This is a genomic window from Geodermatophilus marinus (assembly GCF_003428645.1).
GTDB lineage: Bacteria > Actinomycetota > Actinomycetes > Mycobacteriales > Geodermatophilaceae > Geodermatophilus.
Genome location: NZ_QVQH01000004.1, coordinates 1 through 113,002, shown reverse-complemented (window position 1 = coordinate 113,002; position 113,002 = coordinate 1). Strand labels below are relative to the sequence as shown.

Annotated in this window: 108 protein-coding genes, 1 tRNA gene and 1 pseudogene (1 of these 110 cut by a window edge); 70 read left to right on the top strand and 40 right to left on the bottom strand. The window is 77.1% G+C overall.

The window, feature by feature from the left end; translation table 11 throughout:
* From D0Z06_RS06255 to yczR, 4 genes are all read right to left on the bottom strand, one after another.
* On the bottom strand, window positions 1-1,453 hold the 5' portion of the coding sequence (locus D0Z06_RS06255) for a cobyric acid synthase (protein WP_117376512.1). Its footprint begins 47 nt before the window's first position; only the first 1,453 of its 1,500 coding nucleotides appear in the window; it begins with the start codon at window positions 1,451-1,453; its stop codon lies beyond the left edge, outside the window.
* A complete protein-coding gene (locus D0Z06_RS06250) occupies window positions 1,450-2,115 on the bottom strand; it encodes a lysophospholipid acyltransferase family protein (RefSeq protein WP_117376511.1) in 666 nt (221 codons plus the stop codon). Before D0Z06_RS06250 ends, D0Z06_RS06255 begins: the two co-directional genes overlap by 4 nt.
* Before the next feature lie 115 nt (window positions 2,116-2,230).
* The gene (locus tag D0Z06_RS06245; RefSeq protein ID WP_117376510.1) at window positions 2,231-2,929 is read right to left on the bottom strand and encodes an ANTAR domain-containing protein; all 699 of its coding nucleotides are present in this window, start codon (window positions 2,927-2,929) and stop codon (window positions 2,231-2,233) included.
* Between the two features lie 156 nt (window positions 2,930-3,085).
* A complete protein-coding gene (yczR, locus tag D0Z06_RS06240) occupies window positions 3,086-4,534 on the bottom strand; it encodes a MocR-like transcription factor YczR (RefSeq protein ID WP_117376671.1) in 1,449 nt (482 codons plus the stop codon).
* Between the two features lie 61 nt (window positions 4,535-4,595).
* Between yczR and D0Z06_RS06235 the strand changes: the two genes are divergently transcribed.
* The 8 genes from D0Z06_RS06235 to D0Z06_RS27255 all read left to right on the top strand — a co-directional run bounded on the left by D0Z06_RS06235 (window position 4,596) and on the right by D0Z06_RS27255 (window position 12,029).
* Entirely contained in the window at window positions 4,596-4,853 is a 258-nt protein-coding gene (locus D0Z06_RS06235) for a hypothetical protein (protein WP_117376509.1), read from the top strand.
* Between the two features lie 131 nt (window positions 4,854-4,984).
* On the top strand, window positions 4,985-6,445 hold the full coding sequence (locus tag D0Z06_RS06230) for a glycosyltransferase family 2 protein (protein WP_117376508.1): 1,461 nt from the start codon (window positions 4,985-4,987) through the stop codon (window positions 6,443-6,445).
* On the top strand, window positions 6,442-7,659 hold the full coding sequence (locus D0Z06_RS06225) for an archaeosortase/exosortase family protein (RefSeq protein ID WP_158579892.1): 1,218 nt from the start codon (window positions 6,442-6,444) through the stop codon (window positions 7,657-7,659). Before D0Z06_RS06230 ends, D0Z06_RS06225 begins: the two co-directional genes overlap by 4 nt.
* Window positions 7,656-8,708, top strand: a complete 1,053-nt coding sequence (locus tag D0Z06_RS06220; protein WP_117376506.1) for an ATP-grasp domain-containing protein — start codon at window positions 7,656-7,658, stop codon at window positions 8,706-8,708. The genes D0Z06_RS06225 and D0Z06_RS06220 overlap by 4 nt, the downstream gene beginning before the upstream one ends.
* The gene (gene wecB, locus D0Z06_RS06215) at window positions 8,705-9,868 is read left to right on the top strand and encodes a non-hydrolyzing UDP-N-acetylglucosamine 2-epimerase (RefSeq protein ID WP_117376505.1); all 1,164 of its coding nucleotides are present in this window, start codon (window positions 8,705-8,707) and stop codon (window positions 9,866-9,868) included. The genes D0Z06_RS06220 and wecB overlap by 4 nt, the downstream gene beginning before the upstream one ends.
* Window positions 9,865-10,602, top strand: coding sequence for an HAD family hydrolase (locus tag D0Z06_RS06210; RefSeq protein WP_117376670.1), 738 nt, complete (start codon window positions 9,865-9,867; stop codon window positions 10,600-10,602). Before wecB ends, D0Z06_RS06210 begins: the two co-directional genes overlap by 4 nt.
* A gap of 145 nt (window positions 10,603-10,747) precedes the next feature.
* Window positions 10,748-11,308: a hypothetical protein gene (locus D0Z06_RS06205; RefSeq protein ID WP_117376504.1), complete on the top strand. Its 561-nt coding sequence runs from the start codon at window positions 10,748-10,750 to the stop codon at window positions 11,306-11,308.
* A 10-nt stretch (window positions 11,309-11,318) separates the two neighbouring features.
* The gene (locus D0Z06_RS27255; RefSeq protein ID WP_233517489.1) at window positions 11,319-12,029 is read left to right on the top strand and encodes a PIG-L deacetylase family protein; all 711 of its coding nucleotides are present in this window, start codon (window positions 11,319-11,321) and stop codon (window positions 12,027-12,029) included.
* A 32-nt stretch (window positions 12,030-12,061) separates the two neighbouring features.
* On the opposite strand, the pseudogene D0Z06_RS06195 reads toward D0Z06_RS27255, so the two are convergent.
* Window positions 12,062-13,084, bottom strand: a pseudogene (locus D0Z06_RS06195) (cobalamin biosynthesis protein); the annotation flags it as partial.
* Here D0Z06_RS06195 and def point away from each other — a divergent pair.
* The 4 genes from def to D0Z06_RS06170 all read left to right on the top strand — a co-directional run bounded on the left by def (window position 13,083) and on the right by D0Z06_RS06170 (window position 16,750).
* Window positions 13,083-13,640, top strand: a complete 558-nt coding sequence (def, locus tag D0Z06_RS06190) for a peptide deformylase (protein WP_117376502.1) — start codon at window positions 13,083-13,085, stop codon at window positions 13,638-13,640. The pseudogene D0Z06_RS06195 and the gene def overlap by 2 nt on opposite strands.
* Window positions 13,637-14,842 (top strand): precorrin-6y C5,15-methyltransferase (decarboxylating) subunit CbiE, encoded by a 1,206-nt coding sequence (gene cbiE / locus D0Z06_RS06185; protein WP_117376501.1) that lies wholly within the window; start codon window positions 13,637-13,639, stop codon window positions 14,840-14,842. Before def ends, cbiE begins: the two co-directional genes overlap by 4 nt.
* Window positions 14,843-15,212: 370 nt before the next feature.
* On the top strand, window positions 15,213-15,953 hold the full coding sequence (gene cobM, locus D0Z06_RS06175) for a precorrin-4 C(11)-methyltransferase (RefSeq protein ID WP_117376499.1): 741 nt from the start codon (window positions 15,213-15,215) through the stop codon (window positions 15,951-15,953).
* A gap of 53 nt (window positions 15,954-16,006) precedes the next feature.
* Complete coding sequence (locus tag D0Z06_RS06170) at window positions 16,007-16,750, top strand: cobalt-precorrin-6A reductase (RefSeq protein ID WP_233517488.1); 744 nt, start codon at window positions 16,007-16,009, stop codon at window positions 16,748-16,750.
* Here D0Z06_RS06170 and D0Z06_RS06165 read toward each other — a convergent pair.
* Window positions 16,719-17,108: a hypothetical protein gene (locus D0Z06_RS06165; protein WP_199522160.1), complete on the bottom strand. Its 390-nt coding sequence runs from the start codon at window positions 17,106-17,108 to the stop codon at window positions 16,719-16,721. The genes D0Z06_RS06170 and D0Z06_RS06165 overlap by 32 nt on opposite strands.
* 231 nt (window positions 17,109-17,339) lie before the next feature.
* Between D0Z06_RS06165 and D0Z06_RS06160 the strand changes: the two genes are divergently transcribed.
* Complete coding sequence (locus D0Z06_RS06160; protein WP_117376497.1) at window positions 17,340-17,951, top strand: flavodoxin family protein; 612 nt, start codon at window positions 17,340-17,342, stop codon at window positions 17,949-17,951.
* Here D0Z06_RS06160 and D0Z06_RS06155 read toward each other — a convergent pair.
* The 6 genes from D0Z06_RS06155 to D0Z06_RS06130 form a co-directional block, all read right to left on the bottom strand.
* The gene (locus D0Z06_RS06155) at window positions 17,942-19,171 is read right to left on the bottom strand and encodes an MFS transporter (protein WP_233517487.1); all 1,230 of its coding nucleotides are present in this window, start codon (window positions 19,169-19,171) and stop codon (window positions 17,942-17,944) included. The genes D0Z06_RS06160 and D0Z06_RS06155 overlap by 10 nt on opposite strands.
* A gap of 45 nt (window positions 19,172-19,216) precedes the next feature.
* Window positions 19,217-20,386 carry a pre-mycofactocin synthase MftD gene (mftD, locus tag D0Z06_RS06150; RefSeq protein ID WP_117376495.1) on the bottom strand — a complete coding sequence of 390 codons (1,170 nt, stop codon included), beginning with the start codon at window positions 20,384-20,386 and terminating at the stop codon, window positions 19,217-19,219.
* 100 nt (window positions 20,387-20,486) lie between these two features.
* Complete coding sequence (locus D0Z06_RS06145; RefSeq protein WP_117376494.1) at window positions 20,487-22,076, bottom strand: precorrin-2 C(20)-methyltransferase; 1,590 nt, start codon at window positions 22,074-22,076, stop codon at window positions 20,487-20,489.
* A gap of 29 nt (window positions 22,077-22,105) precedes the next feature.
* A complete protein-coding gene (locus tag D0Z06_RS06140) occupies window positions 22,106-22,729 on the bottom strand; it encodes a precorrin-8X methylmutase (protein WP_117376493.1) in 624 nt (207 codons plus the stop codon).
* Between the two features lie 91 nt (window positions 22,730-22,820).
* Complete coding sequence (locus tag D0Z06_RS06135) at window positions 22,821-23,984, bottom strand: precorrin-3B synthase (protein WP_117376492.1); 1,164 nt, start codon at window positions 23,982-23,984, stop codon at window positions 22,821-22,823.
* Window positions 23,985-24,101: 117 nt separating this feature from the next.
* Window positions 24,102-24,914 carry a DUF4383 domain-containing protein gene (locus tag D0Z06_RS06130; RefSeq protein WP_199522159.1) on the bottom strand — a complete coding sequence of 271 codons (813 nt, stop codon included), beginning with the start codon at window positions 24,912-24,914 and terminating at the stop codon, window positions 24,102-24,104.
* A 162-nt stretch (window positions 24,915-25,076) separates the two neighbouring features.
* On the opposite strand from D0Z06_RS06130, the gene D0Z06_RS06125 reads away from it, so the two are divergent.
* Window positions 25,077-25,406 carry a tetratricopeptide repeat protein gene (locus D0Z06_RS06125; protein WP_117376490.1) on the top strand — a complete coding sequence of 110 codons (330 nt, stop codon included), beginning with the start codon at window positions 25,077-25,079 and terminating at the stop codon, window positions 25,404-25,406.
* A 34-nt stretch (window positions 25,407-25,440) separates the two neighbouring features.
* Here D0Z06_RS06125 and D0Z06_RS06120 read toward each other — a convergent pair whose 3' ends face one another.
* From D0Z06_RS06120 to D0Z06_RS06110, 3 genes are all read right to left on the bottom strand, one after another.
* Window positions 25,441-26,157 carry a DUF4383 domain-containing protein gene (locus D0Z06_RS06120; protein ID WP_117376489.1) on the bottom strand — a complete coding sequence of 239 codons (717 nt, stop codon included), beginning with the start codon at window positions 26,155-26,157 and terminating at the stop codon, window positions 25,441-25,443.
* 164 nt (window positions 26,158-26,321) lie between these two features.
* Window positions 26,322-27,827, bottom strand: a complete 1,506-nt coding sequence (locus D0Z06_RS06115; protein WP_117376488.1) for an alanine/glycine:cation symporter family protein — start codon at window positions 27,825-27,827, stop codon at window positions 26,322-26,324.
* Window positions 27,824-28,261: a universal stress protein gene (locus tag D0Z06_RS06110; RefSeq protein ID WP_117376487.1), complete on the bottom strand. Its 438-nt coding sequence runs from the start codon at window positions 28,259-28,261 to the stop codon at window positions 27,824-27,826. Before D0Z06_RS06110 ends, D0Z06_RS06115 begins: the two co-directional genes overlap by 4 nt.
* A gap of 186 nt (window positions 28,262-28,447) precedes the next feature.
* Between D0Z06_RS06110 and D0Z06_RS06105 the strand changes: the two genes are divergently transcribed.
* Window positions 28,448-28,876: a hypothetical protein gene (locus D0Z06_RS06105; RefSeq protein WP_117376486.1), complete on the top strand. Its 429-nt coding sequence runs from the start codon at window positions 28,448-28,450 to the stop codon at window positions 28,874-28,876.
* Window positions 28,877-28,888: 12 nt separating this feature from the next.
* Here D0Z06_RS06105 and D0Z06_RS06100 read toward each other — a convergent pair whose 3' ends face one another.
* Window positions 28,889-29,179, bottom strand: a complete 291-nt coding sequence (locus D0Z06_RS06100) for a DUF1540 domain-containing protein (protein WP_117376485.1) — start codon at window positions 29,177-29,179, stop codon at window positions 28,889-28,891.
* 506 nt (window positions 29,180-29,685) lie between these two features.
* Here D0Z06_RS06100 and cobN point away from each other — a divergent pair.
* Window positions 29,686-33,306 (top strand): cobaltochelatase subunit CobN, encoded by a 3,621-nt coding sequence (cobN, locus tag D0Z06_RS06095; RefSeq protein ID WP_117376484.1) that lies wholly within the window; start codon window positions 29,686-29,688, stop codon window positions 33,304-33,306.
* Window positions 33,307-33,651: 345 nt separating this feature from the next.
* On the opposite strand, the gene D0Z06_RS06085 is transcribed toward cobN, so the two are convergent.
* From D0Z06_RS06085 to D0Z06_RS06075, 3 genes are read right to left on the bottom strand one after another with little or no spacing between them, the layout of a single operon-like run.
* Entirely contained in the window at window positions 33,652-34,422 is a 771-nt protein-coding gene (locus D0Z06_RS06085; protein WP_117376483.1) for an adenosylcobinamide-GDP ribazoletransferase, read from the bottom strand.
* Window positions 34,419-34,943, bottom strand: coding sequence for a bifunctional adenosylcobinamide kinase/adenosylcobinamide-phosphate guanylyltransferase (cobU, locus tag D0Z06_RS06080; protein WP_117376482.1), 525 nt, complete (start codon window positions 34,941-34,943; stop codon window positions 34,419-34,421). The genes D0Z06_RS06085 and cobU overlap by 4 nt, the downstream gene beginning before the upstream one ends.
* Window positions 34,940-35,491, bottom strand: coding sequence for a histidine phosphatase family protein (locus D0Z06_RS06075; RefSeq protein ID WP_117376666.1), 552 nt, complete (start codon window positions 35,489-35,491; stop codon window positions 34,940-34,942). Before D0Z06_RS06075 ends, cobU begins: the two co-directional genes overlap by 4 nt.
* 99 nt (window positions 35,492-35,590) lie before the next feature.
* Between D0Z06_RS06075 and D0Z06_RS06070 the strand changes: the two genes are divergently transcribed.
* Together D0Z06_RS06070 and D0Z06_RS06065 are read left to right on the top strand one after the other, a co-directional pair.
* Entirely contained in the window at window positions 35,591-36,388 is a 798-nt protein-coding gene (locus D0Z06_RS06070) for a Fic family protein (protein WP_199522158.1), read from the top strand.
* 49 nt (window positions 36,389-36,437) lie between these two features.
* Complete coding sequence (locus D0Z06_RS06065) at window positions 36,438-37,427, top strand: aldo/keto reductase (RefSeq protein WP_117376480.1); 990 nt, start codon at window positions 36,438-36,440, stop codon at window positions 37,425-37,427.
* Between the two features lie 215 nt (window positions 37,428-37,642).
* Here D0Z06_RS06065 and D0Z06_RS06060 read toward each other — a convergent pair whose 3' ends face one another.
* Window positions 37,643-38,485: an HAD family hydrolase gene (locus tag D0Z06_RS06060; RefSeq protein WP_117376479.1), complete on the bottom strand. Its 843-nt coding sequence runs from the start codon at window positions 38,483-38,485 to the stop codon at window positions 37,643-37,645.
* A 125-nt stretch (window positions 38,486-38,610) separates the two neighbouring features.
* Here D0Z06_RS06060 and ssd point away from each other — a divergent pair, with 125 nt between their 5' ends.
* The 7 genes from ssd to D0Z06_RS06025 all read left to right on the top strand — a co-directional run bounded on the left by ssd (window position 38,611) and on the right by D0Z06_RS06025 (window position 43,544).
* On the top strand, window positions 38,611-39,708 hold the full coding sequence (gene ssd / locus D0Z06_RS06055) for a septum site-determining protein Ssd (RefSeq protein ID WP_117376478.1): 1,098 nt from the start codon (window positions 38,611-38,613) through the stop codon (window positions 39,706-39,708).
* Window positions 39,705-40,844, top strand: coding sequence for a TadA family conjugal transfer-associated ATPase (locus D0Z06_RS06050; RefSeq protein ID WP_117376477.1), 1,140 nt, complete (start codon window positions 39,705-39,707; stop codon window positions 40,842-40,844). Before ssd ends, D0Z06_RS06050 begins: the two co-directional genes overlap by 4 nt.
* A complete protein-coding gene (locus D0Z06_RS06045; protein ID WP_117376476.1) occupies window positions 40,841-41,698 on the top strand; it encodes a type II secretion system F family protein in 858 nt (285 codons plus the stop codon). Before D0Z06_RS06050 ends, D0Z06_RS06045 begins: the two co-directional genes overlap by 4 nt.
* Window positions 41,695-42,426 (top strand): type II secretion system F family protein, encoded by a 732-nt coding sequence (locus tag D0Z06_RS06040; RefSeq protein WP_117376475.1) that lies wholly within the window; start codon window positions 41,695-41,697, stop codon window positions 42,424-42,426. The genes D0Z06_RS06045 and D0Z06_RS06040 overlap by 4 nt, the downstream gene beginning before the upstream one ends.
* A gap of 118 nt (window positions 42,427-42,544) precedes the next feature.
* Window positions 42,545-42,820, top strand: a complete 276-nt coding sequence (locus tag D0Z06_RS26170) for a DUF4244 domain-containing protein (RefSeq protein WP_233517485.1) — start codon at window positions 42,545-42,547, stop codon at window positions 42,818-42,820.
* Window positions 42,821-42,822: 2 nt separating this feature from the next.
* Window positions 42,823-43,191: a TadE family type IV pilus minor pilin gene (locus D0Z06_RS06030; protein WP_233517484.1), complete on the top strand. Its 369-nt coding sequence runs from the start codon at window positions 42,823-42,825 to the stop codon at window positions 43,189-43,191.
* Window positions 43,188-43,544 carry an Rv3654c family TadE-like protein gene (locus D0Z06_RS06025; protein ID WP_117376474.1) on the top strand — a complete coding sequence of 119 codons (357 nt, stop codon included), beginning with the start codon at window positions 43,188-43,190 and terminating at the stop codon, window positions 43,542-43,544. The genes D0Z06_RS06030 and D0Z06_RS06025 overlap by 4 nt, the downstream gene beginning before the upstream one ends.
* A 7-nt stretch (window positions 43,545-43,551) precedes the next feature.
* Here the strand turns inward: D0Z06_RS06025 and D0Z06_RS06020 are convergent, their stop codons facing one another.
* The 3 genes from D0Z06_RS06020 to D0Z06_RS06010 are packed head-to-tail and all read right to left on the bottom strand — an operon-like array spanning window position 43,552 to window position 46,483.
* Complete coding sequence (locus D0Z06_RS06020; RefSeq protein WP_117376473.1) at window positions 43,552-43,953, bottom strand: YybH family protein; 402 nt, start codon at window positions 43,951-43,953, stop codon at window positions 43,552-43,554.
* A complete protein-coding gene (gene speB, locus D0Z06_RS06015; RefSeq protein ID WP_117376472.1) occupies window positions 43,950-44,909 on the bottom strand; it encodes an agmatinase in 960 nt (319 codons plus the stop codon). The genes D0Z06_RS06020 and speB overlap by 4 nt, the downstream gene beginning before the upstream one ends.
* Entirely contained in the window at window positions 44,906-46,483 is a 1,578-nt protein-coding gene (locus D0Z06_RS06010) for a purine-cytosine permease family protein (protein ID WP_117376471.1), read from the bottom strand. Before D0Z06_RS06010 ends, speB begins: the two co-directional genes overlap by 4 nt.
* 146 nt (window positions 46,484-46,629) lie before the next feature.
* On the opposite strand from D0Z06_RS06010, the gene D0Z06_RS06005 reads away from it, so the two are divergent.
* Both D0Z06_RS06005 and D0Z06_RS06000 read left to right on the top strand, forming a co-directional pair.
* Window positions 46,630-47,214 (top strand): helix-turn-helix domain-containing protein, encoded by a 585-nt coding sequence (locus tag D0Z06_RS06005; RefSeq protein ID WP_117376470.1) that lies wholly within the window; start codon window positions 46,630-46,632, stop codon window positions 47,212-47,214.
* The gene (locus tag D0Z06_RS06000) at window positions 47,211-47,888 is read left to right on the top strand and encodes a cyclase family protein (RefSeq protein WP_199522157.1); all 678 of its coding nucleotides are present in this window, start codon (window positions 47,211-47,213) and stop codon (window positions 47,886-47,888) included. Before D0Z06_RS06005 ends, D0Z06_RS06000 begins: the two co-directional genes overlap by 4 nt.
* A gap of 12 nt (window positions 47,889-47,900) precedes the next feature.
* On the opposite strand, the gene D0Z06_RS05990 is transcribed toward D0Z06_RS06000, so the two are convergent.
* On the bottom strand, window positions 47,901-50,528 hold the full coding sequence (locus D0Z06_RS05990; RefSeq protein ID WP_233517483.1) for a DEAD/DEAH box helicase: 2,628 nt from the start codon (window positions 50,526-50,528) through the stop codon (window positions 47,901-47,903).
* A gap of 210 nt (window positions 50,529-50,738) precedes the next feature.
* Between D0Z06_RS05990 and D0Z06_RS05985 the strand changes: the two genes are divergently transcribed.
* From D0Z06_RS05985 to D0Z06_RS05965, 5 genes are all read left to right on the top strand, one after another.
* Window positions 50,739-53,000: a sodium-translocating pyrophosphatase gene (locus D0Z06_RS05985; RefSeq protein ID WP_117376469.1), complete on the top strand. Its 2,262-nt coding sequence runs from the start codon at window positions 50,739-50,741 to the stop codon at window positions 52,998-53,000.
* A 168-nt stretch (window positions 53,001-53,168) separates the two neighbouring features.
* Window positions 53,169-53,486: a hypothetical protein gene (locus tag D0Z06_RS05980; protein ID WP_117376468.1), complete on the top strand. Its 318-nt coding sequence runs from the start codon at window positions 53,169-53,171 to the stop codon at window positions 53,484-53,486.
* Entirely contained in the window at window positions 53,483-54,997 is a 1,515-nt protein-coding gene (locus D0Z06_RS05975; RefSeq protein WP_117376467.1) for an alpha/beta hydrolase, read from the top strand. Before D0Z06_RS05980 ends, D0Z06_RS05975 begins: the two co-directional genes overlap by 4 nt.
* Window positions 54,998-55,265: 268 nt before the next feature.
* Window positions 55,266-58,181, top strand: a complete 2,916-nt coding sequence (gene topA, locus D0Z06_RS05970; protein WP_117376466.1) for a type I DNA topoisomerase — start codon at window positions 55,266-55,268, stop codon at window positions 58,179-58,181.
* A gap of 5 nt (window positions 58,182-58,186) precedes the next feature.
* Window positions 58,187-58,951, top strand: coding sequence for a class I SAM-dependent methyltransferase (locus D0Z06_RS05965; protein WP_117376465.1), 765 nt, complete (start codon window positions 58,187-58,189; stop codon window positions 58,949-58,951).
* Here the strand turns inward: D0Z06_RS05965 and D0Z06_RS05960 are convergent.
* Window positions 58,930-59,727: a trans-aconitate 2-methyltransferase gene (locus D0Z06_RS05960; protein ID WP_117376464.1), complete on the bottom strand. Its 798-nt coding sequence runs from the start codon at window positions 59,725-59,727 to the stop codon at window positions 58,930-58,932. The two genes, D0Z06_RS05965 and D0Z06_RS05960, sit on opposite strands and share 22 nt — an antisense overlap.
* Before the next feature lie 36 nt (window positions 59,728-59,763).
* Here D0Z06_RS05960 and tmk point away from each other — a divergent pair, with 36 nt between their 5' ends.
* From tmk to D0Z06_RS05945, 3 genes are all read left to right on the top strand, one after another.
* Window positions 59,764-60,519, top strand: coding sequence for a dTMP kinase (tmk, locus tag D0Z06_RS05955; RefSeq protein WP_233517482.1), 756 nt, complete (start codon window positions 59,764-59,766; stop codon window positions 60,517-60,519).
* On the top strand, window positions 60,516-61,700 hold the full coding sequence (locus tag D0Z06_RS05950; RefSeq protein WP_117376463.1) for a DNA polymerase III subunit delta': 1,185 nt from the start codon (window positions 60,516-60,518) through the stop codon (window positions 61,698-61,700). Before tmk ends, D0Z06_RS05950 begins: the two co-directional genes overlap by 4 nt.
* A 59-nt stretch (window positions 61,701-61,759) precedes the next feature.
* Window positions 61,760-61,832, top strand: a tRNA-Thr gene (locus D0Z06_RS05945).
* A 747-nt stretch (window positions 61,833-62,579) separates the two neighbouring features.
* Here D0Z06_RS05945 and D0Z06_RS05935 read toward each other — a convergent pair.
* Window positions 62,580-63,074, bottom strand: a complete 495-nt coding sequence (locus D0Z06_RS05935) for an inorganic diphosphatase (protein WP_117376461.1) — start codon at window positions 63,072-63,074, stop codon at window positions 62,580-62,582.
* A 20-nt stretch (window positions 63,075-63,094) separates the two neighbouring features.
* On the opposite strand from D0Z06_RS05935, the gene dacB reads away from it, so the two are divergent.
* From dacB to D0Z06_RS05885, 10 genes are all read left to right on the top strand, one after another.
* Window positions 63,095-64,552 (top strand): D-alanyl-D-alanine carboxypeptidase/D-alanyl-D-alanine endopeptidase, encoded by a 1,458-nt coding sequence (gene dacB, locus D0Z06_RS05930; RefSeq protein ID WP_233517481.1) that lies wholly within the window; start codon window positions 63,095-63,097, stop codon window positions 64,550-64,552.
* Between the two features lie 73 nt (window positions 64,553-64,625).
* A complete protein-coding gene (locus D0Z06_RS05925; RefSeq protein WP_199522156.1) occupies window positions 64,626-65,711 on the top strand; it encodes a zinc-dependent metalloprotease in 1,086 nt (361 codons plus the stop codon).
* Between the two features lie 21 nt (window positions 65,712-65,732).
* Window positions 65,733-66,773, top strand: a complete 1,041-nt coding sequence (gene tilS, locus D0Z06_RS05920; RefSeq protein WP_117376459.1) for a tRNA lysidine(34) synthetase TilS — start codon at window positions 65,733-65,735, stop codon at window positions 66,771-66,773.
* The gene (gene hpt, locus D0Z06_RS05915) at window positions 66,766-67,341 is read left to right on the top strand and encodes a hypoxanthine phosphoribosyltransferase (protein WP_117376458.1); all 576 of its coding nucleotides are present in this window, start codon (window positions 66,766-66,768) and stop codon (window positions 67,339-67,341) included. Before tilS ends, hpt begins: the two co-directional genes overlap by 8 nt.
* A 301-nt stretch (window positions 67,342-67,642) precedes the next feature.
* Window positions 67,643-69,637 (top strand): ATP-dependent zinc metalloprotease FtsH, encoded by a 1,995-nt coding sequence (gene ftsH, locus D0Z06_RS05910; protein ID WP_117376457.1) that lies wholly within the window; start codon window positions 67,643-67,645, stop codon window positions 69,635-69,637.
* 61 nt (window positions 69,638-69,698) lie between these two features.
* Window positions 69,699-70,319 (top strand): GTP cyclohydrolase I FolE, encoded by a 621-nt coding sequence (gene folE, locus D0Z06_RS05905; protein ID WP_117376456.1) that lies wholly within the window; start codon window positions 69,699-69,701, stop codon window positions 70,317-70,319.
* Window positions 70,316-71,179, top strand: a complete 864-nt coding sequence (gene folP / locus D0Z06_RS05900; RefSeq protein ID WP_233517480.1) for a dihydropteroate synthase — start codon at window positions 70,316-70,318, stop codon at window positions 71,177-71,179. Before folE ends, folP begins: the two co-directional genes overlap by 4 nt.
* On the top strand, window positions 71,172-71,561 hold the full coding sequence (gene folB, locus D0Z06_RS05895) for a dihydroneopterin aldolase (protein WP_117376455.1): 390 nt from the start codon (window positions 71,172-71,174) through the stop codon (window positions 71,559-71,561). The genes folP and folB overlap by 8 nt, the downstream gene beginning before the upstream one ends.
* Complete coding sequence (gene folK / locus D0Z06_RS05890; RefSeq protein WP_117376454.1) at window positions 71,558-72,064, top strand: 2-amino-4-hydroxy-6-hydroxymethyldihydropteridine diphosphokinase; 507 nt, start codon at window positions 71,558-71,560, stop codon at window positions 72,062-72,064. Before folB ends, folK begins: the two co-directional genes overlap by 4 nt.
* A 22-nt stretch (window positions 72,065-72,086) precedes the next feature.
* The gene (locus tag D0Z06_RS05885) at window positions 72,087-72,569 is read left to right on the top strand and encodes a DUF3180 domain-containing protein (RefSeq protein ID WP_233517479.1); all 483 of its coding nucleotides are present in this window, start codon (window positions 72,087-72,089) and stop codon (window positions 72,567-72,569) included.
* A 213-nt stretch (window positions 72,570-72,782) separates the two neighbouring features.
* Here D0Z06_RS05885 and D0Z06_RS05880 read toward each other — a convergent pair whose 3' ends face one another.
* Window positions 72,783-73,982: an ABC transporter ATP-binding protein gene (locus tag D0Z06_RS05880; RefSeq protein WP_199522155.1), complete on the bottom strand. Its 1,200-nt coding sequence runs from the start codon at window positions 73,980-73,982 to the stop codon at window positions 72,783-72,785.
* 3 nt (window positions 73,983-73,985) lie between these two features.
* On the opposite strand from D0Z06_RS05880, the gene D0Z06_RS05875 reads away from it, so the two are divergent.
* The 4 genes from D0Z06_RS05875 to D0Z06_RS05860 all read left to right on the top strand — a co-directional run bounded on the left by D0Z06_RS05875 (window position 73,986) and on the right by D0Z06_RS05860 (window position 77,952).
* Window positions 73,986-74,714, top strand: a complete 729-nt coding sequence (locus tag D0Z06_RS05875) for an ABC transporter permease (RefSeq protein WP_233517478.1) — start codon at window positions 73,986-73,988, stop codon at window positions 74,712-74,714.
* Window positions 74,711-75,448, top strand: coding sequence for an ABC transporter permease (locus D0Z06_RS05870; protein ID WP_117376659.1), 738 nt, complete (start codon window positions 74,711-74,713; stop codon window positions 75,446-75,448). Before D0Z06_RS05875 ends, D0Z06_RS05870 begins: the two co-directional genes overlap by 4 nt.
* A 157-nt stretch (window positions 75,449-75,605) precedes the next feature.
* Window positions 75,606-76,613 (top strand): glycine betaine ABC transporter substrate-binding protein, encoded by a 1,008-nt coding sequence (locus D0Z06_RS05865; RefSeq protein ID WP_117376452.1) that lies wholly within the window; start codon window positions 75,606-75,608, stop codon window positions 76,611-76,613.
* 106 nt (window positions 76,614-76,719) lie between these two features.
* Window positions 76,720-77,952: a DUF6779 domain-containing protein gene (locus tag D0Z06_RS05860; protein WP_117376451.1), complete on the top strand. Its 1,233-nt coding sequence runs from the start codon at window positions 76,720-76,722 to the stop codon at window positions 77,950-77,952.
* A gap of 115 nt (window positions 77,953-78,067) precedes the next feature.
* On the opposite strand, the gene D0Z06_RS05855 is transcribed toward D0Z06_RS05860, so the two are convergent.
* Window positions 78,068-78,811, bottom strand: a complete 744-nt coding sequence (locus D0Z06_RS05855) for an SDR family oxidoreductase (protein ID WP_117376657.1) — start codon at window positions 78,809-78,811, stop codon at window positions 78,068-78,070.
* A gap of 261 nt (window positions 78,812-79,072) precedes the next feature.
* On the opposite strand from D0Z06_RS05855, the gene D0Z06_RS05850 reads away from it, so the two are divergent.
* The 11 genes from D0Z06_RS05850 to D0Z06_RS05800 all read left to right on the top strand — a co-directional run bounded on the left by D0Z06_RS05850 (window position 79,073) and on the right by D0Z06_RS05800 (window position 90,450).
* A complete protein-coding gene (locus D0Z06_RS05850; RefSeq protein ID WP_117376450.1) occupies window positions 79,073-80,023 on the top strand; it encodes a Rossmann-like and DUF2520 domain-containing protein in 951 nt (316 codons plus the stop codon).
* Window positions 80,020-80,874 (top strand): pantoate--beta-alanine ligase, encoded by an 855-nt coding sequence (gene panC, locus D0Z06_RS05845; protein ID WP_233517477.1) that lies wholly within the window; start codon window positions 80,020-80,022, stop codon window positions 80,872-80,874. The genes D0Z06_RS05850 and panC overlap by 4 nt, the downstream gene beginning before the upstream one ends.
* On the top strand, window positions 80,871-81,380 hold the full coding sequence (gene panD / locus D0Z06_RS05840) for an aspartate 1-decarboxylase (protein WP_304999749.1): 510 nt from the start codon (window positions 80,871-80,873) through the stop codon (window positions 81,378-81,380). Before panC ends, panD begins: the two co-directional genes overlap by 4 nt.
* The gene (locus tag D0Z06_RS05835) at window positions 81,377-83,053 is read left to right on the top strand and encodes an L-aspartate oxidase (protein ID WP_117376449.1); all 1,677 of its coding nucleotides are present in this window, start codon (window positions 81,377-81,379) and stop codon (window positions 83,051-83,053) included. Before panD ends, D0Z06_RS05835 begins: the two co-directional genes overlap by 4 nt.
* Window positions 83,054-83,088: 35 nt before the next feature.
* A complete protein-coding gene (gene nadC, locus D0Z06_RS05830) occupies window positions 83,089-84,033 on the top strand; it encodes a carboxylating nicotinate-nucleotide diphosphorylase (RefSeq protein WP_199522153.1) in 945 nt (314 codons plus the stop codon).
* A gap of 37 nt (window positions 84,034-84,070) precedes the next feature.
* Window positions 84,071-84,934, top strand: coding sequence for a type III pantothenate kinase (locus D0Z06_RS05825; protein ID WP_233517476.1), 864 nt, complete (start codon window positions 84,071-84,073; stop codon window positions 84,932-84,934).
* 11 nt (window positions 84,935-84,945) lie between these two features.
* Window positions 84,946-86,451, top strand: coding sequence for a lysine--tRNA ligase (gene lysS / locus D0Z06_RS05820; RefSeq protein ID WP_117376448.1), 1,506 nt, complete (start codon window positions 84,946-84,948; stop codon window positions 86,449-86,451).
* A 182-nt stretch (window positions 86,452-86,633) separates the two neighbouring features.
* Entirely contained in the window at window positions 86,634-86,987 is a 354-nt protein-coding gene (locus tag D0Z06_RS05815) for a histone-like nucleoid-structuring protein Lsr2 (RefSeq protein ID WP_117376447.1), read from the top strand.
* A 129-nt stretch (window positions 86,988-87,116) separates the two neighbouring features.
* Window positions 87,117-87,425, top strand: coding sequence for a hypothetical protein (locus tag D0Z06_RS05810; RefSeq protein WP_117376446.1), 309 nt, complete (start codon window positions 87,117-87,119; stop codon window positions 87,423-87,425).
* Window positions 87,422-87,679, top strand: coding sequence for a hypothetical protein (locus D0Z06_RS05805; RefSeq protein ID WP_117376445.1), 258 nt, complete (start codon window positions 87,422-87,424; stop codon window positions 87,677-87,679). Before D0Z06_RS05810 ends, D0Z06_RS05805 begins: the two co-directional genes overlap by 4 nt.
* Window positions 87,680-87,906: 227 nt before the next feature.
* Window positions 87,907-90,450: an ATP-dependent Clp protease ATP-binding subunit gene (locus tag D0Z06_RS05800; RefSeq protein WP_117376444.1), complete on the top strand. Its 2,544-nt coding sequence runs from the start codon at window positions 87,907-87,909 to the stop codon at window positions 90,448-90,450.
* Between the two features lie 138 nt (window positions 90,451-90,588).
* Here D0Z06_RS05800 and D0Z06_RS05795 read toward each other — a convergent pair whose 3' ends face one another.
* On the bottom strand, window positions 90,589-91,482 hold the full coding sequence (locus tag D0Z06_RS05795; RefSeq protein WP_117376443.1) for an HhH-GPD family protein: 894 nt from the start codon (window positions 91,480-91,482) through the stop codon (window positions 90,589-90,591).
* 76 nt (window positions 91,483-91,558) lie between these two features.
* Between D0Z06_RS05795 and D0Z06_RS05790 the strand changes: the two genes are divergently transcribed.
* Window positions 91,559-92,236, top strand: coding sequence for a MucR family transcriptional regulator (locus D0Z06_RS05790; protein WP_117376442.1), 678 nt, complete (start codon window positions 91,559-91,561; stop codon window positions 92,234-92,236).
* Window positions 92,237-92,389: 153 nt separating this feature from the next.
* Here D0Z06_RS05790 and disA read toward each other — a convergent pair whose 3' ends face one another.
* The 3 genes from disA to D0Z06_RS05775 form a co-directional block, all read right to left on the bottom strand.
* Complete coding sequence (disA, locus tag D0Z06_RS05785) at window positions 92,390-93,475, bottom strand: DNA integrity scanning diadenylate cyclase DisA (RefSeq protein ID WP_117376441.1); 1,086 nt, start codon at window positions 93,473-93,475, stop codon at window positions 92,390-92,392.
* Between the two features lie 77 nt (window positions 93,476-93,552).
* A complete protein-coding gene (gene radA, locus D0Z06_RS05780; protein WP_233517475.1) occupies window positions 93,553-94,926 on the bottom strand; it encodes a DNA repair protein RadA in 1,374 nt (457 codons plus the stop codon).
* A 55-nt stretch (window positions 94,927-94,981) separates the two neighbouring features.
* Window positions 94,982-95,734 carry a copper chaperone PCu(A)C gene (locus D0Z06_RS05775; RefSeq protein WP_117376439.1) on the bottom strand — a complete coding sequence of 251 codons (753 nt, stop codon included), beginning with the start codon at window positions 95,732-95,734 and terminating at the stop codon, window positions 94,982-94,984.
* A 100-nt stretch (window positions 95,735-95,834) separates the two neighbouring features.
* Here D0Z06_RS05775 and D0Z06_RS05770 point away from each other — a divergent pair, with 100 nt between their 5' ends.
* The 3 genes from D0Z06_RS05770 to D0Z06_RS25255 all read left to right on the top strand — a co-directional run bounded on the left by D0Z06_RS05770 (window position 95,835) and on the right by D0Z06_RS25255 (window position 99,079).
* Complete coding sequence (locus D0Z06_RS05770; RefSeq protein ID WP_233517474.1) at window positions 95,835-97,394, top strand: cryptochrome/photolyase family protein; 1,560 nt, start codon at window positions 95,835-95,837, stop codon at window positions 97,392-97,394.
* A gap of 154 nt (window positions 97,395-97,548) precedes the next feature.
* A complete protein-coding gene (locus tag D0Z06_RS05765) occupies window positions 97,549-98,142 on the top strand; it encodes an RNA polymerase sigma factor (protein ID WP_158579891.1) in 594 nt (197 codons plus the stop codon).
* Window positions 98,143-98,158: 16 nt separating this feature from the next.
* A complete protein-coding gene (locus tag D0Z06_RS25255; RefSeq protein ID WP_158579890.1) occupies window positions 98,159-99,079 on the top strand; it encodes a hypothetical protein in 921 nt (306 codons plus the stop codon).
* A 41-nt stretch (window positions 99,080-99,120) separates the two neighbouring features.
* Here the strand turns inward: D0Z06_RS25255 and D0Z06_RS05750 are convergent, their stop codons facing one another.
* Window positions 99,121-99,969 (bottom strand): UbiA family prenyltransferase, encoded by an 849-nt coding sequence (locus tag D0Z06_RS05750; RefSeq protein ID WP_233517473.1) that lies wholly within the window; start codon window positions 99,967-99,969, stop codon window positions 99,121-99,123.
* Between the two features lie 131 nt (window positions 99,970-100,100).
* Between D0Z06_RS05750 and D0Z06_RS05745 the strand changes: the two genes are divergently transcribed.
* The 5 genes from D0Z06_RS05745 (at window position 100,101) to rlmB (ending at window position 104,247) form a co-directional block, all read left to right on the top strand.
* Window positions 100,101-100,583, top strand: a complete 483-nt coding sequence (locus tag D0Z06_RS05745) for a CarD family transcriptional regulator (RefSeq protein WP_097206868.1) — start codon at window positions 100,101-100,103, stop codon at window positions 100,581-100,583.
* Between the two features lie 37 nt (window positions 100,584-100,620).
* Window positions 100,621-101,283: a 2-C-methyl-D-erythritol 4-phosphate cytidylyltransferase gene (gene ispD / locus D0Z06_RS05740; RefSeq protein WP_117376434.1), complete on the top strand. Its 663-nt coding sequence runs from the start codon at window positions 100,621-100,623 to the stop codon at window positions 101,281-101,283.
* Window positions 101,280-101,795, top strand: a complete 516-nt coding sequence (gene ispF, locus D0Z06_RS05735) for a 2-C-methyl-D-erythritol 2,4-cyclodiphosphate synthase (protein WP_117376433.1) — start codon at window positions 101,280-101,282, stop codon at window positions 101,793-101,795. The genes ispD and ispF overlap by 4 nt, the downstream gene beginning before the upstream one ends.
* A gap of 89 nt (window positions 101,796-101,884) precedes the next feature.
* Window positions 101,885-103,288 (top strand): cysteine--tRNA ligase, encoded by a 1,404-nt coding sequence (gene cysS, locus D0Z06_RS05730; protein ID WP_117376432.1) that lies wholly within the window; start codon window positions 101,885-101,887, stop codon window positions 103,286-103,288.
* Window positions 103,270-104,247, top strand: a complete 978-nt coding sequence (gene rlmB, locus D0Z06_RS05725) for a 23S rRNA (guanosine(2251)-2'-O)-methyltransferase RlmB (RefSeq protein ID WP_255419334.1) — start codon at window positions 103,270-103,272, stop codon at window positions 104,245-104,247. Before cysS ends, rlmB begins: the two co-directional genes overlap by 19 nt.
* Window positions 104,248-104,317: 70 nt before the next feature.
* Here the strand turns inward: rlmB and D0Z06_RS05720 are convergent, their stop codons facing one another.
* The 4 genes from D0Z06_RS05720 to D0Z06_RS05705 form a co-directional block, all read right to left on the bottom strand.
* Window positions 104,318-105,598, bottom strand: a complete 1,281-nt coding sequence (locus D0Z06_RS05720; RefSeq protein WP_117376431.1) for a DUF445 domain-containing protein — start codon at window positions 105,596-105,598, stop codon at window positions 104,318-104,320.
* Between the two features lie 38 nt (window positions 105,599-105,636).
* Entirely contained in the window at window positions 105,637-106,899 is a 1,263-nt protein-coding gene (locus tag D0Z06_RS05715) for a S1C family serine protease (RefSeq protein ID WP_117376430.1), read from the bottom strand.
* Window positions 106,900-107,010: 111 nt separating this feature from the next.
* Window positions 107,011-107,787, bottom strand: a complete 777-nt coding sequence (locus tag D0Z06_RS05710; RefSeq protein ID WP_117376429.1) for an ABC transporter permease — start codon at window positions 107,785-107,787, stop codon at window positions 107,011-107,013.
* Between the two features lie 81 nt (window positions 107,788-107,868).
* Window positions 107,869-108,762 (bottom strand): universal stress protein, encoded by an 894-nt coding sequence (locus D0Z06_RS05705; protein WP_117376652.1) that lies wholly within the window; start codon window positions 108,760-108,762, stop codon window positions 107,869-107,871.
* 174 nt (window positions 108,763-108,936) lie between these two features.
* Between D0Z06_RS05705 and D0Z06_RS25665 the strand changes: the two genes are divergently transcribed.
* Window positions 108,937-109,569, top strand: coding sequence for a hypothetical protein (locus tag D0Z06_RS25665; protein WP_199522152.1), 633 nt, complete (start codon window positions 108,937-108,939; stop codon window positions 109,567-109,569).
* A gap of 39 nt (window positions 109,570-109,608) precedes the next feature.
* On the opposite strand, the gene D0Z06_RS05695 is transcribed toward D0Z06_RS25665, so the two are convergent.
* From D0Z06_RS05695 to D0Z06_RS05685, 3 genes are read right to left on the bottom strand one after another with little or no spacing between them, the layout of a single operon-like run.
* The gene (locus D0Z06_RS05695; RefSeq protein WP_117376428.1) at window positions 109,609-110,760 is read right to left on the bottom strand and encodes a serine hydrolase domain-containing protein; all 1,152 of its coding nucleotides are present in this window, start codon (window positions 110,758-110,760) and stop codon (window positions 109,609-109,611) included.
* A gap of 9 nt (window positions 110,761-110,769) precedes the next feature.
* Entirely contained in the window at window positions 110,770-112,158 is a 1,389-nt protein-coding gene (locus D0Z06_RS05690; RefSeq protein ID WP_147331981.1) for an FAD-dependent oxidoreductase, read from the bottom strand.
* 47 nt (window positions 112,159-112,205) lie between these two features.
* The gene (locus tag D0Z06_RS05685; RefSeq protein WP_117376426.1) at window positions 112,206-112,799 is read right to left on the bottom strand and encodes a helix-turn-helix transcriptional regulator; all 594 of its coding nucleotides are present in this window, start codon (window positions 112,797-112,799) and stop codon (window positions 112,206-112,208) included.
* Between the last annotated feature and the right edge of the window lie 203 nt (window positions 112,800-113,002).

Genomic DNA, 113,002 nt, shown 5'->3' with positions numbered 1-113,002 from the left:
CGGACTCGACCAGCCGCCACAGCGCGGCGGTGTCGGCGTGCTCGGCCACCAGGTCGCCGAGCCGGTCCAGCCGGGCCTCCCGGACGGCGGCGAAGTCGGTGCCGGGGGCGGGCACGAACGCGCGGCCGGCCAGGCGCGCCACCAGCGCGAGGAACGCCCGCCGGAAGCCGTCGTTCTCCAGCGCCCCGTGCCAGCTCGTCCCGAACACCGCCCCGGCCCGCACCCCGTCGAGGAACGGCTCGCCGGAGCCGGCCTCCACGGTCACCACCCCGTGGTGGATCTCGTAGCCGTGCACCGGCTCCCCGAGCGCCGAGCCGGACGGGCGGCCCAGCGTCTTCTCCCGCGCGAACCGGACGTCGGTGGGCAGCAACCCGAGGCCGGGGACGGTGCCGGCCCGCGACTCGACCTCGTCGGTGATGCTCCGGGCGAGCATCTGGTGACCGCCGCAGACGCCGAGCACCGGGCGCCCGCCGGCGGCGTGCCGGGCGACCGCCGCGGCCAGCCCCGTCGCCCGCAGCCACCGCAGGTCGGCGACCGTCGCGCGGCTGCCGGGCAGCACGACGAGGTCGGCGTCGGCGAGGTCCTCCGGCCGGGTCGCGAAGCGGAGGAGCACCCCCGGCTCGGCGGCCAGCGCGTCGAGGTCGGTGGAGTTGGACAGCCGGGGCAGCCGCGCCACGGCGACGCGCAGCACGTCCGCCCCGTGCGGGGCGCCCGCCGCGCCGAGGGCGGCGTCCAGGCCGAGGGAGTCCTCGACGTCGAGCGCCGGCCCGGGCAGCCACGGCAGGACGCCGAGCACCGGGCGCCCGGTCAGCCCGCTCAGCGTCTCCAGGCCCGGCCGCAGCAGCCGGACGTCGCCGCGGAACTTGTTCACCAGGAAGCCGGCGACCAGGCGCTGGTCGGCCGGCGGCATGAGCGCGAGGGTGCCGTACAGCGCGGGGAACACCCCGCCGCGGTCGATGTCGCCGACGACGACCACCGGCAGCCGCGCCGCGGTGGCCAGCCCCATGTTGGCGATGTCGTCGGCGCGCAGGTTGATCTCGGTGGGGGAGCCCGCGCCCTCGCAGACCACCACGTCGAAGCGCGATCGCAGGTCGGCCAGGCAGGCCAGCACCTGCTCCAGCAGCGCCGCCTTCATCGGCCGGTAGGACAGCGCGGTGACCTCGGCCACCGGCCGGCCGAGGACGACGACCTGGCTGGAGTCCTCCCCGCCGGGCTTGAGCAGCACCGGGTTCATCGCCGCCTCGGGCTCGACCCGGGCCGCCGCGGCCTGCGCGATCTGCGCCCGGCCGATCTCGGCGCCGTCGGCGGTCACCCCGGCGTTGTTGCTCATGTTCTGCGCCTTGAACGGCGCGACCGACACCCCCTGGCGCACCAGCCACCGGCACAGCCCTGCGGTGACCAGGGACTTGCCCGCGTCCGAGGTGGTCCCGGCGACGAGGAGGGCGCCGTTCACGCGACCTCGCGCGGCCGGCCCCAGCCGGCCTTCTCCTGGCCGGACAGCTCGGCGATGGCCACCATGATCTCGTCGGTCACCGCCCGCCGGGCCCGGCCGTTGCCGGCCATCCCCCGGTGCTCGGGGAAGGTCAGCGGTTGCCCGAAGGTGACCGACACCCGGTGCGGGCGCGGCCAGCGCGAGTCCACCGGCTGCACCCGGTCGGTCCCCGCCACGGCCACGGGGACGACGGGGCAGTCGGCGGTCAGCGCCAACCACGCCACCCCCGTCTTCCCGCGCGCCAGCCGGCCGTCGCGCGAGCGCGTGCCCTCGGGGTAGATGCCGAAGCCCTCGCCGTCCCGGAGCACGGCCAGGGCGGTGTCGAGGGCCTCCTGCGCCGCGCGGTGGGTCTGCCGCTCGACCGGCATCGCGCCGAGCGCGGTGAACAGGGTCCGGGTCAGCCACCCGCCGACGCCGGGCGCGGTGAAGTACTCGGCCTTGGCCAGGTAGTGCACCCGCCGGGGTGCGGCGAGGGGGATGACCATGCTGTCGATGAACGACAGGTGGTTGCTGGCCAGGATGACCGGCCCGGTCGGCGGCACGTTCCCGGTACCGGTGACGCGCATGCGCAGCGCGACGCGGAACAGCGGGCGCAGCAGGAACCGGACGAGGAGGTAGAGCACGCCGGGCTGCCCTCTCGGCTCGGGGGCTCACCGGCGGCCGCCGGCGACAGCCGCATCCTCCCGCGCCCGGCCGCCGCCCTCCGCCCGGGGTGCGCCGGGACGGCCCGGCCCGTCCTCAGCGCCCGGTGCGTGCCGGCGGGCAGACGTCGCGCATCAGCGCCCGCACGTCCTCCGGCAGCGGCTCCTGCCCGGAGGCCGACCGGGCGATGGCCAGCGCCACGTCCCGCACCTTCCGGTGGCTGTTGCTGGAGATGTGCGCCAGGAGGTCGAAGGCGACCCGGTCCCCGCACCCGGTGAGCAGCATGAGGATGCCCTTGGCCTGCTCGATCGGGGCCCGGCTCGCCATGGCGGTGCGCAGCTGCTCGACCTCGAGCTCCAGGTCGGCCGCCCGGTCGTCGTCGCCGGAGGGCCGCGGCGGCGAGGTGCTCAGCACGGCGACCAGGCCGTCGACGGCCTCCGTCCGGCCGGTCTCGTCCACCCACGGCTCGCCGATGAGCACGGCGGCCTGCGCGAGGCCGTGCCGCCCGCAGAGGCGCACCTGGAGGCTGAACGGCCGGCCGCGCTCCGCGCCGGCCAGGGCCGCGCCGGCGCGGGGCCGGTCGGCCGGGTGCACCGCGTGCACCAGCAGCTCGCCGCAGGGCCGCCCGCCGGGGGGCAGGCCCAGCAGGGCGGCGGTCTCCGGCGACCAGGACCAGCGGCCGGTGCGCAGGTCGTGGTGCCAGCGCCCGGCGGCACGGCGCACGGCCCGGCCGGGCGCCGCCACCACCGCGGGCGGGTGGGGGCGGGAGAGGGCAGGGGACCGGGTCGAGGTCATGGAGCTCTCCACCTGCTGCGGCCGACCACGTCGGCGCGGAGCGCGCAGGCCGCGTGTTGGACCCATCGTGACCGGACCCCGCAGGGCCGCCGGGACGCTCCGTTGCCGTGACGGTACGACGACCGGGGGAGCGCCGCACGTCCGCGCCCGCGGCCGTCACACGACGGTCACGGGCCGGCTGCGGAGGACCCCACCCGGCCGGCGGCGGACCTCGGCGTCGACCTCGGCCAGGAGCGCCACCGCCTCCCGGAGCCGCGGTGCCGGGAGGGTGAACGGCAGCCGCAGGTGGTCGTCGAAGGCGTGCCCGGTGCCGAACGCCGCGCCCTCGGCGAGGACCAGGCCCCGGGGCGCGGCGGCCGCGGCGAGGGCGGCGGAGCTGGTGCCGGCCGGCAGCCGGCACCACAGGGAGAGGCCGCCGCCGGGCCGGGTGGGGCGCCACTCCGGCAGCCGGCGGTCGAGCTCCTCGAGGAGGACCGCGCGCCGCTCCCGCAGCAGCCGCCGCCGCTCCCCGAGCACGGTGTCCAGGTCGCGGACCAGCGAGGTGGCCGCCAGCTGGTCGAGCACGCCCACCGACAGCTGGCGGCGGCCCAGCGACTCGGCCAGCCGGCCGGCCAGGGCGGTGTCGGTCCGGACCCAGCCGATCCGCAGGCCACCCCACACGGCCTTGGACAGCCCGCCCACGGTCACCGTCGCGGCGTCGGGCAGCCCGGCCGCGAACGGCGGCAGCGGGTCACCGTCCAGGTGCAGCTCGGCGGTGACCTCGTCGACGACGGCCAGGACGCCGTGCTGCCACAGCGTCGCCGACAGCCGGCGGCGGCCCGCCGCCGACAGCCGCGCCCCCGTGGGGTTGGACCAGTCCGGCATGAGGAAGGCCAGCCGCGGGCTGCTCTGCCGGGCCACGAGGGCGGCGGTGCCCACCAGGTCGTCCGGCCGGTCCGGGTCGACCGCGGCCGGCACGCACCGGCCGCCCGCCGCCGCGACCAGCTCCACCGCCCCGGGGTAGGTCGGGTGCTCGACCAGCACCCGGTCACCGGGTTGCAGCAGGGCCTCGACCACCAGCGCGGTGGCGTCGCCGGTGCCGGCGGTGACCACGACCTGGGCGGGGTCGGTCGGCAGGCCGCGGGCGGTGAACCGCTCGGCCACGGCCGCGCGCAGCTCGGGGAGCCCACCGGGGGCGTACCCGTGGCCGGCGACGTGGGCGGGGAGCGCGGCGAGCGCGGCCGCGTAGGCCGCCACCAGCTGGGGCGCCGCCTCCGGGGCGGCGTGCGCCAGGTCGAGCAGCCCGGGGTCGGTCGTGGGGAGGTGCCACACCGACCCCGCCGCGGGCAGCTCGGTGACCGTCCCGGAACCGTGCCGGGTGACGGCGTAGCCCTCCTCGCGCAGCTGCCGGTAGGCCGAGGCGACGGTCACCCGGCTGGCCCCCAGGACGGCGGCCAGCTCGCGTTCGGCCGGCAGCCGGCTGCCCACGGGGAGGGCGCCGGAGGTGAGCAGCTCGCGGACCCGGCGGGCCAGCGCCGCGTACCGCGGGCCGGGCACCTCCTCCACCGGCCCCAGGAGGGCGGCCAGCTCGACCGCGGGAGTGGACTGGTCGGGCCGGGGTGGCATGCAGGCCACCATGCCGCAGTGGACCGGGATCGTCCAGCCCCGATGGTGCCACTCTCTGCCCATGACCCTCGGGATCCTCGCCGTGACCCTGACCATGCTCGGACTGGCCTGGCTGTCGATCGCCACCCTCGTCGTCACCCTGCGCGGTGGCCGGGGCCCCGGCGACCCGCCGGCGAGCCGGCCGCGCACCGACCCCGCCGGCTTCCCGGTGCTCGCCGAGCCGCGGGGCGCGCTGGCCCCGCGCCGCCGGCGGCCGGCCCGCGGCGGCGCGCCGCGGCGGGCCCGCCGGCTGCCGGCCCGGCGGCCGGTGCTGCGGTGATCCGCACCACCCCGGCACCCGCCGTCCCGGGCGCGGGCGGGTGCTGCGCTACAGGATCGCCACCGACCTGCCGATGACCGGACGGGCGGGCCCCGAGGCCCGCCCGTCCGGTCCGGCGGGGAGGAGGCGGCGTGTCGGTGACGGCGCTCCCCGGGCCTCCCGGCGTCCCCGCCCCGGCCGCTCCGGGCCCCGGGCCCCGGCCCGAGGGCCGGCCGCTGGTCCTCCTCGGCTACGCCGTCGCCCTGGCCGCGGCGCTGGCCGCCTTCGGCGTGGACCCCACCCTCGGGGTGCTCGCCGGCGTCCTCAACGTCGTCTTCGCGGTCTACTTCTGCCGGCACCTGGCCTTCGCCGTCGCCGCCGCCCGCTGGGCCGAGCGCGACCTGCTCGCCGCCGACGCGGGCCTGGGCACGTACACCCCGTCGGTGGCGGTCCTGGTCGGCTGCAAGGACGAGGAGCTCGTCGTCGACGGCCTGGTGACCGCACTGCTCGCGCTGGACTACCCCGCCGACCGGCTGGCCCTCGTCGTCGTCGACGACGGCTCCGCCGACGGCACCGGCGCCCGGCTCGACGCCTGGGCCGCGGCGGAGCCCCGGCTGCGGGTGCTGCACCGCCCGCCGGGGGCCGGCGGGGGCAAGTCGGGCGCCCTGAACGACGCCCTCGCCCTGGTCGACGCCGAGGTCGTGCTGGTCTTCGACGCCGACCACGAGCCCGAGCCCTCCGCCCTGCGCCGGCTGGTCCGGCACTTCCGCGACCCCGCCGTGGGGGCGGTGATGGGTCGCTGCGTCATCCGCAACGGCCGCGACTCCGCGACGGCCGGCACGGTCTTCGTCGACTACCTGTCCGGCTACCTGGTCAACGAGTACGGCCGGCAGGCGCTGTTCGAGCTGCCGGCCTACGGCGGTGCCAACTGCGCGGTGCGGATGTCCACGCTGCGCGCGCTCGGCGGGTGGGACCCGGGGACGGTGACCGAGGACACCGACCTGACGCTGCGGGTGCTCCTCGCCGGCCAGCGGGTGCGCTACGACGTCTCGGCCATCGACTTCGAGGAGGCGGTGCTCAACACCCAGCGCTTCTGGCGGCAGCGCTACCGCTGGGCCCGGGGCCACCAGAAGTGCGCCCGCGACCACTGGTGGCCGCTGATGCGCTCACCGCACCTGTCCTGGCTCGAGAAGGTCGAGACGACGCTGTTCCTGCTCGTCTACCACGTGCCGATGCTCTGCGGGCTGGGCCTGGTGCTCACCGCGCTGCGCGCCTCCGGCATCGGTGACCTGCCGTTCGTGGCGCTGCTGCCGCTGTCGATGCTGCTCTTCGTCGGCCCGCTGGCCGAGCTGTGCGTCGGCCTCCTGGTCGGGCGGGTCGAGCGGCGCTCGGCGTGGCGGCTGCTGGGCTTCCTGCCGGCCTTCGCGCTGTCCATCTGGATCACCTCGCGGGCCTACCTGGACGGCATGCTCGGCCGGCCCTACACGTGGGCGAAGACCTCGCGGTCCGGGGCGACGTCGACCGTGCGCCGCGAACCGCCGGCCCCGGCACCCGGCGCCCCGCCCGCCCACCCGCGGTCGTCCGCGGCGCCCCGCGGGGGAGCGGGCCGGTGACCGCCGCGACCACCTCCGGCGCCACCCTCCCGGCGCGCTCCGGCCGCTCGCCGGGCAGCACCCGGCGCCTCCTGCCCGTGCTGGCCGACCTGGGGCTGGCCGCGGCCATCTGCGTGCTCGGCTTCCGGTACCTGGCGGGCCCGCTGCAGACGGTCGAGGCGCGCGGCGTCGTCGCCGTCCTGCGGCTGGCCGGCATCGGGGAGGTCTCGGGCGTGCTGCCGCAGCACGTGCTCGTCTTCCGCGACAGCCCCCCGTACATCATCGACGCGGTCGTCACCGCCTCCTGCTCGTCGGTGCTCTCGGTGCTCGGCCTCACCGCGCTGACCGCCGTGGTCCTGCGCAGCCGCGCGCTGCACGCGCTGGGCGGCCTCGTGGTCGCCGTCGGGCTCGTGCTGCTGCTCAACCACCTCCGGCTGCTGCTCTCGACGCTGGCCGGGTTGTGGTGGGGGGACGGCGCGCTGGTGCTCTTCCACGACTGGGTCGGCACCGTGTGGAACCTCGCCGCCACCCTGGGCGGCTTCCTCGTCCTGGTGTACGTGGCGCTGCCCGCCCCGGAGCGGGCGGAGCAGGACGCCGCCGGACGGCACACCGCCCGGCGCCCCGACGGCTGGGCCCGCCCGGGGCTGGGCTACCGGGTCGACGAGACCGGGGACGGCGCCGGTGGGGGCCGCAGGAGGCTCGCCGGCCTGCTGCACCGGTTCCTGCTGCCCCGCGGTGTCTCCCGGCGGCTGGCCGCCCGCCGCGAGGCCGCGCGGATCGACTACCGGATCGGCCACCTGCCCGCCGACCTGCGGGCCGCACGCGTGCGGGAGCTGGCCGCCGACGGGCTCGGGGTGCACACCGCCTCGCTGGTCGCGGTGGCCACCTACGAGGAGGACCCGGCGGTGCTGGACGCCCTCGCCGAGGCGGTCGCCGCCCGGCAGTGGGAGCCGGTGACGGGGCACCGCATCGCCGCGCTCCGCCTGTGGGCGCGCGGCTGGCTGCTCGCCCGCTCCGCCAGGGGCCCCGGCCCCGTCGTCCCCGCCGAGCCGGTGACCGGCGCCCTGCGCACCCTCCCGGCGCCGCGGCTCGCCGTCCCGGGCGGCCCGCCCGCGCCGCCGCCGGCCGGTGACGGGACCCCGGCGGTCGGCCGGCACCGCGCCCGCGGCGACCGGCCCGCCTCCTTCGCCCGCCCGGTGCAGCCCGGCCCCACTCACCCGCAGGACGCCCCGTGACCCGCTCGCCCGCCCCCGCCGTGCCCGCCCCGCGGGTCGCGGCCGGCCCCCGGACGCCGCCCGCCGTGCTGGTGACCGGCTCCGGCGGCCCGGCCGGGGTCGCGGTGGTCCGCCGCCTGGTCGCCCTCGGCCACCGGGTGGTCGCCGCCGACGCCGACTGGACGGCGGCCGGCGGCGCCCTGGCCGACGTCGCGGTCACCGTGCCGCGCGCGGACCACCCGCGCTTCGTGGACGCGCTGATCGGGGTGGCCACCGCCTACGGCGCCGACGCCCTGGTGCCGACCGTGGCCGAGGAGCTCCCGGCCCTGGCCGCCGGCGCCGCCCGGCTGGCCGCGGCCGGGGTCGCCACCTGGCCGGCCCCGCCCGCGGCGGTGCGGGTGTGCTGCGACAAGGCCCGGTTCGCCGAGCGGATGCGGGCGACCGGTGTGCCGCACCCGGCGACCGCTGCCCGGGCGGCGGACCTGCCCGGCGTCCCCGGGCCCTGGGTGGTCAAGCCGCGCGCGGGGCGCGGCAGCCGCGGGGTCCGGCTGCTCGCGACCGCCGCCGAGGTCGCCGCCGCGCTCGCGGCCGACCCGGACCTGGTCGCGCAGAGCCGGCTGGCCGGCCGGGAGTGGACGGCCGACGCGCTGGTCGGCCGCGACGGCGAGCTGCGCACCGTGGTCCCGCGCTGGCGCGAGGAGACCAGGGCCGGCATCTCGGTCAAGGGCAGCACCTTCGACTCCGCCGCGGTCACCGCGGTCGTGGCCGACGCGCTGGCCGCGGTCGGGCTGACCGGCCCGGCCAACGTGCAGGGCTTCGTCGGCGACGACGGGCGGGTGACCGTCGTCGAGGTCAACCCGCGCTTCTCCGGCGGCCTGCCGCTCACCCTGGCCGCGGGGGCGGACGTCGTGAGCGCCTACCTCACCGGGGTCCGCGACCCGGACGCCGACCTGCCGCTGCTGTGGTTCACCCCCGGCGTCCGGATGAGCCGCTACCACGCCGAGACCTACACCAGCGACGACGGCCGCCCGGTCGCCGACCCCTGCGCGCCGGTGGCGGTGCGGGCGTGACACCGCGGGAGCCGCGCCGGCGCAGCGTGCTGGTGCCCTTCGGCACCCGCCCCGAGGTGGTCAAGCTCGCCCCGGTGGTCGCCGCGCTCGCCGCGGCCGGGCACCGGGTGCACGTCGTCGACACCGGCCAGCACACCGACCCGGCCATGGGCCGCCGGCTCCAGGAGGCGCTCGGGCTCACGCCGACCCTGCGCTTCGAGCTGCCCACCGCCGACCCCGCCGCGCGCGCCGGGGCCCTGCACGCCGACGCCGCCCGGGCGGTCGCGACCTGCGCCCCGGACGTCGTCCTGGCGCTCGGCGACACGGCCACCGTGCCCGCCTACGCGCTGGCCGCCCGCGCCGCCGGCGTGCCCTTCGCGCACGTGGAGGCGGGCCTGCGCAGCCTCAACGCGCGCAGCGTGGAGGAGGTCAACCGGCGGGTCGCCGCCGCGGTCGCGTCGCTGCACTTCGCGCCGACCGAGCGGGCGGCGGCGTTCCTGGCCGCCGAGGGGGTGCCCGCCGAGCGGGTCCTCGTCGTCGGCAACCCCGTCGTCGACACCCTCGTCGCCCGCGGGGTGCGGCCGGTGCCGGTCGCCGAGCGGCGCGGCGTGCTCGTGACCGCGCACCGCCCGACGAACGTGGACGACCCGGTGCGGCTGGCCCGGCTGGTGGCCGTCGTCCGCGCGCTGGCCGAGCGGGTCGGCCCGGTCACGTTCCCCGTGCACCCCCGGACCGCCGCCCGCCTCGCGTCGGCGGGGCTGGCCGCGGAGCTCGACGCCCCCGGGGTCACGCTGTCGGGGCCGGTCGGCCACGACGACCTGCTCGCCGCCCTCGGCCGGTCCCGCCTGGCGGTCACCGACTCCGGCGGCATCCAGGAGGAGGCGGCCTACCTGGGCGTGCCGGTCGTGGTGCTGCGCCGCTCCACCCCGCGGTGGGAGGGGGTCGAGGCCGGGACGACCACCCTGGCCGGGCTCACCGACGACCGCGCGGCCGCCGCCGTCCTCACCGCCGCCGCGGCGCACACCAGCCCCGAGGGCCAGGCCCGCGCGGCCGCGCTGCCCTGCCCCTACGGCGACGGGACGACGGGTGCGCGGGTCGCCGCCGTGCTCGCCGACCCGCGCACCGACGCGCTCCTGGCCCTCGAGGAGCCCGACCACACCGACGGCCGGCTGCCGTGGTGACCCCGCCCCCCTTCCCGGGGCCGCCGCCGCTCGGGGTGGTCGTCGACCTCGACGACACCCTCTTCCCCCAGGCCGGCTACCTCGCCGGCGCCGCCGCCGCCGTCGACCGGGCGGCCGGCACGCGCGGCCTGGACGGGGAGGCGGTGCACGCCGCCCTGGCCGCCGAGCTGGCCGCCGGGTCGGACACCGGCGGCACGATCGACCGCGCGCTGCTGGCCGCCGGCGTCCCGGCCCGGCGGCTCGGCGAGCACGTGCCCGCGCTCGTGGCCGCCTTCACGGGGCACCGCCCCGCCCGGCTCGCCCCCTACCCGGGGGTCGCGGCGGCGCTGCGCGCGCTGGCGGCCGCGGCGCCCCTCGGCTGCCTCACCGACGGCAACCCCGCCATGCAGGCGGCCAAGCTCGCCGCCACCGGCCTGGGCGCGCTGCTGCCGGCCGTGGTGGTCACCGACGCGCTCGGCGGGCGCGGGGTCCGCAAGCCGCACCCCGCCGGGCTGCGGGCCCTGGCCGCCCGGCTGGGCGTGCCCGCGGACCGGCTCCTGGTGATCGGGGACCGGCCGGCCAAGGACGTCGCGGTCGCCGCCGCGGTCGGCGCGCACGCCGTGCGGGTCCGGCAGGGCGAGCACGCCGCGGCCCCCGACGAGCCGCGGGCGTGGGCGGTCGTCGACGACCTGCCGTCGGCGGCCGCGGTCGCCCTGGCCGTGCTCGCCGGCACCGGGTCGCCCGCCCCCGTCTGAGCGGGCACCCGGGACCCCGCTCACCGGTGGCCGGCGCACCCCCTCCGGGTGACCCCGCCGCCCCCGCGCTCGACCGCGCACGGCGCGCTGCCGATGCCCCTTCCGAGGGGCGGGCCGATCGCCCCGGGAAGACGAGGACGACGCCATGCAAGGCACCCAGGACACCCCGCTCGCGCGCGCCACCGCGCGCCTCGCCCGGGCCCTGCTGGTCGCGGCCCTGGCCGCCGTCGCGCTGGTCGCCGCACCGGGCACGGCCGGGGCGACCGGCGGCGTGCGCGGCATCGTGGACTGCTACACCGACCACCGCGACGGCAGCTACACCGTCGTCGTCGGCTACGTCAGCACGTACGGCGCGCCGGTCACCATCGCGCGCGGCTCCCGCAACCAGGCCCACCCGACCCGGCTGCAGGGGGTGCAGCCGACGACCTTCCAGCCGGGCACGCACCACGGCGCGTTCACGGTGCGGATCACGAACGCCGACCTGTACGGCGACGCGCGCTGGGTCCTCGACGGGACGACCCTGCGGTACCAGCCGTCCATGACGTACTCGAAGGTCTGCCCGTCGGCCACGCAGATGCCGGCCGACGGCAACGGCACCGGCCCGGTCATCGCGCTGGCCGCGGCCGGTCTGGTCGGCGCGTTCGCCCTGCACCGGTCCCGCCGGCGGGGTGCGGCCGCGGCCCCGGCGGGCGGCGACGATGCGTAACGTCCTCGCCGTGGGGGCCCACCCCGACGACGTCGAGCTCGGCTGCGGCGCCACCCTGCTGGCCCACGCGGCCGCCGGCGACGCGGTCACCGTGCTGGTGATGACCGGCGGGGAGAACGGCCCGGGCGACAGCCGGCGGGTGGCCGGCCGCCGCGCCGAGCAGGAGCAGGCCGCCCGCGCCCTCGGTGCCCGGCTGCGGTGGGGCGGGCAGACCGACTGCCTCGTGACCGCCGACGCGGCCACCGTGCGCGTCGTGGAGCGAACGATCGAGGAGACCGGCGCCGACCTGGTCTACGTGCACGCCCCCGACGACAGCCACCAGGACCACCGCGCGGTCGCGGCCGTGACCCTCTCGGCGGCCCGGCGGCTCTCCCGGGTGCTGCACTACCAGAGCCCCTCGACGCTGGCCTTCGCCCCGTCGGTGTTCGTCGACGTCACCGCCTACCTCTCCGGCAAGCTCGCCGCGCTCGGCGCGCACGCCTCGCAGGTGGAGCTGTCGGCCATGGTCGAGCCGGACGCCGTCGTCGCCTCGGCCCGCCACTGGGGCGCGCAGGCGCGGATCGGCTACGCCGAGGCCTTCGCGCCGACCCGGATGGTCCTCGACCTCGCACCGGTCGCGCCGCGGCGCCGGGCCACCGACGCCCCCGCGACCGCCCCGGAGGCGGTCCCGGACGCGTGGCGGCTGGCCCCGGCGCGGCCGCTCGCCGACACCCTCCGCTGACCCGGTGCGGGCCGCCGCGCGCCCGCGGCGGCGCGCACCGCGGCGGCGAGGACGGCGGCCGACAGCCACACCGCCCGGGACAGCCGCACCGCGCGGGGCACGTCGTCGGGGCCCGCGGGCCGGCCGCTGCCGAGCGCGGGCCGCTCCTCCACCCGGTCGCCGTAGACGTTGCGGCCGCCCAGGCGCAGGCCGAGGGCCCCGGCCAGGCCGGCCTCGCACCGGCCGGAGTTCGGGCTCGGGTGCGCCGCGCCGTCCCGCCACCAGGTGCGCAGCGCCCCGGCCGCCGACCCGCCTGCCACCGGGGCCGCGGCCACGGTGAGGGCGGCGGTCACCCGGGCCGGCAGCCAGTTGGCGACGTCGTCGGCGCGCGCGGCGGCCCAGCCGAACCGGGCGTACCGGGGGGAGCGGTGGCCGACCATGGCGTCGAGGGTGTTGACCGCGCGGTACCCCAGCAGGCCCGGCAGCCCCGCGACGGCCCCCCACAGCAGGGGCGCCACGGCGGCGTCGGAGGTGTTCTCCGCGACCGACTCGACGGTCGCCCGGGCCAGCTCGCCCGCGTCGAGGGCGCTCGGGTCGCGGCCGGCGAGCGCCGGGAGGAGGACCCGGGCCGCGGGCAGGTCGCCGCCGTCCAGCTCCCGGTGCAGCGCCCCGGCCGCGCGGCCCAGCGAGGTGCCGCCCAGCACCGTCCAGGTGGCCGCGGCGGTCACCGCCGTCCGCAGCACCGGCCGGCCGCGGGTGGCGCGGTCCAGCACCAGGCCCGCACCGGCCGCCCCGCCCACGAGGAGCGCGGCGTACCCGGCCCCGGCGGACCGCGAGTCCCGCCAGGCGCGGCGCTCCAGGGCAGCGGCCAGGCGGCCGAAGCCGGCGACCGGGTGCCCGCGCCGGGGATCGGCGAGCAGCAGGTCGGCCAGGGCCCCCAGGGCCAGCCCGGCCGCGGTCGGTGAGCCCACCGTGCACCTCCCCGTGACCTCGTGCTCTGCGCAAGCACAGCACGAGGCACCCGCGGAGGTGCACGGTGGGGCGGCGCGCCGGGGCTCCCTAGGATCGGCGCTCATGCGCCTGCCCGGCCGGTACTCCGGCACTGCCCGGCCGATCGTCACCTACGGCGGCGACCCGGTCCTGCACCGGCCGTGCGCGCCGGTCACCGACTTCGGCAAGGACCTGCGCCGCCTGGTCCTCGACATGTTCGCCTCGATGGAGGCCGCCGACGGCGTGGGCCTGGCGGCCAACCAGATCGGCGTCGACGCCCGCGTGTTCGTCATCGACTGCCCCGACGCCCGCGGGGAGGACGTCGTCGGCTACGTCGTCAACCCGGAGCTCACCGTCCTCGAGCCGCACGAGGGGGAGCCGGCCGAGGAGGTCACCGAAGAGGGCTGCCTCTCCGTGCCCGGCCCGTACGCCGAGCTGCCGCGGGCCTTCCGCGCCCGGGTGGACGGCGTGGACGCCGCCGGCCTGCCGGTCTCGATCGAGGCGACCGGGATGGCCGCCCGCTGCCTCCAGCACGAGGTCGACCACCTCGACGGCACCGTGTACGTCGACCGGCTGCCCGCCGAGCTGCGGGAACGGCTGCTGGCCGAGGCGGCGGGCCCGGAGGGGGAGCTGCCGGCGTGAGCACCCCGCTGGTCGTGGTGGGCATCGGGGCCGACGGCTGGGAGGGGCTCGCCCCGGCGTCCCGGGCGGAGGTCGAGCGCGCCGAGGTGCTGCTCGGCAGCGCCCGCCAGCTGGACCTCGTCCCGCCGTCGGTCACCGCCCGGCGGGTGCCCTGGCCCTCGCCGCTGAGCGAGTCGCTGCCGGGGCTGGTCGAGGAGCACGCCGGTCGCGCGGTCGTCGTGCTGGCCAGCGGTGACCCCATGCTCTCCGGCATCGGCACCACCCTCACCCGGCTGCTCGGGCACGACCGGGTCCGGGTGCTCCCCGCGCCCTCGTCGGTGTCGCTGGCCTGCGCCCGGCTGGGCTGGGCGGTCGAGGAGACCGACGTCGTCAGCCTGGTCGGCCGGCCGGTGGAGCTGCTGCACCCGCACGTGCAGCCCGGCCGGCGGCTGCTGGTCCTCGGCTCCGACGGCGGCACCCCGGCGCAGGTGGCGGCGCTGCTGGCCGAGCGCGGCTACGGGCAGAGCCGGCTCACCGTGCTCGGCGGGCTCGGCGGCCCGCAGGAGGAGGTGCGCACCGGCACGGCGGCCGGCTGGTCGCAGCCGGCCCCCGCGCTGGTGGTCACCGCCGTCGAGTGCCGGGCCGACCGGGGCACGCTCCCGCTGCCCACCACGCCGGGGCTGCCCGACGCCGCCTACGAGTCCGACGGCCAGCTGACCCGCTCGGAGGTCCGGGCGGTGACCCTGTCCCGCCTGGCCGCGGTCCCCGGCCAGCTGCTGTGGGACGTCGGCGCCGGGTCCGGGTCGATCGGCATCGAGTGGATGCGGGCCCACCCCACCTCCCGCGCGATCGCCGTGGAGGCCTCCGCGGAGCGGGCCGAGCGGATCGCCCGCAACGCCGCGCGGCTCGGCGTCCCGTACCTGCGGGTGGTGCACGGCCACGCCCCGGAGGTGCTCACCCGGCTCCCGGCCCCGGACGCGGTCTTCATCGGCGGCGGGCTGACCACCCCGCTGCTGCTCGACGCCTGCTGGGAGGTGCTGCCGCCGGGCGGGCGGCTGGCCGCCAACGCGGTCACCGTCGAGAGCGAGGCGGTGCTCGCCGCCTGGCACGCCCGGATCGGCGGGGAGCTGGTGCGCCTCGCCGTCCACCGCGCCGAACCGGTCGGCGGGTTCACCGGCTGGAAGCCCGCGATGCCCGTGACGATCTGGTCCGTGGCGAAGTGAGCGGCGTGGCCGTGACGGGCCGGGCCCGGAGGGTCCCCGACGAGGGGCCGGGTGGGCTCCGCGGTGGCCGGGGACGGCACGTGGAGGCGGTGGGCGTGAGGAGCGGGGCCCGGAGGGTCCCCGACGAGGGGCCGGGTGGGCTCCGCGGTGGCCGAGGACGGCACGTGGAGGCGGTGGGCGTGAGGAGCGGGGCCCGGAGGGTCCCCGACGAGGGGCCGGGTGGGCTCCGCGGTGGCCGGGGACGGCACGTGGAGGCGGTGGGCGTGAGGAGCGGGGCCCGGAGGGTCCCCGACGAGGGACCGGGCGGGCTCCGCGGTGGCCGGGGACGGCACGTGGAGGCGGTGTCGTCCGGTAGGACGACGATGTCGCCGTGACCGTGTTCTTCGTCGGGGCGGGGCCGGGGGCCGCTGACCTGGTCACCCTGCGGGCCGCGCGGATCATCGCCACCGCCCCGGTCTGCCTGTACGCCGGTGCCCTGGTGCCCCGGGAGCTGCTCGACACCGCCCCGCCCGGCGCCCGGCTGGTCGACACCGCCGACCTCGACCTCGACGCGATCACCGCCGAGCTGGTCGCCGCGCACGGGGCGGGGCTGGACGTGGCCCGGCTGCACAGCGGGGACCCGTCGATCTGGAGCGCGATGGCCGAGCAGATGCGCCGGCTCGACGCGGCTGGGGTGCCCTACGAGGTGGTGCCCGGGGTCCCGGCGTTCGCCGCGGCCGCGGCGGCGCTGAAGCGGGAGCTGACGGTGCCCGGGGTGGGGCAGACCGTCGTCCTCACGCGGACCTCGGCGCGGTCGACGCCGATGCCCCCGGGTGAGGAGCTGGCCGCCTACGCGGCCACCGGCGCCACGATCGTGCTGCACCTGGCGGTGCAGCGGATCGCCGAGCTCGCCCCGCAGCTGGCCGAGCACTACGGGGCCGACGGCGCGGTCGCGGTGGTGGCCCGCGCCAGCCGGGACGACGAGCTGGTGCTGCGCGGCACGCTCGGCGGCATCGCCGCGCAGGTCGAGGCCGCGGGGGTGCGCCGGACGGCGGTGGTCGTCGTCGGCCCGGTGCTCAGCGCCGCGCAGTTCCCCGACAGCCACCTCTACTCGACCACCCGCCCCCGATGAGGTGGAGTGGATCCGTGGGTGTCACGCCGACGGGTCCACTCCGCCCCGGGCGGGTGCTGGTGCTCGGGGGCACGGGGGAAGCCCGGCGGCTGGCCGGGCGCCTGGTCGAGCAGGGGATCGCGGTCACCAGCTCGCTGGCCGGCCGGGTGGCCGCGCCGGTGCTGCCGGACGGCGCGGTGCGGGTCGGCGGCTTCGGCGGGGTCGAGGGCCTGACCGCCGAGCTCGGCGGGGTCGCCGCCCTGGTGGACGCCACCCACCCGTTCGCCGCGACGGTGACCGCGCACGCCGCCGCGGCCGCCGCGGCCACCGGGACCCCGCTGCTGCGGCTGCAGCGCCCCGGCTGGACGGCGGGCCCCGGGGACGACTGGCGGTGGGTGGGCACCCTGGAGGAGGCGGCCGCCGCCGTGCGCGGGTACGGCTCGGTCTTCCTCACCACCGGCCGCCAGGGCCTGGCCGTCTTCGCCGGGCTGACGGGGCGCTGCCTGGTCCGGGCGGTCGACCCGCCGGCGCCGCCCCTGCCGGCCCGCACCACCGTGGTGCTCGCCCGTGGCCCCTTCACCCGCGAGGAGGAGCGGGCGCTGATGGTCGAGCACGGCGTCGAGGTGCTGGTCACCAAGGACAGCGGCGGGGGGATGACCGCCGCCAAGCTGGCCGCGGCCCGCGCGCTGGGCGTGCCCGTCGTCCTCGTGCGCCGGCCCCCGCTGCCGGCGGGGGTGCCCACGGTGGCGACGGTGGGTGAGGCGCTCGCCTGGGTGCGCGCGACCCTCAGCCCGCCGGCCGGAACGCCCAGGCCGTGACCCAGACGATGCCCACGGCGAGCAGGAGGGCCAGCGGCACGTGCACGGTCATGTCGCCGGCGCTGCCGATGGCCGCCTGCACGAAGGTGAGCGCGAAGACCGCCGCGCTGACGGCCGCCGGCCACCACGTGCGGGTCGCGCGGCCGTGCAGCGCGGCGGCGACGAGCAGCAGCCCGGTGCTCACGTGCAGCGCCACCGCGCCCGCGCCGTGGCCGGTGAGCACGTCGGCGCCGCCGAGCAGCCGGCCGGCGGTGAGGAACTGCCAGCCGAGCACCAGCACGGAGAGGACGGCGGCGGCCTGCACGGGGCGGAGGGTGGCGGCACGGGGGAGGGCGGCGGGGTCGTTGGTGCGCGTCATGGCGGCTCCCGGACGGCGGCGGTTGTTTGAAGATTGGAGCACTTGCCGCGGAGACGCGCCAGAGCCCTCGACGCGCGCTTCCCGCCTGTCGCCTCCCGCTCCCGGCACCGGGGTCCGCCGTCCGGGGCGCGGACGGCTGCGTCGTCAGGGGAGCACGCCCGCGCCCGGTCGCGCCAGGGGTCCGGCCGCGGGGACGTGTGACGGGCGGCCGGATGGGGCACGGCGGTTCCCATGACCGAGACCGCGTCCCTCCGTGCACTGGCCCTCGTGTGCAGCCTGAAGCCCTCCCCCGCGCCCTCCAGCAGCGAGAAGCTCGCCCGGGAGGTGCTCGACGCCCTCGGCGAGCACGGCGTGACCGGTGACGTGGTCCGCGTCGTCGACCACGACGTCCGGCCCGGCGTCGAGGTGGACATGGGGGACGGCGACGAGTGGCCGGCCGTCCGGGAGCGGATGATGGCCGCCGACATCCTCGTCGTGGCCACCCCGACCTGGGTGGGCCACATGAGCAGTGTCGCCCAGCGCGTGCTCGAGCGCCTCGACGGCGAGCTGTCGGAGACCGACGACTCCGGTCGCCCGCTGATCAGCGGCAAGGTGGCCTGCGTGGCGGTCGTCGGCAACGAGGACGGCGCGCACAAGATCTCCGCCGACCTCATGCAGGGCCTCGACGACATCGGCTTCACGATCCCGGCCCAGGCCGCCACCTACTGGAACGACCAGGCGATGGGCGGCACCGACTACCTCGACCTCGACGAGACGCCCGAGGCGGTGGCCTCCACCACGAGCACGCTGGCGGCCAACGCCGCCCACCTGGCCCGGCTGCTCAAGGAGCACCCCTACAGCTGAGCCGGGACCGCCTCCGGTCGTGCGGCGGCGCGGCGCTCGACGCGGCGCCGCCGCAGCAGCCCGGCCGCCGCGGACAGGGCGAGGACGACGACCAGCGCGCCGTAGACCTCGGTCGTGCGCTCGAGCCCCACCGCACCCGCGGCCAGCCCGGCGCCGATGGCCGGGACGCTGAAGGCCAGGTACCCGACGACGAACACGCCCGACAGCAGCCCCCCGCGCTCACCGGGCGCGGCGCCGCGCGTGACCACGGCGATCGCGCCGAGGAAGGCCGCGCCGAAGCCGAACCCGGAGACCACGGCGGAGGCGTAGAGCAGGACCACGCTGCCGGCCGCCACGGCGACCACCGTGGCGGTCACCCCCGCGGCGAAGACCAGGCAGCCGGTGAGCATGGCCGTGTCCGCGCGGGCCCGCCACAGGGACACCGAGCCGACCACGCCCATGCCGTTGACCGCGACGAGCAGCAGGCTGCCGAGGGCGTGGTCCTCGATGCCGAACACGTCGGCGGCCAGCGACGGGCCCAGGGACAGGTAGAGCCCGCCCAGCGCCCACAGCGCCACCAGGCAGGGGGCGGCGACGAGGAAGGCCCCGCGCTGGGCGCGGGGGACGCGCACGCGCGGGCGCAGCGAGGCCAGCGCGCCCGGCACCCGCGGCGAGGACTCCGGGAGCAGCACCAGCACCAGCAGCGCGGCGCCGGCGAAGAGCGCGGTCATGGTGCCGAAGACCCAGTCGGTCGGTGCGGCCAGGACCTCGACGGCGATGCCGGCGGCGACCGCGCCCAGGGCCAGCCCCAGCCCGGGCGAGGCGCTGTTGAGCAGCGGGCCCTTCGGCCGGTCGCTGCGCTGGAAGTCCAGCAGGGTGGCCCCCAGCGCGCCGGTCAGCGACCCCACCGACAGGCCCTGCACGACGCGGGCGGCCAGCAGCCACCCGACGCCGTCCGCGGCCAGGAACAGCAGGCTGGCCACCGCCTGCAGCAGCAGGCCGGCGACCAGGACCGGGCGGCGCCCGACGTGGTCGGACAGCGCCCCCACCACGAGCAGCGCCGCCAGCAGGGCGAGGGCGTAGATGCCGAACACCGTCGTCAGCACGCCCGAGGAGAACCCGAACCGCTCCTGGTAGACGCGGTAGAGCGGCGAGGGGATCCCGGAGGCGGCCAGCACGAGGACCAGCAGGGCGCCCGCCGTCCAGAAGGAGACGGCCCGGGGGACGCGGCGGAAGGGCACGTCAGCCGACAAGCCCGCCCGCCGCGTCGGCATTCCCGGCGGCGGTCAGCGGCGCTCGAAGCCGGCCGGCAGGACGACGTCCTCCCGGGTCAGCTCGTGCACCGACGACTTGCCCAGGCCCAGCAGCGCCTCGTCGATCCCCTGCCGGATGATCGTCAGCACGTTCTGCACGCCGCGCTCGCCGTTGGCGGCCATGCCCCACAGGTAGGCCCGGCCGATCATGACCGCCCTGGCGCCCAGCGCCATGGCCTTGACCACGTCGCCGCCGCGCCGGACACCGCCGTCCATGACCACCTCGACCTGGTCGCCGACGGCCTCGACGACCGCGGGCAGGGAGCGGATCGCGCCGGGGGTGCTGTCGAGGTTGTTGCCGCCGTGGGTGGAGACGGAGATGGCCGTGACGCCGGCGTCCACCGCGCGGCGGGCGTCGTCGACGCGGGTGATGCCCTTGAGCATGAACGGCCCGCCCCACTGCTCGCGCAGCCAGGCGACGTCCTCCCAGCGGGGCAGCGGGGTGCCCATCCACTCGCCGTAGGCGCCGAAGAAGTTCGGCGGCTCCTGACCGTGGAGGGCCAGGTTGGGCACGCTGAGCTCGGGGATGCCGCCGCTGCGCAGGTAGGTGGCCAGCCACGCCGGCCTGCGCAGCACCTCGGGCGCGAACTTGACCGCGTTCCGCAGGTCGATCTTCTCCGGGATCGGCGGGCTGCCCCAGTCGCGCCGCGAGGCGAACGACCAGTCCAGGGTCATGATCAGGCCCTTGGCGCCGGCGGCCCGGGCCCGCTCGGCGCGGGCCAGGATCGTCTCCCGCGAGCCGACCCAGTACATCTGGAAGAACAGCTTGGAGTGGGCGGCGCCGCACTCCTCGACCGGCTTGCTGGCGAAGGAGGACAGGCCCATGGCGACGTCCTCGGCCGCGGCGGCGCGGGCCACGGCCACCTCGCCGTCGGGGTGCACCGCCTGCACGCCGGTGGGCGAGATGAGGACCGGCATGGAGACCTCCTGGCCCATGACGGTGGTGGCCGTGTCGCGCTTGGCGTGCAGGTCGGCCACGTGCGGGCGCCAGGTGATCTCGTCGAAGGCCGCGACGTTGTCGTCGGCGGTGAGCCCCTTCTCGGTCCCGGCGACCAGCGCCATGTAGACCGAGCGCGGCAGCCGCTTCTTCGCGCGGTACCGGGCCTCCTCGACGGTCTCGAACCAGTCCTTCGTGCTCGCCATGGGCTCCTCCGGGCTCCGCTGCCGTCCGGCCGGCGCACCCGGTCCGCACCCGGTGACGCCCGCCACGTCCGGGTCATGGTGCCACCCGTGGCACTGAGTGTCACGGGCCCCCGTCGGTGGCCCCGTCCCGGGCGCCGCCCCGAGCCTGCGAGGGGTGGGAGGGACGGGGTCCTTCGAGGGTCCGGGGGGTCCAGACCGCCCCGCTGGGGCCGACCCGCGTCTGCGAGGAGCCGACGAGCACCAGGCAGCGCATGTCGACCGTCCCCGGGTCGAGCTCCCCGAGCGTGGTGACCGTGACCCGCTCCTCCGGCCCGCCGACGTCCCGCCCCACGACGACCACCGTCCCCGGCGCCCGGGTCTCCAGCAGCACCTGCCGGGCCTCGGCCAACTGGTGCGGCCGCGCCCGCGAGCGCGGGTTGTAGAGCGCGATGACCAGGTCGGCGGCGGCGGCGTGGCGCAGCCGGTCGACCACGACGTCCCACGGCTTGCGGACGTCGGAGAGGCTCAGGACGGCGAAGTCGTGCCCGAGCGGCGCCCCCGCCCGCGCCGCCACCGCCTGCGCCGCGGTGAGCCCGGGCACCACCCGCACCGGCACGCCGGCGAACTCGGGCCGCTCGGCCACCTCGAGCACCGCCGCGGCCATGGCGAACACCCCCGGGTCGCCGCTGGACACCACCGCCACCCGCCGGCCGGAGCGCGCCAGCTGCAGGGCGTGGGCGGCCCGCTCGGCCTCGACCCGGTTGTCGCTGGGGTGGCGGCGCTGCCGCGGGTTGACCGCGACCCGGTCCAGGTAGGGGCCGTAGCCGACGAGGTCGTCGGCCGCGGCCAGCGCGTCGGCGGCCTCCGGGGTGGTCCAGGCCCGCGCCCCCGGGCCGAGGCCCACCACCACGACCTCCCCGGCCGGCGCTCCCGCGGACCCCGGCGGGACCGGCGCCGGCGCCGGGCCGGTCAGCGGGCTGGGCAGCAGGGCGAGGGAGAAGTAGGGCACCGACCCCGGGTCGACCTCGGCCAGCGGCAGGGTGCGCTGCCGGTCGGAGGTCGCCCGCTCCACGTAGAGCGCCCGGTCGAGGACGCCGGCCGCCTCGAAGGCGGCGCGCACCTGCGGGAACGTGCGGCCCAGCTTGAGCACCGCGGCCGAGTCGGTCCGGGCCAGCTCCGCGGCGAGCCGGTCGGCCGGCAGGGTCCCCGGGAGCAGGGTGAGGACCTCGTCCCGCTCGACCAGGGGGCGGCCGACGGCCGCGGCGGCGCCGCTGACGCTGGTCACGCCCGGCACCACCTCGGTCGGGTAGCGGTGGGCCAGCCGCTTGTGCATGTGCATGTAGGACCCGTAGAAGAACGGGTCCCCCTCGGCGAGGACGACGACGTCGCGGCCGGCGTCCAGGTGCGCGGCCAGGCGGGCCGCGGCGGCCTCGTAGAACTCGTCGATCGCGCCCTGGTAGCCGCCCGGGTGGTCGGTGCCCTCGGTCGTGACCGGGTAGACCAGCAGCTCCTCGACCTGCCCGGGCCGCAGGTACGGCTCGGCCAGCGCGCGGGCGACCGAGCGGCCGTGCCGCGCGGCGTGGAAGGCGACCACGTCGGCCGCCCCGATCAGCCGGGCGGCCTTGACGGTGACCAGCTCGGGGTCGCCGGGGCCCAGCCCCACCCCGTACAGCCGGCCGCTCCCGCCGCCCCGGCCGTCCGCCGCCGGCACCCCGTCGCGAGGCCCAGGCCCCTGCCCGCTCACTCGGCGTCGCTCGCGATCGCGTTGACGGCCGCCGCGGTGATCGCGCTGCCGCCGCGCCGGCCGCGGACGACCAGGTGCGGCAGGTCGGAAGCGGCGAGGGCCTCCTTGGACTCCGCGGCGCCGATGAAGCCCACCGGGACGCCGATCACCGCGGCCGGCCGCGGCGCCCCGCCGGCCACCATCTCGAGCAGGTGGAACAGCGCCGTCGGGGCATTGCCGACGGCCACGACCGCCCCGGCCAGCCGGTCGCGCCACAGCTCCAGGGCGGCCGCCGTCCTCGTGGTGCCGAGCCCGGCCGCCAGCCCGGGCGTCCGCGGGTCGGACAGCGTGCAGACCACCTCGTTGCCGGCCGGCAGCCGCCGGCGGGTGATGCCCGCGGCCACCATGTGCGCGTCGCAGAGCACCGGAGCGCCGGCGTCCAGCGCGGCCCGCGCGCGGGCGACCACGCCGTCGGACCAGCCGAGGTCGGCGACCAGGTCGACCTGGCCGCAGGCGTGCACCATGCGCACGGCGACGCGGGCGAGGTCCTCGGGCAGGCCGGTCAGGTCGGTCTCGGCGCGGATGGTGGCGAAGGACTGCCGGTAGATCTCGGCGCCGTCCCGCTCGTAGTCGTACCTCACGGGCGCGCGGCGGGGTCGCTGGCGGGGGCAGGAGTCATGGCGGGAGGAGGCTACGTCGGCGGCGGGCGGGCCGTCCCCACCGGTGGGCCGCTCAACCGACGCGGTACCCGCCGCCGGTCGCCACGACGTCGACGACGTCCCCCGCGGGGCGGCCGCAGCGCCGCGCGCAGCCGGCCCAGTGCTGCCGGGCGCCACCGGCGGGCAGCGACCCGGCGGCCACGGCGGCCGCGGCGTCGGCGCGGACGTCGGCCAGGCTCCGCGCGCACCCCGGCCGCCCGGTGCAGGCGGTGACCCGCAGCCACGGGCTGCCCGGGTCGAGCACCAGGCCCGCGCCGGTCAGGGCCGCGGCCGCGGCCGCCGGGGCGTCGAGGTCGGGGACGGCCACCCCGCGCCAGGGCGTCAGCTGCACCTCGGCGGCCACCCCGGCCACCGCGGCGGCCTGGTCGGCGGTCAGCCGGCCCAGGGGGACGACGGCGACCAGCGCGGTCCGGCCGTCGTCCTGGCGCACCTCCCCGGCGGGCTGCGGGCCCGCAGCGGCGGCCGGTGCGCCGGGCAGGTCGCCGGTCGCGCCGAGCCGCCCGGCGACCCGGCGCGGGCCGTCCGCCAGCTCGGCCAGCCGCCAGGCGGTGCCGCCCTGCGCGGCGTGCTCGTCGAGGAAGGCGGAGATCGCGGCGAGGACCAGGCCGGGGGCCTCCTCGTACCCGCAGCGCAGGCCGCTGTCCCGGCCGGCGAGGGTGAGCGCCACCGGACCGCCGGGCAGCACCCGCAGGCCGGCGTCCCCCCCGGCGCCGGCCACGTCGCCGCGGCCGTCGTCCAGCGTGACGAGGAACCGGCCGGGCAGCTCGGCGGCCCGCGGGTCGGTGCACAGGCCGGCGTCCACCGCGCGCACCCAGGGCCGGACGTCGGCCAGCCCGCCGGCCCGGCCGGTCAGCACGCTGGCGAGCACGTTGCGCACCCGGTCGTGCGCCGGGCTGGGCAGCAGCCCGGCGGCGCCCAGCCGGCCGGCGAGCTCGGTCCCGGTGCCGTCGGCCAGGCCCCGCAGCTGCACGTTGCCCCGGCTGGTCAACTCCAGCGCGCCGTCGCCGAGCTCGGCGGCCGCGCGGGCGAGCGCCCGCAGCCGGTCGGCGGTGAGCAGCCCGCCCGGCACCCGGACGCGGGCCAGGAACCCGTCGGCGGCGGGGTGGGTCTGCAGCGCCCCCGGGCAGGCGTCCGGCCGGGAGCGGGCGGGTGGGCCGGGCACGGCTGGCGTCGACATGGCTGCGGCCAGCCTACGGCCGGCCCCGGCCGGGGCGGGACCGGTGACCGGCGGTCCGGGCTCCCGGGATCGGGTGCCCGCGGCGGGCCGCGGTGCCCCGCGGCCCGCCGCCCCCCGTCACCCGGGCGCGTGCCCGGGGGTCTCGTCGAAGGACATCCACACCTGCCGGCGGTCGGCGCGGCTGTGCACCTCGGCCATGGCCGCCACCCGGCGCGACTGGTCGGCGGTGGCCCGGTGCTGCACCACGGCGATCTCGGCCTCGCGCATGGCCCGCTCGGCGGCGAACTCGGCGGGCGTCGAGGGGAACTCCGCGCCGGGGTCGTCCCCCTCGACGTCGTCCACCCCGGCCGTGGCGTAGGGGCTGTCGGCCGGCAGGTGACCGCTGACCCGGCCGTAGGCGCCCAGGAGGAGCAGGACCAGGCCGGCGCAGACGGAGAACACGACGTTGCGGAACTCGAAGGCCAGGACGTTGTAGTCGGTCCGCAGCACGGCCAGGTTCGCCAGCGCCGAGAGCAGGAACAGCGACCCGACGACCATCATCACGGTCGAGGCGATGCGGGCGCCCGCCGCGGCGGCGCCGAGGAGGACCAGCGCGGTGACGACCGAGATGGTCGAGAGCAGGCCGTTCGAGGACAGGCCGAGGACGCGCTCGCCCTCGGTGGAGAAGAAGTCCAGGCCCCCGGCGAAGCCGAGCACGCCGAACGTGCCGATGACCAGGCCCACCACCACCGCCCCGATGCGGTGCACCACCGGGACGCGGGCCCCGAGCGGGGTGGCCCCGCTGTCCGCGGCGCCGGCGCGGGTGGCGGGGACGGCGTCGTCCCGCGGCGCGGGTGGGTCCGGCACGGCGGGGCGGCCCGCGGCAGCGGGCCGGTCGGGGGCGGGGGGGCTGCTCGTCGTCCGGGGACGGGAGCGGGGACGCAGGGCCATGGCGTGCTCCCTCGTGTGAGGTCGACCCGTGTGAGGTCGGGGACACCCGGTACTTCCCCCGGATCGGCCCCCGGGATGCAGCCGGGGGCAAGAAAGTCGCGCGCCATCTTGTGCCCTCGTCGGGGGCGGAAGTCCTCGCGGCTGCGCGGTGTTGACGCGGGCATGACCCAGTTCCCCGGCCACGACCTGCACTCGGAGTTCCTGCGCGCCGACCTCTTCCTCGCGATGGGCCAGCCCATCGAGGCGGCCCGGGTGCTCGAGCCGCTGGTCGAGGCGGAGCCGGCGAACGAGGCGGCGCTCGAGGCGCTGGCCCGCGCGTACTACGGCTCGGCCCAGCTCGGCCGGGCCGAGGAGGCCCTGGGGCGGCTGGTCGAGCTGGCGCCGTCCAACGGCTGGGCGCGCCGGGCCCTGGCCCGCACGCTGGAGCGGCAGAGCCGGGCCGGTGAGGCGGTGCCGCACCACCGCATGGCCGACGCGCTCGGGGCGGACTGAGCGCCCGGGGCGGGCCGAGCGCGCCGCGGGGCGGTCAGCGCGGCGGCCCGCCGGACTCCATCCACACCCGCCGGCGGTCCTGCGGCCGGCTCACGTGCGACATGGCCTCCACCCGGCGGCGCTGCTCGCCGGTCGCGGTGCCCTGGGCGACGGCGCGCTCGGCCTCCCGCAGGGCCTCGTCCGCCGCGGCCTCCGCCTCGTTGTGCGGCAGGTCCTCGGACAGCGGCCGGCTGCCGGCCCCGCCGGTGTCCGTGGGCCGGTGGTAGGGGCTCTCGTCCGGCAGGTTGCCGCTGATCCGGCCGTAGGCGCCGAGCAGCAGGAGCACGAGGCCGACGACGACCGAGAACACCACGTTGTTGAACTCGAAGGCCAGGATGTTCAGGTCCTCGTCCAGGAGCAGCACGAAGAGGTTCGCCAGCGCCGACAGCAGGAACAGGATGCCGACGACGATCATCACGGTCGAGGCGGTCCGCGGGCCCCCGAGCGTGGCGGCCCCGATGAGGACCAGGCCGACGACCACGGAGATCGTCGACAGCAGGCCGTTGGTCGACAGGCCCAGGACGGTCTGCCCGCTCGTCGAGAAGAACGCCAGGCCGCGGGCGAACCCGAGCACCGCGAAGACGAGCAGGACGACGCCGATGACGACGGCGCCCGCCCGGTGCACGAGGTGGACCCGGCTCCCGGTCCGCTCCTGCCCGGCCGGTGACCGGGCCGTGGTGGTCGCGCGCTGGCGATCGCTCCTCCGCGCCATGAGGCCGCCCTCCGTCGCGTGGTCGCCGACCCTCGTCGGTGTGGCTGCACCCGGTCAACGAAGGGCCCGGTGCGGGAGTGCCCCGCGGCGGGTCGGACCGGCCCGGGGAGGCGGGGCGCCCCGGGACCCCGGACCGGCGGGCGCTCGGCTCAGCGAGGCTCGGCTCAGCGGCGCTCGGCCACCGGGAGGATCTCGCCGCTGGCCAGCCGCTCGCGGTAGCCGTTGATCTCCCGCTTCACCACCCGGGCCAGGATGTAGAGCCCGACGATGTTCGGTAGCGCCATCAGGAAGATCATGCTGTCGGAGAAGCCGATCACCGAGTCGAGCGTCGACGACGCGCCGATGATCACGAAGACGCAGAAGATGAGCTTCCAGGTGCGGTCGACGAGCATCGACTCACCGAAGAGGTAGGTCGCGGCCTTCAGCCCGTAGTAGCTCCAGGCCAGCATGGTCGAGTAGGCGAAGAGGATCACCGCGATCGCCAGCACGACCGGGAACCACCCGACGACGGTCTCGAAGGCCGCCGAGGTGGTCTCCACGCCCGGGGCGCTGGACTCGTCGGCGTAGGTCCCGGTGATCACGATCGCCAGCGCGGTCATCGTGCAGATGACGACGGTGTCGATGAACGGCTCGAGGACGGCGACGTGGCCCTCGGTGGCCGGCTCGTTGGTCTTGACCGCGGAGTGCGCGATGGCCGCGGAGCCCAGGCCGGCCTCGTTGCTGAAGGCCGCCCGGCGGAAGCCCTGGATCAGCACGCCGACGAGCCCGCCGTAGCCGGCCTCCGGGCTGAACGCCTCGGTGACGATGCTCGCCAGGGCCTCGGGGACCTGGTCGATGTTGACGAACAGCACCGTCAGGCAGGCGACCACGTAGAAGACGGCCATGAACGGCACCAGCTTGTCGGTGACCCGGGCGATGCTGCGGATCCCGCCGATGATCACCGCGCCGACGAGCAGCGCCAGCACCAGGCCGAACACCGCACCGGCGGCGCCGAACCCGAGCGGTCCGTCGTCCCCGCCGGTCACCGACTGCGCCTGGCTGAAGGCCTGGTTGGCCTGGAACATGTTCCCGCCGCCGACGGCGCCGCCCAGGGTGAAGATGCAGAACAGGACGGCGAGGACCTTGCCGAGGGTGCCCAGCCGCGGGCTCTTCTCCCGGAGCCCCTTGGTCAGGTAGTACATCGGGCCGCCGGAGACCCGGCCGTCGGGGTACTCGTTGCGGTACTTCACCCCGAGCGTGCACTCCACGCCCTTGGTGCACATGCCGAGCAGCCCGGCGATGATCATCCAGAAGGTGGCGCCGGGCCCGCCGAGCGAGATGGCCACCGCGACGCCGGCGATGTTGCCCAGCCCGACGGTGCCCGAGACCGCCGTGGCGAGCGCCTGGAAGTGGGTGACCTCGCCGGCGTCGCGCGGGTCGTCGTACCGGCCCCGGATGAGCCGGACCGCCTGGCCGAACGCGCGGAACTGGAAGCCGCGCAGGTAGACGGTGAAGAACGCCCCGGCGATGACGAGCCACACGACGATCAGCGGCAGCTCCACGCCCTCGCCGAGGAAGTCGAGCGGGATGGCGTAGAAGACGACCGTGGAGATCGCGGTCGAGATGGGCTCGAAGAACGCGTTGACGCTCTCGTCGAAGGTGGCGGCCAGCAGGTCGGACGACTCGTTCACGGGACCACCAGCACCGGGACGGGGGACAGTTGGATGAGGCTGCTCGGGGTGGAGCCGAAGAGGAGGGTGCGCACCCGGCTCTGGCCCACCCGGCCGACGGTGATCCACGCCGCGTCGTGCTCGCGGGCCAGGGCCACCAGCGTCTCGGCGGCGTGGCCGTGCCGGACCACGCTCTCCACCTGGAGGTCACCGCCGGTGGAGAGCTGCTGCAGCACCGGGTCGAGGAACTTCTCCTGCGCCGTGGCGATCTCCTGGCGCCTGTCGATCGAGCGCCGCTCGTTCTCCTCGGCGGTGTGGATCTCGAACGGCGACCAGGGGACGACGTAGGCCAGGACGAGCCTCAGCCCGTGCCGGCGCGCGGCGTCGGCCGCCGCGTGCGCGGCGCGCGTGCTGGACTCGCTGCCGTCGAGCCCCACCACGATCGAACTGGACATGGGCTGGCCCCTGTCTCCGGCGGTCGTTGCGGGCACGCTAGCGGGGTCCGGCTCTCTCGGCAGCCCGGCGATGTGACGATCCCGTGACGCGGGCGGGGTCCGGTGCGGCCGGGGACGGGACCATCGGCCCTGGACGGGTGCGCCGACGGGAGGTTAGCCTTCCCTTACTCGATCGAGGGAGGGCAGATGGGGCTGCGGTTGGCGCTCGGCGGCGTGACGGTGCTGCTGGGTCCGGACGGCGCACGCCGTGCGGTCATGGCGGCGCTGGACGACACGACGGGCCGCTGCGCGACCGGTCACGGATCGGTGCCCGTGGAACGGCTCACCGCAGCGGCGGAGCAGGACGTGGCGGAGCGGCTCGCCGCGCTGGAGACGGCCGGGCGGGGCCCGGCGTCGATCGTGCTGGTCGAGCGGGTGACCGACGGGCTGGCGGCGGCCGAGCGGCGGGCCGTGCTCGACGCGGTCCGGGGCATGGCGGCCCCGGGCCGGGCCGTCCTCGTCGACGACACCGACCCGGTGGCCGCGCTCTCGGTGGCCGACGGCGCGCTGCGCGCCGACCCGTCGGGCGGTGTCCGCGCCGAGCCCGTGGCCGACCTGGACTTCCTGGCCTCGTAGGCCAGGGGTGGGCTACCTGGCCTCGTAGGTCAGGCAGTCGGCGGCGTCCGCGCCGGGGCCGACCTGCACGCCCGGGGCGGTGCACTCGAGCTTGTCGTTGTGCCTGCAGTCCGAGCGGTGGCAGGCGCCGACGAGCCCGCTGCGGTCGAGGCCGCCGCGGAAGGAGATCTCGACGAACGTGCCGCAGTGCGCGTGGTCGGCGGTGATGGTGATGGCGCCGGCGTGGCACGCCGAGTCGGCGTTGTAGGAGCAGCTGCTCACGGCGCAGTTCTGGACCTGGGGCAGTTCCTGGAGCGACGTCATGGGCCCCAGGCTGACAGCTCCGCGCGACGCCCGCCAGCAAGCCGAGGCTGACCTAACCTGCAGGTCACGGGCGTGTTCGGCCGTTCTCACCTGGCCGTCCGCGGGCCGGCCGGGGGCGGATGACGGCCCGTCCCCGCCCGCGCCGTCGGAGTGTCGCCCCGGGGGCCCGTCGTGACCGCGGGCGGGTCGGGCGACCCCGCTGGCCGATCCGCTCGTCACCGCGGCGATCGTGGTGAGCCTGTGCACCGCCGCCCGCGACGTCCTCCGCCGCGTCACGGACGCCGTCGACCCGGAGCCGGTCGACCGGGCGGAGGGGTGCGCGGTGGGCCGGACGGGTCCGCGCTCCGTGCCGTCCCGCTGCCGTGGTGGCCGGGAAGCCGGTGAGCCCGCGCCGCGCCGCCCGGTAGCGTCTGCAGCAGACCACCGTGAACCCGGCCCCGGGCGAGCCGGGCACCCCGGCTGCCGTGCCCGACGACCCGGGGCGCGGACCCCGAGGGAGGCCGCACGTGTTCACCCTGCTCTCCACCAGCGACACCGACCTGCTCTCCGCCCGCGCCAGCGGCGCCGAGTGGCGGCTGGGCAACCCGGCCCGCCTCGACGCCGGCGGCGTGGCCGCGCTCGCCGAGGGCAGCGCGCTGGTCGTCGTCCGCATCCTCGGCGTGCGCCGGCAGTACGAGGAGCTGCTCGCCCCGCTGCTGGCCGGGCCGGCGCCGGTCGTCGTCCTCGGCGGGGAGCAGGTGCCCGACGCCGAGCTGATGGAGCTGTCCACCGTCCCGATGGGGGTGGCCACCGAGGCGCACGGCTACCTGGCCCAGGGCGGGCCCGACAACCTCGTCCAGCTGCACCGCTTCCTCTCCGACACCGTGCTGCTCACCGGCGAGGGCTTCGAGCCGCCGTCGGTCGCGCCCGAATGGGGGCTGCTGGAGCGCGCCCCGCGGCGGACCGAGGGGCCGGTCGTCGCCGTCCTCTACTACCGGGCGCACCACCTGGCGGGGAACACCGCGTTCGTCGAGGCCCTCTGCGCCGCGATCGAGGACGCCGGCGGCCGCGCGATGCCGGTCTTCGTCAGCTCGCTGCGCACCGTGCCCGTGGACCTGCTCGAGACGCTGCGCACGGCCGATGCCCTCGTGGTCACCGTGCTCGCCGCCGGCGGCTCGCGGCCGGCCACGGCGCAGGCCGGCGGGGACGACGGGGCGTGGGACGTCGGCGCGCTCGCCGAGCTCGACGTGCCGGTGGTCCAGGGGCTGTGCCTGACCCGCTCCCGCGAGGAGTGGCTGGCCGACGACGACGGCCTCTCGCCGCTGGACGTCGGCAACCAGGTCGCCATCCCGGAGTTCGACGGCCGGTTGATCAGCGTGCCGTTCTCCTTCAAGGAGACCGACGAGCACGGGCTGACCCGCTACGTGCCCGACCCCGAGCGGGCCGCCCGGGTGGCCGGCACCGCCGTCGCGCACGCCCGGCTGCGGCACACCCCGCCGCAGCAGCGGCGGATCGTCGTGATGCTGTCGGCCTACCCGACCAAGCACGCCCGCATCGGCAACGCCGTCGGGCTGGACACCCCGGCGTCGGTGGTCCGGCTGCTGGCCGCGATGCACGGCGCCGGCTACGACGTCGGCCCGTTCGACGGGCCCGGCGCGCTGCCCGGCGTCGCCGACCTGGACGGCGACGCGCTCGTGCACGCGCTGATCGCCGCCGGCGGGCAGGACGAGAACTGGCTCACCGAGGAGCAGTTGTCGGGCAACCCGGTGCGCATCCCGGCCGCGGAGTACCGGGCCTTCTTCGACACCCTGCCGGCCGACCTGCGCGAGGCGGTGGAGGAGCACTGGGGCCCCGCGCCCGGGTCCCTGTTCGTCGACGGGTCCGACGGGGCGATCGTCCTCGCGGCCCTGCGGGCGGGCAACGTCGTGGTGATGGTGCAGCCGCCGCGCGGCTTCGGCGAGAACCCCATCGCGATCTACCACGACCCGGACCTGCCGCCGTCGCACCACTACCTGGCCGCCTACCGCTGGCTGCGGTCCTCCTTCGGCGCGCACGCGATCGTGCACGTCGGCAAGCACGGCAACGTGGAGTGGCTGCCCGGCAAGACGGTGGGCATGTCGGCCTCGTGCGGGCCGGACGCCGCGATCGGCGACGTCCCGCTGGTCTACCCGTTCCTGGTCAACGACCCGGGGGAGGGCTCGCAGGCCAAGCGCCGGGCGCACGCCACCCTGATCGACCACATGGTGCCGCCGATGGCGCGGGCGGACAGCTACGGCGACATCGCCCGGCTGGAGCAGCTGCTCGACGAGCACGCCAACGTCGCGGCGATGGACCCGGCCAAGCTGCCCGCCGTCCGGGCGCAGATCTGGACGTTGCTGCAGGCGGCCAGGCTCGACGCCGACCTGGGGCTCGACGAGCGGCCGGCCGACGAGCACTTCGACGAGATGATCCTGCACGTCGACGGGTGGCTGTGCGAGATCAAGGACTCCCAGATCCGCGACGGCCTGCACGTGCTCGGCACCCCGCCGTCCGGGCGGGACCGGGTCGACCTGGTGCTGGCGGTGCTGCGCGCCCGGCAGATCTGGGGCGGCGCGGTGGCGCTGCCGGGGCTGCGGGAGGCGCTCGGCCTGGCCGAGGACGGCTCGGCGGGGCTGCGCGAGACCGACCGGGTGGAGGAGCTCGCCGCCGCGCTGGTGGGCGGCATGGAGGCGCGGGGCTGGACGGCGCCCGCCGTCCCCGAGGTCGTCCGCGAGGTGCTGGACCGGGACGACGAGGCGGTCGCCGCGGTGCTGCGGTTCGCCGTCGACGAGGTGGTGCCCCGGCTGGAGCGCACCACCGACGAGCTCGACGCCACGCTGCACGCCCTCGAGGGCGGCTACGTGCCGGCCGGGCCGTCGGGCTCGCCGCTGCGCGGGCTGGTGAACGTCCTGCCGACCGGGCGGAACTTCTACTCCGTCGACCCGCGTGCGGTGCCCTCCCGGCTGGCGTGGGAGACGGGGCAGGCGATGGCGGAGTCGCTGGTCGCCCGCTACCTCGCCGACACCGGCTCGTACCCGGCGTCCGTGGGCCTGTCGGTCTGGGGCACCTCGGCGATGCGCACCTCGGGCGACGACGTCGCCGAGGTGCTCGCGCTGCTCGGCGTCCGCCCCGTCTGGGACGACGCCTCGCGGCGGGTGACGTCGCTGGAGCCGGTGCCGCTGGAGGAGCTGGGCCGGCCGCGGATCGACGTGACCGTGCGCATCTCCGGCTTCTTCCGCGACGCCTTCCCGCACGTGGTGACCATGCTCGACGACGCGGTGACCCTGGTCGCCGGCCTCGACGAGCCGGCCGGGCAGAACTTCGTGAAGGCGCACGCCGATGCCGACGAGGCCGTCCACGGCGACCGCCGCCGGGCCACCACCCGGGTGTTCGGCTCCAAGCCGGGCGCCTACGGCGCCGGGCTCCTCTCGCTGATCGACTCCCGCGACTGGCGCGGTGACGCCGACCTCGCCGAGGTCTACGCGGTGTGGGGCGGCTACGCCTACGGCCGCGACCTGGACGGCGTGCCGGCGCGGCCGGACATGGAGGCGGCGTACGAGCGGATCGCCGTGGCGGCGAAGAACGTCGACACCCGCGAGCACGACATCGCCGACTCCGACGACTACTTCCAGTACCACGGCGGCATGGTGGCGACCGTCCGCGTGCTGACCGGGCGGGCGCCGGTCGCCTACATCGGCGACTCCACCCGGCCCGAGCAGGTGCGCACCCGGTCGCTGGGCGAGGAGACCGCCCGCGTCTTCCGCGCTCGCGTGGTCAACCCGAAGTGGCTGGAGGCGATGCGCCGGCACGGCTACAAGGGCGCCTTCGAGCTGGCCGCCACCGTCGACTACCTGTTCGGCTACGACGCCACGACCGGGGTGGTCGCCGACTGGATGTACGAGAAGCTCGCCCGGACCTACGTCCTGGACCCGGAGAACCGGGAGTTCATGGAGCGGTCGAACCCGTGGGCCCTGCACGGCATCGCGGAGCGCCTGCTCGAGGCCGTCGACCGGGAGATGTGGGCGGAGCCGGACCCGGCCCTGCTCGCCGAGCTGCAGCAGGCCTACCTGGACACCGAGGGGGACCTCGAGGGCGGTGGGTCGCCGGCCCAGGAAGGTGCCCGATCCTGAGCGCAGCGCGACCGGTCGTGTGTACCGCGTTGCGGCGCTCCGGGCGCCGTCATCCGTTCGTCATGTCCCGTGCGAGGCGGGGTACCCGAACGCCATGAGCATCCTCGGACGACTGATGGGCACGGCGGAGTCGGCGACGCGGGGCGCCGCGCGGGGTGCGGCCCGGGGCGGCCGGACCGCCGCCCGCCCGACGCGTGGCACGGGCCGCCCGGCGACCGGGCGGGGCATGGGCACCCGCGGCACGGGGACGAGGGGCCGGGCCCCGGTGCCCGCATCGGGCGGAGGCCTCGGCCGGATGGTCTCCGGCCTCCTGCGCCGCCACTGAGAGGACCTCGGGGCACCACCTCAGGACATCGCGGCCGCGGCCACCAGCAGGGTGGTCGCGGCCGCGGTCTCCCCCATCGCCCCCATGACGTCGCCGGTGACCCCGCCCAGACGGGCCCGGGCGCGCCGGAGCACCCACTCCGCCGCCGCCAGCCCGGCCGCGGCGCTGCCGGCCAGCTGACCGGCCCGGGGCCAGTCGCCGGAGGTGGCGACGACCAGCAGCGCGGCGACGACGGCGCACCAGCCGATCAGCCAGGACGGGCGCACCGTCCCGGCGACCGCCCGGCCCAGGGCGGAGCCCTCCGCCGCCGGGACGCCGGGCAGGCCCGTGCGCGCCATCGCCAGCCGCGCGGTGACGACCGCCGCTCCCAGCGCCGGCCACCCGCCGTCGGCCGCGAGCAGCTCGGCCAGGCAGGCCACCTGCAGCAGGACGACGAGCAGCAGCGCCGTCACCCCGAAGGGGCCCACGTCCCCCTGGCGCATGACCTGCAGCGCGCGCTCCCGGCCGCGCAGCGGCCCGAGCCCGTCCGCGGTGTCGGCCAGGCCGTCCAGGTGCAGGCCCCGCGTGAGGACGGCCAGCGTGGTCACGGCCAGCACCGCCCCGGTCAGGGGTGAGACCAGCGCCGCGGCGCCGACCCCGACCGCTGTCGCGGGGATCCCCAGGAGCAGCCCGACCAGCGGCGCCCACGGCAGCACGCCGGCCGTCCCCGCCGCCGCCCGCGCCGGCACCGGGAGCACGGTGAGCAGCGCGACGGACTCCAGCGGCCCCGCCCACCGCGGGCGCCTGCTCACCGCAGCCGCTGCGGCAGCCCGGCGACGACGAACCAGACCTCGTCGGCGGTGGCGGCCAGGCGCTGGTTGACGGTTCCCAGGGTGTCCCGGAACAGCCGCCCGGAACGGGTCTCCGGCACCACGCCCAGCCCGACCTCGTCGGAGACGGCGACCACGTGCGCGGGGGTCGTGGCGAAGGCCGCCACGAGGTCGTCGCAGGCAGCGGCGAGCCGGTCCGGCGCCCCCGGGGCGTCGTCCCAGACCCCGGAGGCGTCGAGGAGGGCGGCCACCCAGGTGGTCACGCTGTCCACCAGGACCGTGCCGGTGCGGTGCAGGTCGCCCGGGTCGGTGCTCTCGAGCGTGCGCCAGCTCCGCGGTCGGCGGGCCCGGTGGGCGGCGACGCGGGCGGCCCAGTCGGCGTCCGACGGGTCGGTGGGGGCGGAGGCGGCCAGGTACGTCACCGGCTCCCGGCCGGCGACCAGGGCCTCGGCGTGCGCCGACTTCCCCGAGCGCGAGCCGCCCAGCACGAGCACGCGGCTCACGGCACCACCTCGAGCCGGGTCACCGACCCGTTGGGCGGGGTGACCACCGGCAGCGCGTCCGGCCCGAGCCCGGCGACGACGGCCCGGGCGGCGCGGATGGTGTCCCCGTGGGTCACCAGCCCGATCACCGCGGCGGGCGGCTCGGCGCACAGGTGGGCGAGGTAGGCGGCGACCCGGCCGTGCAGCTCGGCCAGGCTCTCCCCGCCCTCGGCGGCCCAGTGCGGGTCGGTCCAGTCGACGACGTCCCACAGCTCCCGCGAGGGCCGGCCCTCCAGGGCGCCGTAGGCCTGCTCGCGCAGCGCGGGTGTCGTGGTCACCGGCAACCCGGTGGCGCGGGCGCAGTGCTCGGCGGTCTGCACCGCCCGGCGCAGGTCGCTGGAGAGCAGCGCCCCCGGGCGCAGCGCGGCCAGCTCCTCGGCGGCCCGGGCGGCCTGGGCGTGGCCCAGCCCGGTCAGCGGGATGCCGTCGGTCTGCCCCTGCATGAGCCCTGCGGCGTTCCACTCGCTCTGGCCGTGGCGGACGAACAGCAGGGTGAGGGGGGCGGACATGGTGATCGCGAGGGTAACCGGGCAGGTCGCGGGCCCGGCGGGCTCCCGTCGTCCCGGCCGCGCGGAGGGCCGGCCCGCGCCCCTCGTACCGTCGTCGTCGTGACCATCCCCGTGCGCCCCGGAGCCGGCCGTCCCGGTCCCGCGGCGACCCGCCCGACCGCCCCGGACCCGCTCGCCCCGCTGCTGGACCTCCCCGGCGTCCGCGCGGCCGCCGACGGGGCCCGCGGCGCCGTGGACCGCCTGCTCGGGCACCGGGTGCTGCGGCGGGAGTCCGGCCGGGTGAGCGCGGAGTCGGCCCTGCGCGGGGCGCGCGCGTCGGCGGCCCTGGAGGGGGTCGACGTCCCGCTCGCCGAGCTGCGCGCCGGCGAGGTCGACGACCCCGTCGTCCAGGGCGCCCTGCGGACCTCCGGCGCGCTCGGCGGGCTGGTGGAGACCTGGTCGCGGGCGCCGGGGCAGGTCCTGGCCCGGCTGCACGTGCTCGCCGCCGCCGACCTGGTCGACCGCGAGCGGCTGGGCCGCCCCGCGGGCCCGGCCGGGCCGCGGCTGGCGGGGCTGTTCGGCCTGCTCACCGGCGGGACGGCGGTGCCCGCGGTGGTGCAGGCCGCGGTGGTGCACGGCGAGCTCGCCGCGCTGGCGCCGTTCGGCTCCGCCGACGGCATCGTCGCCCGGGCGGCGTCCCGGCTGACCGTGATCGCCCGGGGCCTGGACCCCAAGGCGGTGTCGGTCCCCGAGGTCGGCTTCGCCGAGCTGGGCCGCGACGCCTACCGGGACGCGCTGGCCGGCTACGCGTCCGGTCGGCCCGAGGGGGTCGCCGCCTGGCTGGTCCACTGCTGCCGGGCCACCGCGCACGGGGCGCAGGAGGGGCTCGCGGTCTGCGAGAGCCTGCTCCGCGGCTGACCGGCACGCGGGTCTGCGCGCCGGGCCGTCGGCGGCGAGACTGGCGGGCATGCGAGTCCTCGACGTCGACGGCCTGGGGCCGGTCAGCCGGATCGGCCTGGGCACCTGGCAGTTCGGCTCGCGGGAGTGGGGCTACGGCGAGGAGTACGCCTCCGGCGCCGCGCGGGACATCGTGCGCCGGGCCCGCGAGCTCGGCATCACGCTGTTCGACACCGCGGAGGTGTACGGCCTCGGCCGCAGCGAGCGGATCCTCGGCGAGGCGCTGGGCGACGAGCGCGCGGACGTCGTCGTCGCCACCAAGATCTTCCCGGTCGCGCCCTTCCCGAAGCTGGTACGCCACCGGCTGGCCGGCAGCGCCCGGCGCCTCGGCCTGCCGCGGGTACCGCTCTACCAGATCCACCAGCCCAACCCCGTCGTCCCCGACTCGGTGCCCATGCCGGCGATGCGCGACCTGCTCGACGCCGGCCGGATCGGCGCGGTCGGCGTCTCCAACTACTCCCTGGACCGCTGGCGGGCGGCCGACGCCGCCCTCGGCCGGCCGGTGATCAGCAACCAGGTGCAGTTCTCCCTGGCCCACCCCGGACCGCTCGAGGACCTCGTGCCCTTCGCCGAGCGGGAGCGCCGGGTGGTGATCGCCTACAGCCCGCTGGCCCAGGGGCTGCTCGGCGGCCGGTACTCGGCGGAGAACCGGCCCGGCGGGGTGCGGGCGGTGAACCCGCTGTTCGGCACCGAGAACCTGCGACGGGCCGAGCCGCTGCTCGGCACCCTGCGGGAGGTGGCCGCCGGGCACGGCGTGCAACCGGCGCAGGTGGCGCTGGCCTGGCTGGTGGCCCAGCCCCGGGTGGTGGTCATCCCGGGCGCCTCGAGCGTGGCCCAGGTCGAGGCCAACGCGGCCGCCGGGGAGCTGCAGCTGGCCGACGACGAGGTGGCGGCGCTGACCGGTGCGGCCCGCGCCTTCCGCCCGCTGTCGGCGGCCCGCACGCTGGTCGACGGGGTGCGCGAGCGCATCGACGACGCCCGCGAGCGCCTGGGGCGGTGACCCGCGGGCCCGCCGCCCGCCGCGGTGCCGCGGTGATCACCCGCCGCGGTGATCATGGGGATCGTGCCGGGGTGATCACCCGCCGCGGTGCCGCGGTGATCATGGGGATCGTGCCGGCCGCGGCGGCGTGTCCTGCCGTGTCGCCTGCCAGATCCCCATGATCACGAGAGGCAGGGATGACGGCGCCGGCGAGGGGCCCCCGGCCCCCGGTGCGCTCAGGCGCCGCGGCGGCGGCGTCGCCCGGGTACCGGTGCCGGCGGGGTGCCCGTGGCCTCCCGCAGCGCCCGCCGGCGGGCGTACCAGGCCAGGCCGGCGACGGCGGCACCGACGCCCACCGCCGCGCTCGTCACGACCGGACCGGGGGGCGCCGGGAAGCGGGAGCGCATCGAGACCGGCCGGGTGAACTCCAGCACCGGCCAGCCCTGCTCGGCCGCCGCGCGGCGCAGGGCCCGGTCGGGGTTCACCGCGGTCGGGTGGCCGACCGCCGAGAGCATCGGCAGGTCGGTGACCGAGTCGCTGTAGGCGTAGCAGTCGGCCAGGTCGTAGCCCATCTCGGCGGCGACCTCGCGCAGCGCCTCGGCCTTGTGCTCGCCGTAGGCGTAGAAGTCGATCTCCCCGGTGTAGCGGCCGTCCACGGTCACCATGCGGGTGGCCACCACCCGGTCGACCCCGAGCAGCTCGCCGATCGGCTCCACCATCTCGGCGCCGCTGCTGGAGACGATGACGATCTCCCGGCCGGCGGCCCGGTGCTCCTCGATCAGGTCGGCCGCCTCGGCGTAGACCAGCGGGTCGACGATGTCGTGCAGCGTCTCACGGACGATGTCGTGCACGGTGGCGACGTCCCACCCGGTGCACATCCGGGTGATCTGGTCGCGCATCCGCTCCATCTGCTGGGCGTCGGCGCCCGAGAGGGAGAACACGAACTGCGCGTAGGCCCCTTTTAGGACCGCGCGCCGGTTGATCAGCCCGCCCTGGAAGAACGGCCGGCCGAAGGCCAGGGTGCTGGACTTGGCGATGACCGTCTTGTCCAGGTCGAAGAACGCCGCCGCGCGGGTCACGGTTCACGACTGTAGGTGGACTCCGCCGGGGTGACGGTCATCTCAGCGGCTCCACACCCCAACGGGTCATCCACAGACCGGCCGCGGCCCTGGCCGGGGGCGGTCCGGGCGGGTGGGCTTCCCCGGTGACCGCCGCCCGCACCCCGCCGGTGCGCCCGCTCGTCGTCAGCGCCGACGAGGACCTGCTCGACGACCTGCTCCGCGTCCTCGCCGCCGCCGGCACCGATCCGGAGCTGGCCACCGGCGGGCCCGCGCTGCGCCGCGCGCACCGGGAGGCGTCCCTGGTGCTGCTGGGCGCCGACCTGCTCACGGCGGCGGCGGTGCGCGCGCTGCCCCGGCGGCCCGGTCTGGTCGTCGTGGCCCGGTCGGAGCTGCCGGCCCGGTGCTGGGCCGCCGCCGTCGAGCGGGGCGCGGAGCGGGTCGCCGTCCTCCCGGACGACGAGGAGTGGCTGCTCGCCCGCGCCGCGGCTGCCGGGCGCGGGCCGGTCCAGCGCGGGCCGCTGCTCGTGGTCGGGGCCAGCAGCGGGGGTGCCGGAGCGAGCACGCTGGCCACCGCCGCTGCAGCGGCCCTCGCCGGGGTCGCGGGGCGGGCGCTGCTGGTCGACACCGACGCCGCCGGCGGCGGGCTCGACCTCGTGCTGGGCGCCGAGGGGCGCGAGGGGTCGCGCTGGCCCGAGCTGTCCGGGCTGCGCGGCCGGGTCGGTGGGGAGGCCCTGCTCGCGGCCCTGCCGGAGGTCGGCGGGGTCGGCGTGCTCGCCTGCTCCCGGGGTGCTGTGCAGCCGGTCGACCCCGAGGCCGTGGTGGCGGCCGTCGACGCGGCCCGGTCGGCCGGCTGCCCGGTGGTCGTCGACCTGCACCGCGCGGCCGGCCGGGACGTCGAGGACCGCGTGCTCGCCGAGGCCGACCTGGCCGTGCTGCTCGTGGCCGGCCGGGTCCGGTCCGCCACCGCGGCCCGCATGCTGCTGGGTGCCGGTGCCGGTCCGGGCGCTCCGCCGGCCTGGGCGCCGGCGAGGGTGGTGCTGCGCCGGGTCCCCGGCGGCCTGGGCGCGGCCGAGGTCGCGGCCGCGGTCGGCCGGCCGGTGTTCGCCGAGCTGGGGCACGACCGCGGCACCGCCGACCGCGGGGAGCGCGGCCTGCCCCCGGCCGCGGGAACCCGCACGCCGGTGGGCCGGCTCGCCCGCCGGCTCTGCGCGGAGCTGGCCGCGCCTGAGGAGGCGGCATGACGGAGCTCGCGCTGGTCGAGCGGGTCCGGGCGCGGCTGGCCACCGACCCCGGGCCGCCGACGCGGACCGCGGTGGCGGCGCTGGTGCGGGAGGAGGCCGGGGGCCTGCTCGGCGACGACGAGGTGCTGCGGGCGGTGCGGGCCGCGGTGGACGAGCTGGCCGGCGCGGGTCCGCTGGAGCCCCTGCTGCGCGCACCCGGGGTGACCGACGTCCTGGTGAACGGGCCGGACGAGGTCTGGGTGGACCGCGGGACGGGCCTCGAGCGCGCGCCGGTGCGCTTCCCGGACGAGGACGCCGTCCGACGGCTGGCCGTCCGGCTCGCCGCGGCCGCCGGCCGGCGGCTCGACGACGCCGCGCCGTGGGTGGACGTCGGCCTCCCCGACGGCACGCGCCTGCACGCCGTGCTGCCCCCGGTGGCGGCCACGGGGACGTGCCTGTCGCTGCGGGTGCTGCGCCGGGCCGCGCTCGGCCTCGACGACCTCGACCGCCGCGGCACGCTGCCCGGGGAGGCGGGCGACCTGCTGCGCGCCGTGCTGGCGACCCGGCTGGCCTTCCTGGTCACCGGCGGCACCGGCTCGGGCAAGACGACGCTGCTGGCCGCGCTGCTGGGGCAGGTGCCGGCGACCGAGCGCCTGGTCCTCTGCGAGGACGCGCCGGAGCTGGCTCCCGCCCACCCGCACGTGGTGCGGCTGGCCACCCGGCCGCCGAACGTCGAGGGGGTCGGTGAGGTGACCCTGCGCGACCTCGTCCGCCAGGCCCTGCGGATGCGGCCGGACCGGCTCGTCGTCGGCGAGGTGCGGGGAGCGGAGGTCACCGACCTGCTGGCCGCGCTCAACACCGGGCACGACGGCGGCTGCGGCACCCTGCACGCCAACCGGGCCGCGGAGGTGCCGGCCCGGCTGGAGGCCCTCGGCGTGGCCGCGGGGCTCGAGCGGGCGGCGGTGCACAGCCAGGCGGCGGCCGCGCTCGCCGTGGTCGTGCACCTGCGGCGGACGGGCACCGGCCGCCGGGTCGAGGAGCTGGGCGTGGTCAGCCGGGTGGGGCCGCTGGTCACCGTCGAGCCGGGCTGGCGGGCCGACGGCGGGCCCTGCCCGGCGGCCGGGCGGCTGCGCGCCCTGGTGGGCCGGCCGGGATGACCGCGGCGCTGCTCGCCCTCGCCGCCGCCGTGGCGGCCTGGCCCCGGGCCACCGCGGCGGCCGACCGGCTGGCGGGCGCCCGGTTCCCGGGTGAGCCGGGCCGGCGCAGGACCCGCCTGCGGCCGGCCCGGCCGCCGCGGCCGGCGGTGGTGGTCGCGCTGGTCACCGCGGCCGCCGCGCTGGTCGCCCCGCCGGTCGTGGCCGTGCTGGCCGGGGCCGGAGCAGGGGGCGCCGCCCGGGCCGTGCTCCGGCGGCAGGCCGACCGGGCGGCGGAGCACCGGCTGGCCGCGCTCGCCGAGGCGCTGGGCGCGCTGTCCGCGGAGCTCCGGGCCGGGCGCCCGCTGGAGGCCGCGACCGCGAGCGCCGTGGCCCTCTGCGCCGACGCGGGGAGCGGCCGGGCCCTGGCGACCGCCGTCCGCTCCCCGGGGACTGCGGCCGCTCCCCCTGGGGGCGCGAGCCGGTCCGCGGGGGGTGCGGAACGACGGGCCACCGGCCCGCCTGCGGGGGAGGAGCCCCCGCGGGCCGCGCTCGAGCGCATCGCGGCCGCCGTCGCGCTCAGCGTGCGGACCGGGTGCTCGCTGGCCGCGGTGCTCGCGGCGGTCGAGGACGACCTGCGGGCCCGCCGGCGCCTGACCGGTGAGCTCCGGGCCGCGACGGCGGGTGCCCGTGCCAGCGCCGCGGTGCTCGCGGGTCTGCCGCTGCTCGGGCTGGCGATGGGGTCCGGGATCGGCGCCGACCCCTGGGGGGTGCTGACCGGCACGGTCACGGGCCAGATCCTGCTGCTCGCCGGGGCGGGCCTGGAGGCGGTCGGTCTGGCCTGGACCGCGCGGCTGGTCCGGCGGGCGCTGCGGTGAGCGGCGCGGCCCCGCTGCTGCTCTGCCTGGCCGCGGCGGTGGCGGTGTGGCCGTCCCGGGCCCCGGCGGTCCGGGCGCGGCTGCGCGCGCTGGCCGGGCCGGGGCCCGCACCCCCGCGGCCCCGGGGGTCGGCGGTCGCGGGGACGCGCGGGCGGTGGCTGCTCGCCGCCGCGGCGGGCCTCGCGGCCGGGGCGCTGGTCGGTGGCACGGCGGGCCCCGTCGTGGCCGCCGTCGGGACCGTGGCGGCCGAGCGCCTGCTGCGGGCGCGGGGCGGCCGGGGCGAGGGGGACGCCGCCGCGCTGCGCCGGGACCTGCCGGTGGCCTGCGACCTGCTCGCGGTGTGCCTCGGCACCGGCCTGCCCGTCCCCGGCGCCCTCGCCGCCGTCGCCGCGGCGCTGCCCGGCCCGGTGGGCCGGGAGCTGGGGGCCGTCGCCGCGCTGCAGCGCCTGGGCGCACCACCGCGGCAGGCGTGGGAGGCCGTGCCGGAGGAGCTCGCCGGGCTGCGCCGGGCCGTCGTGCGGGCCGGGGAGTCCGGGTCCGCGGTCGTGCCCGCCCTGCGGGCGCTGTCCGCCGACGTCCGGGCGGGGGAGCGCAGCCGGGCCGACGCCGCCGTCCGGCGGGCCGGGGTGTGGGTCCTGGCCCCGCTCGGGGTCTGCTTCCTGCCCGCCTTCCTCTGCCTCGGCGTGGTGCCGCTGGTCATCGGCATCGCCGGGGACGTCCTGGGCTGAGGCCGTCCACAGCCCGCGTCGCCCTCCACAGCCGCGGGCGGTGCGCCCCGCGTCCCCACGTGCCGCCCCAGGCTCTCCCGAGACGGCCCCGACGGCGGGCCGCGACCGAGGAGGACCCGTGAGCCACCAGCAGGACGAGCACCCGCGACCGGCCCCGGCGACCGGTGCGGCCCCGCCGCCGGCGCCCGGGGCCGTCCGGTCGACCCCCCGCCCGGCGGGCCGGTGGGCCCGGCTGCGGGCGGCCGGGGAGGCCGGGATGAGCACCGCGGAGTACGCGGTCGGCACCGTTGCCGCGTGCGCCTTCGCCGCGGTGCTCTACCGGGTGGTCACGGGCGGGTCGGTCGTCGACGCGCTCGGCGCCCTGGTCGCCGACGCGCTGGCCACGCTGTCCTGACCGTGGCCGGTCGGGACGCGCGGCGCCGGCGGCGCGAGGCGGGGATGGTGACCGCGGAGACCGCCGTGGTCCTGCCCGTGCTCCTGGTCGTCCTGGCCGGCGCGGTGGCGGCGGTGACCGTCCTGGCGGCGCACCTGCGCTGCGTCGACGCCGCGCGGGAGGGCGCCCGGGCCGCCGCGCGGGGCGAGGACGAGGCCGTCGTGGTGGCGCTGGCCCGGCGGGCCGCGCCCGGTGGCGCGGAGGTCACCGTCGGGGCCGGGGCGGAGGAGGTCGTGGTGCGGGTGGCCGTGGAGGTCGAACCGCTGGGGCCGGCCCCGCTCCGGGTGCCCGTCGTCGCGGAGGCCGTGGCGGTCCGGGAGCCCGGCGGGTGACCCGGCACCCGGAGCGCGGGTCGGCGACCGTGTGGGTGGTGGCGCTGGCCGGTGTGCTCGCGGCGCTGACGCTGGCCGTCGTGCTGGTGGGCGCGGCAGCGGGCGCGCGGCACCGGGCGGGAGCGGCCGCCGACCTGGCCGCCCTCGCCGCCGCGGCCCGGGCCGTGCGCGGCGACCCCGAGGCGTGCGCCGCCGCCGCTGCGGTGGCCGGCGCCAACGGGGCCCGGCTGCGTTCCTGCGCGGTGGCCGGCGGTGCGGTCGTCGACGTGGCGGTGGAGGTCGACGTCCGGCTGGGGCCGCTCGGGGTGCGGCCGGCGGCGGCACGGGCGCGCGCCGGCCCCGTGCCGCCGTGAGCGCCGGCTACCCGGCTGCGCCGGGGTCGGGCGAGAGGTGCTCGTGCACGGCCAGCCAGCGGCCGCCGGTGCCGCGGGCGAAGACGATGGTCTCCCGCTCGCGCAGCTCCTCCCGGCCGGCCCGGGTCGCGACGGTGGTGCGCACGGCGTGGGTGAGGACGGCGGTGTCGCCGAGCACCTGGACCCGGGTGCCGCTCGTGCTGCAGCCCAGCACGCGGAAGTCGTCCTCGCGGACCCAGGTCGCCCACTCCTGCCGGTACTCCTCGCGGGAGGTGAGCAGCCGGTCGGTGCCGTGGAACAGGAAGGAGGCGTCGGGGGCGAAGGCCCCGAGGTAGCGGTCGACGTCCCCGCGGCCGAACGCCTCGACGAGGGCGGACGCCGCCTGCCGCACCTCCTGCTCGGCGCTCACGAGCGGCTCGCCATGGCCGAGACCAGCTCGTAGGCGGCGTGCGAGGCGGCGATGCCGGTGATCTCCGCGTGGTCGTAGGCGGGGGCGACCTCGACCAGGTCGGCCCCCACGAGGTCCAGGTCGGCGAAGGACCGCAGCACGGCGAGGAGCTCCCGGCTGGTCAGCCCCCCGGCCTCCGGCGTCCCGGTGCCGGGCGCGAAGGCCGGGTCGAGCACGTCGATGTCCACCGAGACGTAGACCGGCCGCTCCTCGACCCGCGCGCGGATGCGCTCCACCACGCCCCGGACGCCGATGTCGTCCATCTCCCGGGCGTGCACCACCTGGAAGCCCAGCTCGGCGTCCTCGACGAGGTCGCGCGCCGAGTACAGCGGCCCCCGGATCCCCACGTGCAAGCAGCCGCTCCGGTCGAGCAGCCCCTCCTCGGAGGCGCGCCGGAACGGGGTGCCGTGGGTGAAGTCGGCCCCGAAGTAGGTGTCCCACGTGTCGAGGTGGGCGTCGAAGTGCACGACCGCCACCGGCCCGTGCACCGCGTGCAGCGCGCGCAGGAGCGGGAGGGCGATGGTGTGGTCACCGCCGATGGTCATGAGCCGGCCGGCCCGCTCGAGCAGCGCGGTCGCCCCCGCCCGCACCTGGCCGATGGCCTCCTCGACGGCGAAGGGGTTCACCGCCAGGTCGCCGGCATCGACCACCTGGGCACGGGCGAAGGGCTCGACGTCCTGGGCGGGGTTGTAGGGCCGCAGCAGGCGGGAGGACTCCCGCACGTGCGCCGGGCCGAACCGCGCCCCGGGTCGGTAGCTGACGCCGGAGTCGAACGGGACGCCGACGACCGCCACGTCCACGTCGGACACCTCGTCGATGCGGGGCAGGCGGGCGAACGTGGCCGGGCCGGCGAAGCGGGGGACGACGGTGGCGTCCACCTGGCCGACGTGGCCGTCGTGGGTGATGCGCGGGGTCATCGGGGGAGGGGCTCCTGGGTGCTCTCGGGAGGGGTGCGCCGGGCGGAGCGGTGCACCGAGGCGCGGGGGTCGTCGGTCACCGGGGGCAGCGGTGCGTCCGCGGCCGGGACGAACCGGGGGCCGGCCGGTGCGAAGACGTACCGCGGCTCCGGGAAGGCGAACAGCAGGGCCAGGTACACGACCGCGGCCAGGCCGATCGACATGGGCAGGCTGACGTCCACCCCGCCGGCGGCGTCGCGCAGCGGGCCCTCGATCAGCGGCGGGTAGTTGGCGAACAGCAGGCCGACGACCGCGGCGGGGATCCACGCGGCCATCCCGCGCCAGTTGAACCCGCCGCTGGCCCAGTAACGGCCGCCGACCCGGCCCTGGTTGAAGACCTGGACGTCCGCGGCGGAGTAGTACCCGCGGCGCACCCAGTAGCCGATCATCATGATGATCATCCAGGGCGTGGTGCAGATGACGATCGCACCGATGAAGGCGTTGACGCTGGCCAGCAGGTCGAAGACCAGGCGGCCGACCAGGATGAAGACGAAGGCCAGCGTCCCGATGACCAGCGACGCCTGCACCCGGTTGAGGCGGGGGAACACCGAGGAGAAGTCGAGCCCGGTGCCGTAGAGGGAGGTCACGCCGGTGGACATGCCGCCGAGGAAGGCCACCACCATGAGCAGGACGGCGTACCAGAGCGGGGACACCTGGATGAGCGCGACGACGTAGTCGACCTCGCCGGCCACGAGCGTCGCCGTCCCGACCCCGAACAGGAACGGCACCAGGGTGGCCAGCTGGCCGAGGAAGGTGGCCGTGAGCAGCCGCGGGGGCGGGGTGTCGGCCGGGATGTAGCGCGACCAGTCGCCGAGGAAGGCGCCGAAGCTGATCGGGTTGCCCATGACGATCAGGGCGGACAGCACGAAGGTGGGCCAGAAGCTGCCGAGGGCGTAGGCGTCCGGGCCCGGGTCGTAGCCCAGGTCGACCAGCGAGGCGTAGGCCACCAGCCCCAGCAGCATCAGCGCGGTGTTGGCCAGGACGACGACCTTGTTGACCAGCAGCATCAGCTGGTAGCCGTAGACGACCACCAGGATCACCAGCGCGCCGAGGACGGCGTAGACGACGCCGCGGAGCAGGTCGGAGTCGCCCGTCCCGAACAGCCGGGTGGCGGCCCCGACGAGGGCGTCACCGCTGACCCACACCGAGATCGAGTAGAACGAGATCGCGGTCAACAGGGAGAGGAAGGACCCGAGCACCCGGCCGCGGACGCCGAAGTGCGCCCCGGAGGACACCGCGTTGTTGGTGCCGGTGCGCGGGCCGAAGAGCCCCATCGGCATGAGGATCAGCGCGCCGACCACCACGCCGGTCACGGTGGCCGCGACCGCCTCGACCAGGGACAGCCCCAGGAGCACCGGGAAGGTGCCCAGGATGACGGTGGCGAAGGTGTTCGCGCCGCCGAACTGGATGCGGAACAGGTCGAAGGGCCGCGAGGTGCGCTCGGCGGCCGGGATGGTGTCGATGCCGTGCTGCTCGACCTCGGTGACCCGTGGTCGCCGCGCGGCCGCCAGACCGGCGACCTCGCTCCCGCTCATGCGCTCCTCCGGGGGGTGAGGCGGTGGACACACCCACCGCGGTGCGCCGAGGCTAGAGGGCGGTTTCCTGTCAGACAACAGAAGTTTCGCGGTCTTCACGTCCGGCATGCTGGAGTGGGCACGATCACGGCAGCGAGGGGTGGGGGATGGCAGGGGAGGTCCGGCGGCTGGCGCGGCCGCACGACCCGGCGGACGCGTTGGTCGGGGCGCGGCTGCGAGCGGCGCGGCAGGCGGCCGGGCTCACCCTCGCGGCGGTCGCGGCGCAGGCCGGCCTGACCAAGGGCTTCCTCAGCCGGCTCGAGCGGGACGAGGTCTCACCGTCGGTCGCCTCGCTGGTCACGGTCTGCGGCGTCCTCGGCATCGGGGTGGGGCAGCTGTTCCAGCCGCCGGAGACCTCGCTGGTGCGTGCCGCCGAGGCGCCGCCGATCCACTTCGGCGGGCAGGGGCTCCGGGAGGTGCTGCTCACGGCGGGCACCCAGCGCGAGCTCCAGGTCATCCGGTCGACGGTGGAACCCGGCGGCGGAGGGGGTGCGGAGCTCTACTCGCTGGCCTGCGCGGTGGAGTTCGTCCACGTGCTGCGCGGGCGGCTGCGCCTGGTGCTGCCGGGTGAGTCGGTGGAGCTCGGCGAGGGGGACGCCTTCACGATGCCCGGCGCGACGCCGCACACCTGGGTCAACCCGTCGGACATCGAGCGCTGCGAGGTCCTGTGGGCCCTCACCCCCGCCCCGTGACCGGGCCGCGCATCGGGCGGGTCGTCGACCTCTCCCACCCGCTGGAGGACGCCACCCCCGTCTACCCGGGGGACCCGGTCGCCCGCCTCCGCCCGGCCGCGACGCTCGCGGTGGAGGGCTACAACGTGCTGCACGTGCGCATGGGCTCCCAGACCGGCACCCACGTCGACGCCCCGTACCACTTCCTCGAGGACGGCGCCCGCATCGACGAGCTGCCGCTGGAGCTGTTCCTCGGCCCGGCCGTCGTCGCCGACGTCCGCGGCAAGCCGCCGCACGGCCGCATCGGGTGGGCCGACCTCGCCCCCTGCGCCGAGCGCCTGGCCCCCGGCCGCATGCTCCTGCTGTGGACCGGCTGGGACCGGCACTGGGGCACCGACGCCTACCTCGACCACCCCTTCCTGACCGGGGAGGCGGCCGAGCGCCTCGTGGCCGCCGGGGTGCGGACGGTGGGGCTGGACGCGCTGAGCCTGGACGAGACCGTGGTCGGCGGGGAGCCGGCGGAGGGGTTCGCCGCCCACCTGGCGGTGCTGGGCGCCGGCGGGGTCATCGTGGAGAACCTGCGCGGGCTGGACGCCCTCGCCGGGTCCGACCCGATCGTCAGCGTGCTGCCGCTGCGCCTGGCCGGTGCCGACGGCGCCCCGGTCCGCGCGGTGGCCTTCGACGTCGAGGCCTGACTGCCGCCGGGGTCAGAACACCAGATCGTCCTCCTCCGCGTCGGGCGGGCGCTCCGGCCCGGACGGCGGGGCGGCGGGCACCTCGCCGTCGGGCGCCTCGCCGTCGGGCGCCTCGCCGTCGGGCGCCTCGCCGTCGGGCGCCTCGCCGTCGGGCGCCTCGCCGTCGGGCGCCTCGCCGTCGGACGCCTCGCCGTCGGGCGCCTCGCCGACCGCGCGCCCCTCCGCCGCGACGTCCTCGCCGTCCCCGGTCCCCCGCTCCGCCGCGGCGGCGAGCTCGTCGAGGACCACGTCGAGCACGCGGACCGCGCCGTCCTTGTCCAGCGGGTCGTTGCCGTTGCCGCACTTCGGGGACTGCACGCAGGAGGGGCAGCCGCTCTCGCACTCGCAGCTGGCCACGGTCGCCCGGGTGGCCTGCAGCCAGCGGCGGAGGGCGTCGAACCCGCGGTCGGCGAAACCGGCGCCCCCGGGGTGGCCGTCGTAGACGAACACCGCCGCGGTGCCCGTGTCGGGGTGCAGCGCCGTCGACAGTCCGCCGAGGTCCCAGCGGTCGCAGGTGGCCAGCAGCGGCAGGATGCCGATCGCCGCGTGCTCGGCCGCGTGCAGGGACCCGGGCAGCGCGGCGTCGTCGACCTCGGCGCGCTCGACCGCCCGGTGGTCGAGGGTCAGCCACACCGCGCGGGTGCGCAGCTGCCGCGGGGGCAGGTCGAGCGGGAACTCGGCCAGCACCTCGCCGGTGCCCTGCCGCCGCCGCTGGTAGGCCACCACCTGGTTGGTGACGTCGACGGTGCCGGTGTGCGCGGTCACGGCGCCGAGCCGCCGTGACCGGTCGGTGCCCACGATGGAGAGGTCGGTGACGTCCCGGGCCACCGTCGTCCACTCCGGGGTGTCGGCGTGCACGACGGCGCAGGCGTCCTCCACGCAGAACTCGTCGACCACGTAGGTCTCGCCGCGGTGGACGTAGAGGGCGCCGGTGTGGACCGTGGCGTGCGCCGCGCCCCCGTCGACGGTCCCGAGGAGGCGGCCGGTGCCCCCCTCGATGATGGAGACCGGCTCCAGCCCGCTGCCGCGGATGTCCACGTCGGGCCGGCCGCGGCCGGCCCAGTACCAGCCGGTCGGGCGGCGGCGGACGAGGCCCTCGACGACCAGTTCCGCCAGCCGGGCCTCGGCCGCCGGCCCGCCGAAGTCGGGCAGGTCGGCCGGGACGAGCGGGAGCTCCGCGGCGGCGCAGCACAGCTGCGGGCCGAGCACGTGCGGGTTGGCCGGGTCGGTGACCGTGGCCTCGACCGGCCGCCCGAAGACCGCCCGCGGGTGGTGGGCGAGGTAGTGGTCCAGCGGGTCGTCGCGGGCGACGAAGACCACGAGCGACTCGCGCTGGGCCCGGCCCGCCCGACCCGCCTGCTGCCAGAGCGAGGCCAGCGTGCCGGGGTAGCCGGCGAGGACGACGGCGTCCAGGCCGGCGATGTCGATGCCGAGCTCGAGGGCGTTGGTGGTGGCCACCCCGAGCAGCTCTCCCGCGGAGAGGGCCCGCTCGAGCTCCCGCCGCTCCTCGGGCAGGTAGCCGCCGCGGTAGCTGTCCACCCGGCGGGCCAGGTCGCCGCGGCCGCGGTCGAGGAGCACCCGCCGCGCCTGGTCGGCCACGGACTCGGCGCTGCGCCGCGAGCGGACGAAGGCCAGCGTCCGCGCGCCCCGCTCGACCAGGTCGGCCAGCAGGGTGGCGGCGTCCGCGGCCGCCGAGCGGCGCAGCGGGGCGCCGTGCTCGCCGGTGCGCTCGGTCAGCGGCGGCTCCCACAGGGCGAAGGTGGCGCCGGGCCGGGGCGAGCCGTCGTCGGTCACGGCGACCACCGGCGCACCCACCAGGCGGCCGGCGGCCTCCGCCGGCTCGGCCACGGTCGCCGAGGCCAGCAGGAACACCGGTTCGGCGCCGTAGCGGCGGCAGATCCGCCGCAGCCGGCGCAGCACGTGCGCCACGTGCGAGCCGAACACGCCGCGGTAGGCGTGGCACTCGTCGACGACGACGTAGGCGACCCGGCGCAGCGTGCTCGACCAGCGCTGGTGGGCCGGGAGCACGCCGCGGTGCAGCATGTCCGGGTTGGTGACGATCCACCGCGAGTGCCGGCGCACCCAGTCCCGCTCCTCGGCCGGGGTGTCGCCGTCGTAGGCGGCGGGCCGCACCGAGGGGTCGGCCAGGGCGGTCACCGCGGCGAGCTGGTCCCGGGCGAGGGCCTTGGTCGGGGCGAGGTAGAGCACGCAGGCGCGCGGGTCCTCGGCCAGCCGGGTCAGGGCGGGGACCTGGTAGGCCAGCGACTTCCCGGAGGCGGTGCCGGTCGCCACCACCACGTGCCGGCCCTCGCGGGCCAGCCGGGCCGCCTCGACCTGGTGGCGCCACGGGCGGCCGACCCCGGTGGCGGCGAGGCGCTCGCGCAGCGCCGGGGGCACCCACTCCGGCCAGGGGGCCGTGCGGCTGGGGCGGGCGCGGACGCGGTGGACGTGGGTGACCGGGTGCTCCTCCTCGGGCGTGCCGGCGAGGACGTCGGCGAGCAGGTCCGCGCCGGGCAGCGCGGGACCCGTCGGGAGGGGGCCACCCGGGGGAAGGGGGTCCGCGCCGGGGGGAGCCGAGCGGACCGGGTGGAGCGTGGTCACCCCACCACTGTCACACCGCGGGGCAACCCCGCGCGGGCGCGCGGCCCGCCGCCACCGGACGTCCGGCGGGACGACGACACACGGTGTGATCTCCCTTACACTCACGCGGCACCCAGGCGCTCGGGAAGCCGCCCCGGGCGGCTGGACGCCCACTTCCGCCGACCGGAGCGCGCGTGCCCCGGGGGCTGTCGACCCACTTGGAGGGAACACATGCCGGACAGCGCACTCTCCGGCGGGGACGTCGTCCTGGTGACGATCGTCCTCGCCATCTCGATCGCCGCCCTCGCCTTCGCCGCCTACCTGGTGCGCGCGGTCATGGCCGCGGACCAGGGGACGCCGACGATGCGCGACATCGCGCGGGCGGTGCAGGAGGGTGCGGCCGCGTACCTGCGCCGCCAGTTCCGGACCCTCGGCGTCTTCGCCGTCATCGTCTTCCTGCTGCTGCTCGTGCTCCCGGTGGCCGACGGCGGGTGGGGGACCCGCATCGGCCGGGCGCTGTTCTTCCTGGTGGGGGCGCTGTTCTCCGCCCTCGTCGGGTTCATCGGCATGACCCTGGCCACGCGCGGCAACGTCCGGGTGGCCGCGGCCGCCCGGACCGGCGGCTACCGGCCCGCCTTCCGCATCGCGTACCGGACCGGTGGCGTCTGCGGGATGATCACCGTCGGCCTCGGGCTGTTCGGTGCCGCGCTGGCCCTGCTGCTGTTCGACGAGACCGCGCCGGTCGTCCTGGAGGGCTTCGGCTTCGGCGGCGCGCTGCTGGCGATGTTCATGCGGGTCGGCGGCGGCATCTTCACCAAGGCCGCCGACGTCGGCGCCGACCTCGTCGGGAAGGTCGAGGCCGGGATCCCCGAGGACGACCCGCGCAACGCCGCCACCATCGCCGACAACGTCGGGGACAACGTGGGCGACTGCGCCGGCATGGCCGCCGACCTCTTCGAGTCCTACGCCGTGACGCTGGTGGCGGCGCTGATCCTGGGCCAGGTCTTCTTCGGCGCGGTGGGCATGGTCTTCCCGCTGACCGTCGCGGCCATCGGGATCATCGCCTCGGTGGTCGGCATCCTGGCCAGCAACCCGGGCAAGAGCGACTCCAGCGGGCTGGCGCCGATCAACCGCGGCTTCTTCACCTCCGCGGTGGTCTCCCTGGTGCTGGTCGCGGTGGCGTCGTTCACCGTGCTGCCCAGCGTCGCCGACGTCCCCGACTCCGTGGTCAGCCCGCAGGTGCTCGGGTTCGTGGCGGTGCTGGTCGGCATCGTGCTCGCCGCGGCGATCCAGCAGCTCACCGGCTACTTCACCGAGACGAGCCGGAAGCCGGTGCAGGACGTGGGGCGCAGCTCGCTGACCGGCCCCGCCACCGTCATCCTCTCCGGCATCTCGCTGGGCCTGGAGTCGGCGGTCTACGCGGCGCTGCTCATCGGCGCCGCCGTCTACGGCGCCTTCCTCATCGGTGGGGGTGCCGCCCTGTACGCCGTGGCGCTGGCCGGCTGCGGCCTGCTGACCACCGCCGGGGTCATCGTCTCCATGGACACCTTCGGCCCGGTCAGCGACAACGCCCAGGGGATCGCCGAGATGTCCGGCGACCTCGACGAGGAGGGCGCCCGGGTGCTCACCGACCTCGACGCGGTCGGCAACACCACCAAGGCGATCACCAAGGGCATCGCCATCGCCACGGCGGTGCTGGCGGCCACGGCGCTCTTCGGCTCCTACAACGCGCAGATCGCCGTGGCCCTCGAGGAGGCCGGCACCACCCTCGACGACGCCTTCAGCCTGGTGAACCCGAACAACATCGTGGGCGCGGTGATCGGCGCGGCCGTCGTGTTCTTCTTCTCCGGGCTGGCCATCAACGCCGTCTCGCGGGCGGCCGGCCGCGTGGTGTTCGAGGTGCGCGAGCAGTTCCGCACCCGCCCGGGGATCATGGACTTCAGCGAGCGCCCGGACTACAGCCGGGTCGTCGACATCTGCACCAAGGACTCGCTGCGCGAGCTGGCCACCCCCGGCCTGCTGGCCGTCCTCGCCCCGGTCGCGGTCGGCTTCGGCCTCGGCTTCGGCCCGCTGGCCGCCTACCTCGTGGGGGCCATCGCGGCCGGCACGCTGATGGCGGTCTTCCTCGCCAACTCCGGCGGCGCCTGGGACAACGCCAAGAAGATGGTCGAGGACGGCGCCTTCGGCGGGAAGGGCAGCGAGGCGCACGCGGCGACCGTCATCGGCGACACCGTCGGCGACCCGTTCAAGGACACCGCCGGCCCGGCCATCAACCCGCTGATCAAGGTGATGAACCTCGTGGCGCTGCTCATCGCCCCGGCGGTCGTGGGCATGTCGGTGGGCGACGACCAGAACACCGCCCTGCGGGTGGCGATCGCGCTGGTCTCCGTGGCCGTGGTCGTCGCCGCGGTCGTGGTCTCCAAGCGGCGGTCGGTCGTCGTCGGCGGCGCACCGGCGCAGACCGACGACGAGCTGACCACCTCGGTCCCCTGATCGCACGCCCGGCAGCCTCCGCCCGGCCCGCGCCGGGCGGAGGCCGCCGCACGGGCCTGTGGACCGGTCCCGGGCCTGTGGACGCAGCGGGCGGGGCCGTCCCGGCCGCGGCCTAGCGTCCGGCTCCGCGCCGGCCGGGAGTGGCCGGCCGGAGCCGGAGGTGCCTGCGTGTCCACGACGATCGCCGCCCAGTTCGAGGCCATCGAGGCGCTGGCCGACGACCTGGCCGCCCTCGCCCGCGACCTGGACGACGACGCGGGCCTGTGCCGCTCGACCGCCGGGTCGCTGGGCGCCGCGCTGGGGTCGGCCGCGGGCGGGCCGGCGGCCGGGGCAGCGCACGGGTGGGCGCTGCTGCTCGGTCTCGTCGCCGGTCACACCGGGGCGCTGGCCGGCACCCTGCGCGAGGCGGTGGCCTCCTACCGGCAGCTCGACGCGGCGCTGTCCGACCGGCTGCTCACCGGCCGGGCCGGGGTGGCGGGCCGGTGACCGCGCCGCTGACCGAGGTGGCGGGCTGGGACGTCCCCCTCCTGCGCGGTGCGGTGTGGACGCTGTCGGCTGTCGCCGACCGGCTCCCCGCCTGGCGCGGCCGCACCGAGGCGGTCGGCCGGGCGCTCGGGGGCACCGACTGCTGGTACGGGCCGGCGGGCACCGCGGCGGGGGCGGCCCTGACCGAGGTGTCGACCGTGCTGGCGGCGGTCACGGGCGCGCTGACCGGCTCGCTGGACCAGGCCCGGGCGCTGCTGGGCGCGGCGGCGACGGCGCAGGAGCTGGCTGCCCGGGCGCTGGTGACGGCGGCGTCGGTGCCGGTGCGGCTCGACGACGCCGGCCGGCTGGTCGGCCTGGGCCCGGCGGCGGGCGGGGTGGGCGCCGACCCGCTGGTGCCCGGGCTCGACGTCGACGACACCGCCACGGCCCTCCGCGCCCAGCAGCTGGCCGAGGAGGCCCTCGAGGCGGCGGCGGGCGCGGTCCTGGCCGCGGCTGCGGCCGCCGACGCCCTCGCCGCCACGGGCGTGGGCCCGGCCGTCGGCCCGGCCGGCTTCCCGGCGCTCAGCGGGCTGGTCGGCGCGCCACCCGCGCCGCACCCGACGCTGCTGCTCGGCGCGCCGCCCGGGCGGGTCGCCGACTGGTGGGCCGGCCTGTCGACCGCCCAGCGCGAGCGGGCGATCGAGCGCACCCCGGTGCTCGTCGGGTCGCTCGACGGGGTGCCGGCCTGGGCGCGGGACGAGGCCAACCGCCGGCACCTCGACGCCGTCCTCGCCGATCCGGCCGATCCGGGGCACCCCGTCGCCGTGGCGGTCGCGCGGGAGGTCGCCGCGCGGGAGGACGCCGGCCAGCAGGTGCAGCTGTGGCAGTTCCGGCCCGCGGAGGAGCTGGTCGCGCTGGGCCTCGGTGACCTCGACACCGCCGACGCGGTCAGCCTGCTCGTCCCCGGTGTCGGCAACGACCCGGTGGGGGATCTCGACGAGCTCACCCGCGGCGCCGCGGCGGTCGGGGACGCCGCCCTCGCCGCGTCCCCCGGCCTCGCGGTCGCGACGGTCGCCTGGCTGGGCTACCGGCCGCCGTCCGTGCTCGGTGCACCCCTGCCCGGGGCCTCGTGGCACGGCGGGCGGGCGCTCGACGCGGCCCTCGACGGGCTGGCCGCCACGCGGGCGGACCGGCCCGGCAGGGTCACCGTCGTCGCGCACAGCTACGGCACGGTGGTGGTGGACCGGGCCGCCGACGAGCCGGGCCGGTTGGCCGCCGACGCCCTCGTGCTGCTCGGCAGCCCGGGGCTGGACAACGACGCCGCGGGGCTGGAGGCGCCGGAGGTGTACGAGTCCTCCTCGCCGGCGGACCCGATCACCTGGCTGGCGGACTGGTACGGCACCGAGACCGACAACCCGCGGGTGGGTGCCGAGCCGCTGCCGACGTCGTGGACGACGGGGCACACCGGGTACCTGGACCCCGACCGGCCCACCCTCCCGGCCGTCGGTGAGGTGGTCGCCGGGCAACGCTGACCGGACCGCCCTCCCGTGACGGCCCGGCGCCCTCCGGTGACGGCCCGGCGCCCTCCGGGGACGGCCCGGCGGGCGGCCGGGAACACCGGGCGCGGCCCACCCCTTGCAGCGCGGAAGGGCACCGGCGGCACACCGACGAGGGGTCGCCGCCCGGACCGGCGTCCCGATCGTGGCCTACCGTGGCGTCGCCGAGGGTGTACGCGCAGCGATGGCGTCCGCCCTGGCGCCGGATCCGGCGCCCGCAGCCAGCGTTACCGACAGGAGCACCGTGGCCCCCACGAAGACCGCGAAGACCGGCAGCGAGACCGACCCGAGCACCTCGGGCGGCACGCGAACGCCCGCCCGCTCGCGCACGGCGGCCGCCGGAGGGCGGCCGCTGGTCATCGTGGAGTCGCCCACCAAGGCCAACAAGATCGCCGGGTACCTGGGCGGCGGCTACGTCGTCGAGGCCAGCGTCGGGCACATCCGCGACCTGCCGCGCAACGCCGCCGACGTCCCGGCCGAGCACAAGGGCGCGTCGTGGGCGCGGCTCGGCGTGGACGTCGACAACGCCTTCGAGCCGCTGTACGTCGTCAGCCCCGACCGCAGGCAGCAGGTCACCCGGCTCCGGCAGCTGGTCAAGCAGGCCAGCGAGGTCTACCTCGCCACCGATGAGGACCGCGAGGGCGAGGCCATCGCCTGGCACCTGGTCGACACCCTCAAGCCCCGCGTGCCGGTGCGCCGGATGGTGTTCCACGAGATCACCCCCGAGGCCATCGCGCGGGCGGTGGCCAACCCCCGGGAGCTGGACACCGCGCTGGTCGACGCGCAGGAGACCCGCCGCATCCTCGACCGGCTCTACGGCTACGAGGTCAGCCCCGTGCTGTGGAAGAAGGTCCTGCCGAAGCTGTCGGCCGGGCGCGTGCAATCGGTGGCGACCCGCATCGTCGTGGAGCGCGAGCGGGAGCGGATGGCGTTCGTCTCGGCCGACTACTGGTCCCTCGAGGGGACCTTCGCCGTCACCGGCGACCGGGCGGCCACCGACGAGGGGGAGCCCGCCACGCTGCGGGCGCGGCTGGTGAGCGTCGACGACAGCCGGGTGGCCACCGGGCGGGACTTCGACCCGGCCACCGGTCGGGTGACCGGCGAGGTCGTGCACCTCGACGAGGCGGGGGCGCGCGGGCTCGCCGCCCGGCTGGAGGGCCGCCAGGTCACGGTCAGCCGGGTCGACGAGAAGCCCTACCGCCGCCGGCCTTACGCCCCCTTCACCACCTCCACGCTGCAGATGGAGGCCGGGCGCAAGCTGGGCTGGTCCTCGGCGCAGGTGATGCGCGTGGCCCAGCGCCTGTACGAGAACGGCCACATCACCTACATGCGGACCGACTCGACCAACCTCTCCGACGAGGCGATCAACGCCGCGCGCACGCAGGCCCGCCAGCTCTACGGCGACGCCTTCGTCCCCGCCGAGCCGCGCCGGTACGCCAAGAAGGCCAAGGGCGCCCAGGAGGCGCACGAGGCGGTCCGCCCGGCCGGCGACAGCTTCCGGACGCCAGGCCAGCTCGCGGCGCAGCTGGCCCGGGACGAGTTCCGGCTCTACGAGCTGATCTGGCAGCGCACGGTGGCCTCGCAGATGGCCGACGCCGTCGGGCAGACCGTGAGCATCCGGCTGGCCGGGCGCAGCAGCACCGACGAGGCCGTCGAGTTCACCGCCAGCGGCCGCACGATCACCTTCCCCGGCTTCCTGCGGGCCTACGTCGAGTCCCGGGACGAGGGCGCCGCCGGCGACGACGACCACGGCAGCGACGACGCCGAGCGTCGGCTGCCCCGCCTGGCGCGCGGCGAGCAGCTCGACACCCGCGAGCTGGAGCCCAAGGGGCACAGCACGACGCCGCCGTCCCGCTACACCGAGCCGAGCCTGGTGGCCCGGCTGGAGGAGCTCGGCATCGGCCGGCCCTCGACCTACGCCTCGATCATGCAGACGATCCAGGACCGCGGGTACGTGTGGAAGAAGGGCTCGGCGCTGGTGCCCTCCTTCGTCGCCTTCGCCGTGGTCAACCTGCTCGAGCAGCACTTCGCGGCGCTGGTCGACTACGACTTCACCGCGTCCCTGGAGAACGAGCTCGACGAGATCGCCAGCGGGGAGCTGGGCCGGGTCGACTGGCTGACCGAGTTCTACTTCGGCGGCGCCGGCCGGCACGCCGGCGGCATCGCCGCCTCCGGGGGGCTCAAGCAGGTCATCGGCCAGCAGCTGGAGGAGATCGACGCCCGGGGCGTCAACTCCATCCCGCTGCGCGCCACCGGGCCGGACGGCGAGCGGGTCGTCGTCCGGGTCGGCCGCTACGGCCCCTACCTGCAGGTGGGCGGCGACGACGGCCCCCGCGTGAGCCTGCCCGAGGACCTCCCGCCCGACGAGCTGACCCAGGAGAAGGTGGCCGAGCTCCTGGCCGCGCCCTCCGGTGACCGCCGGCTGGGGACCGACCCGGAGTCGGGCCTCCCGATCGAGGTGAAGGCCGGCCGGTACGGGCCCTACGTGACCACGGTCGTCCCCGAGGGCGGCAAGGAGGCCCCGCGGACGGCGAGCCTGTTCTCCTCCATGTCGCCGGAGACGGTCACCCTCGAGGAGGCCCTCCGGCTGCTGACGCTGCCGCGCACGGTCGGCACCGCGCCGGACGGCGAGGAGGTGCAGGCGCTCAACGGCCGGTACGGGCCCTACCTGAAGAAGGGCAGCGACTCCCGGTCCCTCGACAGCGAGGCCGCGCTGTTCGCGGTCACCCTCGACGAGGCGCTGGCGCTGTTCGCCCAGCCCAAGCAGCGTGGCCGCCGGGCCGCGGCCGCCCCGCTCAAGGAGCTGGGGGTCGACCCGGTGAGCCAGGGGCAGGTGACCGTGCGGGAGGGCCGGTTCGGGCCGTACGTCACCGACGGCGAGACCAACGCCAGCCTGCGCAAGGGCGACGACGTCGAGACGATCAGCCTCGACCGGGCCGCCGAGCTCCTCGCCGACCGCCGGGCGCGCCCGAGCACCAAGAAGGCCACCCGGAAGAAGGCCCCCGCGGCCACGACCACGGCGAAGAAGACCACGGCGACGAAGAGCACGGCGAAGAAGGCCACGGCGAAGAAGGCCGCGGCCGCGAAGACCACGGCCGCGAAGAAGGGCACGGCGGCGAGGACCGCCTCCACCGGCAGCGACTCGGTCCCCGCCGGCTGAGCCCCGTGCCGACCGGTGACCTCGGCGCCCAGGACCGGCAGCGGCGGCGGACCTCCTTCGGCTCCGTCGCCGCCGCCTACGCCGCCCTCCGGCCGGGCTACCCGGCCGAGGCGGTCACGGCGGTCCTCGGCGACCGCCCGCTCCAGGTCCTCGACCTGGGCGCCGGCACCGGGCTGCTGACCGGCGCCCTCCTGGCCGCCGGGCACGAGGTCGTCGCCGTCGACCCGGCCGGGGAGATGCTCGCCGAGCTGCGGGCCCGGCACCCCGGTGCCCGCGCCCTCGCCGGCGGCGCCGAGCAGGTGCCCCTGCCGGACGCCGCCGTGGACGCCGTCGTCACGGGGCAGGCCGCGCACTGGTTCGACCCCGGCCCGGCCGCCGCGGAGATGCGCCGGGTGCTGCGACCCGGTGGCGTGGTGGGCCTGGTGTGGAACACCCGCGACGAGGACGTGCCCTGGGTGCGGGCGATGGGGGAGGTGCTGGCCGCCGAGGCCCGCGACCACGAGGCCGACCAGCGCGTCGTGGTCGAGTTCGCCCGCGAGCTGGGCGCCACCGCGACCCGCACCCGGTCCCGGTTCGTCCAGCGGGTGACCCCGGCCCAGGTGGTCGCCGGCATCGGCACCCGCAGCTACGTCGCCACCATGGACGACGCCCGCCGCGCGGAGTTCCTGGGCCGGGTGGCCGCCGTGCTCGCCGACCACCCCGACACCCGGGGGCGGGCCGAGCTGGAGCTGCCCTACCGGACCGACGCCTACCGGCTCGTCCCCGCCTGAGCGACCGCGAACACCCGGCGGAACGGCAGCAGCGTCGTCCCGTCCGGCCGGCGGGGGTAGGCCTCCCGCAGGAGGGCGGCGTACGCGGCGGTCAGCTCCGCGGCGTCGTCGTCGGCCAGCCGGGCCAGGACCGGGCGCAGCACGGTGCTGCGGACCCAGGCCAGCACCGGGTCCGCGCCGGTGAGCACGTGCAGGTAGGTCGTCTCCCAGGCCTCGGCGGCCAGCCCGGCCTCCTCCAGCACGCCCAGGTAGCCGGCCGGGTCGAGCACGGCGTCGGCGGCGGGCGCGGCCCCGGCCAGCCGGCCCGCCCACCGCGGCGAGCGGCACAGCCCGGCCAGCAGGACGTGCGTGGGCGCCGCCTGGTTGCCGGGCACCTGCAGGGCCAGCCAGCCGCCGGGGGCGAGGTCCGCGGCCCACCGGCGCAGCAGCGCCGCGTGCCCCGGCACCCAGTGCAGGACGGCGTTGGTCACCAGGACGTCGACCGGCGCGTCCGGGCGCCAGTCGCGCACGTCGGCCCGCACGAAGCCCACCCGGCCGGGCCGGGCGTGCGCGGCCGCCGCGGCGAGCATCTCCGCCGAGGAGTCGACGCCGGTCACCACCGCGCCGGGCCAGTGGTCGGCGAGGGAGGCGGTCAACGCCCCCTCCCCGCAGCCGAGGTCGACGACGACCGAGGGGGCCCGGGCATCGACCCGGGCCAGCAGGTCGGCGAAGGGGCGGGCCCGCTCGCCGGCGAAGCGCAGGTAGCCGGAGGGGTCCCAGGCACCGGAGGGGGCCACGCGCCGACCGTAGGCCCGCGCGACCGGGGACGGTCGGTGCCGGCCGGTAGCGTGGCGCGCGGTCGCACCCCACCGCCGAGGAGCCCAGCGATTCCCGAGTCCGACGACGGCCGCCCCGTCCCGCCCGTCGAGTCCACCGGCCGGGCCGCCGACCCCGCGGGCCGGCCGGGGCTGTTCGTCGCCTTCGAGGGCGGCGAGGGTGCGGGCAAGTCCACCCAGGTGCGGCTGCTCGTCGAGTGGCTCACCGGGCAGGGGCGGCCCGCGCGCGCCACCCGGGAACCCGGCGGCACGCCCGTCGGCGCCGCCGTGCGGGGGATCGTGCTCGACCGGGCGCACACCGGTCTGGCGCCCCGCGCCGAGGCGCTGCTCTACGCCGCCGACCGGGCGCAGCACGCGCACGCCGTCCTCCGGCCGGCCCTGGCGGCCGGGGAGGTCGTGGTCACCGACCGGTACGTCGACAGCTCCCTGGCCTACCAGGGGGCCGGGCGGACCATCCCGGTGGAGGAGGTCCGCGCGCTGTCGGCGTGGGCCACCGGCGGCCTGGTCCCCGACCTCACCGTGCTGCTCGACCTGCCCCCGGAGGCGGGGCTGGCCCGGGCCCGCGGGCGGGCGGCGGCCGACCGGCTGGAGTCGGAGTCGCTGGGGTTCCACCGGCGGGTCCGGGAGACCTTCCGCGCGCTGGCCGCCGCCGAGCCGGGGCGCTACCTCGTGCTCGACGCGGCCCGCCCGGTGGAGGAGCTGGCCGCGGCCGTCCGCGGCCGGGTGGGGGAGCTGCTGGGGGTGCGCGCGTGAGCGACGGGGTCTGGGCGCGGGTCATCGGGCAGCCGGCGGTGGTCGCCGAGCTCCGGGCCGCCGTGGCGCAGCCGGCCGCGATGACCCACGCGTGGCTGTTCACCGGCCCGCCCGGCTCCGGCCGGTCGGTCGCCGCGCGGGCCTTCGCCGCGGCGTTGCAGTGCCCGGACGGCGGCCTGCACGCCGACCCGGCCGCCTGCCACTCCTGCCGCACGGTGCTCGCCGGGACCCACGCCGACGTCCAGACCGTCGTCCCCGAGGGCCTCTCGCTGGGAGTGGCGGAGGTGCGCGAGCTGGTGCGCATCGCCGGCCGGGCGCCGTCCCTCGGGCGCTGGCAGATCGTGCTGGTCGAGGACGCCGACCGCATGACCGAGCAGGCGTACAACACCGTGCTGAAGATGCTCGAGGAGCCGCCCCCGCGCACCGTCTTCCTGCTCTGCGCCCCGAGCCTGCATCCCGAGGACGTCCCGGTCACCATCCGCTCGCGGTGCCGGGTGGTGGGCCTGCGCCAGCCGCCGGTCGACGCGGTCGCCGACGTCCTGGTCCGCCGGGACGGCGTCGACCCCGCGCTGGCCGCCTGGTCGGCCGCGGCCGCCGGCGGTCACGTCGGCAGGGCCCGGCACCTCGCCCGCGACGAGGCCGCCCGGCTGGCCCGCAAGGCCGTGCTGGACGTGCCGCTGTCCCTGGTGTCCCTGGCCGCCTGCCTCAACGCCGCCGACGACCTGGTCAGCGCGGCCAAGGAGGAGTCCGACCGGGCCGTCGCCGAGCTCGACGGCGCCGAGACCGAGGCCGTGAAGGCCTCCCTGGGCGTGGGGGCCCGCGGGCCCGGCGTGGCCGCGGCCAGCCGCGGGGCCGGCCAGCTCAAGGAGCTGGAGAAGCGGCAGAAGAGCCGGGCGACCCGGCTCGGCCGGGACTCGCTGGACCGGGCGCTGGTCGACCTCGCGGCGCTCTACCGCGACGCCCTCGTGCTCGCCGTCGTCCGCGCCGAGGGCGGGGAGCCGCCGACGCTGGCCCACCCCGACCGCCGCCCCGACGCCGAGGAGCTCGCGGCCCGCATCGGGCCGGAGGGGGCGCTGCGCCGCATCGGCGCCGTCCTCGACTGCCGGACGGCGCTGGCCCAGAACGTCAAGCCGCAGGTGGCGGTGGAGGCGCTGACGGTGGCGCTGCGGCTGCCGGCCTGACCGGGGCGGGGCGGCGCGGGTCGTTGGCGCCCGTGTCGTAGGCTGTTGCCCGCACGCCCGCCGCCTTAGCTCAGTCGGTAGAGCATCTCACTCGTAATGAGAAGGTCGTCGGTTCGATTCCGACAGGCGGCTCAGCTTCCGTCAGGGGTTTCGTCCTTCTGGACGGAGTCACCGATGCGTCGTCAGGATGCTGTGATCCCACTCGAGCGGGTGGACGCGCCGCCGGAGAGCCCGATCCGGCCGGAGCGCGGCGTTGCCAGCCCTACGGTGTCGATCATGGGCGTGGCCAGGAGCGGGTGTGCCGAAGGCGCGTGGCGATCGTGAATCGGGCAGACCGGCGGCCCCCGTCCCTCTGGCTAGCGCTCGGTCCTGCGCTGGCGACTCTGGGCATCGTGCTCTCCCTCTCTGACGGCGACCGCGATGAGCCGCTGTGGTTACCGCTCCTCCTCACCGTGTGCGGTGCGACCGTGGTCGTCGCCGTCGCAGTCATGTGGTGGCGGGGGCGGGGTAAGCCGCAGCCGCCGCCCCCCAGGAAGTCGACGAGCCGCTGGGCGGCCGGTCGGCCCGAGGAGCGATGGCACTAGCGAGTCCCTGGCCCCTGGTCCTCCACAGCGGGGTTCCGTGACGACCTTGCAGCCCTGACCCCGAACGGGCACCAGCGCCTCCGGCTTCCTGCCCGCGGTCCTGCCCGACGCGCGGGGCTGACCCGACCCGCGGGGTCGGGACGGCGACGGCGGTGCCCCCGGGATCCGGGGACACCGCCGTCGGCGTCCGTCGTGCGCTCTGCTGCCCGCTCGAGAGGGCCGGCCGGCGCTCCTGAAGGCCCCGTCCAGGGCACCGCCCTGAGCCTGCGAAGGGTGGGGAGGACGGGGTCCTCTTTCAGTGGTGGGCGGCGCCTTCCTGGGCGCGGGCGAGGGAGGCCTCGATCTCGGCCTCGGCGTCGGCGCGGCCGACCCACTCGGCGCCCTCGACCGACTTGCCGGGCTCGAGGTCCTTGTAGGTCTCGAAGAAGTGCTGGATCTCGAGCCGGTCGAACTCCGACACGTCGCCGATGTCGGTGAGGTGGGCCATCCGCGGGTCGGTCGCCGGCACGCAGAGGACCTTGTCGTCACCGCCCTTCTCGTCGGTCATCCGGAACATGCCGATGGCCCGGCAGGTGATCAGGCACCCGGGGAAGGTCGGCTCCTCGAGCAGCACCAGGGCATCGAGCGGGTCGCCGTCCATGCCCAGGGTGTTCTCGATGTAGCCGTAGTCCGCCGGGTAGCGGGTGGAGGTGAACAGCATCCGGTCCAGGCGGATGCGTCCGGTGGCGTGGTCCAGCTCGTACTTGTTCCGCTGGCCCTTCGGGATCTCGATCGTCACGTCGAACTGCACGGCACGTAGTGTGGCCCACCGTGGCTGCGCCCTCCCCGGCGGAGTCACTCCTGGGGGTGGGCACCATCGCGCCGAGCGGGCCGGCGACCGTCACGCCGCGGTACTCGAGGTTCCGCCGCCGGGTCACGCTGGGGGGGCTGGCGGTGCTCGCCGTGGTCGCCCTGGTGGTGTTCCTGGTGGTCCCGTGGGGCACCCCGGGCGGCGGCGACGCCGGGCCCGCGGTCGCCGTCCCCGAGCTGCCGGAGGTGCCCGGGGCCGACCCGGTGCTCGCCGGCCTGACGCGGGAGGCGCCGGCCCCCGACCCGGCCGCGCTGGAGGCCGCGCTGGCCCCGCTGCTGTCGGCGCCGGCGCTCGGCCCCGGCGTGTCGGCCGCGGTCGTCGACGTCCTCACCGGGGAGGTGCTGCTCGACCGCGACGCCACCGACCCGGTCACCCCGGCCTCCACCGCGAAGCTGCTGACCGCCGCGGCCGCGCTGACCACCCTCGGCCCCGACGCCACCCTGGAGACGCGGGTGGTGGCCGGGGCCGCGCCCGGGGAGGTGGTGCTCGTCGGCGGCGGCGACTCCACCCTCTCGCGCACCGACCCCTCCCTGACCTACCCCGGCGCGCCCACCGTCGCCGACCTCGCCGCCCAGGTGCAGGAGGCGCTGCCCCCGGGGACGCCGGTGACCCGCGTGGTCGTCGACAGCTCGCTGTTCGAGGGCCCGCTCACCGCGCCGGGGTGGGGTCCGGACGACGCGCCGTCGAGCTACGCGGCGCCGATCACCGCCACCGCCGTCGACGGCGCCCGGGTGCGGCCGGGCGAGACGGCGCGCAGCGGGCAGCCCGGGCTCGACGCCGGTGCCGCCCTGGCCGAGGCACTCGGCGTCCCCGGCGCCGCGGTCGTGCTCGGCGAGGCCCCCGCGGAGGGCGACACCCTCGCCACGGTGGAGTCCGCGCCGGTCGCCCGGCTGGTCGAGCAGTCGCTCTCCCTGTCGGACAACGTGCTCGCCGAGGCGCTCGCCCGGCACGTGGCCCTCGCGCGCGGCCTGCCCGCCACCTTCCAGGGTGCCGCGCAGGGGGTGACCGACGCGATCGAGGACGCCGGCTTCGACACCACCGGGCTCGAGCTGGCCGACGGCAGCGGGCTGGCCGCGGGCGACCGGGTGCCGGTCTCGCTGCTGGCCGACCTGCTCACCGCCGCCGCCGACGGCTCGGCGCCGGGCCTGTCCGCCCTGCTGCCCGGCCTGGCGGTCGCCGGCTACGACGGCACGCTGGCCGACCGGGGGGACGCCGACCCGGCCACCGCGCCCGGTGCGGTCCGGGCCAAGACCGGCACGCTGCTCGGGGTGCACGGCCTGGCCGGCACGGTCGTCACCGCCGACGGGCGGCCGCTGGTGTTCGCCGTGGTCGCCGACGACGCGCCCGGCGACGTGCTCGCCGCCGAGGCCGCCCTCGACGCGGTCGCGGCCGCGCTGGCCGCCTGCGGCTGCCGTTAGGCTCTCCTGCAGGGGTCCGCTGCGAGCTCGCGAGCAGTGGGGGGCAGGAGAGTCCTTTCTGTACGGTGAGGCGATGAGCAGCGCCTCCGCCATGGTCGACTGGGAGCTCGCCGGACGCACCGCCCGCCGCCTCGTCGGCCCCGGCCCCGAGACGACGCGGGAGGAGGCCACCGCCGTCGTCCGCGAGCTGCACGAGCAGGCCGCGGTCGCCGTCGCCCACGTCGAGGGGCTGACCGGGCTGTCCCCGGTGCCCGGGGGTCCGGTGCCCCAGGTCGCCGTGGTCGACCGGCCGGCCTGGGTGGACGCCAACACCGCGGGGATGCAGGCCCTGCTCGACCCGCTGGTCGACGCCCTCGCCGCCCGGCAGGAGACCCGGCCCGGCCCGCTGGCCACCGCCATCGGCTCCCGGGCCACCGGCGTCCAGGCCGGCGGCGTCCTCGCCTTCCTCAGCTCCCGCGTCCTCGGCCAGTACGAGGTGTTCGGCACCGGCGGCCGGCTCCTGCTGGTCGCCCCCAACATCGTCGACGCGGAGCGCAAGCTCGGCGTGGAGCCCTCGGACTTCCGGCTGTGGGTCTGCCTGCACGAGGTCACCCACCAGCTGCAGTTCACGGCCGTCCCGTGGCTGCGCGAGCACCTCGAGGCGCAGGTCGGCGAGTTCGTGGAGGCCACCGACCTGACCCCGGACGTGCTGCGCGACCGGCTGCGCGACGTGCTGCGCGGCGTCACCGACGCCATCCGCGGCGGCGAGGGCGGCGACGACTCCGGCCTCATGGCGCTGGTGCAGGACCCGCGCCAGCGTGAGGTCCTCGACCGGGTCACCGCGGTGATGAGCCTCGTCGAGGGGCACGCCGAGTACGTCATGGACGGCGTCGGCCCGGACGTCGTCCCGTCGGTGCGGACGCTGCGCAAGCGGTTCGCCCAGCGCCGCAAGGGCCGCGGCCCGCTGGACCGCGTGCTGCGCCGGCTGCTGGGTCTGGAGCAGAAGATGAAGCAGTACGCCGACGGCCGGCGTTTCGTCGGCGGTGTCGTCGACCTGGTCGGCATGGAGGGCCTCAACCGCGTGTGGGAGGGGCCGGCGAACCTGCCCCGCATCGAGGAGCTGACCGAGCCCGCGCGCTGGGTGGAGCGGGTGCACGGCCGCCCGGCCATCACCGCCTGAGCCCGGGGGGCGCCGACGAGCATGGCCGGTCCGCCGCGCGCGGTCGCGGTCCTGCGGTCCGCCGTCCGGGCCGGCCTGCGGGTCTCCCCGGCGCCGGTGCTGGCCGCCTGCAGCGGCGGCCCCGACTCGGTCGCCCTCGCCGCCGCGCTGGCCTTCGAGGCCCGGGCGGCCGGGGTCCGCGTGGGCGGGGTGACCGTCGACCACCGCCTGCAGCCCGGCTCGGCCGAGCGGGCCGCGGCCACCGCCGCCCTGCTGCGCGGGCTGGGCCTGGACCCGGTGCGGGTGCTCACCGCGACCGTGCCCGCGGCCGGCGGCCCCGAGGGCGCGGCCCGCGCGGCCCGGTCCGCCGCCCTGACCGCGGCGGCGGCGGAGCTCGGCGCCCGGGTCGCGCTCGGGCACACCCTCGACGACCAGGCCGAGACGGTGCTGCTGGGGCTCGGGCGCGGCTCGGGCCCGCGCAGCGTCGCCGGCATGGTCACCGTGCGGGTGGACCGCGGCGTCACCTGGTGGCGGCCGCTGCTCGGCGTGCGCCGCCGGACCACCCGCGCGGCCTGCGCCGACCAGGGGCTGCCGGTCTGGGACGACCCCTGGAACACCGACCCCGCCCTCACCCGCGCCCGCGTGCGCGGCGAGCTGCTGCCCCTGCTCGAGGAGGTGCTCGGCGGGGGAGTGGCGCCCGCGCTGGCCCGGACGGCGGCGATGCTGCGCGAGGACCTCGACGCCCTCGACGCACTGGCCGCCGCCGAGCTGGACCGGCTCGCGCCCGGGCCCCCGGGCGGCCCGCTGCCCGCCGTCCCCCTCGCCGCGCTGCCCGCCGCCCTGCGCCGCCGGGTGCTGCGCGGCTGGCTGCGCGCGGCGGGCGTGCCCGACCTGCAGGCGGTGCACCTCGCCGCCGTCGACGCCCTGGTCGGCGGGTGGCGGGGGCAGGGCGCGGTCGACCTGCCGGGCGGCGCCGGGGTCCGCCGGGCGTCTGGCAGTCTGGAGCTGCTGGCCCGCGGCCACCGCGGCCCCCGACCCGGGGCCACCCCCGACACCCCCGAGGAGCGTCCCAGGCGTGACTGAGTCCGGCGAGCTCGGCAACCACCACGGTTACGGCCCCGACATCGACCACGTGCTGCTCAGCGAGGAGCAGATCCAGGCGAAGATCGGCGAGCTGGCGGGGCAGGTCGCCGCCGACTACGCGGGCCGCGAGGTGCTGCTGGTCGGCGTCCTCAAGGGTGCGGTGCTGTTCATGAGCGACTTCGCCCGCGCGCTGCAGCTGCCCACCCAGATGGAGTTCATGGCCGTCTCCTCCTACGGGTCGGCGACCAGCTCCTCCGGTGTCGTCCGCATCCTCAAGGACCTCGACCGGGACATCAGCGACCGGCACGTGCTGGTCATCGAGGACATCATCGACTCGGGCCTGACCCTGTCGTGGCTGCTCAAGAACCTGGGCAGCCGGCGGCCGGCGTCGCTGGAGGTCTGCGCCCTGCTGCGCAAGCCCGAGGCGGTCAAGGTCGACGTCCCGGTGCGCTACGTCGGCTTCGACATCCCCAACGAGTTCGTCGTGGGCTACGGCCTGGACTACGCCGAGCGCTACCGCGACCTGCCCTACATCGCCACCCTCAGGCCCGCGGTCTACTCGACGTGAGCACGTGACCCGCCCGCCCGAGATGATCATGGTGGTCTGACCGGCCGGAGCGGCGTGCCGGCGCGTGTCGCAGGCAACAGGCCCATGATCACCGCGGATCTCCCCCGGTAGGGCGACCCACCCCTCCTCGCAGGTGTTGCGGGGTCCTCGCACAGGGTTCTGACAGCGGCCCCGGTGTACCGTCGAGCGCAACGACGCTGCGCCGGCGCCGGGGTGCCCGCCCGGGTCGCAGGGAGCGTCCCCCGGACGATCAGGAGGGTCGACGGGCGCGACCGGTCTCCCGGCAGCCCGGCATCGGTGTATGGAACGTAAGAAGATCTTCCGCTCCGTGTGGTTCTGGGTCGTCCTCGTCGTCCTGGTCGCCCTCGGGGTCTCGTCGCTCTTCGGTGGTGGCCGCGAGTACACGCAGGTCTCCACCGCGACGGCCCTCGAGCAGATCACCAGCGGCAACGTCGACTCGGTGACGATCAACGACAAGGAGCAGACGCTCGACCTCGACCTGGTGGACCCGGTCGAGGGCAGCGAGCGCATCACCGCCTCCTACCCGATCGGCGCGGCCGACGACGTCTTCGACCTGGTCTCCGGCCTGGACGGCGACGGCGAGGCCGTCGACTACGACACGAACGTCACGCAGGAGAGCGTGCTGGTCAGCATCCTGATCAGCTTCCTGCCGTTCGTGATCCTGCTGCTGCTGCTGTTCTGGCTGTTCAACTCGATGCAGGGCGGCGGCCGCGGGGTCATGGCCTTCGGCAAGTCCAAGGCCAAGACGGTCAGCAAGGACATGCCGAAGACCACGTTCGCCGACGTCGCGGGCGCCGACGAGGCGATCGAGGAGCTGCACGAGATCAAGGACTTCCTCGCCAACCCGGTCAAGTTCCAGGCCGTGGGCGCGAAGATCCCCAAGGGCGTGCTGCTGTTCGGCCCGCCCGGGACCGGCAAGACCCTGCTGGCCCGGGCCGTGGCCGGCGAGGCCGGCGTGCCCTTCTACTCGATCTCCGGGTCGGACTTCGTCGAGATGTTCGTCGGCGTCGGCGCCAGCCGGGTCCGGGACCTGTTCACCCAGGCCAAGGAGAACGCCCCGGCGATCATCTTCATCGACGAGATCGACGCCGTCGGCCGGCACCGCGGCGCGGGCATGGGCGGCGGCCACGACGAGCGGGAGCAGACGCTCAACCAGATGCTCGTCGAGATGGACGGCTTCGACGTCAAGGGCGGCGTCATCCTCATCGCCGCCACGAACCGGCCGGACATCCTCGACCCGGCGCTGCTGCGCCCCGGCCGCTTCGACCGGCAGATCGCCGTCGACCGGCCCGACCTCGGCGGCCGGAAGAGGATCCTCGAGGTGCACGCCAAGGGCAAGCCGCTCGCCCCGGACGTCGACCTGGGGACCGTCGCCCGCCGCACCCCCGGGTTCACCGGCGCCGACCTGGCCAACGTGCTCAACGAGGGCGCGCTGCTCACCGCCCGCCGCAGCGAGTCGCTCATCTCCGACGAGGTGCTCGAGGAGGCGATCGACCGCGTCATCGCCGGCCCGGAGCGCAAGACGCGGGCGATGAGCGAGAAGGAGAAGAAGGTCACCGCCTACCACGAGGGCGGGCACGCCCTCGTGGCGCACGCGCTGCCCAACCTGGACCCGGTGCACAAGGTGACGATCCTGCCGCGCGGCCGCTCGCTCGGGCACACGCTCGTCCTCCCGACCGAGGACAAGTACACCCAGACCCGATCGGAGATGATCGACACCCTGGCCTACGCGCTGGGCGGTCGGGCGGCCGAGGAGCTGGTGTTCCACGAGCCGACCACCGGCGCCGGCAACGACATCGAGAAGGCCACCGCGATGGCCCGCGCGATGGTGACCCAGTACGGCATGAGCGCCAAGCTGGGCGCGGTGAAGTACGGCAGCGGGGACGCCGAGCCGTTCATGGGGCGGGACATGCACACCCGGCCGGACTACTCCGACGCCGTGGCCGCCGACATCGACGCGGAGATCCGCGCGCTGATCGAGGCCGCGCACGACGAGGCGTGGGAGATCCTGGTGGAGCACCGGGGCGTCCTCGACCAGCTGGTGCTGGAGCTGATCGAGAAGGAGACCCTGTCCAAGGAGGACATGGCCCGCATCTGCGCACCGGTCACCAAACGGCCGTCGCTGGCGCCGTACAACGGCTTCGGCAAGCGCACGCCGTCGGACCAGCCGCCGGTGCTCACGCCGGCCGAGCGGGCCGCGCAGAACGGCAAGAGCCTGATCAAGGGGGACGACGCCGCGCCGGTGGGGGACGTCGGCGCGCCGGTGCAGAGGTGAGCGGTCCCGCCACCCCCGCCGCGCCACGACCGCGCCCGACCCGGGTCGACGAGGAGGACTCGTGAGCGAGGTGGCGGCCGAGCCCGACGACCTGCTGCCCGCCCCGCCGCGGCCCGGCGTCGACCACGAGCGCGCGGCCGCGGCGGTGCGGGAGCTCCTGCTCGCGGTGGGGGAGGACCCCGACCGCCCGGGCCTGCGCGACACCCCGGGCCGGGTGGCGCGGGCCTACGCGGAGACCTTCGCCGGGCTGTGGCAGGACCCCCAGGACGTCCTCGCGACCACCTTCGACGAGGACCACGACGAGATGGTCCTGGTCAAGGACATCCCGATGTACTCGACCTGCGAGCACCACCTGGTGCCCTTCCACGGGGTGGCCCACATCGGCTACATCCCCGGGGACGACGGCCGGGTGACCGGGCTGTCCAAGCTGGCCCGGCTGGTCGAGGTCTACGCCCGGCGCCCGCAGGTGCAGGAGCGGATGACCAGCCAGATCGCCGACGCCCTCGCCGAGGTCCTCAAGCCGCGGGGCGTGCTGGTGGTCATCCAGGCCGAGCACCTGTGCATGGCGATGCGCGGCATCCGCAAGCCGGGGTCCTCGACGGTCACCAGCGCCGTCCGCGGCATCTTCCGCGACAGCGCGGCCACCCGCGCCGAGGCGATGGGCCTCGTGCTGGGCCGGTGACGGTCTCCCCCCAGCTCCCGCGCCCCGGCCGCTGCGTGGTCATGGGGGTCCTGAACGTCACCCCGGACTCGTTCTCCGACGGCGGCTGCTTCGCCGACGCGCCCTCCGCGGTCGCCCACGGGCTGGCCATGCACGCCGCCGGGGCCGACTACGTCGACGTGGGCGGGGAGTCGACCCGGCCCGGCGCCGACCGGGTGGACGCCGACGAGGAGTGCCGGCGGGTGCTGCCCGTCGTCCGGGAGCTCGCCGCCGCCGGGGCGCGGGTGAGCGTCGACACCACCCGCGCCGAGGTCGCCGCGGCGGCCCTGGCGGCGGGTGCGGTGCTGGTCAACGACGTCAGCGGCGGACTGGCCGACGCCGGGATGGCCGCGCTGGTCGCCGACGCCGGCGTCCCGTGGGTGCTCATGCACTGGCGCGGGCACAGCCGGGAGATGTACGCCGCGGCGCGCTACGGCGACGTCGTCACCGAGGTCTGCGCCGAGCTCACCGCCCGCGTGGAGGACGTCGTCGCCGCCGGGGTGGACCCCGAGCAGCTCGTCCTCGACCCCGGGCTGGGTTTCGCCAAGCGCGCCGAGCACAACTGGGCGCTGCTGGCCGGCCTCGACCGGCTGGTGTCGCTGGGCCTGCCGGTGCTCGTCGGGGCCTCCCGCAAGACCTTCCTCGGCCGCCTGCTCGCCGACCCCGACGGCCCCCCGCGACCGGCCGAGCAGCGCGACGCTGCGACCCTGGCCACCACCGTCCTGGCCGCCGAGGCCGGCGCCTGGGGGGTGCGGGTGCACGACGCGGCCGCCTCGGTCGACGCCGTCCGCACCGTGGCGGCGGTGCAGGCCGCCCGCCGAGAGAGGAGCCCCCGTGGCTGAGCCGCCCGCCCGGCGCACCCCCGACCGCATCACCGTCCGGGGGATCAGCGCGCACGCCCACCACGGCGTCTACGACTGGGAGCGCGAGCGGGGGCAGACCTTCCGGGTCGACGCCGTCCTGGAGCTCGACACCGCCCCCGCCGCGGCCGGGGACGACCTGGCGCGGACGGTGAACTACGCGGAGCTGGCGCAGCGGCTGCACGGCGTCCTCACCGGGGAGCCGGTCGGCCTGCTGGAGACCCTCGCCCAGCGGCTGGCCGACGTCTGCCTCGCCGACCCGCTGGTCGACGCCGCGGAGATCACCGTGCACAAGCCCGACGCCGAGCTCGGCGTGCCCTTCGAGGACGTCACCGTCGCCATCCGCCGGGAACGCCCGGCATGAGCCGCGCCGTCCTGTCGCTCGGCGCCAACCTCGGCGACCGCGCCGCCGCGCTGCGCGCCGCGATCAGCGCCCTGCACGACGAGGGGGTGCTCGTGGCGCGGTCCACGCTGTACGAGACCCCGCCGTGGGGCCCGGTCGAGCAGCCGCCGTACCTCAACGCGGTCGCGGTGGTCCGCGGCGAGCGGGACGCCGCGGGCTGGCTGGCCCGGGCGCACGAGCTGGAGCAGGCGGCCGGGCGCACCCGGGACGTGCGGTGGGGCGCGCGCACGCTGGACGTCGACGTCGTCACCGTGACCGCGGACGACGGCAGCCCGGTGCTCTCCGACGACCCCGCGCTGACGCTGCCGCACCCGCGGGCCGCCGAGCGCGCGTTCGTGCTCGTGCCGTGGCTCGCCCTCGACCCGACCGCGGTGCTGCCCGGCTCGGGCCGGGTCGCCGACCTGGTGGCCGCCCTGCCGCCCGAGGAGGTCGCGGCGGTCGTGCGCTGGGAGCACCTGCAGTGAGCGGGGGCCGCCGGTGAGGCCGGTGCCGCGGCGCGACCTCGCCGTCCTCGCCGCCGGGCTGGCGCTGGCGACCTGGCTGGTGGTCCGCACCACCTACGGGAGCCTGCCGCCGCTGCGCTGGTGGATGGGGGTGCCGCTGGCCGTGCTCGCGGTGGCCGAGGTGCTCGGCACCCGCGCGCTGCGCGCGCGGCTGGCCGCCCAGCGGGACCGCCGCCCGCCCGGCGAGCGCACCGCACCCCCGCTGCGGCCGGTGGAGCCGATGCTCGTCGCCCGCCTGGCCGTCCTGGCCCAGGCCAGCGCCTACGTCGGCGCGGTCTTCGTCGGGATCTGGCTCGGGGTGCTGGCCCACGTGGCCCCCGCGGTCCCCCGGCTGGCGGCCGCCCGCGGCGACACCGTGGCCGCCGTGGTCGGCGTCGCCTGCGCCGCCGCGCTCGTGGCCGCCGCGCTGTGGCTGGAGTCGGCCTGCCGCGTCCCGCCCCGGACGGGGGACGAGGAGGGCCGCTGAGCGCATCGCCGGCCTACCGGCCGACCCCGCGGCCACGTGCCGTCCCCCTGCTGCGCGGAGCTCCTGCGGCCGCGTCGCGCGTCGGGGGACCCTCCGGGCCCCCGCTCCGCCCGACCCCGCGGCCACTCCCGGTCGGTGTCCCGGTACCGGCCGTTCCCGGGGGCGGGATGTCCGGCAGGAGGACGACGACGCCGGGCCTCGACCCGCGGGCGGTCAGGCGAGGGAGGCGCCCGCGGTCTCCGGGATGGCGCCGTCCACCGACCGGCGCAGCGCGGCGTGCAGCGACTCCGGCGTGAGGACGCCGAGGAACCGGTCGCCGTCCAGCACCGCCACCCAGCCGGCCTCCAGCTGCAGCATGGTGGCGAAGGCGTCCTTGAGCGAGGCGTCGGCCGGCACCCACGCGTCCATCCGCCGGGCCCCCGCCTCCACGGTCCCGGGGCCCGCGGCCCGGTCGGCCGACAGCCAACCGTGCAGCGCGCCGCGGTCGTCGAGCACCACCGCCCACCGGGCGCCGGACCGGTCGAGCTCCGCGCGCGCGTCGGCGAGCCCGTCGGTCACCCGCACCACCGGGGGGTGCTCGAGGTCGGTGGGGTCGATCGGCGTCACCGCCAGCCGCTTGAGCCCGCGGTCGGCGCCGACGAAGTCGGCCACGAACGGGCTGGCCGGCGAGCCGAGGACCTCCGCCGGGGGGGCGAACTGCTCCACGTGACCCCCGTGGCTCATCACCGCGATGCGGTCGCCGAGCCGCACCGCCTCCTCGATGTCGTGGGTGACGAACACGATCGTCTTGCGCACCGTCTGCTGGAGGCGGAGGAACTCGCCCTGCAGCCGGTCCCGCACCACCGGGTCGACCGCGGAGAACGGCTCGTCCATCAGCAGGACGGCGGGGTCGGCGGCCAGCGCCCGGGCCACCCCGGCGCGCTGGCGCTGGCCGCCGGAGAGCTGGGCCGGGTAGCGGTCGCCGTGCACGGCCGGGTCCAGGCCCACCGTCGCCAGCAGCTCGTCGACCCGGGCCCGGGTCCGCGCCCGGTCCCAGCCGAGCAGCCGCGGGACGGTGCCGACGTTGGCGCGCACGGTCTGGTGGGGGAACAGGCCGACGTTCTGGATGACGTAGCCGATCCGCCGGCGCAGCCGGTCGGGGTCGACCCGGGTGACGTCCTCGCCGCCGAGGAGGATCCGGCCGGTCGTCGGCTCGATGATCCGGTTGATCATCTTCATGGTGGTGGTCTTGCCGCAGCCGGACGGCCCGACCAGCACCGACAGCTCCCCGGCGGCGAAGGTCAGGTCGAGCTCCGCGACGCCGACCGTCCCGTCGGCGTAGGTCTTGCTCACGCCCTCGAGCCGGATCTCCTCCGCCCCGCCACCCGCGGGCCTCGGCTTGGTCAGGGAGGGGGCGGCGGCAGTAGCGTCCACGACGTGGCCTTCCTGGGAGCGCGCCCTCTGCTGGACGCGGCGAGCGGCTCGGTGGTGGTCGCGGCGGAGGAGGCGCCGAACCCCTGGTTCGACCCGTCCTACGTGACCGCCAACTGGTCCACCATTGTGGGCTACGCCGGCCAGCACGTCAGGCTCACGATCGGTGCGGTGCTGCTCGGGGCCCTGATCGCGCTGCCGCTGGCCCTGCTCGCCCGCCGCACCCGGTGGCTGTCCGGGCCGGTCCTCGGCCTCTCGACGATCGTCTACACGATCCCCTCGCTGGCCATGTTCGCGTTCCTGGCCCCGTACACCGGCCCGCTGTCGGCCACCACGGTGCTGGTCGGCCTGACCCTCTACACGCTGGTCATCCTCGTGCGGAACTTCCTCGCCGGGCTGCAGGCGGTGCCACCCGACGTCCGGGAGGCCGCCCGGGGGATGGGCTACGGCCCGGCGCGGCTGTTCCTCCAGGTCGACCTGCCGCTGGCCCTGCCCGCCTTCATGGCCGGCCTGCGGATCGCGACCGTCTCCACGGTCGCCCTGGTCACCGTCGGGGTCATAACCGGCAACGGCGGCCTCGGCCAGCTGATCATCGGCGGCTTCAACAGCAACTTCTACCGGGCGGAGATCGTCACCGGCGCGCTGGGCTGCGTGCTGCTCGCGCTCACCGCGGACCTGCTGCTCGCCGGGGCGGAGCGCCTGCTCACCCCGTGGACCCGGGCGGTGCGGGCGTGAACGACTTCCGGGACGCGTTCGTCTACCTCAACGACCCGTTCAACTGGACCAGGCCCGGGGGCATCCTGGACCTGCTGGTCGAGCACCTGACCATCTCGGTGCTCGCCGTGCTGGCGGCCGCGGCCCTGGCCGTCCCGCTCGGCATCCTCATCGCGACCACCGGCCGGGGCAGCGGCGCGGTCGTCGTGGTGTCGAACGTGAGCCGGGCGATCCCGACGCTGGCGCTGCTCACCGTCTTCGCCGTCACGCCCATCGGCTTCGGGCCCCGCGCCACCACGATCGCGCTGGCGGTCTTCGCCGTCCCGCCGATCCTCACCAACACCTTCGTCGGCTTCCGCGGGGTGGACGCCGACGTCCGCGAGGCGGCGCGGGGGATGGGGCTCAGCCGGGGGCAGGTCATCCGCCGGGTCGACCTCCCGCTCGCCCTGCCCCTGGTGATGACCGGCCTGCGCACGGCCGCGGTGCAGGTGGTGGCCACCGCCTCGCTGGCCGCCCTGGTCGCCGGGGGCGGGCTCGGCCAGATCATCACGCTCGGCTTCGGCCAGCAGGACTACGGCCAGATGATCGCCGGGGCGCTGCTGGTGGCGCTGCTCGCGCTGGCCACCGAGGCCGTGCTCGTGCTGGTCTCGTGGGCCGTGACGCCCGGCCGGCGCCGGCTGCCCTTCCCGCCCCGGCGCCGCGACCGCACGCCGGCCGGCGAGCCGGAGGCCACCGCGGTCGGCGTCCCCTCCTGAGCCCCCCGGCCCCGGGACCTTGCGTAACAACCGGGCAACACCTGCGGATCCGGGTTGGCCGGGGGCCGATGCGGAGGGTTGCATGTGCGGCGCGGGACACCTCCCGCCAGACACGCGTCGCGGCCGCCTGCCGCACGGGACACAGAAGGCGGGACTCATGCGCAGGATCTCCCGGGTCATCCCCCCAGTCGCCCTGGCGGCGGTGCTGCTCACCGCGTGCGGCGAGTCCGGCTCGTCGGGCACCGGCGGCGGGGGTGGCGGCGGTACGGCCTCCGGCGACGCCTGCGCCCCGGTCGCCGGCGACCAGCTCGTCGTCCTCGAGGACGACCAGCAGCTGCAGAACGCCGACAACGTCGTCCCGGCCGTCAACGCCGCCACCGCCGCGGCCAACCCGGCGCTGCTGCCGGCCCTCGACGCGGTGTCCGCGGCGCTCACCACCGAGGACCTCATCGACATGAACGCCGCGGTGGACCTCGAGCGGCGCAGCGCCGAGGAGGTCGCCGCCGAGTGGGTCGAGGCCAACGTGGACACCAGCGGCCTCGAGCAGGGCAGCGGGCCGATCGTCGTCGGTGGCGCCAACTTCACCGAGTCGACGATCCTGGCCAACGTCTACGCCGACGTGCTCCAGGCCGCCGGCTTCGACGCCTCGGTCACCGAGGTCGGCAACCGCGAGCTGTACCTGCCGGCGCTGCAGTCCGGCGCCGACATCCAGGTCTTCCCCGAGTACCTCGCCACGGTCACCGACTTCCTCAACCGCCAGGTCAACGGTGCCGACGCCGAGGGAGTGGCCAGCGGGGACGTCCAGGAGACGGTCACCGCCCTCCAGCCGCTGGCCGAGCAGGCCGGGCTGGTGTTCGGCGAGCCGAGCGAGGCCGCCGACCAGAACGCGTTCGCGGTCACCGAGACCTTCGCCGACCAGGTGGGCGTCTCGACGCTCTCCGAGCTCGCCGACGCCTGCGGGGACGGGTCCCTCGTGCTCGGCGGGCCGGCCGAGTGCCCGGAGCGGCCGCAGTGCCAGCCCGGCCTGGAGGAGACCTACGGCCTGCAGTTCGCCGACTTCCGCGAGCTGGACGCCGGCGGCCCGCTGACCAAGAGCGCGATCCAGCAGGGCGAGGTCTCGATCGGCCTGGTCTTCAGCTCGGACGGGGCGCTCGCGCAGGGCTGAGCCGACACCACCGCGCCGGGGGCGCCGGGACGACGTCCCGGCGCCCCCCGCCGTGTCCCGTGTCCGCAACGTGGCCGCGGCCTCGCGGAGCGTTACGCTGGCCGCCATGTCGACGGACGGGAACGCGGCGCCGTCGCCGGTCCGGGCAGGCCCGCGGGCGCTCGGCCTGGTGGCCGGCGCCGCGCTCGCCGCGGCCGCCACCGTGGTGGTCCTGCTCGCCGACGACGTCCGCGTCCTGCGGCTGGCCGTGCTGGCCTGCGCCTGGGCCTTCGTCCTCGCCGCCCTCGTCGCCACCCGCCGCGGGGCCGGCGCCGGCACCGACCGCGAGGTCGCGCAGTGGCTGGCGCACGAGCGCGACGTCGCCGTCCGCCGCGAGCAGCGGACCCAGGACGAGGGACGCCGGGAGGTCGAAGCGGCGCTGCGGGGGGACCTGGCGGCGCTGCGGCGCGACCTCGAGGTGCTGCGGGGTGACCTGGGCCGGGTCTCCGGCCTGGCCCCGGACCTCGCGGAGGCGGCCCGGCTCGGCCGGGAGCTGACCGGTCCCGCCGGCCTGCGGGCGGAGCTGGGGCAGCTGCCGGCGCTGCGCGGTGACCTCGACCGGGTCGCCGCCCTGCGCGCGGACGTCGAGGGCCTGCGGCGGGAGGTCGCCGCGCTCGACGGGCTGCGCGGCGGGCTGGCCGACCTGGCCGGGCTGCGCGCGGAGCTCGCCGCCCTGGCCGACCTGCGCACCGACGTCGGGCGGCTGCGCACCGGGCTGGGGGAGCGGGCCTCGGGGGAGATGCTGGTCGAGCGGGTGACGCTGCGGACCCAGTCCCTGCGCACCGGCCCGGCGACGGTGGAGTCCCCGGCGGTCGTGGCCGACCCGGTCGTCACCGCGGAACCGGTCCGGGCGGCGGAGCCCGCACCGACGGCCGCCGTCCCCGCCCCCCGCGAGCTGGCCCCGGCGGCTCCCGCCCTCACCGTCGAGGACCTCACCGGCAGCCGCTGGCCGCGGCACGAGTTCCCCGTCGGCCGTCCCCCGGCGCCGGCGGAGGAGCCGCGCCGGCGCCGCACCGACGCCGCCGCGCCGCCGGCGGACCCGCTGCTCACGGTCGAGCGACCGGCCGTCGTGGTCGGGGAGGCCGCGGAGCCGGCGCCCGAGCAGCGCCGGGACCAGCCGGTGGCCCAGCAGGTCCGCCCGCCGGTGCCGCGTGCCGCCACCGGGGACCCCGGCTCGGCCCGGCTGGCCGAGATCCTCGCGCAGAACGGGGTGGCCCCGGCCGGTGGCCGGCGGCGTCGCCGCTACCGCGAGGACGGCGAGGACGACGACGTCCTCGCCCGGGTGCTCGGCCGCGCCTGACCCCGGCCCGTGCGGGCGTCGGGGGGGCGCGGGTGGCCCCGTCCCGAGGCTCACCGCGAGGCCCCGTCCCGAGGCTCACCGCGAGCGTGTGAGCGGCGAGGGGGACGGGGTCCTTCTAGGCCGGGCCGCGCGAGAGCGCCCCGCCGTCGAGCACGAGCGTCTGGCCGGTGACCCAGCCGGCACCGTCGCCGAGCAGGTAGGCCGCGGCCTCCCCGACGTCCCCGGGCTCGCCGAGCCGGCCCACGGGGTACTGCGCGGCGGCCTCGGCCTCCCGCCCCTCGTACAGGGCGCCGGCGAAGCGGGTCTTCACCACCGCGGGTGCCACGGCGTTCACCCGCACGGTGGGGCCCAGCTCGACCGACAGCTGCGTGACCAGGTTGATCAGCGCGGCCTTGCTCACCCCGTAGCCGCCGATCATCGGCGAGGACTTCAGCCCCGCGACCGAGGCGACGACCAGGACCGAGCCGCCGTGCTCGCGCATCCAGGCCCGCCAGGCCTCCTGCACCAGGCCCAGCGTGGAGACGACGTTGGTGTCGAGGATCTTGCGGAAGCTGTCCAGCTCGAGGTCGACCATCGGGCCGTACACGGGGTTGATGCCGACGTTGCCGACCAGCATGTCGAGGCCGCCGAAGCTGTCGACGGCGGTGCGCACGGCCTCGGCCCGGTGCCCGGCGTCCCCCGCGTTGCCGGCCACGCCGACCGCGACGTCCGGCCCGCCCAGCGCGGTGACCGCCTCGGTCAGGGCCTCCTGCTTGCGGGCCGTGAGGACGACGCGCGCCCCGCGGTCGACCAGGCTCCGCGCGATCCCCAGCCCGATGCCGCGGCTGGCGCCGGTCACCAGCGCGGTGCGCCCCTCCATCGTGCCCACTCGTCCTCCTGCCGTCGGTCGGTCCGCCGCCGGACACCGTAGGCGCCTCCCCGAGTGAGGCACCCCACAGGGTGCAGGCGTTGCACCTGCCCCGCGGCGGTCACAGACTCGCGTTCGGCGTCCCCCGCGTGGCACACCCGGTCGCAGCGGCCCGGGCGCCGGCACCACCCGCGACACCCGGCGGGCCGCGACGACGCGGTCCGCGACCTGCGAGTCCGGTACCCGGTAGGGACTGGAACGAGAGGTGCACCGATGCCTGCTGCCCGCAGGACCCCCCGCGCCGCCGGCCTGCCGCCGGCGGAGTCCGCCCCCGCCCGCCTCCGCGTGGGCGTCGTCGGCGCCGGCCGCGTCGGCGCCGTCCTGGGTGCGGCGCTCGCCGCCGCCGGCCACGAGGTGGTCGCCGCCGCCGGCGTCTCCTCGGCCTCCGCCGAGCGCGCCGCCCGCCTGCTGCCCGGCGTCCCGCTGGTGCCCACCGACGAGGTGGTCGCCGCCGCCGACCTCGTGGTCCTCGCCGTCCCCGACGACACGCTGCCCGGTCTGGTCGCCGGGCTCGCCGAGACCGGGATCTGGCGGCCGGGCCAGCTCACCTTCCACACCTCCGGCGCCCACGGCCTGGCCGTCCTGGCCCCTGCCGCGGCGACCGGCGTCCTGCCGCTGGCCCTGCACCCGGCGATGACCTTCACCGGCGCCCCCGAGGACGTCGACCGCCTGGCCGGCGCCCCCTTCGCGGTCACCAGCGCCCCGGAGCACCTGCCGGTCGCCGAGGCGCTGGTCCTCGAGATGGGCGGCGAGCCGTTCGCCGTCGCCGAGGACGACCGGCGGCTGTACCACGCGGCCCTGGTCACCGGGGCCAACCACCTGGTCACCCTCGTCGCCGAGGCGGCCGACCTGCTCCGGGCCGCCGGGGTGGACAGCCCCGCGCGGGTGCTCGCCCCGCTGCTGACCGCCGCCCTGGACAACGGGCTGCGCCGCGGCGACCGCGGGCTCACCGGCCCGGTCAGCCGGGGGGACGTCGGCACCGTGGCCGACCACCTGGAGACCCTGACCGAGCGGGCACCGGACGCGGTCGCCGGCTACGTCGCGATGGCGCGGCGCACCACCGAGCGCGCCCTGGTCGCCGGCCGGCTCAAGCGGCACGAGGGCGCCCCGCTGCTGGAGCTGCTGGAGGCCGCGCAGGCCGGCGACGCGGCGGGCTCCCGGTGAGCACCGCCACCGCCCCCGCGGTGGCCGAGACCACCGCCGACCTCCGCGCGCTGCGGGCCCGGCTGCCCGCCCCGGTCGCGCTCGTGCCGACGATGGGCGCGCTGCACGAGGGGCACCGCACGCTGGTCCGGGCCGCCCGCGAGCGGGCCGGCAGCGTCGTCGCCTCGGTGTTCGTCAACCCCGCCCAGTTCGGCCCGGGGGAGGACTTCGACCGCTACCCGCGCACCTGGGACGCCGACCTCGCCGCGCTGGCCGAGGAGGGCGCCGACGCCGTCTTCCACCCGCCGGTCGAGGAGGTCTACCCGCCCGGTGCGGCGGGGGTGAGCGTCCAGCCCGGCCCGCTGGGGTCGGTGCTCGAGGGTGCCGTGCGGCCCGGCCACTTCGCCGGCGTCCTCACCGTGGTGGCGAAGCTGTTCGGGCTGGTCCGGCCCGACCTCGCGCTGTTCGGCGAGAAGGACTACCAGCAGCTGGTGCTCATCCGCGCGATGGCCCGCGAGCTGGCCCTCGGCGTCGAGGTGGTCGGCGTCCCCACCGTCCGCGAGGAGGACGGGCTGGCGCTGTCCTCCCGCAACCGCTACCTCTCGCCGGAACAGCGGGCCACCGCCGCCGCGTTGTCCGGGGCACTGCGGTCCGGCGCCGCGGCCGGCCCCCGGGGCGGCGGTGCCGTGCTCGCCGCCGCGCGGGAGGTGCTGGCCGGCACCCCCGGTCTGGTGCCCGACTACCTCGAGCTCACCGACCCCGACCTCGGCCCGGCCCCCGCGGCCGGACCGGCCCGCCTGCTGGTCGCCGCGCGCGCCGGCAGCACCCGACTCATCGACAACCTGCCCGTGGAACTCGGAGAGACCCGATGATGCGCACGATGCTCAAGTCCAAGATCCACCGGGCGACGGTCACCCAGGCCGACCTGCACTACGTGGGCTCGGTGACCGTCGACGAGGACCTCCTCGACGCCGCGGACCTGCTGCCCGGCGAGCAGGTGGCCATCGTCGACATCACCAACGGCGCCCGGCTGGAGACCTACGTCATCCCCGGCGAGCGCGGCAGCGGGGTGATCGGCATCAACGGTGCCGCCGCGCACCTGGTGCACCCCGGCGACCTGGTCATCCTGATCAGCTACGGCCTCATGGACGAGACCGAGGCGAAGTCCTACCTGCCCAGGGTCGTGCACGTCGACGCCGCCAACCGGGTCGTCGACCTCGGCGCCGACCCCTCGGCCCCCGTGCCGGGCGCGGAGGATCACCGGCGGAGCCCCCTGGCGTCACGGCCTCGTCCCGGGTCCCCTCGCGGGCTCGCGAGCGGAGGGCAGGACGAGGTCCTCCTCCAGGCGCGCAGCGACCTGGGTGTGCCGGTCCGGTGACCACCGTCGCGGCCGCCCCGGTCACCGGGCTGCCGCTGCGCCTGTCGGCCCCCGAGCCCGGGTGGGAGCTCACCGCCGACGTCTGCGTGGTGGGCTCCGGGGTGGCCGGCCTCTGCGTGGCCCTGCACGCCCGGGCGGCGGGGCTGTCGGTGGCCGTCGTCACCAAGGTCCGCGCCGACGCCGGCTCCACGCGCTGGGCGCAGGGCGGCATCGCGGCGGTCCTCGACCCCACCGACAGCCCGGAGGCGCACGCCCGCGACACCGAGGTCGCCGGGGTCGGGCTGTGCGAGACCGCGGCGGTCGACGTGCTGGTGCACGAGGGCCCGGGCCGGCTGCGCCAGCTCATCGAGTGGGGCGCGGCCTTCGACCGCGACCCGTCGGGCCGGCTGCTGCTCACCCGCGAGGGCGGCCACTCGGCCGACCGCATCGTGCACGCCGGCGGTGACGCCACCGGCTCGGAGGTGCAGCGCACCCTGCAGGACGCCGTCCGCGCCGACCCCCTCGTCACCCTCGTCGAGCACGCGATGGTGCTGGACCTGCTCACCGACGCCGACGGCCGCGCCGCCGGCGTCACCCTGCACGTGCTCGGCGAGGGCAGCGCGGACGGCGTCGGCGCGGTGCGCGCCCGCGCGGTCGTGCTCGCCACCGGCGGCATGGGTCAGGTGTACGCGGCGACCACCAACCCGTCGGTCTCCACGGGGGACGGCGTCGCCCTCGGCCTGCGCGCGGGCGCCGTGGCCACCGACCTCGAGTTCGTGCAGTTCCACCCCACCTCGCTGTGGCTCGGCCCCGGGGTCCGCGGCCAGCAGCCGCTGGTCAGCGAGGCCCTGCGCGGCGAGGGCGCGGTCCTGCGCGACGGCACGGGGGAGCGGTTCATGCTCGGCGTCCACCCGATGGCCGAGCTGGCGCCCCGCGACGTCGTGGCCAAGGCGATCACCGGGGTGCAGCTGCGCGACGGCGTCCCGCACGTGTGGCTCGACGCCCGGGAGGTCCCCCGGGTGGCCGAGCGCTTCCCGACGATCACCGCGAGCTGCCGGTCGGCGGGCATCGACCCGGCCACCGACCTGGTGCCGGTCACCCCGGCCGCGCACTACGCCTCCGGCGGCCTGGTCACCGACCTCGCCGGGCGGACGACGGTGCCCGGCCTCTACGCCTGCGGCGAGGTGGCCTGCACCGGCGTGCACGGGGCCAACCGGCTGGCCTCCAACTCGCTGCTGGAGGGGCTGGTCTTCGCCGCCCGCATCGGCGCCGAGCTGGCCCGGGCGCTGCCGCCCGCGATGCCCGCCGTCGTCGCCCCGGCGGTGCCCTCCGGGCTGCTCGACCCGGCCGGCCGCCGCGAGGTCACCGACACCATGTCCGCCCGCGTCGGGGCGCTGCGCAGCGGCGCGGGCCTGGCCGAGGCCACCGGCCGGCTGGCCGCCCTGGCCGCCGGCCTCGGCCCCGAGGTGCCCCCGGGCGTGGCCGGCTGGGAGGCCACCGACCTGCTCACCGTGGCCGCCGCGCTGGCGACCGCGGCCGCCGCCCGGGAGGAGACCCGCGGCTGCCACTGGCGGGAGGACCACCCCGGCACCGAGGAGGCCTGGCGGGTGCACCTCGACCTCCGGCTCGACCGCGACGGCGCCCTGACCGTGGCCCGCCGCCCGGTGGGGACGCCGGTGGTGCCGCCGTGGTGACCGGCGACCCCCGGGTCGGGCGGGGAGCCGGAGGGGTGACCGGCGACCCCCGGGACCTCGCCGGGACCGGGCTGAGCGAGGCCTGGGTGGCCGACCTGGTCGAGCGCACCCTCGCCGAGGACCTCACCGGCGGCGCACCGCTGCCCAGCGCCCCGGACCTCGCGGTCACCCACGACGTCACCAGCGCCGCGACCGTCCCGGCCGGTCGGCTCGGCACCGCCGACCTGGTGGCCCGCGCCGACGGGGTGGTCGCCGGCCTGCCCCTCGCCGCCCGCGTCTTCACCCGGCTGGCCCCGGGCGCCGCGCTGACCGCCGGCGCCGCCGACGGCGACCGGGTGCGCCGCGGGGACGTGCTGCTCACCGTCCGGGGCCCGGTGCGCGCGCTGCTCGCCGCCGAGCGCAGCGCGCTGAACATCGCCGGCCGGGCCAGCGGCATCGCCACGCTGACCCGGCGGTGGGTGGACGCCGTCGAGGGCACCGGCGCCGTCGTCCTGGACACCCGCAAGACCACCCCGGGGTTGCGCCCGCTGGAGAAGTACGCCGTCCGCTGCGGCGGGGGCTCGAACAAGCGGATGGGCCTCTACGACGTGGCGATGGTCAAGGACAACCACGTCGCGGCCGCCGGGTCGGTCGCCGCCGCCGTCGCCGCCGTGCGGGAGCGCGCGCCGCGGGTGGCGGTGCAGGTGGAGGTCGACGAGCCGGCGCAGGCGGTCGAGGCCGTGGCGGCCGGCGCGGACTTCCTGCTCTGCGACAACATGCCGCCGGCCGTGCTCCGGGAGGTCGTCGCGCTGGTCGGCGGGCGCGCGGAGCTGGAGGCCACCGGGGGGCTGACCCTGGAGGTGGCCCGCGAGGTGGCCGCCACCGGGGTGGACTACCTCTCGGTCGGCGCGCTGACGCACTCCGCGCCGGCCCTCGACGTGGCCCTCGACCTGCGGGTGGAGGTCGCCCGACCTGCGCAGCCGGTCCCGGCGGGCGCCTGATGGCCCCGACCGTGCAGCGCCCGCGGGGGAGGCGGCCGTGCTGCTGACCGTCGACGTCGGCAACAGCCAGACGGTGCTGGCCACCTTCGAGGGGGACCGGCGGGTCGGCTGCTGGCGGGTGACCACCGCGCCGCGGGCGACCTCCGACGAGCTGCGCATGCTGTGGCGGGGGCTGCTCCGGGACGCCGAGGTCACCGGGGTCTCGGCCTGCTCCACCGTGCCGGCCCTGCTGCCCGCGCTGCGCCAGCTGCTCGACTCCCTCGAGGTGCCGGTGGTCCTCATCGGCCCCGGCGTGCGGACCGGCGTCCCCCTGCACGTGGACAACCCCCGCGAGGTCGGTGCCGACCGCGTCGTCACCGCCCTCGCCGCGCACGAGCTGTTCGGCCGCGGGCCCGGCGGCTCCGGCCGCCCCGTGGTGGTCGTCGACTTCGGCACCTCGACCAACGTCGACGCCGTGGGCCCGGAGGGGCAGTTCCTCGGCGGCGCGCTGGCCCCCGGCGTGGAGGTGAGCCTCGAGGCGCTGGCCACCCGCGCCGCGCAGCTGCGGTCGGTGGAGCTCACCGTGCCACCGCACGCGATCGGCAAGAACACCGTCGCGGCCCTGCAGTCGGGGCTGGTCCTCGGTTTCGCCGGGCTGGTCGACGGACTGGTCAGCCGGATCGCGGGGGAGCTGGCCGCCCAGTTCGGCGCCGACCCGGTCGTCGTCGGCACCGGCGGGCTGGCGCCCCTGGTGGCCGGCAGCTGCCGGTCGATCACCGAGCGGGAACCCGACCTCACCGTGCACGGCCTGCGGCTGGCCTTCGAGCGCCACCAGGCCACCGCCGGCGGGGCCCGCCCCGCCGCAGCGCCCCCCGGCGGCCGCTCCCGCGGTCCCGGCCGGCCCCGGGGCGGCGCCTCGTAGGCTCGGGCCCCGTGAGCGAGCTCCCCCCTGGCCAGCCGGACGACGAACTCCCCGAGCAGCTCCGGGTCCGCCGGGCCAAGCTCGACCGGCTCCGGGAGGCGGGGGCCGACCCCTTCCCGGTCACGGTGCCGCGGACGGCGTCCCTGGCCGGGGTCCGCGAGCGGCACCCCGACCTCGCGCCCGACACGATGACCGGCGAGCGGGTCGGCGTCACCGGGCGGGTCATCTTCTCCCGCAACACCGGCAAGCTCTGCTTCGCGACGCTGCGCGAGGGGGACGCCGAGCTGCAGGTCATGCTCTCCCGCGACCGCGTGGGCGAGGCCGCGCTCGACGCCTGGAAGGCCGACGTCGACCTCGGCGACCACGTCTTCGTCGAGGGCGAGGTCGGCACGTCGCGCCGCGGTGAGCTCTCGGTGTTCGCCGACTCGTGGCGGCTGACCGCCAAGGCGCTGCGGCCGCTGCCGGTGGCGCACAAGCCGATGAGCGAGGAGCTGCGGGTCCGCCGCCGCTACGTCGACCTCATCGTGCGCGACGAGGCCCGCCGGACCGTGCGCCAGCGGGCCGCGGTGACGGCCGCCCTGCGCTCCGGGCTGACCGCCCGGGACTTCCTCGAGGTCGAGACGCCGATGCTGCAGACGGTGCACGGCGGGGCCGCGGCCCGCCCGTTCCGGACGCACATGAACGCCTTCGACCTCGACCTGTACCTGCGGATCGCGCCGGAGCTGTTCCTCAAGCGCTGCATCGTCGGGGGGCTGGACCGGGTCTTCGAGATCAACCGCAACTTCCGGAACGAGGGCGCCGACAGCTCGCACTCCCCGGAGTTCGCGATGCTGGAGTTCTACGCCGCCTACCTCGACTACCAGGACGTGGCGACCCTCACCCGCGAACTGGTCCAGGAGTGCTGCGCGGCCCTGTTCGGCGACCACGTCGCGCGCCACCACGACGGCACCGAGGTGGACCTGTCGGGGGAGTGGCGGCAGGCCCGGCTCTTCGACCTCGTCAGCGACGCGGTCGGCGAGGAGGTCACCCCGGGGACGACGGTCGAGCGGCTGCGCGCGCTCGCCGAGCGGCACGACGTCGGCGTCGACCCCGCCTGGCTGCCGGGCAAGGTGGTCGAGGAGCTGTTCGAGGCCCTGGTCCAGGACTCGCTGCAGGAACCCACGTTCGTGCTCGACTACCCGGTGGACACCTCACCGCTCACCCGGGCGCACCGCTCGACCCCGGGGGTGGCCGAGAAGTGGGACCTCTACATCGGGGGGGTCGAGCGGGCCACCGGCTACTCCGAGCTGGTCGACCCCGTGGTCCAGCGGGAGCGGTTCACCCAGCAGGCGCTGCTGGCCGCGGCCGGAGACCCGGAGGCCATGGTGCTCGACGAGGACTTCCTCGAGGCGCTCGAGTACGGGATGCCACCCACCGGCGGTGTGGGCATGGGCATGGACCGCCTGATGATGACGCTGACCGGGCTCGGTATCCGCGAGACCATCCTCTTCCCGTTGGTGCGGCCGATTACCGGATGAGCACGGGAACGGTCCGGAAACGCCGACGACGCCCTGGACCGGAACAGTTCCGTCCGTCACCGGTTGGGGTGTACCGCCATTTTCGTGCTGTTCTCCGCGCGGTATTGGGGTAAGAATGTGCATGCCATCCCGACCGGGTGGCGATGATGCCCTGAAAGGGGCCGTGTGGAAACGGAGTCCGAATGGCTCGCAAGGTCCAGGTGATCCTGAGCGACGACCTCGACGAGGACCTGCCGGCCGATGAGACCGTGAGCTTCTCTCTCGACGGCACGAACTACGAGATCGACCTCTCGGAGAAGAACGCCGAGCAGATGCGGGACGCGCTCTCCCGGTACGTGCAGGCCGCTCGCAAGGTGGGCCGCGGCAGCGGTCGCGCCTCCGGCGGTGGCCGGTCGCGGGCGACCGGTGGCGGCGGGCGCATGGACCGCGAGCAGGCCGGCGCGATCCGCGACTGGGCCCGCAAGAACGGGCACAACGTGAGCGACCGCGGTCGCATCCCGGCCGGCGTCGTGGAGGCCTACGAGGCCGCCCACTGATCGCGGGTGCGCCCACGACGGCCCGGTCCCTCACCGAGGGGCCGGGCCGTCGCCGTCCCCGGTCGCGGACGGCACGGGCAGGGGCGAAGGTCCCTGGGGTATTCCGGACGATCGAGTAACGCTCCGGGCATGCGCCACGAAGCGGCTCCCACCACTGCTCCCGGCGACCGGTTCGCCGACGTCCGGCCCCAGTCGCCGGGCTTCACCGCGACCCTCGACCAGAGGGCCGGCGCGATCCGGGTGCGCGGGCACCTGGACGCGGTGACGGCGGACCTGCTGCGCGGGGGCGTGCTCGCCCTGCAGGGTCTGGGCCACCGGCACGTCACCGTCCGGCTGATGCCCGCGGCCAGCGTCGACGCGGAGGCGTGCCGGCTGCTCGCCGACCTGGCCGAGCGGCTCGGGGCCGAGGGCGTGCGGCTCGAGGTGCGGTCGGCGTGAGCGCCGCCTGCGACCACACCCGGCACGGGCCGTGGACCGTCGGCGCCGACGAGGTGCAGCCACGCCCGTGGTCCGGGGAGACGGTGCACATGCCCGGCGGCCGGCTGCACGCGGTCAGCGACGACGGGCTCATCGCCGGTCGGGCGGTCTGCCTCGCCCCGGTCGCGCTCCTCGACCCGGTCGACTGGACCTGGCCGGACGACGCCGACGAGGAGTGGCCGCTGTGCTGGATCTGCCTCGCCCTCACCCGCTGACCGACGCCGCTGTCCGCTGACGGCGTAACCCGGCCGGAACACCGTCCCGTCAGCATCAGTTGGACCGGGCAGCCCCTGCTCCCCACCGGGCCCCGTGCACCGACGGGGAGCCGGGGTCCGCGACTACAGTGGAAAGACCGGTGCCCCGCGCGCCGACGGACGTCGGGTGCTCCTCCCCGCCACGGGGAGGGCAGCGCCGGACCAGCCGGTCAGAGGAGAAGCAGCAGATGTTCGAACGGTTCACCGACCGAGCCCGCCGCGTGGTCGTCCTGGCCCAGGAAGAGGCCCGGATGCTCAACCACAACTACATCGGCACCGAGCACATCCTCCTGGGCCTGATCCACGAGGGTGAGGGTGTCGCCGCCAAGGCTCTCGAGTCCCTCGGCATCTCGCTGGAGGGGGTCCGCCAGCAGGTGGAGGAGATCATCGGCCAGGGCCAGCAGGCCCCGTCCGGGCACATCCCCTTCACCCCGCGGGCCAAGAAGGTGCTCGAGCTGTCCCTGCGCGAGGCGCTGCAGCTCGGCCACAACTACATCGGCACCGAGCACATCCTGCTCGGGCTGATCCGCGAGGGCGAGGGCGTCGCCGCCCAGGTCCTCGTGAAGCTGGGCGCCGACCTCAACCGCGTCCGCCAGCAGGTCATCCAGCTGCTCTCCGGCTACCAGGGCAAGGAGCCGGCCGCGGCCGGCGGCCCGGCCGAGGGCACCCCGTCGACCTCGCTGGTGCTCGACCAGTTCGGCCGCAACCTGACCCAGGCCGCCCGCGACTCCAAGCTCGACCCGGTCATCGGGCGGGCCAAGGAGATCGAGCGGGTCATGCAGGTCCTGTCGCGGCGGACCAAGAACAACCCCGTCCTCATCGGCGAGCCCGGCGTCGGCAAGACCGCCGTCGTGGAGGGCCTGGCCCAGGCCATCGTCAAGGGCGAGGTCCCCGAGACGCTGAAGGACAAGCAGCTCTACACGCTGGACCTCGGCGCGCTCGTCGCCGGTTCCCGCTACCGCGGTGACTTCGAGGAGCGGCTGAAGAAGGTCCTCAAGGAGATCCGCACCCGCGGCGACATCATCCTGTTCATCGACGAGATCCACACCCTCGTCGGGGCCGGTGCCGCGGAGGGCGCGATCGACGCCGCCAGCATCCTCAAGCCGATGCTGGCCCGCGGCGAGCTGCAGACCATCGGCGCGACCACGCTCGACGAGTACCGCAAGCACCTGGAGAAGGACGCCGCGCTCGAGCGGCGCTTCCAGCCGATCCAGGTGGGCGAGCCGACGCTCACCCACACCATCGAGATCCTCAAGGGGCTGCGCGACCGGTACGAGGCGCACCACCGGATCAGCATCACCGACGGCGCGCTCGTCGCCGCGGCCACGCTGGCCGACCGGTACATCTCCGACCGCTTCCTGCCGGACAAGGCGATCGACCTGATCGACGAGGCCGGCGCCCGGATGCGCATCAAGCGGATGACCGCCCCGCCGGACCTCCGCGAGTTCGACGACCGGATCGCCGGCATCCGCCGCGAGAAGGAGTCGGCCATCGACGCGCAGGACTTCGAGAAGGCCGCGTCGTTGCGCGACAAGGAGAAGACCCTCCTGGCCGAGAAGGCCGAGCGCGAGAAGCAGTGGAAGGCCGGTGACATGGACGTCGTCGCCGAGGTCGACGACGAGCAGATCGCCGAGGTCCTCGCCAACTGGACCGGCATCCCGGTCTTCAAGCTGACCGAGGAGGAGACCACCCGGCTGCTGCGCATGGAGGAGGAGCTCCACAAGCGCATCATCGGCCAGGAAGAGGCCATCAAGAGCGTCAGCCAGGCGATCCGGCGGACGCGGGCGGGCCTCAAGGACCCGCGCCGTCCCGGCGGCTCCTTCATCTTCGCCGGCCCCTCGGGTGTCGGTAAGACGGAGCTGGCCAAGGCGCTGGCCCAGTTCCTGTTCGGTGAGGACGACGCCCTCATCCAGATCGACATGGGCGAGTTCCACGACCGCTTCACCGTGTCGCGGCTCGTCGGTGCCCCGCCCGGCTACGTCGGTTACGACGAGGGCGGCCAGCTGACCGAGAAGGTGCGGCGCAAGCCGTTCTCGGTGGTCCTCTTCGACGAGATCGAGAAGGCGCACGCGGACGTGTTCAACACGCTCCTGCAGGTGCTGGAGGACGGCCGGCTCACCGACGGTCAGGGCCGGATCGTGGACTTCAAGAACACGATCCTGATCCTCACGACCAACCTCGGGACGCGGGACATCTCCAAGGCCGTGGGGCTGGGCTTCCAGGTCGGCAACGACAGCCAGTCGAACTACGAGCGGATGAAGAACAAGGTCAACGAGGAGCTCAAGCAGCACTTCCGGCCGGAGTTCCTCAACCGCATCGACGACATCGTCGTGTTCCACCAGCTGACCGAGGAGGAGATCATCCAGATCGTCGACCTCATGGTCGCCCGGGTGGAGAGCCAGCTGGCCAACAAGGACATGTCGCTGGAGATCACGCAGGACGCCAAGAAGCTGCTGGCGGCCCGCGGGTTCGACCCGGTGCTGGGTGCCCGGCCGCTGCGCCGGACCATCCAGCGCGAGATCGAGGACGCGCTGTCGGAGAAGATCCTCTACGGCGAGCTGACCGCCGGTCAGATCATCGTGGTGGACGTCGAGGGCGAGGGCACCGACCAGAAGTTCGTCTTCCGGGGCGAGGCCAAGCCGATCGACCTGCCCGACAGCCCACCCGTGGCGCTGGCCGTCGGTGACGACGAGGACGGCAACGGGCCCACCAGCCTGAAGAAGGCCGAGTGACCCGCTAGCACGACCGGCGAGGGCCGCTCCCCGCACCGCGGGGGGCGGCCCTCGCCGCGTCCGCGCGAGGCGAGGCGCCCCGGGTCCGGGCCCGCCCGAGGCGGGCGCCGGGCGGCGTCACCGGGCGGGCCGGCGTCGCTACGCGGGCAGGGTGAAGCGGCCGTCGGGCAGCTGCTCGAGCAGCCCGTCGACCAGCAGGGAGTCCAGGCACCGGGACCGCTGGGCCGCGTCGTCCCAGGCCTCCTCGAGCCGGGCGGCCTCGACCGGGCCGTCGGCCGCCCGCAGGACGTCGAGCAGCCGCCCCCGCACCTGGCGGTCGGTGCCGGCGAACCGCTGCACCCGGCGCGGCGGCCCCTCGTGCGGCGGGCGGCCGGCCCGCACCCAGGCGCAGGCGCCGGTCACGGGGCAGGCGGTGCAGCGCGGCGTGCCCGCGACGCAGACGAGGGCGCCGAGCTCCATCACCGCCACGGAGAAGCGCACCGCCCGCCCGGGGTCGGCCGGGGCCAGGGCGGCGACGTCGCGGAGGTCCGAGGCCCGCGCGGTGCCGGCCTCGGCGCGGCCGTGCACGAGGCGGGCCACGACCCGCCGCACGTTGGTGTCCACGACCGGCTGGGGGGTGCCGTGGCCGAAGCAGGCGACGGCGCGGGCCGTGTAGGTCCCCACGCCCGGCAGCGCCTCCAGGGCGGCCACGTCGGCGGGCACGGTGCCCCCGTGGCGCTCGACGAGCGCGGCGGCGGTCTCCCGCAGCCGCAGCGCCCGCCGAGGGTAGCCCAGCTTGCCCCACGCGCGGATCACCTCGGCGGGGCTGGCCGCCGCGAGCGCGGCGGGCGCCGGCCAGAGCGCCACCCACTCCCGCCACACCGGCTCGACGCGCGCGACGGGGGTCTGCTGCAGCATCACCTCGCTGACCAGCACCGCCCACGCGTCGACGCCGGGGCGGCGCCACGGCAGGTCCCGGGCGGCGCCGGCGAACCAGTCGACCAGGGTGTCGCCGACGTCGGGCGCCGGACGGGGGGCGGCGGTGCTCTCCACGGGGCCCCAGTCTGCCGCCCCGGGGCGACGGCGTGCCGCCGCGAGGGCCTCCGGCGCCCCCGACTACCGTCGACGCGTGCTCCACCCGGTCGGACCACTGCCCACCGGCGTCTACTGGCGCCGCCGGCTGCTGGTGCTCACCCTCCCGGTGGCGCTGCTCGGCGGGGGCGGCTGGCTGACCGTGGCGGCCGCGACGGGGGACGACGAGGGCACCCGGACCGTGGAGGCGGCCGAGACCGCCGCCGCGCCCTCGGCCCCGCCCGCGCTGGAGCGGGTCGTCCCCTCGCTGACCGGCGTGCAGCCGCCCACCGAGCCGTCGGTGCCGGCGCTGGCGCCGGCGCCCGAGCCGGCCGCGCCGCAGCCGGGGGGCCCGTGCAGCGACGAGATGATCGGGCTGGAGGTGCGCGGCCCCGGCAGCGCGCCCTCGGGTGAGCGGGCGACCTTCGAGCTGGTGGTGACCAACGCCTCGGCCGTGCCGTGCGTCCGCCCGCTCGACAAGGGCCTGCAGGAGATCGTGCTGCTCGACGGGGCGGGCAACCGGGTGTGGGGGAGCAACGACTGCCTCCCGGAGGCCGGCGAGGACACCCGGACCCTCGCCCCGGGGGAGTCGGCGGCGTTCCCCCTCGTGTGGGGCGGGCTGTCGAGCGAGCCGGGGTGCGGGGCGGAGCGGCTGCCGCTCCCGCCCGGGGACTACGCGCTGCGCGGCCGGCTGGACACCGCGACCAGCCCGGACACCCCCTTCACCGTCACCTGAACGAGGACCTCCTGCTCGGCCCGGTCGGGCCCCGTCCGGGAGCTCGGCCCCCTGGCAGGGGCCCGGCACGAGCCTGCGGGTGCTGGGGGGCAGCACGAGGACCTCGTCCTCCTCATCCCGCGCATGCTCGGGACGAGCCCCGGGACGGGGCCGTCAGCTGTAGCGGTCGAGGATGGAGGTCTCGGCCAGGCGGGACAGCCCCTCGCGGATGCCGCGGGCGCGGGCCTCGCCGACGCCCTCCACGGCCAGGAGGTCCTCGATGGTGGCGGCCAGGAGCTTCTGCAGGCCGCCGAAGTGGTCGACGAGCCGGTCGATGATGCCATTGGGCAGCCGGGGCACGCGGGCCAGCAGCCGGTAGCCGCGCGGGCTGACGGGGGAGTCGAGGGCCTCGGCGGAGGTGGGCAGCCCGTAGCAGCGGGCGACCGCCGACAGGTCGAGCAGTTCGGTGGCCGAGAGCGCGCGCAGGTCGGTGAGCACCTGCTCGATCGTCCGGGGCCGGCGGGCCCCGCCGGGCAGGTAGTCGCGGACCAGCAGGCCGCGGTCCTCCTCGACCCCGGCGAGCATCTCGTCCAGCTGGAGGGCCAGCAGGCGGCCATCGGTGCCGAGCTCGACGACGAACCCCTCGATCTCGTCGGCGATCCGCCGGACCATCTCCAGCCGCTGGCTGACGCTCATCGCGTCGCGGACGGTGACGAGGTCCTCGATCTCCAGCGCCGACAGCGTGCTGGCCACCTCGTCGAGCCGCAGCTTGTAGCGCTCCAGCGCGGCCAGGGCCTGGTTGGCGCGGGCCAGGATGGTCGTCGGGTGCTCGAGGGTGTAACGGCGCCCGGCCACGTACACGCTGATGATGTGCATCGACTGGCTCACCGAGATCACCGGGAAGCCGGTCTGGACGGCGACCCGCTCCGCGGTGCGGTGCCGGGTACCCGACTCCTCGGTGGGCACGGTCGGGTCGGGCATCAGGTGCACGCCGGCGCGCACGATCCGGCTGCCGTCGTAGGAGACGATGACCGCGCCGTCCATCTTGGCCAGCTCGCGCAGCCGGGTCGCCGACAGCGCCACGTCGAGGGCGAACCCGCCGGTGCAGATGGACTCCACCACGCGGTCGTAGCCGAGCACGATCAGCGCCCCGGTGCGACCGGCGAGGATCCGCTCCAGGCCGTCGCGCAGCGGCGTCCCCGGTGCGATGCGACCGAGCAGATCGCGGAGCGCGACCTCGGGGTCCACAACGGGCGGCACGAGCGCTCCTGACGTCTGGTGTGGTGGCGGCCGAGTGTACGTGCCCCCACGGTACTGGCGGGTGCCGGTGGGTGGGCTCACCCGTCCCGGGACAGCCGGGCGAAGGCCGCGGCGAGGTCGGGCACCTCGACCAGCCGCATGCCCCGCGGGGCGGGGCCGGCGTCCTCGGGCACGAGGGCGACCCGGTAGCCCTGGCGGGCCGCCTCGGCCAGCCGGCGACCCGTGCCCCCCACCCGGCGGATCTCGCCGGAGAGCCCCACCTCGCCCAGCGCCACCAGGCCGGGCGGCAGCGGGGTGTCCCGCGCCGCCGAGGCGATGGCGAGGGCGAGGGCGAGGTCGGCGGCGGGCTCGACGATCCGCACCCCGCCCACGGAGGCGGCGAAGACGTCGGCGTCGGCCAGTCGGACCCCGCCGCGCCGCTCGACGACCGCGTTGACCATGGCCACCCGCTGCGAGTCGAGCCCGCTCACCGCCCGGCGCGGTGAGCCGCCACCCGACGAGGAGGCGACGAGGGCCTGCACCTCGGCCAGCAGCGGCCGGCTGCCCTCCATCGTGACCGTGACGCAGCTGCCGGCCACGGGGGCGGACCGCCGCGAGACGAACAGGTGCGAGGGGTCGGGGACGCCGACGACCCCGCCGTCCCCGATCTCGAAGCAGCCGATCTCGTCGGCCGGGCCGAACCGGTTCTTGGTGGCCCGCACGAGCCGCAGGGTGGAGTGCCGCTCGCCGTCGAACGAGACCACGACGTCGACGAGGTGCTCGAGCGCCCGGGGGCCGGCGATGGCGCCGTCCTTCGTGACGTGACCGACGAGGACGGTCGTCATCCCCCGGCCCTTGGCGACCGCGGTGAGGGCGCCGGCGACGGCCCGGACCTGGGTGGCCCCGCCGTCGGTGCCGTCGACGGCGGGGGAGCGGACCGTCTGCACGCTGTCGAGCACCAGCAGCGACGGGGCGACCTGCTCCACGTGCGCGAGCACGGCGGACAGCTCGGTCTCGGCGGCGAGGAAGAGCTCGTCGTGCAGGGCGCCGATGCGCTCGGCGCGCAGCCGCACCTGGGCCGCGGACTCCTCGCCGGAGACCACGAGCGCGGGCCCGTTGACCTCGGCCACCCGGTGGGCGACCTCGAGCAGCAGCGTGGACTTGCCCACCCCGGGCTCCCCCGCGACCAGGAGCACGGCCCCGGGCACCAGGCCGCCACCGAGCACGCGGTCGAACTCCGCGATGCCGGTGGGGACGGCGCGGGCCCCGGTGAGCTCGACCTGCGCGATGGGCCGGGCCGGCGCGCTGACCGGCCCCGCCGCGACCGCGCGCAGCGGGGCGGCCGGGGGGCCGACCTCCTGCAGCGTGCCCCAGGCCTGGCACTCCGGGCAGCGGCCGACCCACTTGGCGGCGCCGTAGCCGCACTCGGTGCAGCGGTGGGCGGGACGGGACTTCACTCCGGGGGCGGGCACGCCCGGACGGTAACCGCGGGTACCGACAGGACGGCGCAGCCGGGGCGGGAGCGGGTCACTCGCCCTGGCCGGCCCCCGTGGCGACCTCGCGGCTGTCGGAGCCGGTCTCCTGCTCCTCGTGGTGGAAGTCGAACGGCTCGCCGCGCTCGATCTCCTCCTCGGGCGTGGCCACCCGGGCGGTGACGGTGACCTCGCCGGCGTCGGCGAAGGTCAGCGTGACGTCCAGCCCCTGGCCGGCGGTCAGGGGCTCGGACAGGCCGACCAGCTCGACGGCGGTGTCGTCGGGGCCCAGGTACACCGTCGAGTTGCCCGGGACGGCGATCTCGACCCCGGTCGACGCGGTGCCGGTGGCCGGTGCGGTCGTCGTCGGCGAGCCGGGCGTGGCCGTGCCGTCGGGGGAGGTCGTCCCGGTGCCCTCGGGCGAGGTGGTCGCGGTGGCGCCCGGTGACGGGGTGGCGGTGCCCTCGGGGGCCGCCGCGTCGGGGGCGGGCGGGACCGGGGTGGGCTCGGCGGTGAGGACGGCCTCGTCGAAGCCCTCGCCCTCGATGGAGAGCAGCGTGTCCTCGGCCTGGCCGGTGTTGACGATCGCCATGATGAGCGAGGCGTCCTCGCCCTCCTCGTAAGCACCCTCCTCGGGGTACTCGAGCAGGACCTGGCGCAGGAGGATGTCGCCGACCTGCTCCGAGGGGCCCACCTTGTCGCGGTCCTGGGTCGCGGTCTGGGTCACCTGCCCGGCGCTGCAGGCGGTCAGCGCGACGGGGCCGATCAGCAGTGCACCCATCGTGGCGGCGCGCAGTGCGCGGTTCACAGCGGTGGACCTCCAGGGGCGTGCCGGCCACCGCACGTCGATGGCCGGGTCGCCCCGAGCGTATCCCGGGGCGCAGGATGGCCGCCGGGAGGTGAGGCGGGTGGCGCACGGTCCGTCGTCGTCCACGGGGCCCGACCCGGCCCTCGCGACGTTCCCCGAGCGCGCCCCCGGAACCCGTCGCTGGTGCTTCGCCGACCAGCTCGGCCCGCACTTCCTCGACGCGCCGGACCAGCCGGTCCTGCTGGTCGAGTCGAGGGGCGTCCTCGCCCGGCGGCGGTTCCACCGGCAGAAGGCCCACCTCGTGCTCTCCGCGCTGCGCCACCGGGCCGCCGAGCTCGGCGACCGGGCCGACCTGCACCGGGTGCGCACCTACGCCGAGGCGCTCGACCGGTACGACGAGCCGCTGTCGGTGTGCGCGCCGACGACCTGGGGCAGCCGCGACCACGTGCTCCGCCGCCCCGGCCTGACCGTGCTCGCCGCCCGTGGCTTCGTCGCCACCCACGAGGAGTTCGCCGGCTGGGCCGGCGGCCGGGGGAGGCGCCGGCTGCTCATGGAGGACTTCTACCGCGACAGCCGGCGCCAGCACGGGGTCCTGCTGGACGGCGCCGGCCCGGTCGGCGGCCGCTGGAACCTCGACGAGGACAACCGCGAGCCCCCTCCGGCCGACGGGCGCCTCGGCGTCCCCGAGCCCTGGTGGCCCGAGGAGGACGCCGTCGACGAGGAGGTGCGGGCCGACCTGGACCGCTGGGAGGCGGCCGGCGAGGTCTCCTTCGTCGGGGACGACGGACCGCGACGGTTCCCCGTCACGCGGGCCGAGGCGCTGCACCGGCTGCAGGACTTCCTCGACAACCGGCTGGGGGCCTTCGGCCCGCACGAGGACGCGATGCTGGCCGGCGACCGCTGGCTGGCCCACTCGCTGCTCTCCCCGGTGCTCAACCTCGGCCTGCTCGACCCGCTCGAGGTCGTCCGCGCCGCCGAGGAGCGCTACCGGCGGTCGCTCGCCGAGGGCGACCCGCTGCCGCTCAACAGCGTCGAGGGATTCGTCCGCCAGGTCATGGGCTGGCGGGACTACGTCTGGCACATGTACTGGTACCTCGGCCGCGGGTACCGGCACGCCAACGCGCTGGCCGCGCACGAGCCGGTGCCGGGCTGGCTGGCCGACCTCGACGACGGGGCGGTGGACGCCGCGTGCCTGTCCGGCGTCCTCGCCGACGTGCGCCGGGACGGCTGGGTGCACCACATCCCGCGGCTCATGGTGCTGGGCAACTACGCCCTCCAGCGCGGCGTCGACCCGCTGGCCATGTCCGACTGGTTCCACCGCAGCTTCCTCGACGGCTACGACTGGGTGATGGTGGCCAACGTCGTCGGGATGAGCCAGCACGCCGACGGCGGGGTGCTGGCGACCAAGCCGTACGCGGCCGGTGGGGCCTACATCGACCGGATGAGCGACTACTGCGGCGGCTGCCGGTACGACCCGCGGCGCCGCCTGGGCGAGGACGCCTGCCCGTTCACCGCCGGCTACTGGGCCTTCCTCGAGCGCACCCGCGACCGGCTGGCGGGCAACCAGCGCATGCGCCGACCCCTGGCCGGGCTGGACCGGCTGCGCGACCTGCCGGAGGTCGTCGACCAGGAGCGCCGCCGGGGCACCGCCGCCCCCTGACCCCGCCGCCGGTCCGGTGACGGGCGGGACCGGCGCCGTGCAGGGGCCCTTCCACGGTGGGGCGCAGGAGGGTCCTTCTCCCGGGTGACCGCCGTCCAGTGCCCGCCCGCCCCTGCCGATGGAGGAGGGGACGACGGCCGGCACGGGAGGGCGGATGGCGACGGGACTGCCGTTCGACGACGTCCTCGCGGCGGCCAGGGCGGGCGCCCCGTGGGCGATGGAGGTCCTCTACCGCGACCTGTCCCCGGCGGTCACCGGCTACCTGCGGCTGCACGGCGCGGCCGAGCCCGACGACCTGGCCAGCGAGACCTTCATCGGCGTCCTGACCGGGCTGCGCGGCTTCTCCGGGGACGAGGCGGCGCTGCGCGCCTGGGTCTTCACCATCGCCCACCGCAGGCTGGTCGACGACTGGCGCCGGCGGGGGTGCCGTCCGCAGGTGACCGACGACGACACCGTCCTGGCCGAGCGGGCCGGTGGGGACGCCGAGGACGACGCGCTCACCCGCATCGGGGCCGCCGACGTGCACCGGCTGTGCGGCTCGCTGCCCGCCGACCAGCGCACCGTGCTGCTGCTGCGGGTGCTGGCGGACCTCACGGTCGAGCAGGTGGCCGAGGTGCTGGGCCGCTCGCCGGGCGCCGTGAAGGCGCTGCAGCGGCGGGGTCTGCGCACCCTCCGGGCCGCGCTCGGCGACGGTTCACCCCGACGGGTGGTCCCGCGGGCGTACCCCTCCGCGGCTCTCGCGCGATGACAGGGACGAGATGACCGTGCCAGCCGACGACCGCACCGCCGAGGCCGCCTTCGAGGCGGTCCTCGCCGGCCGCCCCGCGCCCGGGGGTACCGGCCTGACCGCGTTCACCGACGCGGTCCGGGCCTGCGCCACCGAGCCGGGACGGCCGAACGCGGCGCTGGCCGAGCTGCTGGCGACCGGTCTCCTCGCCACCCACTCGGAACCGTCCCCCCGGACGGCCGGGCGACCCGCCCGGACCTCACGGAAGAGGCCTCGCATGCTCGTCACCGTACTCGTCACCAAGATCGCCGCCGCGGGCGTCGTCGCGAAGACCGCCGTCGGAGCCGGCGCCGTCGCCGTCGCGCTCACCGGCGCCGCCACCGCCGGAGCCCTCCCCGGTCAGGACGACCCCGCCGCCGTCGAGCAGAGCGGCGACCCCGCCGAGCTGACCGAGCCGGAGGACGGTGCCACCGACGTCCCCGCGGTGGACGACCCGGTCGGGGACGACCCCGCCGGGGGGACCGACGACGGGGGTGCCGACGACGCGGGTGTCGACGACGAGGCCGCGGACGCCCCGATCGCCGAGGAGCCCGTCGCCGAGGAGCCCGTCGTCGAGGAGCCGGCCACCGGACCCGCGCTGACCGAGGAGGAGTGGGCCGAGGGGCCGGCCGGTGACCAGGGTCACGGCAGCTGGGTCAGCGAGGGCGCCCGGAACGGCTGGGTCACCGGCGAGCGGGTCAGCGACGCCGCCCACCAGCGCAACGCCGACCGCGCCGCCGAGCGCACGGCCGCCCGCGACGCCGGCGCGCCGGCCGTCGAGGAGCCGGCCGAGCAGCCCGAGCCCGTCGAGGTGGCGCCCGCGGAGCCGGCCCCGGCACCCGCGCCGGCCGGCCGCGCGAGCAACGGCGGCGGCAACGGGAACGGCAACGGGAACGGCAACGGGAACGGCAAGAGGTAGCCGCCCCGGGCCGCGGTCCCCTGGCGTGCCCCCGGGCCCCGTCAGGTGACCGCGGCCCCGCCGGCCAGCAGCAGCACGACGTCCAGCACGGTCAGCAGCATCACCGCCGGGAAGGCCGCCCGGCGGAACCGCGGCGTCCCCGCCAGAGCGGCGACCACCACGGCCGGGGCCGCCAGGGCCAGGCCCACCCACCCCGCGGTGCCGGGCGGGCCCTCGGGCCCCAGCACGAGGACCATCGACGCCGCGCCCAGCAGCGCCGCGCAGGCGACCGCGGAGACCCGCGCCCCCAGCCGGTGCGGCAGCCCGCGGACCCCCGTGGCGAGGTCCTCCTCGAGGTCCGGGGCGGCGTTGGCCAGGTGGGCCGCGGCGCCCAGCGCCGCGCCCGCGGTCACCAGCCACCAGGGCGCCGAGGGGGTCCCCGGGGCGGCGGCCACCACCCCGGCCGGCAGGGCACCGAAGCCGGTGACGTAGGGCAGCGCCGAGGCGGCCGTCCGCTTGAGGCCGGCGTTGTAGGCCCAGCCGCTGGCGACCAGCACCAGCAGCAGCAGGCCGGGCACGGGTCCGAGCGCCAGCGACAGCACGGCGGAGAGCGCGGCCGAGCCGACCGCCAGGGCGCGCAGCAGCGACGGCGCGACGGCGCCCTGCACGACCGGCTTGTCGGCCCGGGCGACGGCCCGGTCGCGGTCGGCGTCGAGCCAGTCGTTGCTCCACCCGATCGACGTCTGACCTGCGAGGACGGCGACGGTGACCAGGGCCGCGCGGCCCCCCGGGACGCCCGCCGCCAGGGCCAGCAGACCCGCCACGGTGGTGACCGCGACCGTCGGCCCGGCGTGCGTGGCGAGCACCAGGGCGCGCAGCGACGGACCCGTCCGGGAGCGCCTCGGAGGCACACCGACCATGCTGCTGTCAACCCCTGCCAAGTACTCCGTCGGCCCTCTGACCTGCGAGTTTACGAAAAGAGAGCGGTCCGTTCGTCAGTGTTCCGTGGTAGTCTTTAGAGAGCGAAAGGGGTCACACACACATGGGCTTCACTGTCGGCGAGACCGTTGTCTACCCGCACCACGGTGCCGCGCTCATCGAGGCGATCGAGAAGCGGGTCATCAAGGGTGAAGAGAAGGCCTACCTCGTGCTCAAGGTCGCCCAGGGTGATCTGACCGTACGGGTACCGGCCGACAACGCAGAGATCGTCGGCGTCCGCGACGTCGTCGGTCAGGAGGGGCTCAACCGGGTCTTCGAGGTCCTGCGCGCCCCCCACACCGAGGAGCCGACCAACTGGTCGCGCCGGTACAAGGCCAACCTCGAGAAGCTCGCCTCCGGCGACGTGAACAAGGTCGCCGAGGTCGTCCGCGACCTGTGGCGTCGCGACAAGGACCGCGGCCTCTCGGCCGGCGAGAAGCGCATGCTCTCCAAGGCCCGCCAGATCCTGGTCAGCGAGCTGGCCCTCGCCGAGGGCACCAACGAGGACAAGGCCGAGGTGCTCCTCGACGAGGTCCTCGCCAGCTGAGGCCGGCTCCGGCCACCCGCACCACCCGACCACTCCCGTGCACGCTGTCGGCATCGTCGCAGCGGCCGGGAGTGGTCTGCGTCTGGGGGTCGGACGACCGAAGGCCCTCGTCCCGCTCGCCGGCCGCCCGCTCGTCGGCTGGGCCGTCGAGACGCTGCTGACCGGCGGCGTCGACGAGGTCGTCGTGACCGCACCGGCCGCCGAGCACGAGGCCGTCACCGCCGCGGTGCCCGCCGGCGCCCGGGTGGTGACCGGCGGGGCGACGCGGACCGCCTCGGTGCGCGCCGCCCTGGCCGTGGTGCGCCCCGGCACCGATGCCGTCCTGGTGCACGACGCCGCCCGCCCGCTGACCCCGCCGGAGGTGGTCGCCCGCGTGCTGGCCGCCCTCGCCGCGGGCGCCCCGGCCGTGGTGCCGGTCCTGCCCGTCATCGACACGACCGTCTCCGTCGACGCGAGCGGTCTGGTCACCGGCACGCTGCCGCGCGCCGCGCTGCGGCGGGTGCAGACCCCGCAGGGCTTCGCGCGCGCGCCCCTGGCCGCCGCGTACGCCGCCCTGCCCGAGGACGCCGAGCTCACCGACGACGCCGCCGTGGTGCGGGCGGCCGGTGTGCCGGTGGCGACCGTCGAGGGCCACGAGCGGGCCGCCAAGGTGACGGTGGCGCACGACCTCGCGCTCGCCGAGCTGCTGGTCGCCCGGTGACCGCGCCGCTGCCCCGGGTCGGCACCGGCGTCGACGTCCACCCCGTCGAGGCCGGCCGGCCCTGCTGGCTGGCCGGGCTCGAGTGGCCCGCCGTCGACGGCTGCGCAGGTCACTCCGACGGCGACGTCGTCGCCCACGCCCTGACCGACGCCGTCCTCTCCGCCGCGGGCCTCGGCGACATCGGCGGGCTGCTGGGCACCGACGACCCGCGCTGGGCCGGTGCCCGCGGCGCCGCCGTGCTGCAGCACGTGCGCGAGGTGCTGGCCGCGGCGGGCTGGCGGGTGGGCAACGCCGCCGTGCAGCTCGTGGGGAACACCCCGAGGCTCGGCCCGCGCCGGGCGGAGGCCGAGGCCGTGCTCTCCGCCGCGCTCGGCGCACCGGTGAGCGTGACCGCGACGACCACCGACGGGCTCGGTCTCACCGGCCGGGGCGAGGGGCGGGCGGCGCTGGCCACCGCGCTGGTGGTCCGGGCCGACGACCTCCCGCCGTCCGCGGGGCCCCCGCCGGGCTGATCCGGCGCCGCGTGGACTCCGCGCCGGGCCGATCGCGCGCTCCGTGGACTCCGCGCCGGGCCGATCGCGCGCTCCGTAGACTCCGCGCGGTGAGCCTCCGCCTGTACGACACGGCCGCCCGCGCGGTCCGCGACTTCACGCCCCTGCGTGCCGGGCAGGCCTCCATGTACGTCTGCGGGCTCACCGTGCAGGGCCCCCCGCACGTCGGGCACGTGCGCTCCGCGCTGGTGTTCGACGTGCTGCGCCGCTGGCTGGCCGCGCGGGGGTACGAGGTCACCTACGTCCGGAACGTCACCGACATCGACGACAAGATCCTGGCGAAGGCCGCCGAGGCCGGGGTGCCGTGGTGGGCCTGGGCGTACACCAACGAGCTCGCCGTCACCCGGGCCTACGACGCCCTCGGCCTGCTGCCGCCCACCTACGAGCCGCGCGCCACCGGGCACGTCCCCGACATGGTCGCCCTCATCGAGCGGCTGGTCGAGCACGGGCACGCCTACGTCGCCGACGGCGACGTCTACTTCGACGTCCGCTCCTTCCCCGGGTACGGCGAGCTGACCGGGCAGAAGCTCGACAACCTCGACCCCGCCGCCGACACCGACAGCGACGAGCGCAAGCGCGACCCCCGCGACTTCGCGCTCTGGAAGGCGCACAAGGACGCCGAGCCGGAGACCGCGGCGTGGACGACGCCGTGGGGCCGCGGCCGGCCCGGCTGGCACCTGGAGTGCTCGGCGATGGCCGGGCGCTACCTCGGGCCCGCGTTCGACCTGCACGGCGGCGGGCTGGACCTGCGCTTCCCGCACCACGAGAACGAGCGCGCCCAGTCGCAGGCGGCCGGCGACGGCTTCGCCCGGTACTGGCTGCACAACGGCTGGGTCACCCTCGGCGGCGAGAAGATGAGCAAGTCGCTGGGCAACACCGCGCTGGTCGACGAGGTCGTGCAGCGGGTGCGGCCGGTGGAGCTGCGGTACTACCTGGTGGCCCCGCACTACCGCTCGACGGTCGAGTTCACCGACGCCGCGCTCGCGGAGGCCGCGGCGGCGTACCGGCGGCTGGAGTCGTTCGTGACCCGCGCCGCCGAGCTGGTGGGCGCCGACGCGGGGGAGCGGGCGCTGCCGGAGGCCTTCACCGCGGCCATGGACGACGACCTGGGCACGCCCGCCGCCGTCGCCGCCGTGCACGGGGCGGTTCGCGAGGGCAACACCGCCCTGGCCGGCGGCGACGACGCAGCGGTCGCCCGGGCGCTCGGCGCCGTGCGTGCCATGCTCGACGTGCTGGGCCTGGACCCGCTCGACCCCCGCTGGTCGGCGGGCGGGGCCGGCGACCGGCTGGCCGAGGTGACGGGGGGGCTGGTGGCCCTGGCGCTGGACCAGCGGCAGGCCGCCCGGGCGCGCAAGGACTACGCGGCCGCCGACGCCATCCGGGACCAGCTCACCGGGCTCGGCGTCCAGGTCGAGGACACCCCGCACGGGACGCGATGGGAGCTGACCCGCTGATGGCCGGCAACAGCCAGCGCCGGGGCCGCAGCAGCGGCGCCGGCAAGAAGGGCGCCACCGCCGGCACCGGGGGCAAGGGCCGCCGCGCGCTGGCCGGCCGCGGCGCCACCCCGCCGGCCGAGATGCGCCCGGGGCACCCCGCCCAGCGGCGCGCCCAGGCCGACGCGCGACGCCGCGCCGAGCGCGACCGCAGCCGCCAGCGCGCCGAGGAGGCCCCGGAGCTGCTGCTCGGGCGCAACCCGGTCGTCGAGGCGCTGCGGGCGCGGATCCCGGCGACCGCGCTGTACGTGGTGACCGGGGACAGCCGGACCGCGGGCGACGAGCGGGTGACCGAGGCGCTGCACCTGGCCAACGACCGCGGCCTGCCGCTGCTCGAGGTGGGCCGGGCCGAGTTCGACCGGATGGCCGGCGGGGCCCTGCACCAGGGCATCGGCCTGCAGGTCCCGCCGTACGAGTACGCCCACCCCGACGACCTGCTCGACGCCGCCCGGGACTCCGGCCGGCCGGCGCTCGTCGTCGCCATGGACGGGGTGACCGACCCGCGGAACCTCGGCGCCGTGGTCCGCTCGGCCGCGGCCTTCGACGCGCACGGCGTGGTCGTGCCGCAGCGGCGTTCGGTCGGCATGACCGCGTCCGCGTGGCGCACCAGCGCCGGCGCCGCCGCCCGGTTGCCGGTGGCCCGCGCGGTGAACCTGGCCCGCGCGCTGGCGGCCTACCAGGACGCCGGGCTCACCACCGTCGGGCTGGCCGGCGACGGCGACGTGGACCTGCACGACGCCGACGTCCTCGCCGACCCGGTCGCGCTCGTGGTCGGCGCCGAGGGCAGCGGGCTGTCGCGGCTGGTGCGCGAGCGGTGCGACCTGGTCGTCCGCATCCCGATCGGCCGGGACACCGAGTCGCTCAACGTGAGCGTCGCCGCCGGCATCGCGCTCTACCAGGCCGCGCTGCTCCGCGGCTGACCGGGCGCGCCGGGGGCGCGGTCTCGGGACGCGGCCGACCCGCCCGGCCCCCCGGGATCGGCGGCGGGCATCACCCCAGCAGCTGGGCCAGCGTGTAGATCACCAGGCCGGCGAGCCCGCCGACGACGGTGCCGTTCACGCGGATCCACTGCAGGTCCCGCCCGACCTGCAGCTCCAGCCGCCGGCTGGTCTCCTCGGTGTCCCAGCGCTCGACGGTGGTGCCGACCAGCCGGGCCAGGTCCCCGGAGAAGCGCTCCGCCAGGTACCCCGCCGCCCGCACGCCCTGGCGCTGCACCAGCTCGCGCAGCACCTCGTCGCCGCGCAGCCGCCCGGCCAGGTCGCGGATGGTCGCGGCCACCCGCACGCGCAGCTCCGAGTCCGGGTCCGCGGCCGCGGAGAGCAGGGCGGTCTTGGCGTTGACCCACAGCGACCCCGACCAGGTGCGGACGGCGGGGTGCTCGATGAGGTCCTTCTTCAGCTCCTCGACCCGGGCCGCGGTGTCGGGGTCGGTCCGCAGCGCGTGGACGTAGGCCCGCAGCCGGGCGTCGTAACTGCGGCGCAGCTCGTGCCGCGGGTCGTCCCCGACCTCGTCGAGGAACCCGAGCAGCAGCGTGAAGATGCGGTCGAACACCCGGTCGTCGACCCAGTCGGGCACCCAGGCCGGCGAGGCGTCGCCGAGCTGGGCGCGGAAGACGACGCGGTTCTCCTCGAGGAAGCGGGTCAGCCCGCGCAGCCCCGCCGAGAGCACCTCCTGGTGGCGGTCGCCCTCGATGACCAGCTCCAGGGCCCGCGCCACGACCGGCGCCGCCGGGGTCCCGTGCAGCTTGCGGTCGACCAGCGCGGCCACGGCCGCCTGGACGTCGTCGTCGCGCAGCAGGTCGGTGAGCGACGTCAGGGCCACCCCGGCGTCCCCGGCCAGCCGCTCGGCCCGCCCCGGCGCGGCGAGGAAGGTGCCGAGCCGGCCGGGCAGGTCCATGGCGGCGACCGTGTCCTGCACGACCTCGCGGGTGAGGAACTGGGTCTGCACGAAGGTGCCGAGGCTGGCGCCGATCTGGTCCTTCTTGCGCGGGATGATCGCGGTGTGCGGGATCGGCAGCCGCAGCGGGTGCCGGAACAGCGCGGTCACCGCGAACCAGTCGGCGAGCGCGCCGACCATCGAGGCCTCCGCGGTCGCGCGCACGTAGCCGACCCAGGCCCCCGCCTCCTCGCCGACGAGGACGAAGGCCAGGAACACGGCGGCGGCCACCACGAACAAGCCGGTGGCCAGCCGCTTCATCCGGGCGAGGTCGCGGGCCCGCCCCGGGTCGTCGAGCGCCCCGGCGAGGGGCGCGGGGGGGCGGGGTGCCGACACCCGACCGAGCCTAGGCACCCCGCCCGTCCTCCGAGCGGTCAGTCCGAGGTGGCCCCCAGGGTCACCTCGACCTCGTCGGTCCCGCCGGTGCGGTCGACGGTCAGGGTGACGTCGTCACCCGGGCTGACGCTGCGGACGGCGGCGGTCAGCTCGGTCGAGGTGGTGACCAGCCGGTCCCCGACCGCGGTGATGACGTCGCCCGGCTGCAGGCCCGCATCGGCGGCCGGCGTCCCCGGCTGCACCTGGACCACCTCGGCGCCGATGCCCACCTCGGTGTTGCCGTCGGCGGCCGCGGTGCGGGCGCTGACCCCGAGGTAGGTGGTGTCCGCCGACCCGTCCTCGATGATCTCCGCCGCGATCCGCTGCGCGACGTTGCCCGGGATGGCGAAGCCCACCCCGATGCTGCCGCTCTGCGCCTGGCCGCCGGGTGCGCCCGAGGCCACCGTGGCGATCGCGGTGTTGATCCCGATGACCTGCCCGGCGCCGTCGACGAGGGCGCCGCCGGAGTTGCCGGGGTTGATCGCCGCGTCGGTCTGCAGGGCGTCGATCACCGTGGCGTCGCCCTCGGGGGAGCCGGTGGCGACGGCCCGGCCGGTGGCGCTGATGATCCCGTCGGTGACGGTGTCGGTGAGGCCGAGCGGGGCGCCGATGGCCACCGCCGTGTCGCCGACCTGGACCTCGTCGGAGTCGGCCCAGCCGGCCGGCACCAGGTCCGAGGCCCCGTCGAGCTTGAGCACGGCCAGGTCGTAGGTCGGCTCGGTGCCCACCACGGTCGCGTCGTGGAGCGTGCCGTCGGCGGTGCGGACCGACACCCCGCCCCGCCCGCCGCCCTCGACCACGTGGTTGTTGGTGAGCACGTAGCCGTCGTCGGTCAGGACCACGCCCGACCCGGAGCCCGAGCCGGAGGGGGAGGCGACGTAGACGGTCACCACGCTGGGGGTGGCCTTCGCGGCCGCCGCGGTCACCGCGGTGGCCGTCTCGGGGTTGGTGATCGTGACGTTCTGGGCGGCGACGGTGCCCGTGCCCCCGCCGGTGCCGCCGTCGGACAGCGCCACCACGCCCGCCCCGGCGCCACCGCCGATGACGGCGCCGGCGAGCAGGCCGGCCACGCCGATGCGCAGGCGGCCGCCGCGGCGCTCGCGGGGCGGCGCGGGGGGCTGGAAGGCGGGCGGCACCTGGCCCGGTGCGGGTTGCCACGCGGGCGCCGCCCAGGTGGACGTCGCGGCCGGGCCGGGGGTGCCGTGGTTGCCAGGGGTGCCCGGCGCGCCGGGCGCGCCGGGATGGGTGCCGTACTCGGTCACAGGTGCTCAGGTCCTCCTCGTGGGCGGCGAGCGGTCCGCCGTCCTCGGCACCGACTGTCCGCCCCGGGTCTGCCCCGCAGCTGTCCGCTCCCTGTGAGGTCGCTGGACGCCTCAGCGGGGCATGCCGGTCAGGAGCCGGCCGCGGCCGACCAGCTCGGTGACCACCCAGACCGCGACCGTCTCCGCCGCCAGCAGGCCCACCAGCACCAGGAGCTGCGCCGCGCCGGCCTCCAGCGGGCCGCCCCCGCCGAGCAGGACGCCGACGAAGGCGCCGGGCAGGGTGACCAGGCCCACCGTCCGGGTCTGGTCGAGCGGGGGCACCAGGGCGGTCGCGGCGGCGGGGCGGCCGATCTCCAGCAGGGCCTCCCGCCGGGGCAGGCCGAGGGCGAGGGCCGCCTCGACCTCACCGCGGCGCGCGGTCAGCTCCTCGCGCATCCGCCGCCCGGCCAGGGAGGTCGCCGTCATGGCCCCGCCGACGAGGATCCCGGCGATCGGGATCACGGCCGCACCCCGCAGCGGCACGGTGCCGCTGGCCAGGACCAGGGCGACCGCCGGGGTCGCGCCGACGCCGATCGCGGCCGCGGCCGCGGCCACCCGCCGGGGCGCGCCGGGGGAGCGCAGCACCAGCCCGGTCGCCCGGCCCGCGGCCGTGACCGCCGCGACGGTGACCATGAGCAGGACGAAGGCGGCCGCGAGGGCCAGCGACCCGACCACCGCGACCAGGACCGCGGAGACCACGGCCAGCTGCAGCGCGGCCCGGGCGGAGGCCACCAGGACCGGTCGCCCCTGCCCCAGGCCGGAGAGCCGGCCCGCGACGGCGGCGAGCACCGCCAGCAGGACGAGCGCGACGGCGAGGCCCGGTCCGAGGTCGACGACGGAGGAGCCCACGGGCGCCGATCCTGCCGGGGCCCGCGGAGCCGGGCCGGGGCACCCCGGGCGGTGCGGCCGGCGGGGTGCCCCGCTGCCGCCTCAGCCCGAGGCGAGGGCGTCCTCCGGCGTCTCCAGCCCGCTGCGCCGGTCCGGCGGCGGGACGAGCGCCATGGGCGAGGTGCAGTGCCGCAGGAGCCAGCGGTGCAGGGAGTCCTGCGCCCGGTGCAGCAGCCCGCCGTGGCCGGCGCCGAGCACCAGGAGCGGCGTCGGGCAGGCGGCGGCCAGCACCCGGCCGCCGGTCGGGTGGGCCAGCGGTTCGTGGGTCACGGTGAGGTCGGGGTGGCGGGCGGCCCAGGCCTCCGGGTCGGCGGTCCACGAGGCGGGGCGGCCGTGCTCGGCGTGCAGCACCAGCAGCGGCCGGGACAGGTGCGTGGCGGCCGCGGCGGCGAAGTCGGCCACCGGCTCGTCGTCCTGGGGGCGGTCGAGCCCGAGGACGGCGACCACCGGCCGGGACCCGCCGACCGCCGGGTGCCGCTGCCGGGGGACGACGACCACCGGCAGCGGCGAACGACCGGTGACCCGCTGCGCGACCGGGGCCAGCACCATCTCGTCGGGCGCCCCCGTGGTGGCGATGCCGAGCACGACCAGCTGGGCGTCGCCGGCGGCGCGGAGCAGGGCGCTGACCGGGTCCCCGGTGACCGTCTCGGTGGAGGCCGTCACCGTCGGGGCCGCGTGCCGGGCCACGGTGAAGGCCTGGGCGGTGACCCCGCGGGCCCGGGACAGGCCGGGAGGGGCCGCACCCGCCACGCCGCGGTGCGCCGCGGTGGAGGCCGCGTGCACGATCCGCAGCGGGGCCCCGCGGCGGGCCGCCTCCGCCGCCGCCCAGCGCACCGCCTCGAGTGCGCACTCCGACCCGTCGGTGCCCACCACGACGGGAGCCGTGGGTCCGTCGTCCCCCCGCGGGGCGGCGGTGGGCTGGAGTGGGGTCGTCATCGACACGGGACACCTCCGCAAGGACTCGTCGCCCCCGTGCTCCTCCAGGGTCCTCGTCCGGACCGGCCCGGGGAAGACCCCGGTGTGACGTGTGCGTGACCGGACGCGTTGGGTAGTGCGACACCGGGTGTCACACCCTGCGCCCGGTCCGGCCCGCGCCCCTGGAGGCTGCCCGTGTCCCTCGACGGTCCCCTCGTCCGGCCCCTGCTCGGGGTCCTCGCCGTCCTCGGTGCCGTGGTGGCCGTGGTCGGCGGCCTGGCGCTGCCCCTCAGCGGGATCGTCGCGGTGGTCCTGGCCGGGCTGGTGTCCGGCTGCCTCGGGGCCGGCCTCGCCCGCGAGTCGGCCCGGGGGGACCGCCGCGTCGTCGCCGACGCGGCCTGGCGCAGCGCGGCGGTGGCCGTGGCCGCCCTGCTGGTGCTCTCGGGCACCTCGGTGCTCGGCGGTGCGGTGCTCAGCCTGCTCGTGGCCGGGGCCGGTGCCCTGGGCGGGCTGGGCTGGTGGCTGGCGCGGGAGCGGCGGGCCGAGCTGGAGGCCGCGCGGCCCACCGCGGTCGACCACCTCGACGGTCCGCTGCCGCCGGTGGCCGGGCTGTCGACCGAGGAGCTCGGCCGCGAGTGGACGCGGACGACGGCGGCGCTGACGGGGCGGATGGACGTCGCGGCCCGGCAGCGCCTGGTGGCCCGGCGGCAGGAGACGCTCGACGAGATGGAGCGCCGCGACCCCGCCGGCTTCGCCCGCTGGCTGGCGGACACGCCGCTGCCGGGCAGCGACCCGGCCGGTCACCTGCGCGACGGCGACCCCGCCTGACCGCGCTCCGCCGGACCGGCGGCGCCGCACGGGATCGGCTCAGCGCTCGGCCAGCGCAGCGCAGGTGGCGAGCTCGAAGACCTCCCGGAGCTCCTCGAACCGGTCGGGTGAGGTGGAGGGCGTGAGCTGCGCGCTCGCCGAGACGGTGACCGCCCGCCGCCCGTCCGCGGTCGCGGCCGCGAACTGGGTGTAGCCGAGCGTGTTCCCCGTGTGCCCGAAGACGGTGCCGCAGCGGGTCTCGTAGCGGAACAGCCCCAGGCCGGCGGCGTTGTCGCCGGGGCCGGGTGGCTCCGACGACCCCGGCCGGAAGCGGAACTGCTCCTCCCTGGTCGCGGCGTCGGTGACATCGCCCCGCACGTGGGCGGCGATGAAGCGGCCGAGGTCGGCCGGGGTGGAGACGACGCCGCCCGATGCCCAGCTCCAGCCGGCGGCCACGAGCGTGCTGACGTCCTCGGGTGGCACCTCGGAGACGTCGTAGCCGTGCAGGTAGGGCGTCGGCAGAGCGGTTCCACCGGGGAGGCTCGTGCGGTCGAGCCCGGCCGCGTCCAGCACGACCTCCCCCAGCACGTCGGCGTAGCCGTCGCCGGTGGCCGCCTCGATCACCAGGGCCACCACGACGTTGTCGCTGTTCGAGTACCGGTACTGCGTCCCGGGCGGGAACAGCAGGGCGGGGTCGTCGAGGTAGGACAGCAGCTCCCGGGGCGGCGGCGGGTCCTGGAGGGAGGCCAGGAGGGCCTCGACGAAGCGGTCGCTCGCGCTGAAGTCCGGGATGCCGCTGGTGTGCCCCAGCAGCTGCCGCAGCGTCACGCCGGACCAGGCCGCCGGCAGGTCCGGCCGCCACCGCCCGACCGTGTCGTCGAGGGACAGCTCCCCCCGGGCCACCAGGCCCAGCGCGGTGGCCGCGTTGAAGGCCTTCGCCACGCTCGCCACGCGCATCGCGTCATCCGCCCCGGGCTGCCGCCCGGTCGCCACGTCGGCGACGCCGGCGGTGAGCGCCTCCGGCCCGTGCCCGCGGTCGAGCGTCACGACGACGCCGGGCGGTCCGCCGTCCTGGCGCACGAGCTCGCCGAGGGCGGCCCGGAGGGCCTCGACGTCCTGCCCACCCGGACGCCCGGCGGCCGCCGGTGCCGTCCCCACCACCACCGCCGTGACGACCGCGGCCGCCACGAGGAGACCTCGCCGACGCAGCATTGCGGGAGGCTACGCCCGCGCCGGCCGGGGGAGGACGCGTTCGCTCGCGGGGCCGGTGGCCCGCCCCCTGCGCAGGACCCGGAGCGCGATCCCGGGGAGGAACAGCGACCCCGGGCGGCGCACCATGGCCTGCACCTCGTTGAGCCGCAGCGCCACCGCGTCGTCGTGCTGCGCGGCGACGACGGTCCGGGCCACGTACCGGTTGAGGAGGTCGGTGCCCGCGGGCCTGGGTCCCTCGGTGCCGGGGTAGGCGAAGTCGCCACCGACCGCGAGGGACCAGGGGACGGCGACGACGCGGCTCGCCGCCGCGAAGTAGCGGCGGGCGAGAGCACGGTCGACCGCGCCGGTCCGGTCGAGGCAGCGTCCGAGCGCCTCGGCCTGGAGCGCGGCCGAGGTCATCCCCTGGCCGTAGATCGGGTCGAAGCTGCTCACCGCGTCGCCCAGGAGCACCCACCCGAGCGGGAACCGGCGCAGTCGCTCGACGTGGCGGCGCCGGTCGTCGGCGAACCGGTGCGTCGAGGCTGCACCGAGCGGCTCGCAGGTCGCCATGAGGTCGGCGATGACCGGTGAGGGCAGGGTCCGCACGTAGGCCCGGCGCTGCTCCTCGTCGACCGGCGGCGACTCGCCCCCCAGGCCGGCGACGAACGTGATCCACCGGTCGCCCTCGATCGCCAGCGCGACGGCGAGCCGGCGGGTCGCGGGCTCGCCGACGACGGCGGCGGCCTTCCAGCCGCCCTCCGCCGGGCCGGACCGGCGGTAGGTGCGGGACACGTAGCGGGTGTCCACCCGGACGACGGAGACCGGCGGCGGCTCGTACCCGAGCGCGCGCACCCAGTCCAGGCTGTGCGCCGACCGGCCGGTCGCGTCGACGACCAGGTCCGCGGCGACCGTGCTGCCGTCGCCGAGCCGGACCCCGGTCACCCGTCGGCCGGTGGGGTCGGCGGTGAGGCCGACCGCGGTGACCCCGTCGCGCACGGTGACGCCGGGCACCAGGCCGACCCGCCGGCGGACGGCGTCCTCCAGGAACGGGCGGGACATCGCCGGGCCGCGCAGCGCGGAGGCGGGGCGCCGCAGGACGCCGCCGCACTGGTGCCAGTAGAAGTCGGCGCACAGGTCGAGCGGCACCGCACCCCGCGCCACCAGGTCGTCCACCAGACCGGGGAACCACCCCTCCAGACACCGTGCGCCCGCCGGGAGCAGGAGGTGCGGTTGGCGGCCCTGGGGCACCCGCGCCCGGGGCGCGGGTGCCGGCGGGAGGGTGTCGCGGTCGAGCACCAGGACGCGGTCGAACCGCTCCGCCGCCACGCGGGCAGCGCACAGCCCGGCCATGCCGGCGCCCACCACGAGCGCTGTCCCACCGACCCGGCGGGGGCCACGGCTCCGCGTCGTCCAGCTCATCGTCCTGACCTCCTCGTCCCCTCCGTCGTCGGGAGGACGGGGCGACGCTAGGAGCGCGGTCGCGGCCCCCGCATCGGACGGGTGCCCCAATCCGCGCCGCGGTGGGATGGGTCGTCCGACCCAGCCAGACCGTGCCGGTGCGCCCAGGCCCCCGCTGCCGTGCGGGTTCCGACGCCGAGCTTGGTGAAGACGTTCGACAGGTGTCGGGCGACGGTCTTGCGGCTGATCGCCAGCGCGTCGGCGATCTCGGCGTTCGTGCGGCCGGTGGCGAGGCAGGCCAGCACCTCGGCCTCGCGCTCGGTCAGGCCGCCGGGCAGCGCCGGCCCGCCGCGCAGCCCGGCGACGGCGGCGGCGTCCGGGACGGCGCCCAGCCGGTCGAACACCTCGGCGGCGGCGCTCAGCTCGAGGTCGGCCGCGTCGCCGTCGCCCAGCCCCCGGTACGCGCGTGCCAGCAGCACCCGGACCCGGGCGCAGTCGTAGGGAGCGTGCAGGTCGCGCCAGGCGGAGCAGGCGGCGGACAGCGCGGGCAGGGCCTCGTCCGGGCGGTCCGAGGCCAGCAGCAGAGCGCCTCGCCACTGCCGGGCGGCCGCGCTGAAGCCGGGGCTGGCGTACCGCTGCGCGGTGTCCTCCAGCTCGGTCACCGCCTCGGCGGCGGCGCCGAGGTCCTCGACGGCCAGCGCGATCTCGGCGTGGGCGGTCCGCAGCCGAGCCCGGCTGAGCCTCGATCCACCGTCGGATAGGCGTGTGACTGCGCGTCGGAAAGCACGAATGCCCCTCTGAGCAGGAACGATGTGGCTTGTCTAAGGCCCAAATCGTCCGCGCAGAAGGGCATCCGCTGGATGCG

What these genes read in the sequence shown, in the direction of transcription:
- D0Z06_RS06005 (WP_117376470.1), top strand. Translation starts at nt 46,630, where the DNA reads ATGGCAGGGGAGGTCCGGCGGCTGGCGCGGCCGCACGACCCGGCGGAC.
- D0Z06_RS05765 (WP_158579891.1), top strand. Translation starts at nt 97,549, where the DNA reads ATGGCGACGGGACTGCCGTTCGACGACGTCCTCGCGGCGGCCAGGGCG.
- D0Z06_RS05695 (WP_117376428.1), bottom strand. Translation starts at nt 110,760, where the DNA reads ATGCTGCGTCGGCGAGGTCTCCTCGTGGCGGCCGCGGTCGTCACGGCG.
- ftsH (WP_117376457.1), top strand. Translation starts at nt 67,643, where the DNA reads ATGGAACGTAAGAAGATCTTCCGCTCCGTGTGGTTCTGGGTCGTCCTC.
- D0Z06_RS05810 (WP_117376446.1), top strand. Translation starts at nt 87,117, where the DNA reads ATGCGCCACGAAGCGGCTCCCACCACTGCTCCCGGCGACCGGTTCGCC.
- folK (WP_117376454.1), top strand. Translation starts at nt 71,558, where the DNA reads ATGAGCCGCGCCGTCCTGTCGCTCGGCGCCAACCTCGGCGACCGCGCC.
- D0Z06_RS05850 (WP_117376450.1), top strand. Translation starts at nt 79,073, where the DNA reads ATGCCTGCTGCCCGCAGGACCCCCCGCGCCGCCGGCCTGCCGCCGGCG.
- D0Z06_RS06010 (WP_117376471.1), bottom strand. Translation starts at nt 46,483, where the DNA reads ATGAGCGGGAGCGAGGTCGCCGGTCTGGCGGCCGCGCGGCGACCACGG.
- tilS (WP_117376459.1), top strand. Translation starts at nt 65,733, where the DNA reads ATGGCCGGTCCGCCGCGCGCGGTCGCGGTCCTGCGGTCCGCCGTCCGG.
- yczR (WP_117376671.1), bottom strand. Translation starts at nt 4,534, where the DNA reads ATGCCACCCCGGCCCGACCAGTCCACTCCCGCGGTCGAGCTGGCCGCC.
- D0Z06_RS05815 (WP_117376447.1), top strand. Translation starts at nt 86,634, where the DNA reads ATGGCTCGCAAGGTCCAGGTGATCCTGAGCGACGACCTCGACGAGGAC.
- rlmB (WP_255419334.1), top strand. Translation starts at nt 103,270, where the DNA reads ATGGGAGCTGACCCGCTGATGGCCGGCAACAGCCAGCGCCGGGGCCGC.
- D0Z06_RS05745 (WP_097206868.1), top strand. Translation starts at nt 100,101, where the DNA reads ATGGGCTTCACTGTCGGCGAGACCGTTGTCTACCCGCACCACGGTGCC.
- D0Z06_RS06160 (WP_117376497.1), top strand. Translation starts at nt 17,340, where the DNA reads ATGACCGAGACCGCGTCCCTCCGTGCACTGGCCCTCGTGTGCAGCCTG.
- D0Z06_RS05860 (WP_117376451.1), top strand. Translation starts at nt 76,720, where the DNA reads ATGTCGACGGACGGGAACGCGGCGCCGTCGCCGGTCCGGGCAGGCCCG.
- D0Z06_RS06130 (WP_199522159.1), bottom strand. Translation starts at nt 24,914, where the DNA reads ATGGCCCTGCGTCCCCGCTCCCGTCCCCGGACGACGAGCAGCCCCCCC.
- D0Z06_RS06245 (WP_117376510.1), bottom strand. Translation starts at nt 2,929, where the DNA reads ATGACCTCGACCCGGTCCCCTGCCCTCTCCCGCCCCCACCCGCCCGCG.
- def (WP_117376502.1), top strand. Translation starts at nt 13,083, where the DNA reads ATGCGCCTGCCCGGCCGGTACTCCGGCACTGCCCGGCCGATCGTCACC.
- D0Z06_RS05985 (WP_117376469.1), top strand. Translation starts at nt 50,739, where the DNA reads ATGCCGGACAGCGCACTCTCCGGCGGGGACGTCGTCCTGGTGACGATC.
- D0Z06_RS06235 (WP_117376509.1), top strand. Translation starts at nt 4,596, where the DNA reads ATGACCCTCGGGATCCTCGCCGTGACCCTGACCATGCTCGGACTGGCC.
- D0Z06_RS06135 (WP_117376492.1), bottom strand. Translation starts at nt 23,984, where the DNA reads ATGTCGACGCCAGCCGTGCCCGGCCCACCCGCCCGCTCCCGGCCGGAC.
- D0Z06_RS05925 (WP_199522156.1), top strand. Translation starts at nt 64,626, where the DNA reads ATGAGCAGCGCCTCCGCCATGGTCGACTGGGAGCTCGCCGGACGCACC.
- D0Z06_RS06045 (WP_117376476.1), top strand. Translation starts at nt 40,841, where the DNA reads ATGACCGCGGCGCTGCTCGCCCTCGCCGCCGCCGTGGCGGCCTGGCCC.
- mftD (WP_117376495.1), bottom strand. Translation starts at nt 20,386, where the DNA reads ATGGCGAGCACGAAGGACTGGTTCGAGACCGTCGAGGAGGCCCGGTAC.
- panD (WP_304999749.1), top strand. Translation starts at nt 80,871, where the DNA reads ATGATGCGCACGATGCTCAAGTCCAAGATCCACCGGGCGACGGTCACC.
- D0Z06_RS06100 (WP_117376485.1), bottom strand. Translation starts at nt 29,179, where the DNA reads ATGACGTCGCTCCAGGAACTGCCCCAGGTCCAGAACTGCGCCGTGAGC.
- D0Z06_RS06120 (WP_117376489.1), bottom strand. Translation starts at nt 26,157, where the DNA reads ATGGCGCGGAGGAGCGATCGCCAGCGCGCGACCACCACGGCCCGGTCA.
- D0Z06_RS05865 (WP_117376452.1), top strand. Translation starts at nt 75,606, where the DNA reads ATGCGCAGGATCTCCCGGGTCATCCCCCCAGTCGCCCTGGCGGCGGTG.
- D0Z06_RS06075 (WP_117376666.1), bottom strand. Translation starts at nt 35,491, where the DNA reads ATGTCCGCCCCCCTCACCCTGCTGTTCGTCCGCCACGGCCAGAGCGAG.
- D0Z06_RS06105 (WP_117376486.1), top strand. Translation starts at nt 28,448, where the DNA reads ATGGGGCTGCGGTTGGCGCTCGGCGGCGTGACGGTGCTGCTGGGTCCG.
- D0Z06_RS06065 (WP_117376480.1), top strand. Translation starts at nt 36,438, where the DNA reads ATGCGAGTCCTCGACGTCGACGGCCTGGGGCCGGTCAGCCGGATCGGC.
- D0Z06_RS05855 (WP_117376657.1), bottom strand. Translation starts at nt 78,811, where the DNA reads ATGGAGGGGCGCACCGCGCTGGTGACCGGCGCCAGCCGCGGCATCGGG.
- D0Z06_RS06110 (WP_117376487.1), bottom strand. Translation starts at nt 28,261, where the DNA reads ATGTCCAGTTCGATCGTGGTGGGGCTCGACGGCAGCGAGTCCAGCACG.
- D0Z06_RS05705 (WP_117376652.1), bottom strand. Translation starts at nt 108,762, where the DNA reads ATGACGACCCCACTCCAGCCCACCGCCGCCCCGCGGGGGGACGACGGA.
- speB (WP_117376472.1), bottom strand. Translation starts at nt 44,909, where the DNA reads ATGACCCCGCGCATCACCCACGACGGCCACGTCGGCCAGGTGGACGCC.
- D0Z06_RS06165 (WP_199522160.1), bottom strand. Translation starts at nt 17,108, where the DNA reads ATGACGCGCACCAACGACCCCGCCGCCCTCCCCCGTGCCGCCACCCTC.
- D0Z06_RS05690 (WP_147331981.1), bottom strand. Translation starts at nt 112,158, where the DNA reads ATGAGCTGGACGACGCGGAGCCGTGGCCCCCGCCGGGTCGGTGGGACA.
- D0Z06_RS06205 (WP_117376504.1), top strand. Translation starts at nt 10,748, where the DNA reads ATGCAAGGCACCCAGGACACCCCGCTCGCGCGCGCCACCGCGCGCCTC.
- D0Z06_RS06125 (WP_117376490.1), top strand. Translation starts at nt 25,077, where the DNA reads ATGACCCAGTTCCCCGGCCACGACCTGCACTCGGAGTTCCTGCGCGCC.
- D0Z06_RS05800 (WP_117376444.1), top strand. Translation starts at nt 87,907, where the DNA reads ATGTTCGAACGGTTCACCGACCGAGCCCGCCGCGTGGTCGTCCTGGCC.
- D0Z06_RS06050 (WP_117376477.1), top strand. Translation starts at nt 39,705, where the DNA reads ATGACGGAGCTCGCGCTGGTCGAGCGGGTCCGGGCGCGGCTGGCCACC.